Origin of the sequence: Paraburkholderia sp. C35, assembly GCF_003121405.1 — a bacterium.
Lineage (GTDB): Bacteria > Pseudomonadota > Gammaproteobacteria > Burkholderiales > Burkholderiaceae > Paraburkholderia.
The window spans coordinates 52,783-148,635 of record NZ_QBUY01000010.1 but is presented as its reverse complement, the minus strand read 5'-3'; the positions used below and the strand labels follow the sequence as shown (position 1 = coordinate 148,635).

At 61.0% G+C, this 95,853-nt stretch carries 90 protein-coding genes and 1 pseudogene (1 of these 91 only partly in view); 31 read left to right on the top strand and 60 right to left on the bottom strand.

Translation table 11 applies throughout. The annotated features are described in order from the left end of the window. Positions 1 to 150, bottom strand: a 150-nt coding sequence (locus DK391_RS09650) for a CoA transferase (RefSeq protein ID WP_204117325.1), incomplete at its 3' end; no start/stop codon positions are given. Between the two features lie 305 nt (positions 151 to 455). Between DK391_RS09650 and sucC the strand changes: the two genes are divergently transcribed. After that, positions 456 to 1,667 carry an ADP-forming succinate--CoA ligase subunit beta gene (sucC, locus tag DK391_RS09645; protein ID WP_109477779.1) on the top strand — a complete coding sequence of 404 codons (1,212 nt, stop codon included), beginning with the start codon at positions 456 to 458 and terminating at the stop codon, positions 1,665 to 1,667. Between the two features lies 1 nt (position 1,668). Continuing rightward, positions 1,669 to 2,544: a succinate--CoA ligase subunit alpha gene (gene sucD / locus DK391_RS09640; protein ID WP_109477778.1), complete on the top strand. Its 876-nt coding sequence runs from the start codon at positions 1,669 to 1,671 to the stop codon at positions 2,542 to 2,544. A gap of 63 nt (positions 2,545 to 2,607) precedes the next feature. Here the strand turns inward: sucD and DK391_RS09635 are convergent, their stop codons facing one another. Together DK391_RS09635 and DK391_RS09630 are read right to left on the bottom strand one after the other, a co-directional pair. Beyond that, positions 2,608 to 3,309, bottom strand: a complete 702-nt coding sequence (locus tag DK391_RS09635) for a GntR family transcriptional regulator (RefSeq protein WP_109477777.1) — start codon at positions 3,307 to 3,309, stop codon at positions 2,608 to 2,610. A gap of 3 nt (positions 3,310 to 3,312) precedes the next feature. Further along, the gene (locus DK391_RS09630; protein WP_109477776.1) at positions 3,313 to 3,528 is read right to left on the bottom strand and encodes a hypothetical protein; all 216 of its coding nucleotides are present in this window, start codon (positions 3,526 to 3,528) and stop codon (positions 3,313 to 3,315) included. A 613-nt stretch (positions 3,529 to 4,141) separates the two neighbouring features. On the opposite strand from DK391_RS09630, the gene DK391_RS09625 reads away from it, so the two are divergent. Both DK391_RS09625 and DK391_RS09620 read left to right on the top strand, forming a co-directional pair. Further along, entirely contained in the window at positions 4,142 to 5,545 is a 1,404-nt protein-coding gene (locus tag DK391_RS09625) for an OFA family MFS transporter (RefSeq protein ID WP_109477775.1), read from the top strand. A gap of 18 nt (positions 5,546 to 5,563) precedes the next feature. Further along, positions 5,564 to 5,689, top strand: coding sequence for an oxalate:formate antiporter (locus tag DK391_RS09620; RefSeq protein WP_109477774.1), 126 nt, complete (start codon positions 5,564 to 5,566; stop codon positions 5,687 to 5,689). Positions 5,690 to 6,407: 718 nt separating this feature from the next. Here the strand turns inward: DK391_RS09620 and DK391_RS09615 are convergent. The 10 genes and pseudogenes from DK391_RS09615 to DK391_RS09570 all read right to left on the bottom strand — a co-directional run bounded on the left by DK391_RS09615 (position 6,408) and on the right by DK391_RS09570 (position 16,151). Then, positions 6,408 to 7,634: a sensor histidine kinase gene (locus DK391_RS09615; protein WP_109477773.1), complete on the bottom strand. Its 1,227-nt coding sequence runs from the start codon at positions 7,632 to 7,634 to the stop codon at positions 6,408 to 6,410. 105 nt (positions 7,635 to 7,739) lie between these two features. Next, on the bottom strand, positions 7,740 to 8,501 hold the full coding sequence (locus tag DK391_RS09610) for an ABC transporter permease (RefSeq protein ID WP_109477772.1): 762 nt from the start codon (positions 8,499 to 8,501) through the stop codon (positions 7,740 to 7,742). Beyond that, a complete protein-coding gene (locus tag DK391_RS09605; RefSeq protein WP_109477790.1) occupies positions 8,498 to 9,445 on the bottom strand; it encodes an ABC transporter ATP-binding protein in 948 nt (315 codons plus the stop codon). Before DK391_RS09605 ends, DK391_RS09610 begins: the two co-directional genes overlap by 4 nt. An 86-nt stretch (positions 9,446 to 9,531) precedes the next feature. Further along, entirely contained in the window at positions 9,532 to 9,888 is a 357-nt protein-coding gene (locus DK391_RS09600; RefSeq protein WP_109477771.1) for a Rieske 2Fe-2S domain-containing protein, read from the bottom strand. Further along, positions 9,885 to 10,775, bottom strand: coding sequence for an intradiol ring-cleavage dioxygenase (locus DK391_RS09595; RefSeq protein ID WP_109477789.1), 891 nt, complete (start codon positions 10,773 to 10,775; stop codon positions 9,885 to 9,887). Before DK391_RS09595 ends, DK391_RS09600 begins: the two co-directional genes overlap by 4 nt. Before the next feature lie 59 nt (positions 10,776 to 10,834). Beyond that, the gene (locus DK391_RS09590; RefSeq protein WP_109477770.1) at positions 10,835 to 11,893 is read right to left on the bottom strand and encodes a maleylacetate reductase; all 1,059 of its coding nucleotides are present in this window, start codon (positions 11,891 to 11,893) and stop codon (positions 10,835 to 10,837) included. A gap of 23 nt (positions 11,894 to 11,916) precedes the next feature. Next, a complete protein-coding gene (locus DK391_RS09585; RefSeq protein ID WP_109477769.1) occupies positions 11,917 to 13,380 on the bottom strand; it encodes an aldehyde dehydrogenase family protein in 1,464 nt (487 codons plus the stop codon). Positions 13,381 to 13,470: 90 nt separating this feature from the next. Beyond that, positions 13,471 to 14,466 (bottom strand): hydroxyquinol 1,2-dioxygenase, encoded by a 996-nt coding sequence (locus DK391_RS09580; RefSeq protein ID WP_109477768.1) that lies wholly within the window; start codon positions 14,464 to 14,466, stop codon positions 13,471 to 13,473. 33 nt (positions 14,467 to 14,499) lie between these two features. Beyond that, positions 14,500 to 14,991: a hydroxyquinol 1,2-dioxygenase gene (locus DK391_RS09575; protein WP_109477767.1), complete on the bottom strand. Its 492-nt coding sequence runs from the start codon at positions 14,989 to 14,991 to the stop codon at positions 14,500 to 14,502. A 194-nt stretch (positions 14,992 to 15,185) separates the two neighbouring features. Then, positions 15,186 to 16,151: pseudogene (locus DK391_RS09570) on the bottom strand (LysR family transcriptional regulator). 332 nt (positions 16,152 to 16,483) lie between these two features. Here DK391_RS09570 and DK391_RS09565 point away from each other — a divergent pair. Then, on the top strand, positions 16,484 to 16,831 hold the full coding sequence (locus DK391_RS09565) for a DUF3564 family protein (RefSeq protein WP_109477788.1): 348 nt from the start codon (positions 16,484 to 16,486) through the stop codon (positions 16,829 to 16,831). A gap of 82 nt (positions 16,832 to 16,913) precedes the next feature. On the opposite strand, the gene katE is transcribed toward DK391_RS09565, so the two are convergent. Next, positions 16,914 to 19,055: a catalase HPII gene (gene katE / locus DK391_RS09560; protein ID WP_275426814.1), complete on the bottom strand. Its 2,142-nt coding sequence runs from the start codon at positions 19,053 to 19,055 to the stop codon at positions 16,914 to 16,916. 225 nt (positions 19,056 to 19,280) lie between these two features. On the opposite strand from katE, the gene DK391_RS44250 reads away from it, so the two are divergent. The 4 genes from DK391_RS44250 to DK391_RS09540 all read left to right on the top strand — a co-directional run bounded on the left by DK391_RS44250 (position 19,281) and on the right by DK391_RS09540 (position 23,299). Then, positions 19,281 to 19,688 (top strand): hypothetical protein, encoded by a 408-nt coding sequence (locus DK391_RS44250; RefSeq protein WP_162600763.1) that lies wholly within the window; start codon positions 19,281 to 19,283, stop codon positions 19,686 to 19,688. A 182-nt stretch (positions 19,689 to 19,870) separates the two neighbouring features. Continuing rightward, positions 19,871 to 20,956: a ligase-associated DNA damage response exonuclease gene (locus tag DK391_RS09550; protein WP_109477764.1), complete on the top strand. Its 1,086-nt coding sequence runs from the start codon at positions 19,871 to 19,873 to the stop codon at positions 20,954 to 20,956. Beyond that, positions 20,953 to 22,638 carry an ATP-dependent DNA ligase gene (locus tag DK391_RS09545; RefSeq protein ID WP_109477763.1) on the top strand — a complete coding sequence of 562 codons (1,686 nt, stop codon included), beginning with the start codon at positions 20,953 to 20,955 and terminating at the stop codon, positions 22,636 to 22,638. The genes DK391_RS09550 and DK391_RS09545 overlap by 4 nt, the downstream gene beginning before the upstream one ends. Before the next feature lie 79 nt (positions 22,639 to 22,717). After that, positions 22,718 to 23,299 (top strand): TetR/AcrR family transcriptional regulator, encoded by a 582-nt coding sequence (locus DK391_RS09540; protein ID WP_109477762.1) that lies wholly within the window; start codon positions 22,718 to 22,720, stop codon positions 23,297 to 23,299. Between the two features lie 9 nt (positions 23,300 to 23,308). Here the strand turns inward: DK391_RS09540 and DK391_RS09535 are convergent, their stop codons facing one another. Then, positions 23,309 to 24,091, bottom strand: a complete 783-nt coding sequence (locus tag DK391_RS09535; protein WP_109477761.1) for a class I SAM-dependent methyltransferase — start codon at positions 24,089 to 24,091, stop codon at positions 23,309 to 23,311. Between the two features lie 231 nt (positions 24,092 to 24,322). Between DK391_RS09535 and DK391_RS09530 the strand changes: the two genes are divergently transcribed. From DK391_RS09530 to DK391_RS09505, 6 genes are all read left to right on the top strand, one after another. Then, complete coding sequence (locus DK391_RS09530; protein ID WP_109477760.1) at positions 24,323 to 24,649, top strand: DUF190 domain-containing protein; 327 nt, start codon at positions 24,323 to 24,325, stop codon at positions 24,647 to 24,649. A 91-nt stretch (positions 24,650 to 24,740) separates the two neighbouring features. Continuing rightward, positions 24,741 to 25,145 carry a hypothetical protein gene (locus DK391_RS09525; protein ID WP_109477787.1) on the top strand — a complete coding sequence of 135 codons (405 nt, stop codon included), beginning with the start codon at positions 24,741 to 24,743 and terminating at the stop codon, positions 25,143 to 25,145. A 16-nt stretch (positions 25,146 to 25,161) separates the two neighbouring features. Next, positions 25,162 to 25,527, top strand: a complete 366-nt coding sequence (locus DK391_RS09520; RefSeq protein WP_109477759.1) for a DUF190 domain-containing protein — start codon at positions 25,162 to 25,164, stop codon at positions 25,525 to 25,527. Positions 25,528 to 25,613: 86 nt separating this feature from the next. Further along, the gene (locus DK391_RS09515) at positions 25,614 to 26,426 is read left to right on the top strand and encodes an SDR family oxidoreductase (protein WP_109477758.1); all 813 of its coding nucleotides are present in this window, start codon (positions 25,614 to 25,616) and stop codon (positions 26,424 to 26,426) included. A 94-nt stretch (positions 26,427 to 26,520) separates the two neighbouring features. Beyond that, a complete protein-coding gene (locus tag DK391_RS09510; protein WP_109477757.1) occupies positions 26,521 to 27,933 on the top strand; it encodes an MFS transporter in 1,413 nt (470 codons plus the stop codon). Between the two features lie 975 nt (positions 27,934 to 28,908). After that, positions 28,909 to 31,275, top strand: a complete 2,367-nt coding sequence (locus tag DK391_RS09505; RefSeq protein ID WP_162600748.1) for a YadA-like family protein — start codon at positions 28,909 to 28,911, stop codon at positions 31,273 to 31,275. Between the two features lie 132 nt (positions 31,276 to 31,407). On the opposite strand, the gene DK391_RS09500 is transcribed toward DK391_RS09505, so the two are convergent. From DK391_RS09500 to DK391_RS09485, 4 genes are read right to left on the bottom strand one after another with little or no spacing between them, the layout of a single operon-like run. Continuing rightward, complete coding sequence (locus DK391_RS09500; RefSeq protein ID WP_109477755.1) at positions 31,408 to 32,475, bottom strand: 2-aminoethylphosphonate aminotransferase; 1,068 nt, start codon at positions 32,473 to 32,475, stop codon at positions 31,408 to 31,410. Then, complete coding sequence (aepY, locus tag DK391_RS09495) at positions 32,475 to 33,659, bottom strand: phosphonopyruvate decarboxylase (RefSeq protein WP_109477754.1); 1,185 nt, start codon at positions 33,657 to 33,659, stop codon at positions 32,475 to 32,477. Before aepY ends, DK391_RS09500 begins: the two co-directional genes overlap by 1 nt. Then, a complete protein-coding gene (gene aepX / locus DK391_RS09490; protein WP_109477753.1) occupies positions 33,656 to 35,362 on the bottom strand; it encodes a phosphoenolpyruvate mutase in 1,707 nt (568 codons plus the stop codon). The genes aepY and aepX overlap by 4 nt, the downstream gene beginning before the upstream one ends. Positions 35,363 to 35,405: 43 nt before the next feature. Next, on the bottom strand, positions 35,406 to 36,176 hold the full coding sequence (locus DK391_RS09485) for a phosphocholine cytidylyltransferase family protein (RefSeq protein ID WP_109477752.1): 771 nt from the start codon (positions 36,174 to 36,176) through the stop codon (positions 35,406 to 35,408). 272 nt (positions 36,177 to 36,448) lie between these two features. Here DK391_RS09485 and DK391_RS09480 point away from each other — a divergent pair, with 272 nt between their 5' ends. The 3 genes from DK391_RS09480 (at position 36,449) to DK391_RS09470 (ending at position 41,349) form a co-directional block, all read left to right on the top strand. Then, positions 36,449 to 37,549, top strand: a complete 1,101-nt coding sequence (locus tag DK391_RS09480) for a J domain-containing protein (protein WP_109477751.1) — start codon at positions 36,449 to 36,451, stop codon at positions 37,547 to 37,549. Positions 37,550 to 37,759: 210 nt separating this feature from the next. Continuing rightward, complete coding sequence (locus DK391_RS09475; protein WP_109477750.1) at positions 37,760 to 39,301, top strand: methyl-accepting chemotaxis protein; 1,542 nt, start codon at positions 37,760 to 37,762, stop codon at positions 39,299 to 39,301. 299 nt (positions 39,302 to 39,600) lie between these two features. Further along, a complete protein-coding gene (locus DK391_RS09470; RefSeq protein ID WP_109477749.1) occupies positions 39,601 to 41,349 on the top strand; it encodes a penicillin-binding protein 2 in 1,749 nt (582 codons plus the stop codon). Positions 41,350 to 41,354: 5 nt separating this feature from the next. Here the strand turns inward: DK391_RS09470 and DK391_RS09465 are convergent, their stop codons facing one another. Continuing rightward, positions 41,355 to 42,983 (bottom strand): tetratricopeptide repeat-containing glycosyltransferase family protein, encoded by a 1,629-nt coding sequence (locus DK391_RS09465; RefSeq protein WP_109477786.1) that lies wholly within the window; start codon positions 42,981 to 42,983, stop codon positions 41,355 to 41,357. A gap of 418 nt (positions 42,984 to 43,401) precedes the next feature. Here DK391_RS09465 and DK391_RS09460 point away from each other — a divergent pair, with 418 nt between their 5' ends. The 5 genes from DK391_RS09460 to DK391_RS09440 all read left to right on the top strand — a co-directional run bounded on the left by DK391_RS09460 (position 43,402) and on the right by DK391_RS09440 (position 49,571). After that, on the top strand, positions 43,402 to 45,138 hold the full coding sequence (locus DK391_RS09460) for a hemagglutinin (RefSeq protein WP_109477748.1): 1,737 nt from the start codon (positions 43,402 to 43,404) through the stop codon (positions 45,136 to 45,138). Between the two features lie 116 nt (positions 45,139 to 45,254). Further along, complete coding sequence (locus tag DK391_RS09455) at positions 45,255 to 45,527, top strand: hypothetical protein (RefSeq protein WP_162600762.1); 273 nt, start codon at positions 45,255 to 45,257, stop codon at positions 45,525 to 45,527. 255 nt (positions 45,528 to 45,782) lie between these two features. After that, the gene (locus tag DK391_RS09450; protein WP_109477746.1) at positions 45,783 to 47,447 is read left to right on the top strand and encodes an alkaline phosphatase family protein; all 1,665 of its coding nucleotides are present in this window, start codon (positions 45,783 to 45,785) and stop codon (positions 47,445 to 47,447) included. Between the two features lie 166 nt (positions 47,448 to 47,613). After that, positions 47,614 to 49,077: a cytochrome c peroxidase gene (locus DK391_RS09445; RefSeq protein ID WP_109477785.1), complete on the top strand. Its 1,464-nt coding sequence runs from the start codon at positions 47,614 to 47,616 to the stop codon at positions 49,075 to 49,077. A gap of 236 nt (positions 49,078 to 49,313) precedes the next feature. Continuing rightward, positions 49,314 to 49,571 carry a DUF2866 domain-containing protein gene (locus tag DK391_RS09440; RefSeq protein ID WP_109477745.1) on the top strand — a complete coding sequence of 86 codons (258 nt, stop codon included), beginning with the start codon at positions 49,314 to 49,316 and terminating at the stop codon, positions 49,569 to 49,571. A 72-nt stretch (positions 49,572 to 49,643) separates the two neighbouring features. Here DK391_RS09440 and DK391_RS09435 read toward each other — a convergent pair whose 3' ends face one another. Both DK391_RS09435 and DK391_RS09430 read right to left on the bottom strand, forming a co-directional pair. Next, entirely contained in the window at positions 49,644 to 49,886 is a 243-nt protein-coding gene (locus DK391_RS09435) for a hypothetical protein (RefSeq protein ID WP_109477784.1), read from the bottom strand. Between the two features lie 81 nt (positions 49,887 to 49,967). Next, positions 49,968 to 50,498, bottom strand: coding sequence for a lecithin retinol acyltransferase family protein (locus DK391_RS09430; RefSeq protein ID WP_109477744.1), 531 nt, complete (start codon positions 50,496 to 50,498; stop codon positions 49,968 to 49,970). 453 nt (positions 50,499 to 50,951) lie between these two features. Here DK391_RS09430 and DK391_RS09420 point away from each other — a divergent pair, with 453 nt between their 5' ends. Beyond that, positions 50,952 to 51,236, top strand: coding sequence for a hypothetical protein (locus DK391_RS09420; protein ID WP_109477742.1), 285 nt, complete (start codon positions 50,952 to 50,954; stop codon positions 51,234 to 51,236). 5 nt (positions 51,237 to 51,241) lie between these two features. Continuing rightward, positions 51,242 to 52,012 (top strand): protein phosphatase 2C domain-containing protein, encoded by a 771-nt coding sequence (locus tag DK391_RS09415; RefSeq protein WP_109477741.1) that lies wholly within the window; start codon positions 51,242 to 51,244, stop codon positions 52,010 to 52,012. A gap of 23 nt (positions 52,013 to 52,035) precedes the next feature. Here DK391_RS09415 and DK391_RS09410 read toward each other — a convergent pair whose 3' ends face one another. From DK391_RS09410 to DK391_RS09370, 9 genes are all read right to left on the bottom strand, one after another. Next, positions 52,036 to 53,388 carry a sigma-54 dependent transcriptional regulator gene (locus tag DK391_RS09410; RefSeq protein WP_109477740.1) on the bottom strand — a complete coding sequence of 451 codons (1,353 nt, stop codon included), beginning with the start codon at positions 53,386 to 53,388 and terminating at the stop codon, positions 52,036 to 52,038. Beyond that, positions 53,385 to 56,441 (bottom strand): peptidase domain-containing ABC transporter, encoded by a 3,057-nt coding sequence (locus DK391_RS09405; protein ID WP_109477739.1) that lies wholly within the window; start codon positions 56,439 to 56,441, stop codon positions 53,385 to 53,387. Before DK391_RS09405 ends, DK391_RS09410 begins: the two co-directional genes overlap by 4 nt. A 34-nt stretch (positions 56,442 to 56,475) precedes the next feature. Further along, complete coding sequence (locus DK391_RS09400) at positions 56,476 to 57,228, bottom strand: peptidylprolyl isomerase (protein WP_109477738.1); 753 nt, start codon at positions 57,226 to 57,228, stop codon at positions 56,476 to 56,478. A gap of 105 nt (positions 57,229 to 57,333) precedes the next feature. Then, a complete protein-coding gene (locus DK391_RS09395) occupies positions 57,334 to 58,707 on the bottom strand; it encodes an HlyD family efflux transporter periplasmic adaptor subunit (protein WP_109477737.1) in 1,374 nt (457 codons plus the stop codon). After that, positions 58,685 to 61,246: an FHA domain-containing protein gene (locus tag DK391_RS09390; RefSeq protein ID WP_109477736.1), complete on the bottom strand. Its 2,562-nt coding sequence runs from the start codon at positions 61,244 to 61,246 to the stop codon at positions 58,685 to 58,687. The genes DK391_RS09395 and DK391_RS09390 overlap by 23 nt, the downstream gene beginning before the upstream one ends. Positions 61,247 to 61,501: 255 nt before the next feature. Further along, the gene (locus tag DK391_RS09385; RefSeq protein ID WP_239482775.1) at positions 61,502 to 62,923 is read right to left on the bottom strand and encodes an efflux transporter outer membrane subunit; all 1,422 of its coding nucleotides are present in this window, start codon (positions 62,921 to 62,923) and stop codon (positions 61,502 to 61,504) included. Positions 62,924 to 63,190: 267 nt separating this feature from the next. Further along, on the bottom strand, positions 63,191 to 63,466 hold the full coding sequence (locus DK391_RS09380; protein WP_109477735.1) for a hypothetical protein: 276 nt from the start codon (positions 63,464 to 63,466) through the stop codon (positions 63,191 to 63,193). Positions 63,467 to 63,759: 293 nt separating this feature from the next. Next, positions 63,760 to 64,191 carry a DUF4399 domain-containing protein gene (locus tag DK391_RS09375; RefSeq protein ID WP_204117324.1) on the bottom strand — a complete coding sequence of 144 codons (432 nt, stop codon included), beginning with the start codon at positions 64,189 to 64,191 and terminating at the stop codon, positions 63,760 to 63,762. 72 nt (positions 64,192 to 64,263) lie between these two features. Beyond that, a complete protein-coding gene (locus DK391_RS09370; RefSeq protein WP_109477733.1) occupies positions 64,264 to 64,689 on the bottom strand; it encodes a DUF4399 domain-containing protein in 426 nt (141 codons plus the stop codon). Between the two features lie 249 nt (positions 64,690 to 64,938). Between DK391_RS09370 and DK391_RS09365 the strand changes: the two genes are divergently transcribed. Continuing rightward, the gene (locus DK391_RS09365) at positions 64,939 to 66,855 is read left to right on the top strand and encodes an SUMF1/EgtB/PvdO family nonheme iron enzyme (RefSeq protein WP_109477732.1); all 1,917 of its coding nucleotides are present in this window, start codon (positions 64,939 to 64,941) and stop codon (positions 66,853 to 66,855) included. A 42-nt stretch (positions 66,856 to 66,897) separates the two neighbouring features. On the opposite strand, the gene DK391_RS09360 is transcribed toward DK391_RS09365, so the two are convergent. Next, positions 66,898 to 69,039: a serine/threonine protein kinase gene (locus tag DK391_RS09360; protein ID WP_109477731.1), complete on the bottom strand. Its 2,142-nt coding sequence runs from the start codon at positions 69,037 to 69,039 to the stop codon at positions 66,898 to 66,900. Between the two features lie 408 nt (positions 69,040 to 69,447). Here DK391_RS09360 and DK391_RS09355 point away from each other — a divergent pair, with 408 nt between their 5' ends. From DK391_RS09355 to DK391_RS09335, 5 genes are all read left to right on the top strand, one after another. After that, positions 69,448 to 69,723 (top strand): hypothetical protein, encoded by a 276-nt coding sequence (locus DK391_RS09355; protein ID WP_109477730.1) that lies wholly within the window; start codon positions 69,448 to 69,450, stop codon positions 69,721 to 69,723. A gap of 91 nt (positions 69,724 to 69,814) precedes the next feature. Continuing rightward, entirely contained in the window at positions 69,815 to 70,099 is a 285-nt protein-coding gene (locus DK391_RS09350; protein WP_109477729.1) for a hypothetical protein, read from the top strand. A 178-nt stretch (positions 70,100 to 70,277) separates the two neighbouring features. Next, positions 70,278 to 70,502: a hypothetical protein gene (locus tag DK391_RS09345; RefSeq protein ID WP_109477728.1), complete on the top strand. Its 225-nt coding sequence runs from the start codon at positions 70,278 to 70,280 to the stop codon at positions 70,500 to 70,502. Between the two features lie 373 nt (positions 70,503 to 70,875). Then, positions 70,876 to 71,085, top strand: a complete 210-nt coding sequence (locus tag DK391_RS09340) for a hypothetical protein (RefSeq protein ID WP_109477727.1) — start codon at positions 70,876 to 70,878, stop codon at positions 71,083 to 71,085. A gap of 331 nt (positions 71,086 to 71,416) precedes the next feature. Next, positions 71,417 to 73,078: a hypothetical protein gene (locus tag DK391_RS09335; protein ID WP_162600761.1), complete on the top strand. Its 1,662-nt coding sequence runs from the start codon at positions 71,417 to 71,419 to the stop codon at positions 73,076 to 73,078. 115 nt (positions 73,079 to 73,193) lie between these two features. Here DK391_RS09335 and DK391_RS09330 read toward each other — a convergent pair whose 3' ends face one another. The 28 genes from DK391_RS09330 to DK391_RS09195 form a co-directional block, all read right to left on the bottom strand. Beyond that, entirely contained in the window at positions 73,194 to 73,970 is a 777-nt protein-coding gene (locus DK391_RS09330) for a hypothetical protein (protein WP_109477725.1), read from the bottom strand. Between the two features lie 29 nt (positions 73,971 to 73,999). Continuing rightward, positions 74,000 to 75,943, bottom strand: coding sequence for a hypothetical protein (locus DK391_RS09325; RefSeq protein WP_109477724.1), 1,944 nt, complete (start codon positions 75,941 to 75,943; stop codon positions 74,000 to 74,002). 52 nt (positions 75,944 to 75,995) lie between these two features. Continuing rightward, positions 75,996 to 76,712, bottom strand: a complete 717-nt coding sequence (locus DK391_RS09320) for a hypothetical protein (RefSeq protein WP_109477723.1) — start codon at positions 76,710 to 76,712, stop codon at positions 75,996 to 75,998. Next, on the bottom strand, positions 76,712 to 77,020 hold the full coding sequence (locus tag DK391_RS09315) for a DUF6527 family protein (RefSeq protein ID WP_109477722.1): 309 nt from the start codon (positions 77,018 to 77,020) through the stop codon (positions 76,712 to 76,714). The genes DK391_RS09320 and DK391_RS09315 overlap by 1 nt, the downstream gene beginning before the upstream one ends. Next, the gene (locus DK391_RS09310) at positions 77,020 to 77,484 is read right to left on the bottom strand and encodes a hypothetical protein (RefSeq protein ID WP_109477721.1); all 465 of its coding nucleotides are present in this window, start codon (positions 77,482 to 77,484) and stop codon (positions 77,020 to 77,022) included. Before DK391_RS09310 ends, DK391_RS09315 begins: the two co-directional genes overlap by 1 nt. A 46-nt stretch (positions 77,485 to 77,530) precedes the next feature. Continuing rightward, complete coding sequence (locus DK391_RS09305; RefSeq protein ID WP_109477720.1) at positions 77,531 to 77,725, bottom strand: hypothetical protein; 195 nt, start codon at positions 77,723 to 77,725, stop codon at positions 77,531 to 77,533. Positions 77,726 to 77,732: 7 nt separating this feature from the next. After that, a complete protein-coding gene (locus DK391_RS09300; RefSeq protein ID WP_109477719.1) occupies positions 77,733 to 78,194 on the bottom strand; it encodes a glucosaminidase domain-containing protein in 462 nt (153 codons plus the stop codon). Further along, positions 78,191 to 78,409 (bottom strand): hypothetical protein, encoded by a 219-nt coding sequence (locus DK391_RS09295; protein ID WP_109477718.1) that lies wholly within the window; start codon positions 78,407 to 78,409, stop codon positions 78,191 to 78,193. Before DK391_RS09295 ends, DK391_RS09300 begins: the two co-directional genes overlap by 4 nt. A gap of 67 nt (positions 78,410 to 78,476) precedes the next feature. Next, positions 78,477 to 79,793: a phosphoribosylglycinamide synthetase C domain-containing protein gene (locus DK391_RS09290; RefSeq protein ID WP_162600760.1), complete on the bottom strand. Its 1,317-nt coding sequence runs from the start codon at positions 79,791 to 79,793 to the stop codon at positions 78,477 to 78,479. 134 nt (positions 79,794 to 79,927) lie between these two features. Next, complete coding sequence (locus DK391_RS09285; RefSeq protein WP_162600759.1) at positions 79,928 to 82,069, bottom strand: hypothetical protein; 2,142 nt, start codon at positions 82,067 to 82,069, stop codon at positions 79,928 to 79,930. A 5-nt stretch (positions 82,070 to 82,074) separates the two neighbouring features. Then, on the bottom strand, positions 82,075 to 83,328 hold the full coding sequence (locus tag DK391_RS09280) for a hypothetical protein (protein ID WP_162600758.1): 1,254 nt from the start codon (positions 83,326 to 83,328) through the stop codon (positions 82,075 to 82,077). A 329-nt stretch (positions 83,329 to 83,657) separates the two neighbouring features. Continuing rightward, entirely contained in the window at positions 83,658 to 84,473 is an 816-nt protein-coding gene (locus DK391_RS09275) for a hypothetical protein (protein WP_109477714.1), read from the bottom strand. A gap of 9 nt (positions 84,474 to 84,482) precedes the next feature. After that, a complete protein-coding gene (locus tag DK391_RS09270) occupies positions 84,483 to 84,935 on the bottom strand; it encodes a hypothetical protein (RefSeq protein ID WP_109477713.1) in 453 nt (150 codons plus the stop codon). Next, complete coding sequence (locus DK391_RS09265) at positions 84,932 to 85,528, bottom strand: aspartyl/asparaginyl beta-hydroxylase domain-containing protein (RefSeq protein ID WP_239482773.1); 597 nt, start codon at positions 85,526 to 85,528, stop codon at positions 84,932 to 84,934. The genes DK391_RS09270 and DK391_RS09265 overlap by 4 nt, the downstream gene beginning before the upstream one ends. A gap of 8 nt (positions 85,529 to 85,536) precedes the next feature. Continuing rightward, positions 85,537 to 85,875 (bottom strand): hypothetical protein, encoded by a 339-nt coding sequence (locus tag DK391_RS09260; RefSeq protein WP_109477711.1) that lies wholly within the window; start codon positions 85,873 to 85,875, stop codon positions 85,537 to 85,539. Between the two features lie 16 nt (positions 85,876 to 85,891). Then, positions 85,892 to 86,473 carry a hypothetical protein gene (locus tag DK391_RS09255; RefSeq protein ID WP_109477710.1) on the bottom strand — a complete coding sequence of 194 codons (582 nt, stop codon included), beginning with the start codon at positions 86,471 to 86,473 and terminating at the stop codon, positions 85,892 to 85,894. Continuing rightward, the gene (locus tag DK391_RS09250; RefSeq protein WP_109477709.1) at positions 86,470 to 87,903 is read right to left on the bottom strand and encodes a packaged DNA stabilization protein; all 1,434 of its coding nucleotides are present in this window, start codon (positions 87,901 to 87,903) and stop codon (positions 86,470 to 86,472) included. Before DK391_RS09250 ends, DK391_RS09255 begins: the two co-directional genes overlap by 4 nt. After that, positions 87,900 to 88,877, bottom strand: coding sequence for a hypothetical protein (locus tag DK391_RS09245; RefSeq protein ID WP_109477708.1), 978 nt, complete (start codon positions 88,875 to 88,877; stop codon positions 87,900 to 87,902). The genes DK391_RS09250 and DK391_RS09245 overlap by 4 nt, the downstream gene beginning before the upstream one ends. Beyond that, the gene (locus DK391_RS09240) at positions 88,874 to 90,436 is read right to left on the bottom strand and encodes a methyltransferase domain-containing protein (protein WP_109477707.1); all 1,563 of its coding nucleotides are present in this window, start codon (positions 90,434 to 90,436) and stop codon (positions 88,874 to 88,876) included. Before DK391_RS09240 ends, DK391_RS09245 begins: the two co-directional genes overlap by 4 nt. Next, complete coding sequence (locus tag DK391_RS09235; RefSeq protein ID WP_109477706.1) at positions 90,423 to 90,602, bottom strand: hypothetical protein; 180 nt, start codon at positions 90,600 to 90,602, stop codon at positions 90,423 to 90,425. Before DK391_RS09235 ends, DK391_RS09240 begins: the two co-directional genes overlap by 14 nt. Positions 90,603 to 90,628: 26 nt before the next feature. After that, positions 90,629 to 91,081, bottom strand: coding sequence for a hypothetical protein (locus DK391_RS09230; protein WP_109477705.1), 453 nt, complete (start codon positions 91,079 to 91,081; stop codon positions 90,629 to 90,631). A 2-nt stretch (positions 91,082 to 91,083) separates the two neighbouring features. After that, positions 91,084 to 91,494, bottom strand: coding sequence for a hypothetical protein (locus DK391_RS09225; protein WP_109477704.1), 411 nt, complete (start codon positions 91,492 to 91,494; stop codon positions 91,084 to 91,086). Positions 91,495 to 91,557: 63 nt separating this feature from the next. Continuing rightward, on the bottom strand, positions 91,558 to 91,764 hold the full coding sequence (locus DK391_RS09220; RefSeq protein ID WP_109477703.1) for a hypothetical protein: 207 nt from the start codon (positions 91,762 to 91,764) through the stop codon (positions 91,558 to 91,560). Between the two features lie 12 nt (positions 91,765 to 91,776). After that, complete coding sequence (locus DK391_RS09215; RefSeq protein WP_109477702.1) at positions 91,777 to 92,184, bottom strand: hypothetical protein; 408 nt, start codon at positions 92,182 to 92,184, stop codon at positions 91,777 to 91,779. Between the two features lie 9 nt (positions 92,185 to 92,193). Beyond that, a complete protein-coding gene (locus DK391_RS09210) occupies positions 92,194 to 93,159 on the bottom strand; it encodes a hypothetical protein (RefSeq protein ID WP_109477701.1) in 966 nt (321 codons plus the stop codon). 14 nt (positions 93,160 to 93,173) lie between these two features. Further along, positions 93,174 to 94,217 (bottom strand): hypothetical protein, encoded by a 1,044-nt coding sequence (locus tag DK391_RS09205; protein ID WP_109477700.1) that lies wholly within the window; start codon positions 94,215 to 94,217, stop codon positions 93,174 to 93,176. Further along, positions 94,217 to 94,486, bottom strand: coding sequence for a hypothetical protein (locus tag DK391_RS09200; protein ID WP_109477699.1), 270 nt, complete (start codon positions 94,484 to 94,486; stop codon positions 94,217 to 94,219). Before DK391_RS09200 ends, DK391_RS09205 begins: the two co-directional genes overlap by 1 nt. Beyond that, a protein-coding gene (locus tag DK391_RS09195) for a hypothetical protein (protein WP_109477698.1) crosses the window boundary here: on the bottom strand, positions 94,467 to 95,853 show its 3' portion. The gene runs 704 nt beyond the window's last position; the window shows 1,387 of its 2,091 coding nt (coding positions 705-2,091); its start codon lies off the right edge, out of view; its stop codon occupies positions 94,467 to 94,469. Before DK391_RS09195 ends, DK391_RS09200 begins: the two co-directional genes overlap by 20 nt.

Below are 95,853 nucleotides of genomic sequence, written 5' to 3'. Positions count from 1 at the left end.
GCGCAGCTGTTCGCGCGTGATGTCGCCCGCGCCCGCGCGCTCCACCTTGATCACGTCCGCGCCGAACCACGCCAGCAGCTGCGTGCAGGTCGGCCCCGATTGCACGTGGGTGAAATCGAGAATGCGCACACCGTCGAGTGCCTTGCCCATGCTGTCTCCCTTCGAGCACTTGACGCTCTTTTTTCGATCGTCCGTGTTCTATACGGTATGTGATATATCAAAACGCCGCAAGCGCTTTCACTACGTAAGCAAAATGCGTTTCAAATGCCTCAAAGTCTTGCGTGACAAGGCCCGCAGGCCAAATTACGCATTAAGAAGTCACTTCACAAAGGGAAAACCCCGATCCATTTCTCTGCTTGAGCATCGTTGATATATCACATACCATATTTCAACTTTGAGCCGACCGCCCTGATTTGACGATGCCGCGCGTCAAATCTCATCCAGTGAGGAGACAGGTGAATATTCACGAATATCAGGCGAAGGACCTGCTGAAGGGTTATGGCGTGGCCGTGCCGAACGGGCGCGTCGCGTTCACGCCGCAAGAGGCGGAGGACGCGGCATTGTCGCTCGGTGGTTCAGTGTGGGTCGTGAAATCGCAGATTCATGCCGGCGGGCGCGGCGCGGGCCGTTTTACGGATGATCCGCACGGCAAAGGTGGCGTGCGCGTCGTCAAGTCGGTCAGCGACGTCGGCTTGAGCGCGACGCAGATGCTGTCGCACGTGCTCGTCACGAAACAGACGGGGCCGGCCGGGCGCGAAGTGAAGCGCGTCTATATCGAGGAAGGCTGCGCGATCGAACGCGAACTGTATCTCGGCATGCTGATCGACCGCAGCACGTCGCGCATCACGGTGATGGCATCGACGGAAGGCGGCATGGAGATCGAGGAAGTTGCCGCACATACGCCCGAGAAAATCCTCAAGGTCGCCATCGATCCCGCCACGGGCCTGCAACCGTTCCACGCGCGCCAGATCGCGTTCGGCCTCGGGCTGACGGGCAAGCAGGTCAAAGCCGCGACGCAGTTCATCGCCAACGCGTATCGCGCGTTCGTCGAACTGGACGCGTCGATTGTCGAGATCAATCCGCTGGTCGTGACGCAGCAAGGCGACGTGATCGCGCTCGACGCGAAAATCAATTTCGACGATAACGCCCTCTTCCGGCACCCGTCCGTCGAAGCACTGCGCGACGAAGCCGAAGAAGACGCCGCCGAACTCGAAGCCGCCAAACACGGCCTCAATTACGTGACGCTCGACGGCAACATCGGCTGCATGGTGAACGGCGCGGGCCTCGCGATGGCGACGATGGACATCATCAAGCTCTATGGCGGCGAGCCGGCGAATTTCCTCGACGTCGGCGGCGGCGCAACCAAAGAGCGTGTCGCGACCGCATTCCGGCTGATTCTGCGCGATCCGAAAGTGGAAGGGATTCTGGTCAACATCTTCGGCGGCATCATGCGCTGCGATGTGATCGCGGAAGGCGTCGTCAGTGCCGCGCGCGAGGTCGATCTGCGCGTGCCGCTCGTCGTGCGGCTGGAAGGGACCAACGTCGAACTCGGCAAGCAGATTCTGCGCGACTCGGGTCTGCCGATTCTCTCGGCCGATCATCTCGCCGACGCGGCCAGCAAGGTCGTCGCCGCGGTCAAGGAAAGCAACGCGACGGAGGCAAACTGACATGGCCGTACTGATCGATCGAAACACGAAAGTGATCTGCCAGGGCTTTACCGGCTCGCAAGGGACGTTTCACTCGGAGCAGGCGCTCGCCTACGGCACGCAGATGGTCGGCGGCGTCACGCCCGGCAAGGGCGGCACGACGCATCTCGGCCTGCCCGTATTCGACACGGTCGCCGATGCCGTCGACGCAACCGGCGCAAACGCGTCCGTGATCTACGTGCCCCCGCCGATGGCCGCCGACGCGATTCTCGAAGCCGTCGATGCCGAAATCCCTCTCGTGGTCTGTATCACGGAAGGCATTCCCGTGATCGACATGGTGCGCGTGAAGCGCGCGCTTGCCGGATCGGCGACGCGTCTGATCGGGCCGAATTGTCCCGGCGTCATCACGCCGGGCCAGTGCAAGATCGGCATCATGCCGGGACACATTCATTTGCAGGGGAAAATCGGCGTGGTGTCGCGCTCGGGCACGCTGACTTATGAAGCCGTCGCGCAGACCACGGCAGCAGGGCTTGGGCAAACGACGTGCATCGGCATCGGCGGCGATCCAGTCAACGGCACGAACTTCATCGATTGCCTGGAGATGTTCCTCGCCGACGACGACACCGAAGGCATCATCATGATCGGCGAAATCGGCGGGTCGGCTGAAGAAGCTGCCGCCCAGTTCCTGAAGGATTCCGGCGCGAAGAAACCGGTGGTCGGGTTTATCGCCGGAACCAGCGCGCCGCCGGGACGCCGGATGGGTCACGCGGGCGCCATCATTTCGGGCGGCAAAGGCACGGCGGGCGCGAAGATCGACGCAATGCGCTCGGCGGGCATTCATGTCGCGCAGTCGCCAGCGGCGCTGGGTGAAACGATGCTGCGCGCGATGCGCGGCTGATGTGAAAAAGGCCAGCGGACTTTGCAGTTCCGCTGGCCTCTCATCCAGTCACTTACAACACGCTCAATCGAGAAAATCGCAATTCGCTTCGACGAACGCCGCCAGTCCAAGCGAGTGATCGCGCACCAGCCGCTCGGCCAGTTCGGTGTCGCGCTTTTCCAGCGCTTCGATAATGCGCAGGTGATCGACGATCGAACGCGACGCACGGTCGCTCTGCGAAATGGTCATACGCCGGATCGCACGCACGTGGATGAAGATGTTCTTGATCGTGTCGAGAATGATCTGCGACTTCGACAGCTCGACGATAGCCTGATGGAACGCAATGTTCGCATCCGAGTACTCGGCGATATGCTCAGCCGGCGTCGAATCGCGGAACTGGTCGAACATGTGACGCAGGCGCGCAATCTCTTCGTCCGAAGCGTGCAGCGTGGCGAGACGCGCGGCCATGCTTTCCAGCGCGGCCCACATCTGGATCATCTCGACGATCTCGCGCTTGCTCTTGCGCACGATATAGATGCCGCGCCGCGGCACCATGCGCAGAAAACCTTCCTGCTCCAGCAGCGTCATCGCCTCGCGCACAGGCGTGCGGCTCACGCCGAGCGATTCGCTCAAGGCGCGCTCATCGAGACGGATTTCATCGGGTGACGCGTAAATGTCGGCGTCCGCGATGGCCTGACGCAACATCACGTAGGCCTGATCGCGGAGGCTGGCGCTGTTGCCGATGGGCTGCAGCGCCAGAGGAAGGTTCAGTGCGGGTGTGGACACTGCTTAGTTCGACGAGCCGACCGCGTTCATGGCCGCTTCGACACGCGCGCGGTACGGCGTGGCTTCACGCACCGTGGCGGCTTCGAGACCGACATAACGGCCGTGCTTCGATGCCAGCTCAGCGACATGCTGCGGAATCCAGCGCGTGAGCAGCACGGTAGCGGCCGAACCCAGGCCCACGACAGCGACGGCAAACAGTGCAAGCGACACGAAATCCATTTGATGCTCCGGTCATTGAGTGATTGGATGACTCAATCATATGCTGCGTCGCGGAAAAAATCAAGTATCTTGTATGTGGTATATCAGATACAGTTGTTCAGCAGATGCAACAGTCGGAACGTAGCACGCAAGGCCGCCGGGCCGCGACAGCGCTTGCTTCCAGCCATCACTGTACTTTTCTCATCCGACCAGAACTGTACTTCTGGAACCCGCCGTCAACACCAAAACGAGCATGAGAGCGGGTTCCAAAAATGCTTCGCCCAGCCTTTCCATGTGCTTTCGCAACAATTACCGTCACTAAACGGCACTCGGACCGATTCCGCCCGGAAATGAATCTGCGCCAGCAGTGCGTCACGCGGTCACCTGCGGCCTCATGTCGCTTGAAATCGCTGTATCCCGCTATGCACAACGGTCACAGCGTATTCCATATGCTTTTAATTCTCATATTGCCAAGTAGGTCGCGTGCACCTATCGTCTCGCCAATTGCCGAAACAGCCGATCGTTCGCATGTTTCCGAATATGTTGCAGCCCAGCATATGTCTGGAAACTTTCAAACCTTAAGTTTTGGCAATTGCAACCGATAACAGACGTTTAGCCTCATCGGAGACCGACCATGAGCAGCATTACTGAGCCGGGCAGCAACGCCAGCCGGCCATCCTTCTTTTCAAAACAGGCAACCGTCGCCCAAGCTGGCTTTTCACGCTGGATGGTGCCGCCTGCCGCCCTCGCCGTGCATCTGTGTATCGGTCAGGCCTATGCGTTCTCCGTGTTCAACGGGCCGCTCACCAAAGTCATCGGCATCACGCAGTCCGCGCCGGACGACTGGTCGCTGACCACGCTCGGCTGGATCTTCTCGCTGGCGATCGTCTGCCTTGGCCTGTCGGCGGCGTTTGCCGGCAAGTGGCTCGAAAAAGTCGGCCCGCGCCGCACGATGTTCACGGCGGCATGCTGCTTCGGCGGCGGTTTCCTGGTGTCGGCGCTCGGCGTGTGGATGCACCAGATCGTGCTGCTGTATCTCGGCTATGGCGTGCTTGGCGGCATCGGGCTGGGCCTTGGCTATGTGTCGCCTGTGTCGACGCTGATCCGCTGGTTCCCGGACCGCCGCGGCATGGCGACGGGCATGGCGATCATGGGCTTCGGCGGCGGCGCGATGATCGCTGCCCCGCTGTCAGTGGCGCTGATGAACCACTTCAAGAGCGCGACGAGTATCGGCGTGGCTGAGACCTTCATCGTGCTGGGCATTGCGTACTTTATTTCGATGTCGATCGGCGCACTGGCGATCCGCGTGCCGCCGGCAGACTGGAAGCCGGCCGGCTGGACGCCGCCCGCGACCACGACGACGAAGATGATCACGCGCAACCACGTGCATATCGATGAAGCGCTGAAGACGCCGCAGTTCTATCTGATCTGGCTGGTGTTGTTCCTGAACGTGACGGCGGGTATCGGCATTCTCGGCCAGGCGTCCGTGATGATTCAGGAGAGCTTCAAGGACACGGTGAGCGCCGCGGCAGCTGCGGGCTTCGTCGGTCTGCTGTCGCTCTTCAACATGGGTGGCCGTTTCGTGTGGGCGTCGGCATCGGATTATGTGGGCCGCAAGAACACGTACTTCATCTTCTTCGCGCTGGGCGCCGTGCTGTACTGGCTGGTGCCGACGTTTGCGTCGACGGGGAACATCGCGCTGTTCGTGCTGTGCTACTGCGTGATCCTGTCGATGTACGGCGGTGGCTTCGCCACTGTGCCCGCCTATCTTGCCGACATGTTCGGTACGGCGTTTGTCGGCGGCATTCACGGGCGTTTGCTGACGGCGTGGGCGGCAGCAGGTGTCGCGGGTCCCGTGCTGGTGAATTACATCCGTGCGTATCAGGTTGCCAACGGCGTTGCTAAAGCCGATGCGTACACGATGACGGTGCACATCATGACGGTGCTGCTCGTGATCGGCTTTGTGTGCAATCTGCTCGTCAAGCGCGTGCACGAGAAGCATCACATGACGGACGCGCAGCTTGCGTCGGGCAAGTAAGGTCTAAGGAGAATCACAATGTCGACGCAAAATGCTCATCCGACGAATAAGGGGCTGCTCGCCGTGTTCTGGTTGTATGTGCTCGTTCCACTGACGTGGGGTGTGGTGAATACGCTGTTGCAGGCGGTTAAGCTTTTTAATTAGGTTTTTTTGTGGTTTGGTTTTGGTTTGGTTTTGGTTTTGCTTTCGCTGGCATCCGCTTGATGTTAGTGGTCTGCTAGCGTTGCCCCTGTGCGGGGCGGCACCTACTTTTCTTTGCCGCCGCAAAGAAAAGTAGGCAAAAGAAAGCGGGCTAACACCGCCAACACTTCTTCTTGCCTGCGGGCCCCCAACGGCCCCGTCCTGTCAGCGGCATCGATCTTCTCGATGCCCGCTGCCAACGCTCTGAATGAGCGCATCACCCACTTCAAACTCCCGCGTCACAGCACACCTTACCAGTTCGGTTCAGGCCGCCCAGGTGGCAAACGGTGTGTCGGCCGTCGCGGCGTATGCGCATCACTCCGGACTGAAAAGCAAAGGCGGTGTGTCTCGTAGGATCGCCGACGCATCAGGCGCGACAACCTACACACCGTTTGCCACCTGGGCTGCAATGACAGTTCGCTACCGCTTGCTTCACTACGGGTGATTGGAGTGGGTGAGGCGCCTGTAAAGAGCGCTGGCAGCGGGCATCAAGCGTAGTGATGCCGCGAACAGGACGGGGCTGTTGGGGGCCCGCAGGCAAGGGTCAAGCGGATCGGTGTGAGCGGCTTTCTTTTGCCTACTTTTCTTTGCCGCTGCAAAGAAAAGTAGGTGCCGCCCCGCACAGGGGCAACGCAAGAAGCACCACTAACAAAAAGCGGATGCCAGCGAAACAAAACACCAACTACACGGCGGACTCGCCGCCCTCCAACCGCAAAGGAAACGTAATTTCAAAAGTCGTCCCCACGCCCAGCTGGGAATCAAACCTCAACGCCCCATCCAGCATCCGCGACAGCTCCTTAACGATAGCAAGTCCCAGCCCCGCGCCAGGCACATCATCGTCATTAGCCCGCTCGAACTCCTTAAAAACGCGATCGCGATCGGACACCCCAATCCCCACGCCCGTATCCGACACCCGCAAACACCAGGCGTCGTTGCCATGGGTACGCATCTCCAGCGTGACCTCACCCGCCTTCGTGTACTTCGCGGCATTCGTCAGCAGATTGATGGCGATCTGCTTGAGCTTGAGACGGTTCGACTGGACAGACGCAAGCTCGCCATCGAACGATGCATTCAGCTTGAGGCCTTTCTCGCGAATCGCCGGCCCACACGATGCGACCAGCTCATCGAACAGCGCGTGCAGATCGACCGTTTCGACCGTCGCCTGATTCGTATCGCCGAGCACGACCGAATATTCGACCAGTTCATCGACCAGCACCTTCATGTCCGCCGCCTGCCGGTTCGCAAGCGCGAGTGCAGCCTCGGTCTTCGAAGGCGCGCGCGCAACCAGCTGCAACGCCATCGAAAATACATTCAGGAAATTGCGCAGATCGTGCACGACGCTGCGCGTGATCTGCATGCGCGATTCGTACAGTTCGCCGACCAGCTTCTGCTTGAGCAACAGTTCGTGATTGGCGCGCTCCAGCCGCCCCGTGTACTCGTCGATCTTGCGGTCGCGCTCGGTGACCACTTCGCGGATCGACGTCAGCGTGACAAAGCTGACGGCTTCATCGATGAAATAGCGCGCCAGTTCTTCGTGGCGCCGCGTGAAGCTGGGATGGGATTCCGCGTACTGCACGACGGCACCCATCAGCACCTGGCGGAACAGATCGAGCTCGCGCACGAGTTCGTCGATCCGGTAGCCCTGCTTCCAGCGCATCTTGCCGTGCAGTTTCGCCTTGCGCTCGATTTCGGGCTCGAGTTCTTCGAGGTCCTGCTGCTTGATCGCGCTGCACATCGAATCGAGGATGTCGGGCACGTGGTCCGTCAGTTGCTCGTTCGTCAGACGATCCGGTTCGGTCAGCTCGACATCGTTGAATACCGCTTTGAGCCAGCGTTCGGTAAGTTCGACCTCATTGCTGCGGATGTGCTCGGCAAATGCGGAGAGCGGTCGTGATTGCGTCGTGGCCATGGTTGTCGCGCGCGCCTCGCTGAAAGCGTCGTTGCGATATCGAATCTGCGGCGCGCCGCGCCACAGACCTCCCCATGTCGGCTTCGCGCCAACGCGTTCATCGTACTACGACTTGAGGCGATAGCCCGTTTTGAAGATCCACGCGATGATCGCAAGGAACACGCAAAGAAACAGCGCCGTCATCCCAAGGCTGATTCCCACGCTCACGTCCGCCAGCCCGAAAAAGCTCCAGCGAAACCCGCTGACCAGATAGACGATCGGGTTGAACAGCGTGACCACTTTCCACGCAGGCGGCAGCATCGCGACCGAATAGAAGCTGCCGCCGAGAAACGTCAGCGGTGTGATGATCAGCAGCGGCACCAGTTGCAGCTTCTCGAAGTTATCCGCCCAGATGCCGATGATGAAGCCCAGCAAACTGAACGTGATCGCCGTGAGGACGAGAAACGCGAGCATCCACACGGGATGCTGGATCTGCAGCGGCACGAACAGTCCCGCCGTGGCAAGAATGATCAGACCGAGAATGATCGATTTGGTCGCGGCCGCGCCGACATAGCTGATCACGATCTCCAGATACGACACGGGCGCGGACAGCAGTTCGTAGATCGTCCCCGTGAAGCGCGGGAAATAAATACCGAACGACGCATTCGAAATACTCTGCGACAGCAGCGACAGCATGATCAGGCCCGGCACGATGAACGAACCGTAGCTGATCCCTTCCACTTCGCGAATGCGCGAGCCGATCGCCGAGCCGAACACGATGAAGTACAGCGAGGTGGAAATAACGGGCGCAATCACGCTCTGCATCAGCGTGCGCCCCGTGCGCGCCATTTCGAAACGGTAGATCGCGCGAATGGCATAGATGTTCATCGCACGCTCTCCTCTTGTTGTTGCTTGTGCACGAGACTCACGAAGATGTCTTCGAGCGAGCTTTGCGTGGTGTGCAGATCCTTGAAACGGATGCCCGCTGCACTGAGATCATTGAGCAGCGCGACGATGCTGCTGCTCTTCTCGCGTTCGGCGTCGTACGTGTAGGTCAGTTCGCCATTCTCGTTCGTCAGTTCCAGCCCATAGCCCGCGAGCGATGCCGGAATGCTGGCGAGCGGCGTTTCGAGTTGCAGCGTCAACTGCTTCTTGCCGAGCTTGCGCATCAGTTCCACTTTGTCTTCGACGAGCATGATCTGGCCGCCATTGATCACGCCAATGCGGTCGGCCATCTCCTCGGCTTCGTCGATGTAATGCGTGGTCAGGATGATGGTCACGCCGTTCGCGCTCAGCGAGCGCACCAGCTTCCACATGTCGCGGCGCAACTCGACATCGACGCCTGCGGTCGGCTCATCGAGAAACAGGATGCGCGGTTCGTGCGACAGCGCCTTGGCGATCAGCACGCGCCGCTTCATGCCGCCAGAAAGTTGAATGATGCGGCTATTGCGCTTTTCCCATAGCGAGAGATCGCGCAACACCTGTTCGATGTAGGCGGGGTTCTTCGGCTTGCCGAACAATCCCCGGCTGAATGAGACCGTCGCCCAGACGGTTTCGAACGCATCGGTGGTCAGTTCTTGCGGCACCAGCCCGATCAGCGAGCGTGCAGCGCGGTAGTCATTGCGGATGTCCTTGCCATCCACCTCGACTGTGCCTTCCGTCGCGTTAACGATCCCGCAGATGATGCTGATAAGCGTGGTCTTGCCCGCGCCATTCGGCCCGAGCAACGCAAAAATTTCGCCTTGGCGAATGGAGAGATCGATACGCTTCAGAGCCTGGAAACCCGATGCGTACGTCTTCGAAAGATTCGAAACCGAGATGATGGGTTGCATAACCGCGAACGATAGCAGATACGGGCTGGCCACGCCGTTACTCTGCCCGATTTGACGTTCCAGCGCCGCTCGCGGCCGCTGAATTGTCAAACGCCGTCCTCGTCGCCTGCCGTCACCTGACGGCCCTCGACGTGCACGGGCACCCGCGTCAACGCCGTGCCCAGACACGGCCCGTCGACGCATACGCCATCTTCGAAGCGGAACATCGCGCTATGGTGCGCGCACATCAGATGCTCGCCTTCGTAGGTCCAGAAAGTGTCCGGCTCATAGTTGAGAGGAATCGAGAAGTGCGGGCAAACATTACGATAAGCCCACGCCTGTTCGCCGCGCCGCAGCACGACGATCGCCGCCTCACCCTCTGCCTCGCCCGCAGGCTCGACCTGCTTCGCGCCGCCATCGGGGATGTCATCGAGCGGACACAATACGGTTGCCGTCATCATCATGCCGCTCCGTCTGCGCGCGTCAGCACGAAATCGCGCTGCACGTCGAAGAACGGACTCGGCAGATCCCATTCTTTCGCGTCCGCCTGGCTCTCGTTCGTCACGTACTCGACCACAAGCGAAGCCTTCACGCCGAATACAGCATCCGATTCGACGTACGGATCATCGGCACTGAACAGGGCCGTGGTGACCGTGTCGTAGCCCGGCGCCTGAATCAGGAAATGCACGTGTGCGGGCCGCATCGGATGACGGCCGACCGCGAGCAGCATCTGACCGACGGGGCCATCCGTCGGAATCGGATATGGCGTCGGCTTGATCGAGCGGAACGCGTACTCACCATTCGGCCCCGAGCGGAAACGCCCGCGCAAATTGCTCTCAGGCTGGTCCGGGTCCTGGCCCTCGTACATGCCGTTATTGGCCGTTTCCCACACTTCGATCAGCGCGTTCGGCACAGGCTTGCCCGCTTCATCGACAAGCCTGCCGCGAAACAGCGCCGGCTCGCCTTCCGTGCGGGCAATGTTCGCGCCGAACGCTTCGTCGTGTGCGCCTTCGCGATAGAACGGCCCGAGCAGGCTGTTCTCCGTGGCCGCCGACTCCGTCACGTCATCACGGCGATGGATCGCGTCGAGCATGATCGACAGGCCGAGCGTGTCCGACAGCAGGATGAATTCCTGACGAATGCCATCGCACTTCTTGCCCGTCTGCGTGAGGAACTCGATGCCGCGTCGCCATTCGTCGCCCGTCAGTTGCACTTCCTCGGCAAACGCATGGACGTGTTTGATCAACGCCGTCATGATCTCTTTCAGGCGCGGGTCGGTGCAGCCCGACAACGTGGCGAGCACGGTATCGGTGATGGGATGGACTGCGGGGTTTGCGGTTGTCTCGCTCATGATGTCCTCACGCTCTGTGGCGCTGGTTGTGTTGCTGGCGACTTCGAAGTGTCGCGATGTCATGCGGGCCTGCGACCTTCGTACGCGTTCTGCAGCAGCGCGCGCAACGGCTCGCGTTCCACCGCGCGCGGATTCCAGTAAGGACTCTTCAACGCGAGATCCAGCGCGATGTCGATATCCGTTTCCTTCATGCCAATATCCTTCAATGCCGTGGGCGCGCCGTTGTTGCGCGCCAGATCGAACACTGCTTGCGGCGCGTCGTCGGCGTGCAGCGCACGGGCGATACGCTGCATCGCCTGCGGCGCCACGGCGCGGTTGTACGCGAGCGCATGCGGCAATACGATCGTATGTGTCTCGGCATGCGGCAGATTGAACGTACCGCCCAGCGTATGACACAGCTTGTGATGCAGCGACATGCCCACGCTGCCCAACACCACGCCGCACAGCCATGCGCCATACAGACATGCACTGCGCGCGTCGAGATCGTCCGGCGACTTCATTACATGCGGCAAGCCTTCGCCCAGCGCGCGTATCCCATCTTCCGCCATCAGGCTCATGATGGGGTTCGCGTCCTGCGCATAGAGTCCTTCCGCGGCGTGCGCAATCGCATTGATGCCGCTCGTCAGCGAAAGCGCCGGCGGCAGCGACACGGTCAACACGGGATCGTAGATCACCGTCTTCGGCAACACGCGCAGATCGCGGCCCGTCTTCTTCACGCCGGCTTCCGTGAGACCGTAGATGGGCGTCATCTCCGAGCCGGCATACGTCGTCGGAATCGCGATGATGGGCAGCGACGTTTCGAGCGCGATCGCCTTGCCGAGTCCTGTGGTCGAGCCGCCGCCGATGGCAATGGCGCAATCGGCGCCGACGCTCGCCGCGTATTCGCGCGCCGCACGCGCCGTTTCCACCGGCACGTGCATCACTGCTTCCGCATACACGCCTGCCGCGCGCGGCCCGATGCGTTCCGCCAGTTGCTCGGCCTGCTCGAGCTGCTGCGGCGTGGACAGCACGATCGCCCGCTGCGCGCCGAGCAGTTCGATCTCGCGGCCCAGATGATCCAGGCTGCCCGCGCCGAACACCACGCGCGAAGGCAAGCCCTGATAGACGAACGGTTCCATGAGCTTAAGCTTCCTGCACGGTTTCAACGCGGAAAATAAGGCGGAATCTGCGCATCGACATTGATCCACACCGACTTCGCCTGAGTGTACTCGCGCATCGCTTCGAAGCCCATTTCACGTCCATAGCCGCTCGCGCCGACACCACCGAACGGCGACCCCGGACTCACGCGCTTGTAGCAGTTGACCCACACCATGCCGCTATGAATCTCGCGCGCGATCAGATGCGCGCGTTGCAGGTCGCGTGTCCAGAGGCCTGCGCCAAGACCGTATTCCGTGCCGTTGGCAATCGCGAGTGCTTCTTCGTCGGTGCGGAATGTCGTGACCGTCATGAACGGGCCGAACACTTCTTCCTGCGAGACGCGATCCGTCGGCTTCGCTTCGACGATGGTCGGCTCGACATAGCAGCCATTGGCAAGTGCCGCGTTATCCGGCGACTTGCCGCCAGACAGCACGCGCCCGCCCTGCTCACGCGCGACATCGACATAGGACAGCACACGGTCGCGATGCTGACGCGAGGTGAGCGGCCCCATTTCTGTGGACGGATCGAGCGGATCGCCGATACGGATCGAACGCGCCAGCGCGACGAATTTCTCCAGCACTTCATCTGCAACGGATTCATGCACGATCATCCGCGACGCCGCGATGCACGCCTGCCCCTGGTTGTGGAAGATGCCGAACGCCGAGCCTTGCACGACGGCATCGATATTCGCATCGGCAAACACAACATTTGCGCCCTTGCCGCCCAGTTCGAGTTGCACCTTCTTCAGATTACCGCTCGAAGCCTGCACGATCTTGCGGCCCACCGCTGTCGACCCGGTGAACGCCACCTTACCGATCTCGGGATGCTCGGCAATGTATTGACCCGCCACATGCCCAAGCCCCGGCAGAATGTTGACCACGCCCGCAGGAAAACCCACTTCGGCCATCAGTTCCGCAATCGCGAGACTGGAGAGCGGCGTGAGTTCGGCGGGCTTCATGATCACGCAATTGCCTGCCGCGAGCGCGGGCGCCATTTTCCAGCTGGTGAACATCAGCGGGAAATTCCACGGCACCACCTGCCCGACGATGCCAACCGGCTCGCGCGTCAGATAGTTCAGAAAGCCCTGCTCGACGGGAATCACCGAGCCTTCGAACTTGTCGGCCATGCCGCCGAAATAGCGGAACGTGGCCGCCGTGCGCGGCACATCGAGGTTGCGCGTGTCGCGGATCGGATGTCCCGTGTCCATCGATTCGAGCCGTGCAAGACGGTCTGCATTCGCTTCGATCGCATCGGCGAGTTTCAGCAGCAGACGGCCGCGCTCGGCGCCCGCCATTTTGCTCCATGCGGGGAATGCGGCTTTCGCCGCAGCCACTGCACGATCGACATCGGCATGGCCGGCCATCGCAATGTCGGCGATCACCGAGTTGTCGTGAGGGTTGAGCGTCGCGAGTGTTTCGCCTGAAAGCGAAGGCACGAAGCGGCCATCGATAAAGAGTTGCGTTTGCATGTCAGTCCTGCTCGCTAGAACGTTTGGGCGTGAGCGTCCCCGCGGCGCGCATGTTTCGGCACCGTCCCGCGAGGCACGCAAGAGGATCGTTTAGAACTGGATCGGATACGGCGGAAGTTCGCCGCTCTCGTAGCGCTTCGGCAAGTCGGGCGTGGCGTTCTCCCACACCAGCAGCATCGAGCGCTTCTGCGAGTAGCCCTTGTGACGAATGTCGGCAGGCATCGCGGCGATGTCGCCGGCGTTCATCGTGATGCGCGCACGCGGCTCGCCTGTGTCTTTATCCGCGACATCCCAGATGATCTGATCCGACAGTTGCAGGAACCACACGACGCGATCGTTGCCATGAAACACGGGCAGCACGAACTCTTCCGTGGTCGGGCAAAAAAGGCTCTGCTTGCACACCGACGTCACCGACGGATTCCACGTCACATCCGAGCGCGACAGATACTTGAACAGGCTGAACGCATGCAGTTCCTTTTCGAAACCGGGTGCGGCGTGAATCTCGGGTTCGTCCTGCGTGACATCGGCGAACTGACGGTTGATGGGGAAATCGTCGCGCAGCGGCGAATCGCCTTCGAGGCCGGGCATGCGCCTGGTTGCAATACGCGTGCGTTCGATTGCCGCGATGTTGTCGCCATGCTTGGCGCCGAATGCGGAACCTGTTTCTTCGGGCGCGGCAAACGGATCGAAGCCTTCGTTGACCCAGTCCTTCAGGATCGCCTTGAACGTCGCCATGATGACGGGCGTATCGAACTGCTGCGTATGATCGACGCCTGCATCGCGGAACGCTGCGTTATACGCACCGGCATACATGTCCACCTTGCCGTAGTGATTGCGCGTGCCGATCACTTCGTCGAAATTCACCCAGCCGTAGAAGAAGCCCCATGCGACATCGCGCATCATGGCGCGCAGGAAGTCGTCGGCATGCATCTGATGCGAGCGCTGCTGGCCTTTGGCGGGCCACTTGAGCGTGACGAAATAGGCGTCGCGTGAAAACTCGAAATCGCCGAGCGCAAACGTGCGATAACCCGTAGCAGCATCCGGCTCGCTCGCGCGGATGTTTTGCAGCGTGTTGACTGTGCTCATGATCCACTCCAGAAAAAGGTTGTGCGCGATGCGTTACTGAATGCAGATGTCTTGCCACTTCTCGACCGAATAGCGGCCCAGAATGGTCTGCACGAGCAGCACGCCTTTTCCTGCAGTCTCGAAGCGATACGCAGCACCTGCGGGCAGCAGCGCCTGATGGCCACGGCGCAGCCGCACGAAACCCATGCTCTTGCCCGACGGCGTGCCATCCAGACGCACGCTGCCTTCCGTTTGCGCATCGACGAGCGGACCGTCGGAAGGCTTGATGAAGTGCACGTCGATCTCGCCATCCATCACGACGCAGAACTCGTCGTGCGATGCCGTGAACCACGGCGACGCGCCTTCTGCACGCAGCGTTTCGATCACATACTTGAGGTTCTTGCCGACGACGATCTTCTCGTACGGCGCGGCATGGCTCGCTACTTCGAACACGTTGGACATTGCATAGTGTTCGGGCTTGCCGTTGATGATCTCGATCGAACCTTTGCGGTAGTTGTCGAGACTCGCTAACCAGGTTTGTTGCATGTCTGCCTCCGTGGATCTCCGTTGATTCTGTCGGCTTCGTCTTGCGTGATGCCATGGACGCAAGAGTAAGTGCCGAGAGGCGCAACAGCAATGATCCGAGGGTCGGCAAATCAGAACGGTGGGTGCGGGCAAAACACCCCAGGGGAATTACCTGGTATGGGCATTCAAGCTTTTACGGGCGGGCCGTTTCAGGGTCACTGGTCGGCAAGTTCTTCACCGACGCTCTTCGCCTCTTCGTCATCGGGCGCGATGCCGAGCGCCTTGTCCCACTGCGGCTCGCGCAGATAGCGGTCGCGCAGGAAATCGACGAATGCTTTCACCTTCGCAGTCGAGCGATGCGACGCCGGATATACAGCCGACAGCCACAACGGCGGCGCCGCGTAATCGGGCAGCACGCGCTCCAGACGGCGTTCGAGCAGATCGGCGGCGGCAACCATCGTCGGCAGCTAGACGACGCCCGCACCGGCCCGCGCGAATTCGAGCAACAGATGCACGCTATTGGTTTTCAGCACCGGATTCAGCGCGATTTCAAAGCACTCGTTGCCTTTCATCAGCGGCCACTTGTCGCCCCACGGATAGTACGAGTAGCGCGCAAAATCATGCCGCAGCAGATCGAGCGGCGTTTCGATCACCGGCTCTTCCTTCAGGTAGTTGGGCGCGGCACACAGCACGCCGCGCACGGGAAAGAGCCGCCGCTCGACCAGCAGGTTCGACGCAGGCGGATAGATCTGCAAGGCGAGATCGAAGCCCTCCTGCACAGGGTCGATCACGCGATCATTGACCGTCACGACGAACTCGATACGCGGGTGCGCTTCACGGAACTCGATCAGCGCGCGCGAGAAATGACCGAGCGCAAAACCCGGCAGCACATGGACATTGAGCGTGCCCGATAGCGATTCGTGTTGCGCGGCGGAGCGTCCCGACAGATCGTGGACCTTGTTGACCAGTTCGGCGCACTCACGGTAGTACGTCTCGCCCACTTCAGACAGACGCACGGCACGCGTCGAACGATGAAACAGCGGCACGCCGAAGTGCTCTTCGAGCTGCTTCACGCGCGACGTGACGACGGATTTCGCCACGCCCAGCTGGCGCGCGGCGCTCGCAAAGCTCTGCGCCTCGGCGGCCCGCACGAACGCCTCCATCGACATGAACAGATCCATGTTGTCCCCTCAGTAATCTGCCGTTCCTTGTTGCGCTGCACGAGGAAGGCTGTATTCGCGATATATGCCGAGTGTACGTTTTTTTCGTGCGCGGTATCGCGATGCACGGTGAATCGGCGATGCCGCGTAAAAACGCCAACGCTGCCCTGCAGTTTGTACAGATGGATGTGCGGCGCAACACTTCGCGCTTTGTGGCTAGTCGTTGGTGGGCCGCACACGCGGCGTTATCCCACTACGTGGAACATCCGTTGCTTGATGTTTGTCTGATGAAGCGAAAGAACGCGCGATTGCCGTCGCGCGCTGCGTTCGCAAGCAATGAACATGGAGGCTGCATGCGTCTGTCGATCCTGATCAACACATCCGATCCAACCAGCAACCACGACTACGCGGTGTTGTGGCTGGACACGATCGGCCACGCGTGGACGTCGCAAGATCGTCGTGGTGTCGAACTGCCTTCTTCGGGCGAGATGCGCGAGGACGGACACGTCATGTCGCTGTGCGCGCGCGGAAGCGAGCAGCCGCTCGTCACGCTGTATGGCGTGCGTGTCGACCGGCACGGCAACATGACGTCGGCGCAGGGACAGGCAACGTGGATCTCGCATTCGCGCAACGATCCTGTCGCGGGATTCTGGCGCTTGCAGGCCGTCGAGCGCGACGCGTCACCTTCCACGCGTCGCTAGCTTTTTCCTTCGTCACGCAAAAACGCCGTGGCTGCGTAACCGCAGCAACGGCGTTTCATCGCACGCACAGCGAGCGCTTAAATCAGGCAGGCACCGTCTCCGCCATCTCCCGACGCGACCACACACGATGCTGGCCCACCGTTTCGATAAATGACTTCAGCGCGGCGTCGGCCTTACCGTCGCCGCCGATCGACACGCCATCGGCCTTGTCAGGCAGATGTGCCGCGCTCAGCACATCCTTGCCCGCGCCGAGCGCCGCAATCGCTTTCAGATGCCGGAACGCTTCGAGCACGAAGTGGCGTGCATCGCCCGATTGCGCGAGTGCCTTCGCCCCTGCTTCGCCGCCCACGATTACCACGCCATCGAACATGATCGACGGCATGCCGGAAATCGTTGCGTCGGGGTGAATGCCATCAATGGGTGCCAGCGTCGGCGCGACCAGCAACGGCATCGCGCCCTCGGACTTCAGCGCGGCCTGCACGCTTTTGATCGCCGCGCTGTCGCTGCCTGGCGCGGCGAGCACGGCGATCTTGCGCGTCCTGATGCCCGGCACCACACGGTTCAACAGGCTCAACGCAGGTGAAGGCTTCTGCTTGCCCGCCGCACGCGCGCCCTTCGCTGGCTTCGGCAACCCAAGTCCTTCGGCTACGGTGGCCGCGAGCTCCGCGTCGAAGTTGGCGAGAATCTCGTTGACCACGCGCGCGCGTATCTCGGGCTTAGTCACCTTGCCAAGCTCGAACTGATAAGCGAGCGCGATATGTTCTTTCTCAACATCGCTCATGCTCTGATAGAACAACGCGGCCTGCGAGAAGTGATCGGCGAACGATTCGCTGCGCACGCGTATCTTCGTGCCTTCCATCGGCTCGGCATAACTCTCGAAGCCGCCATCCTTGGCAGCGGGATCGGTTTCCTTTGGCCATGCGTCGCTCACCGAGTTGGGCTCGTAGGAAGCCTGGCCGACATTGATTGTCTGCCGGTGCATGCCGTCGCGCTGGTTGTTCACATACGGGCTGACCGGCCGGTTGATGGGGATCTCATGAAAATTCGGTCCGCCCAGACGGCTGATCTGCGTGTCCGTGTACGAGAACAAACGCCCCTGTAACAGCGGGTCGTTAGTGAAATCGATGCCCGGCACGACATGCCCCGGATGAAACGCAACCTGCTCGGTTTCAGCAAAGAAGTTGTCCGGATTGCGGTTCAACGTCATCTTGCCGATGATCTTCACCGGCACGATTTCCTCGGGAATCAGCTTGGTGGGATCGAGCAGATCGAAGCCGAATGCATCTTCATCCTTCGCTTCGATGATCTGCACACCGAGTTCGAATTCCGGATAATCGCCGTGCTCGATTGCTTCCCACAGATCGCGCCGGTGGAAATCGGGATCCTTGCCCGCAATCTTCTGCGCCTCGTCCCATAGCAGCGAATACGAACCGAGCACGGGCCGCCAATGCAGCTTCACGAGACGCATCACGCCCTTCGCATTGATGAAGCGGAACGTGTGAATGCCGAAGCCTTCCATGGTGCGCAGGCTGCGCGGAATCGCGCGGTCCGACATCGTCCACAACACCATATGCGCGGACTCGGGTACGAGCGACACGAAATCCCAGAAGGTGTCGTGCGCCGAGCCGCCTGTGGGCATTTCATTCGGCGCTTCGGGCTTGACGGCATGCACGAAGTCGGGAAACTTGATCGCATCCTGAATGAAGAACACGGGCATGTTGTTGCCGACCAGATCGTAATTGCCCTCCGACGTGTAGAACTTCGTCGCGAAGCCGCGCACGTCGCGCACGGTGTCGGCGGAACCACGCGGACCCTGCACCGTGGAGAAGCGCACGTACACCGGCGTCTGCACCGAAGGATCCTGTAAAAAGGCTGCTTTCGTGTATTCGGCCATCGGCTCGTACACCTGAAACACGCCATGCGCCGCCGAACCGCGCGCATGCACGATGCGCTCGGGAATGCGCTCATGGTCGAAGTGCGTGATCTTTTCACGCATGATGAAGTCTTCCAGCAACGACGGACCACGCGCACCCGCGCGCAGCGTGTTCTGGTTATCGGCGATTTTCACACCCTGATTCGTGCGTAGCGCTTCGTTCTGCGGACGCACGCGATTGCCTTCGAGATCTTTCGACTTGAGGTCGTCCTTTTCCTTCTGCGCGGAGGACGACGAATTGCGCTGCTTGCTTGCCATCTGGGGACTCCTTTTTCTCGAACCTGTTTGCATGAAGCTGCCTGTCTGAGCATTGCGCGCGACGACATCCGGCGTATGCGCATGACTCGTTCATACGATCGCGCAAGCACTGTTCCTGGCGCGCGTGCACAGAATCCCGAAAGTGAATCACCGTGAGTCGGCTGCGCAAACCGTGCGGCACAGGGTTTGCGCTAAAGAACGCACGGACGGGCCGTCAAGCGCGGCTCGTGACGATCAACCATCTGTGGAGGTTCGACCATGAAAAGCACGATGAAGAAGGTACTGGCTACTGCGCTCGTGATGGCTCTGTCCGGCGGTGTCTATGCACAAGGTGCAGGCGGCGCGGGTGCGGGAGGCGGTGCGGCTGGCGGCGCAGGGGCTGGCGCTGCCGGTGGCGGGAATGGCGCGGGCGGCGGCGCGGCCGGCAACGGCGTCGGCGCGGGCGGTGGGAACGCGGGTGGTGCAGGCGGTGTCGCGACGCCAGGCGCGGGCGTGAACCGCATGCAGCGCGGCACCACGAACGACAGCGGCTACGGCTCGCCGGGTACCACGGCAACGGGCGGCGGCGCCGGTACAGGCACGGGCTCGACACCGAACAGCGCGGGCTCCATGCAGAATGGCACCATGCAGCCGGGCACGAATGGCATGAACAAGGGCGGCCAGTAATGGCATCGAGCCCAACGGCCTGGTTGTAACAACCGCTCGCCTGCCGATGCCCCGGCGTCATCGCGACGCCGGGGCATCTTGCATTCGATGAACTTCCAACGCGCTGCCGAGGTCCATGGAAGCACAGGCCATTGCCCGCGCACGCGGCCTCGTCGCTCGCGGAAACAACCCCGGAGACAGCCTTGAGTCAACAGACAGACCTGATCGTCGCGCGCCCCGAAGGCCTGTACTGTCCGCCGGGCGATTTTCATATCGATCCGTGGCGCCCCGTCGAACGCGCGGTGATCACGCATGCCCATGCCGATCACGCACGCTTCGGGCATCAGCGCTATCTCGCTGCCGAACCGGGCGCGCTCGTACTGCAATCGCGCCTGCCCGGCATCGCGCTGCAGACGCTGCGCTACGGCGAGCGCATGGCCATCAACGGTGTCGACGTATCGCTGCATCCGGCGGGACATGTGCTCGGTTCGGCGCAGGTGCGCGTCGAATATCGCGGCGAAGTGTGGGTCGCATCCGGTGACTACAAGCTCGATCCCGATCCCACCTGCACGCCATTCGAACCCGTGCGCTGCGACACCTTCATCACCGAATCGACCTTCGGGCTTCCCATCTATCGCTGGGACGCGCCGCAAACGGTGTTCGACGGTATCGACAGCTGGTGGCGACACAACGCGGCGACGGGCCGCGCTTCGGTGCTGTTCTGCTATGCGTTCGGCAAGGCGCAGCATATTCTCGCTGGCATCGATGCGGGCATCGGGCCGATCTTCTGTCATGGCGCCGTCGAGCCGCTAAATCGCGCGTATCGCGCGGCGGGTGTCGCGTTGCCGCCTGTTCGGCTCGTCAGCGAGATTCCCGCGAAGAACAAGGATGCCTTCAAACAGGCACTCATCATCGCGCCGCCTTCTGCGCAAGGCAGCGCATGGCTGCGCCGCTTCGGCGACTATAGCGATGCGTTTGCGTCGGGCTGGATGCGTCTGCGCGGCACACGGCGGCGACGCGGCGTCGATCGCGGCTTCGTGCTGTCCGATCACGCCGACTGGCCGAGCCTGCAAACGGCCATTGCAGCGACGGGCGCGCAGCGCGTGATCGTCACGCATGGCCAGGTCGAGCCCCTGGTGCGCTGGCTGCGCGAGCAAGGCCTCGAAGCAGGCGCGTTCGCCACGGAGTATGGCGACGACGCCATCGAGGCAGATGCAGCAGCAGCCAACGAAAGCGAGCCTGCGGCCGAAGCCGGCGATGCGCCCTCACCCTCGCCCGAAGCATCATGAAGCGCTTCGCCACGCTCTACACCGCGCTCGACGCGACCACCTCGACGCGCGACAAGCTCGATGCGCTGATCACCTATTTCCACGCCGCGCCGCCCGAAGATGCCGCGTGGGCCTCGTATTTCCTCGCGGGCGGCAAGCCGCGCCAGGCGGTGCCGACGCGCCTGCTCACCGAGATCGCCCGCCCGCGTGCGGGTCTGCCCGAGTGGCTGTTCGACGAGTCGTATCAGGCTGTCGGCGATCTCGCCGAAACCATTGCACACGTGTTGCCGCCCGCTGCGCGCACCTCGGAGCTCGGCCTCACGCAATGGATCGAGGAACGCATCCTGACGCTGCGCGGCGCGTCGCCGGAAGTGCTGCGCGAGCGGCTTATCGCGTATTGGGATGAACTGGACTGGAGCGGCCGCTTTCTGTTCACGAAGCTGATCGGCGGCGGCTTTCGTGTTGGCGTGGCGCGGCAACTCGTGGTGCGCGCACTCGCCGATGTAGCGGGCGTCGATCACAAGCTGATCGCGCAGCGCATGGTCGGTTGGACCGATTCGAGCCAGCCGCCCGACGCCGCGCGCTATCTGCGCCTGATCGCGCCCGCGCCTTCGGGCGATGCAGCCGACACACACGAAGCCGTCCGTCACGAAAGCGAACTCGGCCTGCCGTATCCGTTCTTTCTCGCGCATCCGCTGCAGGCCGATCCCGCGACGCTCGGCGATCCAGCATCATGGTTCGCCGAATGGAAGTGGGACGGCATCCGTGCGCAAGTGGTGAAACGCGAGGGCCGCGTGTGGGTCTGGTCGCGCGGCGAGGACCTGATCACGGATCGCTTTCCGGAAGTCGTCGCGCTGGGCGAAGCGCTGGCCGACGGCAGCGTGATCGATGGCGAGATTCTCGCGTGGGAACCCGGCGCGCCTGCGCCATTGCCATTCGCGCGTTTGCAGCCGCGCATCACGCGCAAATCGCTGACGAAACGCGTGCTCGCCGAATCGCCCGCCACGTTTCTCGCCTACGACATGCTCGAAGCGAATGGCAACGACCTGCGCATGCAGCCGCTGCACGCCCGCCGTGCACGGCTCGATGCGCTCGGTGCGAGTCTCGCGGGGACGCTCGCGAGCGATCTGCTGCGCGTGTCGCCACTCGTCGAGGCGCGCGACTGGAGCGCACTCGCCGCGTTGCGCGACGAAAGTCGCGCGCGCGGTGTCGAAGGTCTGATGCTGAAAGAGCGCGACTCTGCGTATGGCGTGGGACGCACCAAGGCGTCGGGCACCTGGTGGAAATGGAAGATCGACCCCTATGCCGTCGATGCCGTGCTGATCTACGCGCAACGCGGCCACGGCAGACGCGCGAGCCTCTACACGGATTTCACCTTCGCCGTGTGGGACGAAGCCGACGGCGTGCGCACGCTCGTGCCCTTCGCCAAGGCCTATTCCGGTCTCACCGATGAAGAAATGCGCGAAGTCGATGCCGTCGTGCGCAAGACCACGATCGAGAAATTCGGTCCCGTGCGCAGCGTCACGCCGACACTCGTGTTCGAAATCGGTTTTGAAGGCATTCAGGCGAGTCCGCGGCACAAATCGGGCGTCGCCGTGCGCTTTCCACGCATGCTGCGCTGGCGCACCGACAAACATATCGACGACGCCGACACGCTTGCCATGCTCAAAGGCTTTATCGACGAACGCGAACGCGTGAGCTAGTGGAAAAGCGCCGTTTAGCAGCGCATCCTAGCCAATAGTGTCAAAATACCGCTTTTGGCATTCCACATCCGAGGCAAACATGGCAGGAGTTCGTCAGTTCAATGAAGACGACGCCTTCGCGCACGCGCTGGACGTGTTCTGGCGCAAGGGCTTTCGCGCCACGTCGATGCTGGACCTCGCCGAAGCGACGGGCGTGCAGCGCGGCTCGCTGTATAACGCATACGGCGACAAGGAAGAAATCTTCATGCGCGTGTTCGAACGCTATGCGCAGCGCTTCGTCGCCGATGCACGCAAAGCGCTCGACAAGCCCGACCTGCACGATGCACTGACGTCGTTTTTCACCTTCGCTATCCGTTCGATCTCGCAGGGCACGCCCGCGCGCGGCTGTCTGTCGACCAAGACGGCTGTCGAGATCGACCCGGATTCACCGCGTCTGCGCGACGCGCTGCAGACCATGCTCGATGCGCTCGAAGCGGCGCTGCTCGCCGTGCTCGATACCAAAGAAGCGCGCGCGCAACTTACGCTGCCGCCACAGCAGGCAGCCAGCCTGCTCGTGACGGCCACGCGCGGCATCGCCGTGATGGAACGCGTCTACGGCGACCCGAAGAAACTCCGGCAAACGGCATTCGCACTCGTCGACGTGCTGGTGCGCAAGCACTAGCGCTACACGTCAATCTGTTCGCATCGCGCGATATGCATAGGTGACATAAGGCACCGTCACCGTATCGCCCGATGCGAGCACCGGCTCGGCCGCAATCAGCGCACGCACTTCGCGCTCCACCTGCGCCCAACCTTCGGGCGGCAAGGCCTGAATGAAACTGGTGGAGTGCACGCGCGTGACGATCACATCTTCGACCGGTCCCGTGTGGCCATGCGGAAGGCGCTGCTCTTCCAGATCGCCAAAACCCTCGGCAGGAAACACCTTGCGCCACTCGCCCGTGTAATAGCGGGGCGCATCGCCTTCGCGCGCGTTGACGATGGCATCGAGTTGCGCGACCCACGGCACGCGCGCATCGCGCACATTCCACACAAGGCCGAGACGACCACCCGGTTTCAGCACGCGCCGGATTTCTGCCAGCGCTTCACGCGTGGCAAACCAGTGAAAAGATTGCGCACATAGCACGGCGTCGACCGATGCATCGTCGAGCGGCAAGCTTTGCGCCGTACCTTCGCGCACGTCGACTTGCGGCAGTGCAGCGGCAAGCTTCTCGCGCATCTGCGCGACGGGTTCGACGGCGATCACTGTCGCGCCCGTTTCGACCAGACGCGGCGTGAACTTGCCCGTGCCCGCGCCGAGATCGACAGCGATGCTGCCCGGCCCGAGCGCGAGCTCGCCTGTCAGCCAGTTCGCCAGTTCCGGCGGATAGTCCGGGCGGCCCTTGACGTACGTGCTTGCGCCCTTCGTATAGCCTTCTGTCGCCGCATGATGAACGTGTGATGTGTCGCGTGTCATGTCTATCGCCCGCTGTATCGAAGACGCTCATTGTGAACGATTCATTTACGCGCGAGCAAATGCTCATGCATGACGCACTGCGGCATCGAAAGTACGCTGCACGTGCTTTGCGCTTGCGAAATCGCACGACAAACGGGCAGCGCTCTTGCGAGACTGTCGCACTCGCATTCACAGCGCGATAATAGTTTGCAGCGTAGTTAGCAGCGATTCGCACAGCGCATGGAGGTCGGCATGCAAGGCAGCCAGCTCACCGTGTTCGCGGCCACGACGGGTCCGCGCAGGCATCATCAGACTGCTATCGACTGGATACTCAACGAAGCGCGTCAGGCGGGTATCCACGGCGCGACGGTGGTCGAGGTGAGCGAATGCGTGGACGTGCACGGCAAATATCACGCGGCGCGCTTCGTCGAGCTTGGCGATCACCCCGTCGCGATCACGCTCGCGGGCGAGAACGACTGTGTCGATGCACTGCTCGAACGCCTGCGGCACGGCAATGTGCCGCTCGTCTACACGCGTTGCGCGGTCGAATACGAGGTGCTTGGCAGCGGCGTTCCATGAAAGCGCGTAACCTGCTTCACGTCTGACGCACATGGCGACGCACACGCTGAGCGGCCCGCACAACGCGAGTCCCGGCGACAGGAGAAACGCGATGAAAACAGAGCCAAGACTCTTGCACGATGTCGGACTGTTCGATGCCGTGTTCGCTTGCGTTCAGGACAAAGACCCATCCCTGCATGCAGGCACGATGTTCGGTTGCCCGGCTGCGTTCGTCGGTTCGCATCTCGCGTTTTGCGTGTACGGCAGCGGCATCGGCATCAAACTGCCCGCCGAACGCGCGGCGATGCTGGTGGACGCCGGGCGCGCGTTTGCCTTTCAACCGTATGGACGCTCGGCGATGCGCGAATGGGTCGAGATACGGATACCACGCGACCGCGTCGGCGAAATTGCTGCCGTGCTGCTCGAAGCCGTCGATTACGCGCGCGATCACGTCAGCCATGCTGGCAGCAACGTACCGCCCGCCTCCGTTACGCGGACACAGCCAGGCAGACACTAAGCGCACGAGTCTCGCGATGAATGGCTGTCAATTGACTTTCTTCACCGAGCGCAACCGGCGCCACGGCCATCAGACCGTCAGCGAGTGGCTGCTGCATGAAGCGCGGGCACTCGGCATCCGTGGCGCGTCGGTGGTGAGTTGCGCGCAGGGCGTCGGGCACGCGGGCGCGTACCACTCGGCGCACGCGCTGTCGCTCGGCGACCAGCCGCAGCAGATCATCCTCGCCACCACCGATGACGAAGCCGACCGCCTGCTCGACAGGGTGCGCGCGGCGAACGTTCATTTGTTCTATATGCGCATGCCAGTGGAATTCGGCTGGATCGGCGACGATGCGGCCAATCCGCGTGAGCGCCACGGACTGTTCAGGCGTCACGGCAGTTGAGGCGCCTGAGCGCGCTGCGCGATTTGCAGCACCCCGAGGGCCGATTCGCGTATCCTGCCCGTTCAGTTCAAGGACGAGGAACGCTCATGTCGTCACTGTTCGATCTGGATGGCCGCACTGCACTCATCACCGGTTCGACGCGTGGCATCGGCCTCGCGCTCGCGGAAGGGCTGGCGCAAGCCGGCGCGCGCGTAATCCTGAACGGCACGCGCGAGCAGGCCGTCGACGAGGCAGTGAGCGCCCTCAGCGCGCGCCTGCCCGATCTGCAGCGCGCCAGCGGCCGCGCCAATGGCCGCACGATCGACCGTGTAATTGGCCGCGCCTTCGACGTCACCGACGAAGCCGCAGTCAACGCCGCTTTTACGCACTGGGACAACGAGGGCGTGCATGTCGACATTCTCGTCAACAATGCGGGCATCCAGTTCCGTCAGCCGCTCGTCGAACTGAAACTCGCGGACTGGCAGCGCGTGATCGATACGAACCTGACGGCGGCGTTTATCGTCGGACGCGAGGCGGCGCGCAGGATGATCGCGCGCGGCGCGGGCGGCAAGATCGTCAACATCGGCTCGCTGACGAGCGAAGCGGCTCGCGCGACGGTAGGCGCGTACACGGCGGCTAAAGGCGGCATCAAGATGCTGACACGCGCGATGAGCGCCGAATGGGCCGCGCACAACATTCAGGCCAACGCGATCGGTCCGGGCTACATACTCACCGACATGAATGCGCCGCTCGTCGCCGATGCCGCCTTCGACGCGTGGGTGAAAAGCAGTAACCCATCGAAGCGCTGGGGCAAGCCGGACGAACTGGGCGGCACGGCCGTGTATCTGGCGTCGGCGGCGTCGAGCTATGTCAACGGGCAGATCATCTATGTGGATGGCGGCTGGCTGGCGGTGCTTTGACCGCGTGTTTCGAATGCAGTTGTAATCACAACGTCATGGCCTTCGACGCGCAGGCTATGCAATAATCAACGTTCACTTACATCGCCCGCCGCCCGTGCTGCTCGCCATCAAGGCTTTTATCGCTCCCGTCATCGTCGCCTGCGCGATGTTCATGGAGAGCGTGGATGCGAATGTCATCGTCACTGCGCTGCCTGAAATGGCACGCGCCTTCGGCCGGGATCCCGTCACGCTGAAAATCGCCGTCACCAGTTACGTGCTGGGGCTGGGCGTGTTCATTCCCGTGTGTGGCTGGCTGGCCGACCGCTTCGGCGCGCGTTCCGTGTTCCGCACGGCTATCGGCATCTTCGTGGTCGGCTCGCTGCTGTGCGCGGCGTCGACATCGCTTGCCACCTTCACTGTCGCGCGCTTTATTCAGGGCGTGGGCGGCGCGATGATGGTGCCCGTCGGGCGGATCATCATTTTTCGCGTGGTGGAGCGCTCCGAGTACATCCGCGCGATGAACTACCTGAGCGTGCCTGCGATGCTCGGGCCGGCGGCAGGTCCGCTGCTCGGCGGCTTTATCACCACGTATCTGCACTGGCGGCTGATTTTCTTCATCAACATTCCCGTCGGCATTCTCGGCATCTGGCTCACCAACAAGTACATCAAGAACACGCGTGAGCCGCATCCAGGGCCGCTCGACTGGACGGGCTTTATCTTGTCGGCGGGCGGCGCGTCGCTGTTTCTGCTGGGGCTGTCGCTCACGGACGGCGAACTGGTGTCGGGCACCACGGCTACCGTGATGACGCTGGTCGGCGCCGTGATGCTCGGCATCTATGTGTTGTATGCACGGCGCGTAGAACGCCCGCTGCTCGATTTGCGTTTTTTCCGCGTGCCGACGTTTCAGGCCAGCGTGCTGGGCGGATCGCTGTTCCGGATCGGGCTTGGCGCTGTGCCGTTTCTGCTGCCGCTCGTGCTGCAGGAAGGGCTTGGCATGAGCGCGTTCCAGTCGGGGCTGATTACGTGTGCTTCGGCGTTCGGCGGCATGTTCATGCGCACGCTGGCGGCCACCGTGTTGCGGCGTTGGGGCTTCCGAACGGTGCTGATGTATAACGCTGCGTTCTCAGGTATTGCCATTGCGGCGTGCGGCGCGTTCTTTCCCGGCACGCCGACGTGGCTGATCTGGGTCATCGTGCTGCTCGGCGGGTTCTTTCCTGCGCTGCAATTCACGAGCCTCAATTCGATGACGTATGCCGAGATCGAAAGCCGCGACGTGGGTCGCGCGACGAGTCTCGGCAGTGTCGTGCAGCAGATTTCTCTCGGGCTTGGCGTGACGGTTGCGGGGATCGTGTTGTCGATCACCCGCGCTGCGCACGGCCATTCCGCGCTTCAGTGGTCGGATTTCTGGCCGGCCTTTCTTGTTGTTGGCCTGTGTTCGTTTGCTTCGATTCCTGTCACGAGAAGGCTCTCGCCCGGTGCTGGAGATGAGATCGTGCGTGGAAAGCGGGAAGTCACGACCAAGGCGTAGGCTGCTCTACCCTTCGTGACCCCAAAGCCGCGAGCGCTTTGCATCACGTCTACGACTCATCGACCGCCTGCCAGTCTTGCGCGCGGCACCCGTAACGTTCTCCCTTCTCCCTACGCGGAAACGCATCATCGCGTTGCCGTCCGCGTCAACAAAACGCCCGTCTCCACGTCGTTTGATCGCGTTCGGCTCGCACCTGAACACTTGCCGCATTGCGGCTTCGATGCTATCGGCAGCAATCCGATCTCTTTAGACAATTTGATCACCAATTCGTGATCTTCCATTTCAGCAATGATCAATACGTCAACGAGCAGAAACGTTAAATAGAACAATCCGCTTTAAACATGCTCGGAGATTTTTATAAATCGCCTATTGACTCATTTCATACGAAATTTATTTTCGATCGACATTCGACATTTAGCAAAGAACTGAAAGGATCGTTAGCAATAGCATCCGATCCGCGCTCGCAAATGAGCATCTGAATCAAACACCACGGCACTTGCCCGCGTCTCCAGCAGGACTTCCCCTGCGGAGCTGGGCCTCATTCGCCTTGGTCATTTCGCGCCGGATTTGTTATTACCGCTCACTCCCAGATTGCGCGGTAACGCTCTATTTGCATCGGATCACTAACTTTCTATTGAGGTCGACATGAATCGAATTTACCGCTCAATCTGGAACCACTCCACTAGAACCTTCGTCGCGGCACACGAAAACTCGAAAGCTAACGGCAAAAGAGCATCTAAGCTTGCCGTTGCAGTAGGGACTTCGGCTTTCTTGAGTGCACTAATGTCTTCTCCGGATGCATTGGCCGCTGCCCAGAACGAATCCGCATACTTCAATGACGGTGATGAGGGAGCATGTACCGTCGTCACTGATCAGAGTGGGATGAGAGAATTGAGCAACCAAACTTGCGCGCTAAAACTGGGCAACAATGGCGACGCCCTAAGCGTCGGAATGGGTACAGTACAAAAACCAAAAATGGTGTCTAACACTAATGGCCTGTTCGTCTCCGGCGGACTGGAGATCTTCGGCACCAACGTCGCAGCAGGTATGCCCACCGCCTATATTCACGGCGGCCTGAGTCTGTTCAGCGGCGGCACGACGTCAGGTACTGCAAACAAGCTCATTGGCCTTGCGTCAGGCAACGTATCGTCGACCAGCACGGATGGTGTGAACGGCTCGCAACTCTTCAGCCTGGCGCAGTCGGCTTCGACCGCGATTGGTGGCGGTTCGACGGTCAACACGAATGGCACGATCTCGGCACCAACGTATGCGCTCGAAGACGGCAAGACGACGCTCAACAACGCAGGTGCAGCCATCTCCAACATCGACGACCGTGTCAGCAACCTCACGGACCAGATCAACGGTGGCGAAATCGGACTGGTTCAGCAGGATGCGGCGACGCGCAGCATCACCGTCGCGAAAGACACCGACGGTACGAGCGTGAATCTCATCGGCACGGCAGGCGCGCGCAAGCTCACGGGGGTCGCTGTCGGTGACGTGAGTGCTTCGAGCGTTGACGCGATCAACGGCTCACAACTGTTCAACTCAGCTAAATCGACGGCAGACGCATTCGGTGGCGGCTCGACGGTCAACAGCAATGGCACGATCTCGGCACCGTCATACGTACTCGACGGCGGTAAGACCACGCTCAACAATGCCGGCGATGCATTCACCAACATTGATGGCCGCACCACGCAGAACACCGCCGATATCAGCACTATCTCGAACCAGATCAACAACGGTGAAATCGGTCTGGTCCAGCAGGATGCAACAACGCGCACTATCACCGTCGCGAAGGACACGGACGGCGCGAGCGTCAACATCACGGGCACAGCCGGCGCTCGCAAGCTGACGGGTGTCACCGCTGGTGATGTGAACGCATCGAGTGTGGACGCAGTCAACGGCTCGCAAATGTTCGCCGCAGCCCAATCGACAGCAGATGCACTGGGGGGCGGCTCGACAGTCAACGTCGACGGCACGGTCTCGAAGCCGACCTATGTGGTCGACGGTGGAAGCAAGACGCTCAACAACGCGGGCGACGCCATTACCAACATCGACAGCCGCACCACGCAGAACACCGCAGACATCACGAACATCAACAACTCGCTGAACGACATCACCAACGGCGGCGGCATCACCTACTTCCACGCCAACTCGGATCTCGCGGATTCGAAGGCAGAAGGCGTCGACTCGATAGCAATTGGCGGCGCAGCCTTCGCTTCAGGCATGAACGCCATTGCCATGGGCAGCAGCGCACAGGCCACGTTCAACAACGCGATGGCGCTCGGCACAGGCTCGATTGCGTCGGCAGAGAATGCAGTCGCGCTCGGCCAGGGATCGGTAGCAGATCGCGCAAACGCTGTCTCCGTGGGTTCGGCGGGCAACGAACGCCAGATCACCAACGTCGCGGCCGGCACCGCTGCAACCGATGCCGTCAACGTCGCGCAGCTCAACGAAGTCGACAGCAAGATCGGCCAGGTCGATCAGGGCTCGGTGAAATACGACACGAACCCCGACGGCACGACGAACTACAGCAGCGTGACGATGGGCGGCGAGAACGCAACGGAGAGCACGGCCATCCACAACGTCGCGGCGGGTACGGAAGGCACGGACGCTGTGAACGTGAATCAGATGAACGAGGCCATCGCCAACGCCGCGCTCGACCTGAAGGACGGCACGGACGATTCGATGTTCTCCGCCAATGGCGACGTCAACACCGAAGGATCGGTCGCAACGGGCACGCACGCAACGGCGATGGGCGCGACCGCAAACGCGAGCGGCACCCAGTCGGTTGCCTCGGGATACAACGCGCAGGCCAGCGGCGCAAACTCGATGGCGATGGGCGCAAACTCGAAGGCAATGGCAGATAACTCAGTTGCATTGGGTGCAGATTCGGTGGCGGATCGCGCGAACACGGTGTCGGTGGGTTCGTCGGGTAACGAACGCCAGGTCGCCAACGTCGCAGCAGGCACGGCGACGACGGATGCAGTGAACGTCGGTCAGTTGAACAACTCGATTGCTGCCGCCGTGGGCGATCTGCCCGCAGGCACGAGCGCAAAGCAGTACACCGATCAGCAGATCAACATGGTCCAGCAAGGTGTCAGCGATGTGGCGCGCAATGCCTATTCGGGCATCGCGGCAGCAACCGCGCTGACGATGATTCCCGACGTCGATCCCGGCAAGACGATTGCGGTCGGTATCGGCACTGGCTCGTACCAGGGCTATCAGGCTGCTGCGCTGGGTGCTTCGGCACGCATTACGCCCAACATCAAGGTCAAGCTCGGCGCAGGTATCAGCGGGCAGGGCACGACGTTCGGTGCCGGTGCGTCGTACCAGTGGTGATCTGAAGACACTCGCCAGGGCGGCGCAGTAGCTGCCGCCTGAGTGTCTGCTTCACGAATCCGGTGCTTTAAAAGAAAACAGGCTCCCCGATCGGGGAGCCTGTCTGCTTCTTGCACATGCCAGCAAAAAAACTTAACGCATCAGTTCATCGAAACTCGACAGCAACCGGTCGATATCCGGCGCATGAATCGCACCCATCGTCGAGATGCGGAACAGTTCTTTCGAAAGACCGCCCTGCCCCGCATAGATCACATAACCGCGAGCCTTCAGCGCATCATGCAGTTGCTCGTACGAAATGCCCTTCGGCAAGCGATACGCACGCAGCACAACCGACGACTCCTCTGCCGGCAACACGCTATCCATCCCACGCGCGGCGAGACCGGCGCGAGCCTGCTCGGCAAGCGCTGCATAACGCTGATGACGTGCCTTCCAGCCACCTTCTTCATCGAGTTCGCGCAATGCTTCGACCAGCGCATAGTACGCGTGAACAGAAGGCGTAAACGGCGTATTGCGCTGATCCTGCAGGTTGGCAAGCCGCACCAGACCAAGGTAGTAAGTGCGGCTGGCCGCCACCGCCAGCGCATCGCGCCGCACGATCACGAACGCCGCGCCCGGCACGCCATGCAGACATTTGTTCGCCGTCGCAGCGACAGCCACGATCGTGCCTTCCGCGAAGTCGATCGCTTCAGCGCCAAAGCTGCTCACACCATCGACCAGCATTTTCACGTTACGCGCACGGCACACCTGAGCGAGCGCCTTCAGATCGTTCAAACGTCCCGTCGTCGTCTCATGATGAATCACGGCGACATGCGTAATCGACCTGTCTTCATCGAGCGCAGTGGCGATACGCGCGAGGTCGGGCGCCTGCATCCATTCATGCTTGACGATGCTGTGCGCGATCCCGTATTGCGCTGCGATCTGCGAAATGCGCTCGCCGTACACGCCGTTTTCGACGATCAGCAGCTTGCCATTTTCCGGCACCAGCGCCGCGATCATGCTTTCGACGGCCGCCGTGCCCGAGCCTGTCATCAGCACCGCGCTCCATTGCGCGGGATCGAGGTCATACAGTCTGATCAGACGCGCACGCGCTTCATCCTGCAGATCGAAAAACTCGCTCTCGCGATGGCACAGATCCGTTTGCAGCAGGCTATTGCGCACGCGCTCGGTCAGCGTGACGGGACCAGGATTCATCAGCAGCATCAGCGTGCTCCTTCGTTCGTGCCAGCGGTCGCGATGTGGCGCATCAAGCGCGTCTTCACATCGGGCGGCGTAATGGTCGGGCGCGGCAGGCCGTCCGGCGTGCCACGGCGAATCGCGACGCGCACGAAGCGCGGACCGTCGAGCAGCGGCGACGCGAATACATCGTCGATCAGGCTCACGTCGTCGCCTTCGACAGCCGACGCATAGCCGCACGCCGATGCCACACCCGCAAACGACACCTGCGGCGACACCGTCGATTGCCCACCTGTCGAGTCGTGCGCGCCGTTGTCGAGCAGGATGTGCGTGAGGTTCGATGGACCATACGCGCCGAGCGTCGCGAACACGCCCATGCGCATCAGCGCCGCACCATCGCCGTCAAGCGCGACGACATGCAGATCGGGACGCGTCAGCGCGAGGCCCAACGCGAACGGCGTGAGACAGCCCATCGAGCCGACCATGTACAACTGATTCGGCCTGTCATCGATGGCATACAGCTCGCGTCCGCAAAATCCCGTCGATGCCAGCACCACCGTCGAATTCAGCGGCGTATGCGCGATCACGCGTTGCAAGGCTTCGTTGCGCGTCGGCAGTGCGTCAGACTCAACGTCACGCGAGACATCACGCGCGGCACGCACTTCACGCTTCGCCGCACGACCCGAGTCCTTCAACTCATACGGCGCGACGCTGCCCTTCTGCATCACTAGCGCATACGGGCGACCGGTTGCATCCATGTGCGCAATTGCACGATCTAGCGCAGGGCCAATCGCTTCCGCTCCCGTCGGGAACGTCTCCCAAGGAATTTCCATCGTGTCGAGCATGGCCGGCGTGATGGGACCCATCAGCTGATGCTGCGGCTCATCCGACACACCGGGCTGGCCGCGCCACGTGACGATCAGCAACTGCGGCAGCTTGAACGTCCATGTCAGCGACGTCAGCGGACTCACGGCATTGCCGAGACCCGAGTTCTGCATCATCGTCACGCCGCGGCGGCCATTCTGCGCGCCGAGCGTCACGCCAGCGATAAACGCAACCGCATCGCCCTCATTCGCCGCCGACACGTAATGCAGCTTCGGATCCTGCAGCACGTAGTTGATGAACGGCGTCAGATACGAGCACGGCACGCCTGCATACCAGTCGAAGCCACGCTCGCGCGCCGCTTCGACAAACTGTGCTGCCTCGATCATTGCGCGGCGCCTCCCGCTGCATCGCCCTTCGCGAGCGGCGTGGCTTCGTGCGCGAAGTCGCCTGCACGGCGGAAATCTTCGAGGTCGTTCACACCGCGCCAGTGGCCGTGCACGTATTGCACTTCGATCTGCTCACCCGCTTCGATCAGCGCATTCAGCAGCGCGGGCATATCGAGCGAATCGAAATCGGGGCGTGCGCGCAGCGTGTTCATCACGGCTTGCAGACGCTCGCGGCCCGCGCCGCGCACGTTCAAGAGACCAATCCAGCGGCCGTTCGGCGCTTCGCCCTTCACGTCGCCTTCGTTGTTCGCCACACGGCGCAGCAGCACCTTGTTGCCGAACAGGCCGCGATCGTCGCCTGCCGAGCACCACGCGAAATCGCGCACGCTCTGGTTCGTCGCGCCCGCTTCGGCGACCGTCGTCGAATCGACCACCACGCTGAACGGCGCTTCGCTATCCACCAGATCGCGCACGATGTAGCTGCGGAACAGCAGGTCGCCGTACGAGATCACCGTGTCGTTCTGAAGACCATCGACTGCGCACGCGAGCGACGCCAGTTCGCCCGTCTGTTCGTGACGCTCGTTGACGACGAGCTTGATGCCTGCCGTGTCGATCGCATCCGCGCGATAGCCGCCAACCACGGTAATGTCGTTGAGGCCCTGCTTCTTGAACGCATCGACGAGCCAGCGCAGCAGCGGCTTGCCCGCGATGGGCAGCATGACCTTCGGACGGTCCGTCGTGACGGCTTCGAGGCCCTTGCCGCGGCTTGCCGCGAGCACGACAGCCGAACCCGCCGCACGCGACGACGACAGATAGCGCTCTTCCGCTTCCGAGTATTCGTCGGCGTTCTGCAGACGGAAGATTTCGTTGACGGTCGCAATGCGGTCTTCAACGTTGACGAGCGTCTGGCTCTCGTAGATTTCCTTCACGACGGCCTGCATCGCCGAGGTCGCGGCGCGAATCTGATGGTTCGCCCAGATCACCGTGCTGATGCCTGCCTTGCGGAACACTTCCGTCGGCGTGCTGTAGTACTTGGTCGGCACGATCACGAGCGGACCGCGGCCTGCCCATTCGCGTGCGAATTCGAGAATCTCGTCGGGGCGCGACAGCTTGCTGTGAATCAGGATGGCGTCCGCGCCTGCCTGGCGATACGCTTCCGCGCGCTTGAGCGCCTCGTCCATGCCCCAGCCTGCGATCAGCGCTTCGACGCGCGCGACGATCGAGAAATCGTCGTCCGTCTGCGAGTCCTTGCCTGCCTTGATCTTGCCGCAGAACTCGTCGATATCCGCGAGCGGCTGCGCTTCGCCCTTGATGAAGCTGTTCGTCTTCGGGAACACCTTGTCTTCGATACACACGCCCGCGATGCCGCGCTGTTCCAGCTTGCGCACGAGACGGCGCACGTTGTTGAAGTTGCCGTAGCCGGTGTCGCCGTCGAGCAGGATGGGCAGATCGCTGGCGTCAGCCATGAATTCGAGCGTGTCGACCACCTGCGTCCAGCTTGCTTCGTTGTTGTCGCGCACACCGTATTGCGCGGAGATCGCGAGGCCCGAACCCCAGATGCCCTTGAAGCCGGCTTCGCGCACGATGCGTGCGGAAATGCCGTTATGCGCTTCCATCAGGAATTCGAGTTCGTTGCTGATGAGCATTTGACGCAGACGTGCGCTGCGCGACAGGGTGGTGAAAGAAGGTTCGCGTGCGTTCATTATGTGTGGCTCCTAGGTCGGCGCGAGTTGGCGCTTCAGCGCTTCAACGCTTGAGTGCTTCTTGCAAAGCTGGTCGCTGCAGTTGCGGCAGGACGTCTTCAGTTGCTCGCGCAACGTCATTGGGAAAATCGATTTCGATCCACGGCAGGCCGGTGACATCGGCGGTATCGAATGCGTGGCTGCGTTCGAGCAGCAGATCGCGCACGGCTTCTTCGTGCGGCAGGTTCGCGCGGCCGCTGTCGATATAGCCCGCCACGATCTCCGCGAAGCGTCGAGCCGCGGCTTCGTTCAAGCGGAAAAAGCCCACCGATTCGCCGATCGTGTCGTAGTCGAGGCCAACCGCGAGTTGCTTGCGCAACTCGACAGGCACGCCGATTTTCAGGCACAGCTTGACGGGTTCATCGCCCGCTTCGAAATCGCGGTCGATCAACAGACGGTTGGCGTGCTCGCCCGCCACGAGTGCGGCCAGCATGCGTTCGTCGTAGAGTACGTCGGCGTCCATCAGCAGCACGTCGCCGCCGCGCGTGAGCGCATCGGCGACCGTGTGCACGGTCAGCACACTGCCCAGATCGAAACGCGGATTGAGCCTGATTTCAGGCACCTTGCGGCCCGCGCGCTTCAACTCGGCTTCGACCTGTTCCGGCTGGAAGCCGAGCGCGAGGACAACTTCATCGACGCCGACGGCTTCGAGCATCTGCAGGTGACGCTCCAGCAGCGAGACGCCATCAAAGCGCAGCAGACATTTTGGAAACTGCTCCCCCGGCGGTTGCTGGAGTCGCAAGCCGAGGCCTGCGGCAAGAATGATTGCTCGCATTCGATTTCCAGGGAAAGGATGAAATGGTTTTTTGGCTCTTTTAATTGGCATTCGAAAGGACTTTCACGCGGCGCGCAAAAGGCGTCCCGGCGGGCCAAAAATGGCGACTATATCGGAATTGAGAACGGATTGCAGATCAGCTGGGCAGGTGTTGGCAATTGATGGAATTAGTTTGAAAAATGTGGTGATTTTGTTTGAAATCGACGCGGATTGCCCTGTCTCAGCGACGAACCGGTATGCTGCATTTTCAGTAAATGGGAGAGATACGTTTCATGAGCAAAGGAGCGGGCCGATCGGTGACCATCGCGCCGGAAAAGCAGCAGGCGCATCGATCGATAGGCCAGAGATACTTCAACTCACTCGTCAAGCAGATCGAAAACCGGCGCGGCTGGCTTGCGCAATGGGAAGCCTTCACACCCGTTTTCCAGAAGAAGTTTGTCGACGTGCTGGTGCCGTTGCGGAACGCGTCGCGGCAAGCGCAGCTGAAGTTCATTCACCGGCTCGACGCGGTGCACGGCGATAAAGGTCTGAATGCCGTCGACCGCCGCGCGATTTCGGAGCTGATCGCCGATCTGTTGCAGCCCATGCTCGGGCATGACAACGACGATACCTTGCAGTCGATCTACGACCGTCACGCCCCGACCCGCGAAGACGTGCCTGCCGGGATCGACGTCGAAGGTATGCGAGCCGCTATCGAAGAGATGCTCGGCGTCGAACTGAAAGACGATATGGTCTCGCCGCAGGAACTCCTGAAGTACGCGTCCGAGACGTTCGCGAAGCTGCGCGCCGAAGCAATGCAGAAAGCGCAGGCGCGCGAGGAGCGTCGCGCGAAGCGCAAGAAGACACCGAAGCAGCTTGCCGCCGAAGCGCGCAAGGAAGCGGCGCAAGTGGAGATCAGCCAGTCGTTGCGCGACGTTTATCGCAAGCTGGCGAGCGCGTTGCATCCCGATCGCGAGCCCGATGCGGAAGAACGCGTGCGCAAGACGGCATTGATGCAGCGGGTCAACGAGGCGTACGCGAATCGCAAACTGCTGCAGTTGCTGGAGTTGCAACTGGAACTCGAACACATCGACCAGACCACCATCGACGGCATTAGCGAAGCAAAGCTCGCGCACTATAACCAGGTGTTGCGCGAGCAACTCGGCGAACTGGATCGCGAACTCTCGGACGTCCAGCAAAAGTTCAAAAGCGCTTATGGCTTTCCGTGCCGCACGCCCGCCATCTCGCCTCTGTTCGCGATGGAAGATCTCGACGACGAGATCGCGCAGCGTGAACAGCTGATCCGCAAGATTGAAGATGACCTGCCCGTGTTCGACGACATCAAGCAAACCAAAGCCTGGCTCAAGGCACTCAAGCGCACCCAGCCCGTCTGATCCCGCCCGACCTCTGCCCTCACAGGCGGACCCGCCCAGCTTCACTTCATACCAATACGCGCGATGCCCATTACGGGTTTCCCCGGCTGCTGCAACCGTTTGCGGCAGCCGTAAACCCTGTCAGGCATTGCCTTCTTCTGCCTTTATCTATCCCGCATCAGCCCCGAAGACCGCCTTACGCCACTCCTGCCGCCGCAAGCACACCACATCATGACCCTGAACAAGAAACTCGCCTCGATGATCGCCATCCTGTGGATCGGCCTCGTGCTCATTGGCGCGTTCGGCGCGTGGCAAAGCCGCTCGTCGATGATCGCCCAGCGCCGTGATCAGTTGACGACCCTCGTCGAGCAGGCCAATTCGATCGTCAACCGCTACTACGCGCTGTCGCAGCAACACGCGATGAGCGAAGCCGACGCGAAGAAGCAGGCGCTCGACACGCTGTCCGCGCTGCGTTACGGCACCGACGGCTATCTGTCCGTCAACGATTCGCAGCCCGTCATGCTGATGCACCCGTTCAAGCCGGCACTGGTCGGCAAGAACCTGTCGGGCTTCACTGATCCGGCGGGCAACCACCTGTTCGTCGATATCGTCAACGCCGCGAACGCGGGCAAAGGCGGGTTCGTCGATTATCTGTGGTCGAAGCCGGGCAGCGACACGCCCGTGCCGAAGACCAGCTACGCGCTGCGCTTCGCGCCGTGGGACTGGGTGCTGGTCACGGGCATGTACATGGATGACGTGCAGAAAGCCTTCTACGTCGATCTCGGCCGCTGGCTGGTGATCACCTTCGTGCTCGGCGGCATCGCCACGGCCGTGATGGTGCTGGTGCTGCGCAGCGTGAAGCGCACGCTGGGCGGCGACCTCGAAGTCGCCGTCGAAGCCACCCAGCGCATCGCACGCGGCGATCTCGCGACGCCCGTGCCGCTCGCCCACAACGACCGCGCCAGCCTGCTGCACGCGCTGCACACGATGCAACAGGGACTCGTCGATACCGTCTCGCGCGTCCGTACCGGCACCGAGAACATCAACGTCGGCGCGAGCGAAATCGCCGCCGGCAACACCGATCTGTCGCAACGCACGGAAGAACAGGCCGCCGCCCTCGTGCAGACGGCGTCGAGCATGGACGAGATGACCTCGAACGTGAAGCAGAACGCCGACAGCGCCGCGACGGCAGCCGGTCTCGCCAGCGAAGCCGCCGACATCGCGACGCGCGGCAGCCGCGTGGTGGACGACGTGGTCCGCACGATGGGCGACATCACCAGCAGTTCGAAACAGATCGGCGACATCATCGGTGTGATCGACGGCATTGCCTTCCAGACCAACATCCTCGCCTTGAACGCCGCGGTGGAAGCGGCGCGCGCGGGCGAACAGGGCCGTGGCTTCGCTGTCGTCGCGGCGGAAGTGCGCAGCCTCGCGCAGCGCTCGGCGACGGCCGCGAAGGAAATCAAGGCGTTGATCGAGACATCGACGGGCAGTGTCGAGGAAGGCGCGGCGCTGGTTGCGAACGCCGGTTCGACGATGGGCGAGATCGTCGCGTCGGTGCGCCGCGTGAACGAAATTCTCGAGGAAATCAGCCATGCGTCGCGCGAGCAGAGCGCAGGCATCGAGCAGGTGAACCGCGCCGTCGGCGAAATGGATCAGGTCACGCAGCAGAATGCGGCGCTGGTCGAGCAGGCCGCCGCCGCCGCGCATTCGCTCAAGGATCAGGTCGGCAATCTGCGCGAAGCGATTTCGAGCTTCTCGCTGCCGGCGTGATCGAAGAGGTACGAGGAAGTTGACCCTTCTGCACGACGCGGCACCATAAAAAGAAGGCGCTCAATCGAGCGCCTCGTTAACACGCCGCGTCGGAGACGACGCATCAGTTGAACGGGCGAGCGCCGCGGCTTTTCAAAACGATGCACGGCCCGCTACGTGCGCCCGGCCACATTTTGCGCGGCAGCCACATCCGACATACGCGCAAATACCTTGCGTGAAGCTCGCGTACAGATTACGTTCTTATTACAATCTGGTCCATATTCACTGTGGACCGGTTGCCAGAACAGCCGGCTTCCCTCATGAGCCGCAAGCAAAATCACGATCCCTACGCGCCCAACGCGAAGAACCCCGTGCTGGTCGCGCGTCTGCCGATGTGGCGCTCGAAGCTGGTCGTGATCCTCGTGTTCTCGGCCTTCGCTGCGCTGGTCGGCCGCGCGTTCTGGGTGCAGGTCGTCAATCAGGACTTCTACGTCGAGCAGGGGCAAAAGCGCTATCAGCGCACCATCGAACTCGATGCGACGCGCGGGCGTATCGTCGATCGCAATGGCGCGATGCTGGCCGTCAGTCTCGCCACGTACGAGATCTGGGCGTCGCCGAAACTGCTCGACGATGCCGCGTATCCCCCGCTTGCGAAGCTGCTCGATCTGCCGCTCGCCGAACTTACGCGGCGCGTATCCGGTGAAAAGAGCTTCGTGCTGCTCAAGCGTCAGGTCGACGCCGAAACCGCCACGCATATCGACAAGCTCAATCTCGCGGGCATCACGCGCATTGCGGATTCGAAGCGCTTTTATCCCGAGGGCGAATCGGCGGCGCACGTGGTTGGCTTCACCGACATCGAAGACAACGGCCAGGAAGGTATCGAGCTTGCCGCTAACGAACTGCTGTCCGGCGAACCGGGCGAGCGCGAAGTGATCCGCGACCGCCTTGGGCGCGTGGTGTCGGACACGCGGCCTCTCACGCCCGCGCAGAACGGCGCGACGGTGAATCTGACCATCGACCGCCGCATCCAGCAGCTGGCCTACGCACAGTTGAAGGCGGCCGTTGCGAAGCACAGCGCGCAGGCAGGCAGCGTGGTCGTGCTCGACGCACGCAACGGCGAGATCCTCGCGCTCGCCAACTATCCGAGCTGCGATCCCAACGACCGCTCGCGGCTCACGGGCAAGCAGTTGCGCAACCGTGCCGTGGTCGACACCTTCGAGCCGGGATCGACGATCAAGCCGCTGGTGGTCGCGCTGTCGCTCGATCGCGGCCTCGTGCGGCCCGGCACGATGATCGACACGGCACCCGGCTGGTACAAGATCGGCCCGAGCGTGATCCACGACACCTCGAACCATGGCCGCATGACGATTGCCGAAGCGCTGCAGAAGTCGAGCAACATCGCGCTCGCCAAGCTCGCGCTGAACCTGCCCGCCGAAACCATCTGGAACAAGTATCAGGAGTACGGACTGGGGCGCGCGCCCGAACTGACGTTTCCTGGCGTCGCAGCGGGACGCGTGCGCCCGTTCGCGCGCTGGCGCCCCATCGAACAGGCGACCATGGCTTACGGCTATGGCCTGTCGGCGTCGCTGCTGCAGATCGCGCAGGTGTACACGGCCTATGCGGGCGACGGCACGCTGCATCGCGCGTCGCTGCTGCGCGATCCGGCTCGCGCCGCCGCCGATGACCCGCGTGTGACGACGCCCGCCACCGCCGCCTCGATCCGCTCGATGCTCGAAATGGCGACCAGCGAGGGCGGCACCGGGCGCGCAGCGAATGTCGATGGCTATCGCATCGGCGGCAAGACGGGCACCGCGCGCAAGCAGGTCGGCGCGGGCTACGCGAAGGGTCGCTACCGCTCGCTGTTCGTCGGCATGGCGCCGATGAGCGATCCGCGCCTGGTGGTTGCCGTGATGATCGACGATCCTGCCGGACGTGCGGTCTATGGCGGCACGGTGGCAGGCCCGGTGTTCAGCGCGGTGACGGGCGGCTCGCTGCAACTGCTCGGCGTGCCGCCCGATGCGCCCACGAAAACGCCCGCTTCGGAAGTGACGTTCGCACCGGGCGTCTAGCGCATTCAGCCCGCGTCATTCACGCGCGGCTCCGCAGCCAAAGCACGCAGATCGCGCGCGACCTCGTCCATGACCGGCTGCCATTGCGCGAACTCGCGCTGCCGATACAAGGTGGCTGTCGGATACCACGGGCTGTCGCGCCGGTCCGTCATCCACGTCCAATACGGATTCACGTCGAGCAGCACCCACGTGCGCTGCCCGAGCGCGCTCGCCAGATGCGCCGCCGACGTGCACACGCTGATCACCAGGTCCAGTTCGCTGACAAACGCGGCCGTATCGTCGAAATCGCGCCACTCGTTCGTGAAGTCGGCGATGGGCAGACCGGCTGCGCGCGCGGCTTCCACATCGGTGGTCGCGCCTGGCTGCAGCGAATAGGCCGCGACGCCTTCTATGTCACGGAACGCCTGCGCATATCGTTGCGTGCCGACGCGCCTGAAGCGGTTGCGTCCGTGATTCAGGCTGCCCGTCCATGCGAGGCCGACCTTGAGGCGCTTTTCATCGGCGAGGCGCGCACGCCATGCGTTGCGCCGCGCGTCGTCCGCATGCAGATACGGCACGCCGGAGGGAATTGAATCGACGCGCGTGCCGAGCATCAGCGGCGCGCTCACAAGCGGCAATTCGAAATCGAACGGCGGCAACGCATCGATCTCGCGCGCCGCCGAATACACATCGACGTGCATGCCGAAGCTGCGCGGCAACAACGCGCCCATCTGCGGAAATGAATTCCACACGATATGCCCGCCTTCGCGATGCACGCGCTGCGCAAGCAGCGGAATGAAGCGGCAAAACTGCAGCACGTCGCCCATGCCCTGCTCGCCCCACACGAGCAACGTTTTCCCTTCCAGCGATTCGCCGCGCCACTGCGGCTTGCCGAACTGCGGGCGGCCACTCGTCAGCATGCTCGCAGGATCGTTCCAGCGCGCTTCGTGAGCGAGCCAGCCGTCGGCATAGTTACCGCGCAACAGATGCAGCACGCCCAGCGAAGTTTGCAGCGAGGCGTTGTCAGGCGCGCGTGCGCACGCTGCTGCCGCGTGCGTCTGCGCCTCGTCCCACTGTTGCGCTTCCTTCAAGGCCTGCGCGAGATTGCCATGCGCCACTGCACTGTCCGCATCGAGTTCGACAGCGCGGCGTGCCGCCGCAAGCGCACCGTCGAGATCGAAGCACGCACGCCGCGCACTCATCAGGTTGATCCACAGATCGAAGTCCGAAGGATCGGCCGCGACGGCCGCTTCGAGCAACTGGCGCTCTTCTTCGACATCGCCGCCCGTGAGGTTCAGCGCAATCGCAAGGTTCTTGCGCAACTGCGGAAACGCTGGATCGAGTGACAGCGCATGACGATACGGCGCGAGCGCATCGCCATGCCGGTTCGCCATCTGCAGCGCGTAGCCCGCGCGCATGCTGGCCGCCGCACTATGCGGCTCCAGTTGCGCGACGGTTTCCACCAGCGCGACGGCTTGTGCCGTGTCCTGCTGCGCGAGCAGATCGAGCATGAGCCGGTCGATCGACACACCGTCCATCGGCTGAAGATGCGAGGCCGCTTCGAGCCACAGCGCGCGCGCACGCGCATCGTTATCGGCTTGCGCCTGAACGGCGTAGCGCAGGAAGGTTAGAAACGAAGCAAAAGTCGGCGACATGAGAACGATGCGTGGCGTTGAACGATGTGTGGCATCGGCGCAAGGCATGGCGCGCCGCGTCGCTCATTCTCGGACTGACGCGCCCGGCTGTCGTAAAGAATCGTCAAGTCCTGACGCAATATCAAATGTCAGATGTGAAAAACACCTTGTTTAAAGCCCTGCCGTCAAACCCTTGCCCGATACGATCCCGCCCCGTTTGCACGCCGTTTTAAACGGTTCCTGCGTCTAAAGTCACCGCGCATCACGCCGATATTCCGGCAGAGGCAAGCGCCTCGCCTGTTGCTTCAGCGTTCACGTAGTCAGTTTCGCCTTGTGCGTCGACCTCGCGAATCCGCTTTGCGCACATCACCGACTGACACGTCGGCGCGAATCACATGAGCGCGCCGCACACACCGGCGAAGCCGGAAAGGAACCCGCAATGGGCAGCCCGCGCACGACCTCGAAATCGGCACGTATCGCGAGCGTCACGCTCGCCTCGGCGTTCACCCTGACGCTTGCCGCAACACTCGCCGCATGCGGCGGCGGAGGCGGCGGCAACGCGCCCGTCTCGAACACGGCCAAAGGCACGCCCGCCAGCACCAGCCCGTCGAACGTCGCCGCCGACGGCAAGCTGCACGCCGCCTGCCAGTCCTGCTCGGCCAGCGACGATTCGACCTACGCAGGCAGCGGCACCGGCGTCTGGCAGGCGATCAATCCGACGGGCGCCGCGCTCGACGTGCCGGTGAGCATCAAGGGTCTGTCCGGCCAGAACGTGACACTCGTGTTCACGAACGAAAGCACCAGCACGCAGACCATGTCGCCGATTTCGCTGAGCGCGAACATGTCGTCGTCGATCCTGCGCGCACAATCGCAATCGGCCTCGACGGGCGCCGCAACGACCACGAGCGAAAGCCCCACGCTCGCCGCGATCCGCGACTTCAACTATCAGGGCTGGACCTCGCTCGCGAAGAATCAGGTCGCCGCAACCGCGCGGTATTCGACCAACGGCTCATCGACGCCAAGCTATCAGGTTGGCGACACGCGCACGTTCTACTACGCCGACAACTCCGCGCGCACCACGACGCTCGAGCAAACCGCCACCACTTCCGACGGCACGACCGTCAACCTGTGGGTCGAATCGTCGGAACTCGGCACGTCGAAAATCTCGCCGCAGATCATCAGTTCGCTGATCACGCAGTACGCGCAATCGGGCGGCATCTACGACATGCTGGTGCGTGTGGGTGGCCCGCTGTATGGTCCTAACAGCCAGTCGAGCCTGATCGACGGATCGCATCAGCCGATCGATCTCGTCGTGATGAACTTCGACAACAACGGCCAGCCGTACGGCCTGCTCGGCTATTTCTGGGCACTCAACAACTTCAAGACGGGCGCGGGTCAGCTTGCTTATAGCAATCAGTCCGTCTCTCTCTATCTCGACTCCGAAACGCTCTATCTGGGCGGCACGTACGGCATGAACCAGATGCTAACGACGATGGCGCACGAGAGCATGCACATGCAGAACTTCTATCGGCGCTCGGTGCTGATGGGCGCGCAATACGCGTACGAACCTTGGCTCGAAGAGATGTCGGCGATGATGATGGAAGACTGGGCCAGCGCCACCATCGTGCCCGGCTACAACGCTATCCGCGATGCGCGCTTCGTCACGTACATGACGTATCAGGGCCACGGCAGCTATAACTGCGGACTGACGACGTGGACACCGTACGCGACAGACTGCGAGAGTTACGCGGTGAACGGTTCGTTTGGCGGCTATCTGAACCGGCAGCTTGGCCTGTCGTTCTACCAGTCGCTGCTGACCAACAAGAATCACACCGCTTCCATCGACATCCTCAACGAGGTGATCGGCAATGCGCAGGCAGGCGCGACCGTGCCTTCGATGCTGCGTGATTTCGCCTCGGCGGCGAGCGGGCTGGTGCCTTTGTCGTCGAACGTATCGAGCTTCATCATGCCGGCGCGCAACGAAGGCGGCTTCACCTTGCCAGCGATCGATCCCACCGCGCTCTACAACGGCGTGACGCGCGATCTGCCCAGCTCTGTTCCCTCGACGCTCGCCGTGCTCGGTACGTTCCCCGTCGTGCGCTCGCACGTGAGCGGCACGTATGGCGAAACCGTGCGCGTGCCCGTAGGCGCGACGCTGTCGATCGTGATCGACTGAACAGCGCACGAGTGTGCTTCAATGAGCCGAACCGATTGCGAGGCCAACCCGTGAATCTCAGACGACTCGTTGCACCATGCGCCCTCGCGCTCATGCAGGCAGCCTGCGCCACGCCGATGCAAACAGGAGAAACCGTCGACCTGTCGGGGCGGCTCGCGCTGCGCGGCAACGAGCCGTTCATCTATGCCGTCGTCTACGATGCGCGCGGCGTGTTCGAACTGGAAGGCGTCACGCGCGAGCAGGCGTTGTCGCTGCAAAACCAGCAGGTGACGGTTCACGGCACCGTCACTCGCGCGCAAGTGCTAGGCGCGCAATTGCCCGCCTTACATGTCGATTCGCTGCACACCGTGACGCCCGCCAGCGCGCCTTCCGCACCCGCCTCTCAATGACGGGAACCGCGCAGCGCCGTGTGCCGAGTTAACAATTCGGCCAATATCGCCTTTCAGCCTGCCATCTTCTCGTAACAGCATCGAAAGCTACACGACTCCATAGGTTCACACCCGGATGGTTCAATGCGGTCGCGTCGGCATAGCCGACATGCGGCCCGCATCCCTCATGCGGATCGTCACCGCGTCGATCTGGCGCGTACACGATAAGACCGCCCCGAAACACAACGAACAAACATCCCCGGGAGCTACGTCATTATGTTTCGCCGAGCTTTGATAGCCGTTCCATGCGCCGGTTTGGCGCTGTCGTTGTTCGCTTGTGGCAGCGATCACGACAACACGACTGCGCAAGACAAGCTGCAAACCGCAACACCCATCAAGCACGTCGTCGTGATCTACGGCGAAAACGTGTCCTTCGATCACTACTTCGGCACCTATCCGAACGCGACGAACCCGGCTGGCGAGCCGGCGTTCACACCCGCGGCAGGCACGCCGGCAGCCAACGTCCTCACCGACGCGCTGATCAACAACAACCCGAACAAGACCAACACGGCCAACGGCGCAGGCGCTGCGAATCCGTTCCGTCTGGACCGCACGCAGGCAGCCACCGCCGACCAGAACCACTCGTACACGCCGGAGCAGCAGGCGCAGAACAACGGCGCGGGCGACCTGTTCCCGTTGTTCACGGGTAAGGGCACGAGCGGCGGCGCAGGCGCATTCGGCACGACGGGCCAGGTGATGGGCTTCTTCGACGGCAACACCGTCACGGGCCTGTGGAACTACGCGCAGAAGTTCGCGATGAGCGATAACGCGTGGACGGCAACGTACGGTCCGTCGACACCCGGCGCACTCGAAGTCGTGTCCGGCCAGACCAACGGCGTGCAGATCCTGAAGACCACGGCAGTTGCCTCGACGCTCGCCAAGAGCTCGTTCTTGATCAACGATGGCCAGGGCGGCATCACGATGATCAACGACGTCGACCCGGGCAACGACGTGTGCTCCAGCACGACCGATCAGGCCATGATGACGGGCAAGAACATCGGCGATCTGCTGAACGCGAAGGGCATCACGTGGGGCGGCTTCATGGGCGGCTTCAACCTCGCGACGGTGAATTCGAACGGCACGACGGGCTGCAAGCGCAGCACGATCGCCACGGCTGTGGGCGCCGCGACGGCGGATTACATCCCGCACCACAACTGGTTCCAGTACTACACGTCGACGGCGAATCCGCAGCACACGCGCCCGAGCTCGACGGCCGCTATCGGCTTCAGCACGGAAACGGACGGCAAGACGGCTGAACCGGCGAACCACCAGTACGACACGGACGATTTCTTCGCGTCGGTGAAGGCGGGCAACTATCCGTCGGTGAGCTTCCTGAAGGCACCGGCTGCGCAGGACGCGCACGCAGGCTACTCCGACCCGCTCGACGAACAGCAGTTCGTCACCAAGGTCGTGAACTTCCTGCAGCAGCAGAAGGACTGGAGCAGCACGGCCGTGATCGTCACGTATGACGACTCGGACGGCTGGTACGACCACGTCTATATGCCGCCCGTCACGTCGTCGTTCGATGCGCAGGCCGACCAGCTCAACGGCGCAGGCGTGTGCGGCACGGGCACGCAGCCGGCAGGCGTCACCGGCGGTGCAGTGAATGGCCGCTGCGGTCCCGGCACGCGCATTCCGTTCCTCGTGATCTCGCCGTGGGCGAAGACGAACTATGTCGATCACACGTTCGTCAATCAGGCATCCGTGGTGCGCTTTATCGAGGACAACTGGTTGAGCGGCCAGCGCCTTGGCGGCGGCTCGTTCGACGCGACCTCGGGCAGCATTATGTCGTTGTTCGACTTCTCGAACGGCGGCAAGAACCCGAACCTGTTCCTCGACCAGACGCTAGGCACGCAGGTCAGCTCGGTGCCGACCATCTGATGCCAGTGCGCATCGGAAGCATCGAGCAGTAACAAGCAGCATGGCCGTGTTGCCGACGGGAAACCGTCGCAACACGGCATTTGTCCTTCTGCTCACGTTCTTTTTTGCAGCGCGCCGCGCCGCATGGCGCGCCGGTTTCGAACCCGTCTTCGCATCGCCTACGACCATGACCGAGCTCTCCACGTCGCCCCTGAATCCCACGCCACTTCCGCCGAACAATGCGCCCAGCAGCTCGCCTACGGGCTCGCCCTCGCGCTCGCCACGGCGCACGCTCGCGCTGTGCGCGGCGGCTGTCGTCGTCGCGGCGCTCGGCGTCACGGGGTTCGCGTTTGCGTATCCGCAATACATGCCCGACGCGGTCGGTGAATTCGTCGAGGATCTGACGGGTGCGAACGCGCACCCCGTCGTGCTGCAGCGCCCGGCTGTCGCGCCGCTGTCGGCCGTCGCGATGCTGGGCAAGCAGATTTTCTTCGATACGTCGCTGTCGGCATCGGGCAAGCAGTCGTGCGCGACGTGCCACAGCCCGGCGCATGCGTATGGCCCGCCGAACGATCTCGCCGTGCAGCTCGGCGGCCCGCATATGACGCTGCAGGGTTATCGTCCGCCGCCTTCGCTGATGTATCTGTCGCGTCAGGCGAATTTCAGCATCGGCCCCGACAGCGCCGAAAACGACGACAACCCGGCCAATCTGACGGCGCTCGCCACGCAGGCGGCGGGCACGCAGCGCGCGCAGAAGACCGCGGGCGCCGCGCCTGCCGCCGCTGAAATGGTGCCGCAGGGTGGCCTCTTCTGGGATGGCCGCGTCGATACGCTGCAGCAGCAGGCGTCCGGCCCGATGCTCAACCCGGTCGAAATGGCGAACAAGGACGAGAGCGAAGTCCTGCAAAAACTGCAGAAAACGCCGTATAGCAAGACCTTCACGCAACTGTTCGGTCCGAACATCTTCAAGGACGAGCGGCTTGCGGTGGCGGAGGCGATGTTCGCGGTCGCGCGCTATCAGGTCGAAGCCCCGTCGTTCCATCCGTACAGCAGCAACTACGACTTGTGGCTGGAGGGCAAGGCGCGTCTGTCGCAGGCGGAACTGCACGGCTTGCGCCTGTTCAACGATCCCGACAAGGCCAACTGCGCCGGCTGCCATCTGTCGAAGCCGAGCCGCGACGGTTTGCCGCCGATGTTCACCGACACCCAGTACGAAGCGCTCGGCGTGCCGCGCAACATGAAGCTCGCGCAGAATCAGGACCCGCACTTCTTCGACATGGGCATCTGCGGTCCCTTCCGTACCGATCTGAAGGACCAGACGCAATACTGCGGGATGTTCCTCACGCCGACCTTGCGCAATACCGCGACGCGGCACGCGTTCTTCCACAACGGCATCTATGACAATCTCGACGACGTGATGGCGTTCTATAACGCGCGCAATACCGATCCCGCGCGCTTCTATCCGAAGGGCGCAGATGGCAAGCCCGAGAAATACAACGATATTCCGGCTGCGTATCGCGCGAATGTCGATGTGAAGGATGCACCGTTCGATCGCAATTTCGGCGACAAGCCGGCCATGACCGATCAGGATATGAAGGACATCATCGCGTTCCTGCATACGCTCAACGACGGCTACGCGGATCAGCACTGAGACGTTGGCCCTGGTCATCCTCGTTGATGGAGCGCAAGGATTGGGGCCACCTGTCTTAAGCCTCGTTTAATTCTTTCCTGTGAAGATGCGGCTCAACATCCCCTGTTGAGCCGCCTGAGTATCGGCGGCGTTTTTTTAGATTTCTGTTTGCCGTGGCAGTCCGGTTGCTTTGCTTGTTGCATGAACGAACAAGGCAAACCATCAGCGTCGCAAACAAAACCAAGGAGAGCGCCCAGATGCCGACCGAACCAACAGTGCTGGATCATCTCCATGCCCAGCAGGGCAACGCGCAGGCATTATCGATCCGCAGCTGCACGGTATCCGCACCCATCCAGCCTCCATGGGCACCTTCTTACCGGTTGGTCGAATGGACCTTCAGACACGACGTTGAATCCTTCCGGCGCGCCGTGCCTGCCGAGAGCACGCCGCGTCAGATTGCCGAGGCCGTGATGTCGCATGTGCCGGGACGGCGTTTCTGCCAGCCTGGCGGATAGACTGCGCGCCGCATAGCGCAAGCCGCTCGATGCGCGCGCCGCGCGCGCTGGATGCCGGGTTACCGTTTCTCATCACGCAGTCCTCCACGCAGACATCGCCGGCCGCGTTTCGGCGGGCGGAAACACATTCCATGATCCGTCGTCGTGACGGAAGAAGAAGATCGACAGCAGGCCGTTGGGCCGCAGCGCTTCGACGCACACGCAGCGCCGGTGCATCTGCGTGCGGCAGAAGCGCACCACGCGTGCGGGCATCGCGGGTGTCGGTGCGAGCCATTTGTCAACGGCCCAGTGCAGTGTCTTTCCGGTCGGGCTCATGGTGGTCTCCTTCGCTTTCCTGATCGCTTTTACGGCATTCGACGCTTCGAACTTCAATCGTCCCAGTTCAAATTCCAGTGCTCATGCTGCGTTAACAACGGCACGGCCCGTTTTCATCCGGTTTTCGATAAATGCGCTGACGAGGCACAGCAGCGCATGCACACCGGCACGTGGATGCGTGAAGCAGGCGTGAACCTGTTCGCTGCGGCTTTCGCCGAGCAGGCACCATGCGCAGAAGTGCTCGCAGTTGTTGGTCAGCAGGCGGTACTGGTTTTCGCCGAGGCGCGAACGGGCGCGCAGCACGGTTTGTTCAGCAGAAAACATTGGGAACGGATGCGGGCGAACGGCGACGGCGTGGCCATCGGCGAAGGCTTCGAGTGCCACTTCTTCAACCGGGCCGCGATGCGCGGACTTGGCGAAACCTGCGTAGTGAATGACCTTGCCGCCACCCACGTAGATGCCATGATGTTCGTAGCCGCGGCGTTGCGTAATGAGGTGGGCACCGAGGGCCGGTTCATCGGCAGCGCCGTCGAGCACCACGTCTGCCGATGCATAGGCCGCCGCACGAATGGCACCTTGTTCACTGCGCGATTGGTGGAGGTTGCGGTTCATGGCTTTGTCCCGGTATCCGATTCAAAAGGCCAACACTGTTGCAGCCTCTTTTGCATCAACCGGACCAGGCGCGCCATATCATTGATTTTTATGGTGTTTTGTTGATTCCGAAGGGTTTTTCCACCGCATGATGTACGGACAGATCCAACAGAATTTCGGGCGATTGTGTTGTGCACGCACCATCACTTGCGGCGCTGCCCATCTGCAACGGCGACCACGAGAATGTGTTGGCTGCACCACCGCTCAGCGCAGCTTCATGTTGGACGAGTGCCAACGTCCAGAGGCTCGCGCGCGTGACGCGCGCAGGCCTGTGTCTGCGCCGGGCGCCTAGCAGCAAGGCCTCGCGTGAAAATGCATGAACGGGCTGCAAATTGGCACGGCCCTTGCAACTTATGACGCAACTTCCTTTTGATTCTGCGGCCGCGTGACGGCTGGCTTTTTCGGAGACACGTCATGGCTTCCATCTGCATCAGCGACCTTCCGCACAACCTCGCACTCGACCGCAAGGCCATGTCCGCGATCAGCGGCGGCGGCGGCGCGCCCTGGGTATTCGGCTGGATCACGCCGTATGTGCACGACACGCCGAGCGTCGGTCCCGTCGTCAACCTGTACGACATCACGAACAACTTCTATGCTGACCAGATGATCAACCAGTTCCAGAAGGTCGACGTGAACAACACCGGCAACAACTCGAACATCAACGTCTCGCCCGACGCACGCAGTACGAACCGGGCCTAGATGCCGTGACCTGTACCAGCCAATTCCGGTGGGCGTCGGCGGCGCGCACGGACACGGGCCGCGTGCGCGAGATCAACGAGGACGCCTGCCTCGATCAGCCGCAACGCGGCCGCTGGGCCGTGGCCGACGGCATGGGCGGGCACGATGTCGGCGATCTCGCGAGTCAGCTCGTGGTCGAAACGCTGGAACGGTTGCCCGATCAGGCGGGCATCAAGCATTGCATCGCCGAGGCACGCCAGCGCCTGCAGGATGCGAACCGTCAGTTGCGCGAAGAAGCCGCCCGCAGGCAGGTGCAGCGCATCGGCACGACGGTCGTCGTGCTGTTCGCGTGCGACCGTTTTTGCGGGTATCTATGGGCAGGCGACAGCCGCATCTATCTGCTGCGGCAAGGGCAATTGCGGCAATTGACGCGCGATCACAGCCAGGTGGAAGCGCTGCGGCAATCCGGCTATCTGACGGAAGAGGAAGCACGTCATCATCCCGCGCACAACATCATCACGCGTGCCGTCGGCGCGACAGATCATCTCGAACTCGATGAAGACGCGATCGAGGTGGCAGACGGCGATGTGTTCCTGCTATGCAGCGACGGCCTCAGCAATGAAGTGACCGACGAGGAAATCCAGCAGACGCTCGCGAGCGTCGATTGTCTGCATGCGCCTGCTGAACTGGTCGATATTGCGCTTGCACGCGGCGGGCGTGACAACATCACCGCAGTGGTCGTGCAGGCTGAAGACCCGCAAGCATCCGACAAAACGTTGTTGAATCCTGCGCCCTGATACTGTTTTAGCGCGTTAAGACGCTAGTCCACCTCGGCTTCATCGTCTGCTTCCGAATCGTCCTTGCGTGCGTTCGCTTGCGCATGAGCCTTGCGAAAATCCTTTGAATGCAACCCGTGCTTCTTCAGCAGCATCTGAAGATGCGAGCGGTTCATATCGACGCGCCGCGCCAGTTCGGCCACCGTGCCGCCCGTTTCCTGCAGGCCGCGCTGAAGAAAAGCCTTTTCCGCTTCGTCGCTGGCGGCGCGCTTCGCGTCGCTGAGCGACAGCAGATTGGTCACACTCGCCGTGCCGTTCGCCGCTTCGTTCGCCACACCCAGAATGGATGTCACAACCGGCGACGTGGGCCGCATATCCGTCGGTAGATGATCGACATCGGCAATATCGCCCGCAAGGCAAGAGATGCGATACATCACGTTACGCAGTTCGCGGATATTGCCCGGATATGCATAGGTCAGCAGAAAGTCCCGCAATTTAGGGGTAATTCTCACAGGACGCCGCTTCAATGCGCCTGCCGCTTCGTCGCCGAAGTACTGGATCAGCAACGGAATCTCGTCGCGCCTCTCGCGCAGCGGCGGCAAGGTCACGTGAATGACGCTCAGGCGATAAAAGAGATCTTCGCGGAAAGTACCCTGCTCGCTCAGCTTGCGCAGATTGCGATTCGTAGCAGCGACGATGCGCGTGTCGACGCCAATCGGCTCATCCGAACCCACGCGCTGTATTTCATGCGCCTCCAGCACGCGCAGCAATTTGACCTGCCCCGTCAAAGGCAACTCACCAATTTCGTCGAGAAAGATCGTCCCGGTGTGCGCGCTTTCGAATTTGCCTTTGCGGTCATTCGTCGCGCCCGTAAATGCGCCCTTTCTGTGGCCGAACAGTTCCGACTCCAGCAGATTATCGGGAATCGCGCCGCAATTCACTGAGATAAATGGTTTGTCGGAACGGCTGCCATTCGCATGAATGACCTTCGCCATCAATTCTTTACCCGTACCGCTTTCGCCATCGATCAAAACCGGTAAATCGGTCGGCGCAGCTTTCTCCGATATTTCGAGTGCTTCCAGCAGTTTCGGGTTATCGCCAAACGTCCCCTCGAAGATAAAGCTGCGCGAGAGCAGCGCCTGGCGCCGTGCACCGCGCGACTGGTCGCCGCGCATCGGCTCGACGACAGCCGCCTGCACGAAGCGCTCCTTGTGCGACATCTGCATCACTTCATCGCGCAGCGTGCTCGCCTGCTTCAGGAGCTTTTCGATATCCGCGCGTTCGAGCCGCGACGACCAGCGCAGCGTCGAGCGCAGAATTTCGATCTTCTCGATCAATCCCGCATAGGAGATGGCGGAGCCGCTTTCATCGGGCTGCTGGTCGAGTATCTTCATCACGCACTCAGCTGTTTCTGGACGAGCTGGTAATACATGCCCTTCCGGTTGACCAGTTCCTCATGACGCCCCTGCTCGACGATCGCGCCTTCATAGAGCACGAGAATCTTGTCGGCACGCATGATCGTGCTGAGCCGATGCGCAATGATGACGGCCGTGCGTCCTTTGAGGATTTCGTGCATGTTGCTGAGAATATTGCTTTCCGATTGCGTGTCGAGCGCCGAGGTTGCTTCGTCGAACACCAGCAGGCGCGGGTCGTGATATAGCGCACGCGCAATGCACAGCCTTTGTATCTGACCGCCCGACAAGCCGATGCCACGTTCGCCCACTATCTGTTCATAGCCGAGCGGCAGCTTGCTGATGAACGCATGCGCGTCGGCCATTTTGGCGACTTCCTCGATACGGCGCCGGTCCGGTGTATCGTCACCGCTCGCAATGTTCTCGGCGATCGTGCCCGAGAACAGCAGGTTGCTCTGCATCACATAGCCAATCTGCGCGCGGTAGAACGCCTTGTCGATCACATTCATGTCGTAGCCGTCGACGGTCATCTTGCCTTCGCTGGCCGCGTAAAAGCCGACCAGCAGTTTCGCCAGCGTGGTTTTTCCCGACCCGCTGCGGCCGACAATCGCGACCAGTTCTCCCGGCTTGATGTCGAAGCTCATGTTCTCCAGCACGTAGGCAGTATCCGTATCGCCATAACGGAAGTACACGCCATTCAGGCTTATTTCGCCTTGCAGGTCAGGTAGCATCACACGTGACGGCAGATCTTCAGGCTTCTGCTCCGGTTCGATGTCGAGCACATCGCCGAGACGCTCCATCGCCACACCGGCGTCATTAAGCATGCTCCACAAACCGACCAGCCCCATCAGCGGCGACAGCACACTGCCCATGAACGCGTTGAACGCAATCAATTGACCGATGGTCATTTCGCGCGCCAGTACCAGGTTTGCACCGACCCACAAGATCGCAATCGTCGTCGCGGCATTCAGCAACTGGCTGACAAAGCCAATCAAGATACTGAATGCATGCGCGCGGTACTGCACTTCGAGTGCTTTTGCGTATTTCTTCTCCCAGCGCAAACGCACAGGCCGCTCGATACCCATGCCCTTGACCGTTTCAACACCCGACAATGCTTCCATCAGAAAAGACTTCGAATCCGTCGATGCCGCAAACGATTCACGCGCATAGTTCTTGATCTTTGGTGTCGCAATCAGCGTGAGCGCCATGATCGGGATGACAAAAGCGATCAGTACGAGCGTCATCTTCGCGTTGTAGAAGAACATGATCGCGAAGTAGATGAACACCATCAACAGATTGAGCGCGGTCGTCACCGTCGATTCAGTGAGGAACGCACGTATGGTCTGGTTCTCCTGGAAGCGCGCGAAAATGTCGCCGGTCTTGCGCTTGGCAAAGAACGAGAATGGCAGCGACATCGTGTGCCGGAAGAACTGCGACATCATCGCGAAGTCCATGTTGCGCACCATGAAGTTCGACAGATAAGCGCGCACCATCGACATCAATTGCGAGAACACGTTCGATATGATCAGGCCAAGTATCAGCAGATGCAGCAGGCCGATGTTCTGATGCACGATCACGCCATCGAGAATGTTCTGGATGATCAGCGGCGGTATGACGCCCAGCACCTGAATCACGAAGGTCGCTAGAAACAGGTGCATCAGGATCTTTTTGTACGGCGTCAGGTAACCGACGAAGCGCAGCCACGGCGAACGCGACGCGGACAACTGCACGAGGTTCGGTCCTGGCGCAAACAGTAGGCAGGTCCCACTCCAGCCGCGCTCGAAATCTTCAAGACTCAGCTTGCGAAAACCCAGCGCAGGATCGGCAAGCCATACATGATCTTTCGATACACCGTACACAATGATGTAGTGATAGCCTTCCCAGTGCACGATGAAGGGCAGATCGAAGCCGCGCAACGAATCGAACGTGCACTGCACGCCACGCGTCGTAAAGCCGAGCGATTCGCCTGCGCGCGCGAGGCTATCGAGCGTCGCGCCCGCTGTCGTCACGTTGGCCAGTTCGCGCAGTTTGCCGAGCGTCATCGGAATACCGTAGTGCTTGCAGATCATCGCAAGACACGCCGCGCCGCAATCCATTTCTTCGGCCTGCTCGACCAGCCCGAAGCGTTTGATTACCCGCTCGCCGAGTTCGGGCTTCGTGTGCAGATCGAGCCGCAACGGCAGCTTGCGGCGCTGCTCGATGCGCTTTTGCCGGTCCAGTTCGCGATCGTTGTACTTGATGCGTTCGTCGAGTACTTCGCGCAGTTTAGGGTTGCGCTCGAGGATGAAATGCACGGTGCGTTCGGGAATCACCAGCAGCCGCGTATCCGTCGTCGCAATCGCCGATGCCGCCTGCTCCTGACGCATCAGGCAAGCCTTTTCGCCGAAAATCTCGCCCTCTCGCAGCGTCGCGAGCGTGTAGTCGTTACCGTCCTCATGACGCACGATGCGGACTTCGCCTTGCCGCACCACATACAAACGCCGATCGTCGCGCGCGTCCTGCTTCAGAATCTCCTTGCCGGCAGCCACCTTCTTCACGCCGACGCTACGCACATATTCTTCAAGTTCCTGCTTGTTTAGCTTGCCGCGCAAATCGAATAACTGCGCAACGAACCCGCCTGCAGAATTGATCGCAACATAACTCGCGACAAAGGTAAGCGCCGCCTGGTTGCCGGCGATAATCGGTTCGATTGCTGCGCGCGGAATAAACAGCAATTCCGTCTTGCCAGAAGAGCGCACCGATGATTCATGCGCATACGGGCGCAGCATCGCAATGTCGGCGAACACTTCGCCTGTCTTGCGCACGCCCATGCTGATCTCTTTGCCATGCTCTTCCGTGAAAATGCGCACGGAGCCGGACTTGATCACGCACAGCCCATCGGCGGCATCGCCCACGTTGCACACCGTTTCGCCAAACGAATAGAAACGCGATTGCACATGTTCCGCGACACGTTCGAGTTCTTCGCGCGTGAACGGCGACAGAATCTCGACCGTCGACAGAAAGTCGGCAATGGAAGGCGTGGTTTGCGGTGCATCCATGATGCTTGCGGTCCCCGGCAGCAGCGCGCGTCAGTCAGAGCGCTTCGATGATGTGTTCCTGCGCGCGCGTGACGAGCCACTGTTCGCGCAACAGGCGTTTGATTTCCGACGCTACGTCCGCATCGAGTTCCGCCGGATATTTCGCCGTCACCGCAAAGATCTCGAAACACGAGCGGTCCGGTGAAGCGAACGGTCCAAGCAGATCGCCGACGGCTGCGTTGAAGATCTTCGCTTCGATATCCGGCTTCAGCGATCCGCGCAGTACTTTGCCGATCACGCCGCCCGAGTCCTTCGTATCGGCAATCGAGTGCTCGCGCGCCATTTCCGCAAATGCGTCGGGATCATCGTGCAGATACGAAATCATTTCCTTGGCTTTTCCTTCATCGTCGAGCAGGATATGACTGACTTCGATCGCATCGAATTTCGGCGAATTCATCGAGAAGTACTCTTCGATCTCGCCTTCGTTGCCGACCCTGTCGAGCATCTTCTCCTGATAGAGACCGTCGGTAATGAACGCCTCGAATTCGTCGAGCGTGACCCTCAACGTGTCGAGATACTGGTTCATGTCGGCGGCGCGATGCAGGCCGCGCACACGCCGGAACTGATCGGCGCGCTCCTGTATGTCGTCGGCGCTTACGGTCACGCCGTGTTTCTTCGCGGCATGCACGGTCAGCTTGTCGCGCACCATCTGCTCGATCAGGCTTTCGAATTGCCCCGTGAGTTTCAGTAGACGTATGAATTCGCCGACATCCACGACTTCATCATCGATTCGTACGATCGCGGTCATCTCGTCCGCTCCTCTAGTGGTGGCCCGAACAAACAGGCGGGCTGGCGGTTTTACTTTCCGGTTGTACTTTCCGTTACGCTTGCTTTAAGAAACGTTCTATTGAAGCTATCCGGCCAGTTGCCTGAACGGGTCCAGCCCCAGATCGATCAGCCGCCGCTCGCGCACGACGATTTCAGCGCTCGCCGTCATGCCGTAACGCAACGGATAGCGGTTCTCCGCGATCTGGTAGTAATTCCTGTCGAGCTGCACGCGGCCTTCATAGACAGGCTGCTTGTCCTGCGCTGACGGCTTGGTCGCGGGCGAAATATATGCAAGCGTGCCGTTGATCAGTCCATAGCGCTGATACGGAAACGCGTTGAATTTCATCTTGACGGCCATGCCTTCGTGCAGGAAGGCGCGGTCGCGCTCGGCAATCTCGATCTTCAGCACGGGACGCGCATCTTTAGGCGCAATGCCGCCAAGCGGCGCATTCGCCTGGATCTTGTCGCCCGTTTGCGTGGAGGTCACATCCGTGATCACGCCCGAAGTCGGTGCGAGTATCAGCAGAAAATTGTCTTTGTCGATGTTCTCGAAACGGATGCGCGCCGCTGCATCGGCGACCAGACGTGCTGTCTGTAATTGCAGACGCAGCTTCTCTTCCGTGGTCGTGATGTCGCGGATCAGATCATCATATTGAAGCTGCAGATTGGTCGATTGCTGGCCACTCGTTTCGAGTTGCGCATTCGCTTCCGCGTATTCATGGCTCAGCTTGAAGTCGAGTTCGGCAAGCCGCGATTGCGCGACACGGTACGCGTTTTCCGCTTCCAGTGCGGTATTGCGCTTCGCTTCGACCTGCAGTTCGGCAACACCGCCTCCGCCTGGCTGCGCGAACAGGCGTGAGTACTTGTCCGCTTCCTGGCGCGCTGCATCGCGCGCGCGCCGTGCATTGTCGAGCGTGCTGCGCGCTTCTTCAAGTTGCGCTTTCTGCCCTTCCGCGAGCTTGGTCGTGCCTTCGGAAATGCGGTTCTCGTGCTGACGCTCTTCAACTTCGAGTTGATCCTTCAATGCCGCCGCCTTGCGCTCCATCAGTTCTTTCTTCTGCGGGAAGTCTTTCCATTCGCGCTCGGCGTCTTCGAGTTTCAACTGTGCCTGCAGCGCATTGGTGGCCGCTTCGATTGCGCCGCGCGCATTCAGGCGTGCGAGCACGTCGCCCTTGGAAACGGGTTGTCCTTCGGCAATGTACAGATCCGTCAATTCGCCGTCGATGGGCGCATAGATACGGCGCACGTCCGATTCCGGTGCGAGCGTACCTTGCGCCGTGACGATCACGTCCGCGCGGCCGAAGAACGACCACATCAGGCCCGCCACCACGAGCGCGACCATCGTCAACACGAGCGCCTGCGCGATCCGCACAGGTTCCGACGTCAGGATCGCCACGCCCTCGGCGCTGTGATCTTCGAGCGCTTCATAGAGCGGCTTAAGGTGATTGTCGCGTTTCACTTTCGTCACTGCCTCCAATCAACGCGAGCTTGGATTTCAGCAAGCCGGGTTCGAGCACCATGCGCAACTCCTGTAGCGAGCGGCGCTGCAATTGCGTTTCTGCATCGATGTCTTCGAGCAACTGATCCGAGCCGGCGGGATGCGGTGCCTTGAGTTGCGTATAGATGCGCATGCCCTGTTGCGCCGACGTATTGGCACCGGACAGAAGCAGCGCCTGACTGCGGAATCCGCCCGAGATACCCGACTCCAGCCGCTGCGTGCCGCCGATCGAACCATTCGCACGATACTGCCGCCACAATCCTTGCGCGCGATTGATCTGGTCTTGCGCGCGCGCCAGCGCCTTGTCGCGCAATGCGTTCACATCGTTTTGCACCGCGCGCACGTAATACGCGTCTTCGACGGGATCGAGACTGGCGTAAAAGGACAGCAACTTGTCGTCTCGATCCGCTGAACCACGGCTCTTTTGCAGGTCGGAGAACTGATCGAGCAGCGTCTTCTTGTGCGCCAGTTCGGCAGCCATCACATCGGACCATGCGCCAGCGGGCATTGCCTGCAATCCGGCCAGTGCCTGCTGACTGTCGCCGCTCTGCCATGCGGCACTCACCGCATCGTGCTTCGCCACCACGTCCGCCGACGGCAAACGGCTCGCGCTCAATTCCTTGTATTGCGACTGGAACGGCGGCGTCACGAAGTTCACCTTCTTCATGAGCGCGAGCAGCGGAACCAGCCGGCGCGCCGTCATTTCATTGAAAATCGCCGTGTACTGGCGGAGGTCGCTACGCACGGCATCGAGCCCATCGAGGCGCGGATAGCGTTGCGCATAATCGTCGAGCACGGCGGGCAACGCGTCTGGCTTGTCGCGGCCCAGCTCCGTGGCAATAGTCGAATTAAGCCGGTCGATGGCGGCGAGGTACACCGAATCATCGCTTTGCAGCTTGCGCAGATGGCTCATCGCCTGCGCATACGGCTCGGTAAATTCCGGCACATACGAAGCAATACGATCCAGAACCCGTTGATGCCCTTTGGCATCGTCATTCCACCGCTTGAGCAGATTGTCGATGCGGCCTTCGTCGCGGTAGATGCGAATCGGCGCATCGGGTCCGCCACGGCCGACAATGAATCGCTCCAGATCGCCTACCCACTTCAACTGATCGATTAGCGCAATGGCGTCGGGGTTGCCCTGGCTCGTCGCCCGCATGCCTTCGATCAACGCGGCCGCGCGATCGTACTGCTTCGCCTGCAAGGCCGTCAGCCAGCCAGGCACGCGCGCTTTCATCAATGCTTCACTGGCGAGCGTCCGGATTGCGTCGCTAGCGGGATGATGCTGCAGCGACGACGTGGCAGCATCCGCCGCCGCTTCATAGTCTCCTGCCGCCAGCAGATTCTTCACTTCGCGCTCGGCGGCACCACGCATGTACAGCATGACGGCAAGGCCGGCTATCACGATCAGCACGGCGAGGCCGCCCCAACCGATCCGCCGCAAAGTCGTGCGGTCGCCGGCAGCGAACGTGCGCGTCAATTCGCGCATCACCAGTTGCCAGCGGCGGCGCGGACGGCGCGCTTGCGTATCCGTTGCGTCTTCGGGTGTCAGCGGCGGCGCGTCTTCATTCACTTCGTCTTCGCGCTGCAACGCGCGATCGACGCAGAAGATGTCGAGAAACGAATGCGCCGCACCGACAAAGGTGGTCTTGTCGGGGTCTTCCGCCGGCATGGCCGCCGCTGCCGGCGCGGCGGGCGTTGCCGGTGTGACCAATGGCGGCGCGCCCAGCGCGGCGGCGGGCGGCGTCATCTGGGTCAAGGTGGGCTCGATTTCGAACGATTTCTGCAGCGCTACCACATAGACGACATGGTCGCCGCCGAATCCGATCACATCGCCGTTCTGCAACGCGACAGCCGATTCGCCCAGACGTTTGTGATTGACGAACGTGCCATTGGTGCTGCCGAGATCTTCGATCCACGGTTCACCGCTTTTCAGAAAGATGTGCGCATGCCGCCGCGAAATGTAATTGACCTGATGCGGAAAGCGATCTTTGTAACGTGAAAACAGTTCATCCGTCTTGCTGACCAGAAACGGAAATGCGCTGAGGTCGATCGGTTCGAGACCCAGATCCGTGCGCTGAGGTTTCAGCGTGACGCTCAGATGCTGAACGGCGCGTGCAGACGCCGAACTGAAGGGACGCGGCTCGATGGCGACGCGATACGCGAGATCGCCGCCAAAGCACAATTCGTCGCCTGCGCGCACGCGCGATGGCGTCTGCCGCACGGCGACGCCATTGACGGTCGTGCCGTTCTTGCTGTCGAGATCCGCCACATACACCGCGCCGTGCTCGCTAAAGATGCGCGCATGACGCCGCGAAAGTTTGGTGATCAGATCGCGTGGATAGTCCGCGAACGGCGCCTCGCTGCGGCCAATCGCGAACAGATCGTCGACGATACGAATGGGGCCGAGAGACGCATTCGAAACGGGCAGCAGCAGGACGTCGAACTCCTTGTCCAGAGCCGCCCGCATCTCAGCAATCGGAGCTTCGCCGGGATTCATCTCTTTGCATCACTAAGCGTGGACACGAACGGAGCGTTCGACGGGCGTGACAATCGAGGCATATTCGACGCGGCCGCCAGCTTCACCATATGAGCGGCTAATCAGGAATATTAATTCACGCATGGTGTTAGTCAATTATGGGTACGGCTAATGCGGTCTGCCAATACAACGGTCGGAACAACAGCGCTTTTAAAGAACCGTGCCAGCGTTTTCCGGCATTGGCTTCTGGCTGTTATCCGCCGCGTTGCGCGCGTTTTACTGCTTCACTTGCGTCTGCACGTCGACGGCCGGCCAGCCGCCGCCGAGCGCCTTATAAAGCAGTACCGTATCGGACAGTATTTGCTGATGATTCGTCAGCAGATCGAGTTGCGCCTGAAGCAGCGAGCGTTCCGTTTCGAACACGTCCAGTTGCGACACCACGCCTTCGCGCAATTGCGACTGCATTTGCGTGTTGACGACGCTCAGGCGCTCCACTTCCTGTTGCAATTCGACGCGCTGCTGCCTGTGCGAATCGAGATTGACGAGCGCATTTTCGACTTCTTCGAATGCGCCCATCACCGTCTGCCGGTATTGCTGTTCGGCGACTACGTTTTGCGCCTCGGTCGTTTTGACATGAGCGCGCACGCTGGGATCGAGCAGTGGAATATTCAGACTCGGCATCAGGCCGAACGTGAATGACTTCAGCAGATCAGACAGCGCGAAACTCGCCGTGCCGCCGTGTCCCGTCAGGCTGATGGTGGGCAATTGCGCAAGCTTGGCCTCGCCGACCAGGTCATACGCTTCGAGCACGCGCAATTCGGAAGCCACGATGTCAGGCCGGCGCGACAGCAGTTGCGAAGGCAGACCGCCCGGCACAGGCGGCAATTGCACGCGTTGCTGCAGATGGCCGACGGGCACCGTGAACTCGCCGGCGGGCACGCCGATCAGCGTGCACAGCGCGTTGTTTGCGATGCTGCGCGAGCGGCGCAGATCGAGCAGATCCTTGGTTAGACGATTCACTTCCGCCTGCTGACGCATCACCTGCGTCTTCGGCACGAGTCCATTGCGGCTCATGCCGTCATAGATAGAGAGAATGGTCTTGTTTTCGTCGACCATCTTCTGTTGTGCGTCGATCTGGTCGTCGAACTGCAGAATCTGGAAGTACGTGGTCGCCACGTTCGACACGAGTTCGAGATAACCCGCACGCCAGTCGGCTTCCGATGCGTGGAATTCGGCCTTTTGTGCCTGTACGCCCTTTTCGACCTTGCCCCAGATGTCGATGTCCCAGTTCACCTGGCCTGCCACGTTGTACTGCTTCGAGAACGGCTGCCCGGTCACTTTCTGGAAATTCGCGCCAGCGCCGAGATCGGCCGTGGGCAGTGCGCCCGCTTTTGCTTCGCCGATCTGCGCGCCCGCTACGTCGATGCGTGCGGCGAGTACCTTGATGTCGAAATTACCGTCGATCGCTTTTGCGATCAGCGTGTTCAGATACGGGTCCTGGAAGCTCTTCCACCAGTCGGGCACGATGGTGTCGGCGGGTGAAACGAGCGATCCTGTCTTGTCGGACCATGCCGTCTTGGCGGGCGTATCGGGACGCTTGTAGTCGGCCATATGCACGTCGACGCAGGCGGACAGCGTCGCGGCGCACACTGCTGCAACGGTGATTGCGCGAGCGGCGGCGACGAATGAATCAGGCAACGCAGACACGATATTCTCCGATCTTTTCCGGCTGTACTGCACGTGCAGAGCGCGCCTTTCAAGTAAAGCACGTCCAGCGCGGCATCTCTATCGATGTCGGCGGATTTCGTTCGGCGTGGAGTGCGTGCGGTGACCTGCGGTCGTGTGGACAGGACGATTGGCTTCTGAATCTTTTTGACGATGCTTGCTTCAGTTTCTTTGCTGCTTTGCTGCTTTGCTGCTGCCCGCGGAAGCTGGTCTGGACTTCCGCGGGCTGACGCCTGGTGCTTAGTGCACGCTGACGTTGTTGTTGGCCGTCATCGTCGGCTTGATGGTCGTGTTGATGCCCGATGCGAATGCGTTGTTGTTGCCGCTCATGTTGGTGATGTCGGCGTTTTGCTGGATCAGTTGCTGTGCGTCGACGTGCTTGCTGTTGTCGAGGTCGAACTTGAAGCTGGTGCTCGGGAAGTACGGATAGGCGAGGTAGCCGCCGCGAACAGCCTTCATTGCCTTGCTGTCGAGTTCTTCGGTGACGGACAGGTCGTTGATCATCAGTGCGCTCATGACAGTTCTCCTAAGAGGGTAGCGAAGATTCGCTGTGGTGTTTCGGTTTGGGTTCGAGCATCTTGTCTGCTCGGGCCTTACAACGCATAGGCTGTGCCAGTCGCACTGCCAGCGCCGCGAAAAACCTGCGAAGCCTTGCTGCCATTGGGTTAGCTGTCACACTGCATTTGCGCAGACAAATTCCGGGTACTCAATTGCCGCTTCTGAGTGCCGCTACACAACCAACATTCACCGAAAAACTGTTGGATCGAAAAAGACAGCAGTGCAAGAGAACATTGAGCACACACGTTCGTTCACTTTGCGATCACCGTGATCTTCTTCGAATAGACGGGCGGATTGTGGGGAACATGGTTCTCGTCGCCCATCAGCAATTGAAGCGTGTGCTTGCCCGGCGGCAACGTGATCATGGTTTCCGTTTCGCCTGCGCCGAAATGCAGGTGCTGGCGATCGGATGGAATCTCCTGATCCATCGGCATTGGCGGCAGATCGGTATCGATCAGCAGATGGTGATGGCCCGTATTCGGGTACTTGACGCCCTTGGGCGCGACGCCCATATAGCGCAAGCCGAACCACACGCGAAATGGCTTGTTGGCGGGCACGACCTGCCCGTCGTTCGGATAACCGATGTACGCATAGGCATCTTTCGGTGCGGGCGTCGGCCCGGCGAATGCCACGTTCATCGAAGCGAGAGCGGCGAGCGCCGCGGCGGCAACAACGTTCCTGATCATGGCTGAAGCTCTCCGTCTTGCGTTTTTCGTCTCATGCGCCGCAACAGCAGGCACGACGCGCACGCGTGCTCACTTCACGATGATGGTGATCTTCTTCGAATAGACGGGCGGATTGTGCGGCACGTGGTTGTAGTCGCCGAGCAGCAGCTGGATCGTGTGCTTGCCAGGCGGCAACTCGATACGCGCATCCGTTTCGCCGGCGCCAAAATGCAGGTGATTCCGGTCAGAAGGAATCTCCTGATCCATCGGCGGCAGATCGGTGTCGATCAGCAGATGGTGATGCCCGGTGTTCGGCACGTTCACGCCTTTAGGGCATACCCCCATGTTGCGCAAGCCCATGCGCACCCACAGTTTGCCGCCCGTAATCACGGTGCCGTCCGCCGGCCAGATGATGTACTCCTCTGCGCCCGGCGGCGAAGGCGTCGGTCCTGCCAACACCTGTGCCGAAGCGAGAAACAGCGCGCCGATAAACGCGAGCCTTATTCTTCTTTGCATTGCGCATCTCCCAGGGAGGGTCAGTGCTGCTTGCTTCCGTTTTAGCTTAGGACGTAACTTGTTAAAAAGATACGCCCCGCTCGTTAACCATCTGACATTGCGGCTGCGTGCTATCGTTTATTAAAGCGGTCCAGGCAAATACGTTGCGCGGGTATCGGGCAGCACGGCGAGAGGCGGCTGCGATGGTCGAGCCGTTTCGTCCGATGACGAGGTTCTGTCGAGAACTTCCAGAACAACCAGGATCTCAATATGTGGCGAAAACTCCTGCTGGTATGCATGATCGGGGCACTCCAGATGCGCGGAGCCGACGCTCAATCGCTGCCGCGCGCTGCGAGCGATACCACGCTTCCTCTCACCGCAGACAGTCTCTCCGTCCATCGCATTGACATGCGTGAGCGCAAGGTCGCGCTCGTGATCGGCAATACCAGCTATGCGGGCAGTCCATTGCCCAATGCCGCTCGCGATGCACGAAGCGTCGCCGGTTCGTTGCGCGCGCAAGGCTTCGATGTCGTGTTGCGCATCGACGCAAACGCGCAGCAGATGCGCGATGCCCTCGCCGAGTTTGGCCGCCGCCTGCAGCCCGGCGGCACTGCGCTGTTCTATTTCGCAGGGCATGGTCTGCAGGCGGGCGGCAGTGCGCGCCTAGCCGCCGCTGGTGTCGATCCCGACAAGCCCGCTACGTTGATGACGGCGAGCATGGACGTATCGAGCGTGCTGGATGTGCTCGCGATACCGCGCGACCACGCGCTCAATCTCGTCGTGCTCGATGCCTGCCTCACGCAGCCGTTCGAAGCCGCTCGCCTTGCGATGCCGTTGCCCGCAAGCACCGTGATCGCCTATGCGGCCGCGCAAGGCGCGCAGGCCGCCGACGGTGCACGTCACGGTGTGTTCACGGGCGCATGGCTGAGAGAAATGCGCCGTGCACCAGATGAGCCTGTCGATGCGATGTTCAGTCATATCGCACAACAGGTCGCGGATCAGACGCACGGTGCGCAAGAGCCGTGGACGGTATCGTCGCTGACTGTGCCGGTGCAGCCTTTCTCTTCAGTGGTGCAAACAGAAGATCAGCCCGATACCGTCGTCGCATTGAATAGCCGCGGCATTCTGCCTAAAGACAGTAATGAGCAATATGAACTGACCTTCTGGGAATCCATCAAGGACAGCAATTACGCAAGCGACTATGAAGCGTATTTAAAGGCGTATCCGAATGGCCGCTTTGCGGCGCTTGCCAAAGCGCGTATCGACCGATTAAAGGCGTCTGCGCAAACTGCGCCGCCCGCCGCGTCGCATGCAACGCCTACCCCGGCGCCTGCTCCCGCGCCGTCGCGCCCGGCCGCTGCCGCGCCTGCTCCTACGCCAGCGCCTGCGCCGCAACCCGCGCCACAGCCTGCACCCAAGGCCGCTGCGGCACCCGCGCCCTCACCGGCGCCAGCCACAGCACGCGCCGCGACTGGCGGCGAAAGCAAGGACTGCGCGGCGTGCCCCGTGATGATTTCACTACCGGCAGGCTCGTTCACGATGGGCAGCAATTTCGATCCCTCGGAAAAGCCACCGCATCACGTGACCATTTCAGCGCCATTCGCAATCGGCAAGTACGAAGTGACCGTCGAGCAATGGAACGCATGCGCTGACGTCAACGGATGCCCCAAGCTGACGCCCGAGAACAATTCCGTGAAGAACGCGCCCGCGCGCGATCTGAGCTGGGACGATGCGCAAGCCTATGTGAAATGGCTGAGCAAGGTAACGGGAAAAACCTATCGCCTGCCGACAGAAGCCGAATGGGAATATGCCGACCGCGCCGGCACGACCACCAAGTACTGGTGGGGCGAGCAAATGCGCAAAGGCATGGCGAACTGCAAGAACTGCGGCGACCCGTATAACAAGGACGCACCCGAACCCGTCGGTGGCTTTGCCGCGAATCCGAATGGTTTGTATGACATGAACGGCGGTGTGTGGGAATGGGTCGGCGACTGCTGGCATAACTCATACCAGGGCGCGCCGAACGACGGGCATGTGTGGGACGCGCCAGGCTGCAATATGCGTGTGATTCGCGGCGGATCGTGGCGCGAGGGCGACGACTACATGCTCAGTTCGACCCGCTTCAAATACAGCCAGAGCGTGCGGCAATCGCAGGACGGCTTACGCGTCGTCAAGGAACTCAAGTGAGTTGATCGCGGCATGAATGACGGGCCCATCGGTGCGGGCCCGTTAATGCGCGCGCGCCTTGCTCGATATCTGCGCAAAATCCGCGACGATATGATCCGCGCCGTACTTCGCAGCAATCTGCTTGAGCCGCGTATCGAGCGCGCGCAGATAGTCCGCGCGCGACTCGCTCTCGGGCCTCGGTGCATCGAATAGCGGTGCAGGCGTGATCAGCATGACGACCATCTCCTGACCGAACGGCTTCGAGATGATCCAGTCGCCGCCACTGCCGACTGTCGCCGAGTAATGGGCGGGCGCCTGGTTATCTTTCGCGCGCGGTCCGGGCACCATATGCACGACGCTGCCGTCGAGCACGTAGTAGTCGATATTGACGTACGAGTCGTAGCCCGGCGTCTTCACGTCGACGACGAGCGGATCGCCCTCCGTCAGCACGCCATTCGGCATGCGCGCCGTCAGCGACGCGATATGCCCTGCCTGCCAGTTGCGCGTCCAGTAAGCGCCGAGTTCTTTCAGCACTTCGCATTTGTCGCTCGTCACATGCTGCACGTCGACTTTCGTCGACGCCACGCCGGGCAAGGTCGCCAGACGTTCGTTGACCAGCGCCTCGCCGTGCGGCGGCACGAAGCCGCGCACCTGTACCGCACGATCCTGCAGCGAGGCCGCCAGCGCCGAGCAAGGCAACGACGCGAGCGCAGCAGACACGGCCGCGAGCGTCGGCGGTGCTGGCGGCGTGGCAGCCGATGCGACGGCAGGCGTAGACGGCGCGGCAGGCGTAGCGGGTTGAGCGGGCTCGATGGGTATGACAGGCGACGCAGCGCTTGCGGAAGGCTGCACAGCGCCCGCTTCCGACGCCGTGCCCGCCTGTTGCGCGGCGTTCTCCTGTTCGAGCGTTTGCGAGGCGCGATAAAAGTACAGCGCGCCGCCTGCCGCACATGCGAGCGCGAGTCCTGCGACACCTGACTTCATCAGCAGACTGGTGCGATCGACATTACGTCCTGTCGATTTCGACGCCGACTGCCGCTCCTGCGCGCCAAACTCCTCGACGAAGCGCGACACGGTCGGCGTGCGCGCCTTGCGGTCGAACGCGAGCGCCGCGCGCAACGCACGCCACTGACGGTTGCTCAGATTCTCCGGCCGTTGCGGTTGCCGGTTCGTCGCACGCGCCTGGGTTGCCGACTGGCGATCGAACGGGTGGCGGCCCGTCAGCAGTTCATACGTGATGCAGCCGAGCGCGTAGATGTCGTCGCGCGGGTCCGGCTCGAGATGTTCGAGCATTTCAGGGCTGGCATAGGCGGGCGTCAGCGCGCCGAGGCTGCCGGGGTCGAACACGGTGGCGTCGCTGTCTTCTTCCGGGCGCTGGAACACGCGCGCGATGCCGAAGTCGATCACCTTGACCTCGCCCGTGTCGGTGAGGAACACGTTGGCGGGCTTGAAATCGCAGTGCACGAAGCCGCGCTCGTGTGCGTAGGCGAGCGCGCTCGACATGCCGCGCACGATCGGCAAGGCCGACTGCACGGGCATGCCCTTGAAGTCTTTGGTACGGAGAATCTGGCTGAGCGGCTTGCCCGACAGATACTCCATCGTCAGATAGACGATGCCGCCATCGCGGTCGAAGTCGTAGACGGTGACGATATTGCGGTGCGCCAGTACTTGCGCCTTGCGCGCTTCGCGCTGCAAGGCGATCAGCGACTTCGGGTTGCCGCGGAACTGCGTGTTCAGCACCTTGATCGCGAGATAGGGCTTGCGGTCCGATGCTTCCAGCTTGCGCAGATCGAGCGCCTTGTAGACGGTGCCCATGCCGCCCACGCCCAGACACTCTTCCAGCACGAAGCGGTTGTTCAGGGTATCGCCCGTGCCCTTCACCTGATCGAGATTCCCCACAATGGCTTCGTGACTGCGAGGCGCAGGTGACGGCGACAGCAGATGGTCGGGCACCGTCTGCATGCGCGTTTCCTCGCCGCCGGCAGGTGCCAGGTTCGAAACGGGCATCTGTTCGATACGGCGGCGCACCTCCGCATAGAGATCGGGCGGCAGCGGCGTCCTGGTGTGCGCTTCACCGAGTATTTCGAGCAGGCGAGCCGATCCGACGCCTTCCGTCGTGAGCGTGCTGTCGAGTTGAGCGACGAACGCGTCGTGCGTCAGCGCGCCGCTCTGAAAGTCCCGAATCACGTGCGCAAGGCTAGCCATGTGTTCAAAGCGCTGGAGCTCCCGAAGCCCTGAGAATTTCCCTGTCGTAACCAATTACATGTGCTCGTTCGATAGTAGCCCGCGTGTATGCCTTTCGCAAACCAGGATTGGCCCGCGACACGCCGGGTGTGATGTGTCGTACCGTATCCAACAGCTTTTCGTCTTCAGTTGGCCGCTCGCCATCAGCTTCCGCGCTCCCGATCTGGCCGTTCATCTCGTCGTGTCTCGCCTCACTCATCGCAAAGCCTTGTTCTTAAAGGCTCGCGCGGTTTTTTGCCGGCGCGCTGGTTCGACTGGCACACCCTATGCGTAGTAAGACCCGAGCAGACAAGATGCTCGAACCCAAACCGAAGCACCTGACCGAAGCACCCTCTAGCGAATCTTCGCTTACACCTTAGGAGAACTGTCATGAGCGCACTGATGATCAAAGACCTGTCCATCGCCGAACAACTCGACAGCAAGGCCATGAAGGCCGTACGCGGCGGCTTCCTCGCCTACCCGTACTTCCCGAGCTCGAGCTTCAAGTTCGACCTCGACAACAGCAAGACGGTCGACGCCCAGCAGCTTGTAAATCAAGGCCTCAGCGTCAACAACGTCAGCGGCAATAACAACGCCTTCGTCTCGCACATCCCGACGACGATCACGCCCACGATGACGGCCAACAACAACGTGCACGTCTCGTAAGCCACCACACGCAGTCGACGGGGACCGGGAGCGCCACTTGTCCGGCGCTCCCGGGCAACAGCCGCAACACTACTTTCCTTGGAGAACCATCATGTCATCCATCATGATTCGCGATCTCGACGGCCAGCGCACGCTCGGCCGCCATGAAATGTCGGCAGTATCAGGCGGCACGGGCACGCCCGGCCTCACCGGCAATACGTGGCTCGCGGGCCTCGGCCCGGTTGCCAACGTGAACATCGGCATCGAACAGAACATCTCGCAGGCGCAGCTGATCAACGTTTCGACGTTGAACAACAGCATCGTCGGCCCCGGCGTGAAGCTGCCGAACATCAACGTCAACCCGGGCCTCTGGGCTGGCAATACGGCACTGGCGTAACCGCGCGCGCTGCCGTGGAGGATCGGGGACCTCCGCGCAGCGTCGCAATGCTCGTCAGCGCACACCGCTTCGAGCCTGAATTACCTATACTGGTTGTTCGAGCCATACGCGTGGCCGTCATCGACCGAGACATGCTTCGGTCGTCACGGCGCCACGCAACACTTCTTCTGGAACAGCCATGTCGAAGCTCGTCATCAAGGATTTACCCGAAAGTATCGATCTGGATCGCGCCGCGATGACCGCCATTGTCGGCGGTGCACGAACGGGCGGACGCTTCTTCGGCGTCGCCGCGCAGGCATTGCCGGCAGCGACGCGTGTCGTCGACTATCCCGTAGGATTCCCGACAGCCGCGCGCCAACCCGTCGACGAACGCATACCGCCGCAAAGCCTGTTGCGCAAATAGCGGCTTCGCCGTTCAGCCGTTACGGCTGCCCGCTTTTCTCTTGCGACGTGCTGCCGGCCTGAAGGCTGGCGGCGCGTTTTCGCGCGGGTATGTCGCACGTGCGTGTATTCTGCCCATTTCCGTCGGTTTTCTTCCGCCAACTTTTCGTGCTTCGCGGTATGGCGTCCGCTAACACTTTCGGTTTCGCAGAACAGGCAGTCTGATGCGAAGTGATGTATACGCGCGGACTTCGCCGATTATTCCCTTGCCTGGTGGCGCTTTTCAAAGCGCAATGTGGGCTACCTCACATAACGCTTCGATTCCGGCATATGCGTTGCGGCGTATCGGGCGAGCGCCAGATCGTGCTCGCCGAACCTGCATCAGGAGAACTGCCATGGAAGCCAATGTCGTTATCAAGGATCTGCCCGCGTCTACCGATCTCGAACGCAAAGAGACGGCGCTGACGCCCGAGCGCATGAAAAGCATCGTTGGGGGAAGAAGTGTTGTTGTGACCGTCGACGGCACGAGTACAGGCACCGTCGATGACTTCGGGCTCAACTGCGCCATTTTCGAAGGACGCGTGGGCGGCCCGATGATCAATTGATGCGCGCGCCGAAAGCCTCTTCGCTTGATGAAGAGGCTTTCTTGCCGATGTGGATGCCCGATGACAGGCGCGTCACCGGGACAGAAAGAAGAGAGACGGATCGCGCCGGATGAGGAGTGCGAGGTAGAAAACCCGGAAGAGCCGTAAGTCGTTGATTTTTCAACACTGATCCCGCGCCGGTCAGCTATGGGATTATCAAGGTTTTCAATAGTTTTTCGACATGTGTCACAGAACGTGGGCACAGTTTGGTCACACATACGGTCCAGCAGGTTAGGCACCTAAACCGGATGTTGTAGACTACGGGCCGTGCAGATTTCCAATTCTTACAAGCATGTCAACAACCAACCAGAAAGGCGGTTTCACCGGGCCGGTGACCGTGGGCGTCTTCCTTCTCCTGTCGGCTCTCTACGCCGTTTATGTCTACCTGCAAAGCGCCAACCTGTTCTACGAGGCGCAGTTCCTGCACTACGACTTCCTCAAGGACATGCTTGACCGGCATCTGACCGCGCGCGGATTCTTCACGGTCTTCGGCGAGCACATGTTCCCCGGCTACAACCTGATCCTCGCGGCGAACGTGATCCTGTTCCGGATCTGGGGTGGGTTCGACAACGCCGTCTACGCCGTCTTTCTGGTTATCGGCGCTGCGCTGACCGCGCAACGGATATACCGGGATGCCGCCTGGAAGCCCGCAGCGCGGCTCGCCGGGATGGCCCTGATCCTGTTCCTGCTGCTGTCGACCGTTCACAACCCGATGTGGGGGATGGCGTTGGCGGCCGCCGGCGGTGTCTGCCTGTTCGTGATCTGCGCGCGCGTGCTGACCTCGTCGCTTTGGGGCGACGGATCGCTGCGCTGGTTTTTCGTTCTGTTCCCGATCGCCCAGATACTGTTCCTCGGCGGCTATAGCATCGGTGCCATTGGCGCATTCGGCGTGCTGATGCTGGTACGTGCGTATCAGGACCGAAAGATTGGACTGCCGCTATGGAAGATCGGGATGACGGTCGCGGTGACAGTCGTCGCATATGTCGCGCTCACCAGCCACTTCAGCGACATGACGGCGAATGCGCCAGCTGCCGGCGCGAAGAGCATCGAAGCCATGATTGGCTTCCTGTTCGTGATGACGGGAGCGAGCCTGCTCGGCAAGGCTCTCTTTGAACAGGGCGCCGGGCTGCTGCCCTACTACATCGCTGGCTCGATCATGGCAGCGGCGACGGTCGGCGTCTGGATATATGCAATTCGCAGGCGCAGCGCGGCGTCGATGTTCGTGCTGGCGCTATCGGCGTATTCGGTGGTGAACATCGTTGCGGTCTCGGTGTTCCGTTACCGCAACGGCATCGACGGCGCAATGGGCCAGTGGTATGCCGTGCACACGCAATTCATCCCCGTCGCGATCGTGTGGTGGCTATTCGACATGCCGCGCCAGAAAGTGGCGGCGTTTGCGCTCGCTGCCATCATCGCGCTCGCCGGACTGTTTGCATACAAGGCGGACTGGCAGAAGGGAATCTACGTTCCCGACTTCAAGAAGAAGTTCATCGCAGAGGCGCCCGTCGTACTCGCATTCCCGGAGACGATCAAGGACAAGGATGATCCGGCCCAGACCATGATGTGGTACTGGCCACAGGTCAAGCCAGCCATCGACCTCATGTATCAGCACCGCTTGTGGATCTTCAAGGCGACTGGACCCGTCGTGAACGGACTCGATGAGAACTGGATCGAGGCCGACAGGCCGGTCACGCTGATGTGTCCGTCAGGCACGCATACGGCGCACTTCAGGCTATGGCGCAAGGATGAATGGAAGTCCTCGACGGTGACGATCCGCGCGGGCGGTGTCGTTAAGGACTATCCTTCGAAGGGAGACGTCGATGTCGGATTCGCGCCTGGACAACCGGCGTTGGTGATGGTCGATGCATCGGATGCGCAGAAGTCCGATCCAGTTACTGCGCTTCCCGACGTTCGAAAACTCGTCGCCATCATGGCGGACATTCAATGCAAATGAGGCCAGCAATGAAGCTCAAGATGGAGGAAGTCTTGTTCGTTTTGACCGCAGCGGCCGTGGCTGCGGCCTGTCTGTGGGATATGCTGGCCCACCCGGTGGCAGGCCAGGGCCTTTTCTAATGCATGCGCCGCGCGCGGATGAAACCGCTGACGGTCATGGTACTAACACCGAACGCCGCCTGCGCAACGCAATAAGCGGTTGTTGTGGTGGAAACATTAATCGTCGTCACGGGCGTAAATGCAATCTGGCCTTGACCGGTCGTGAATGACGCGATGATCTGGCTATATGCTCCACTATTGACGGCCGGAAATGTGGCCGATGTCGTGCTCACGCCCTGAACAAGTGTCGAGATCGTGGTACTCGCGCCTGGAATGTAGGTGGCAGAGCATTGCACGTCCCAATCGCCCGCCGTGAGGCTGACACTGGTCGCGTTTGCCGGCGTTCCAGTCGTGAGTGAAGTGCCAGCTGTCGCATTGGTCAAGACTTGTCCAACCTGTCCTGCCGCAGCGGCGCTCCCGTTCGTCACGCCATTGATGACAGGCTGATTGGCGAGAACGACAGACCCCGTCCCCGTAACCGTCGGTGTTGCGCACGTGAAACCTGCCCCGCTGGTCCACTGAAGTGAGTTCAGCGTCCCGCTGCAGCTCGGCATCGCAAATGCTGTCGGGCCCGCACTCGACCCGGTCGCATTCGCCAACACGGTATTCGCCGCGATTGAGGCGATGCCGTTGACGCCAATGCCGCCCCAAGCTGGCGCGCTAGACGCCCCGGTCGAAACAACAGTCTGACCACTGCTCGAACCGGTCGGATTTAGTAGTTGAATCGGTGTAAGCGTGGCGCCAAAAGACAGCGAAACGAACAGTGTGATGAGTAGACATACGATCTTTCTCATTGGATTCTCCAAACTTGATAGTTGTCGCATCAAACGAACACGTCCTGATATCCGCACTGGTATGTGCCATTCACGACGGCCGTATAGCCGTTCTGCAACGCGGTTCCGTCGTACATCTGCACTTTCGCTGTAGTGGTCCCAGCAGAAATATTTCCAGTAATGGCTTTGCCGGTTACCGAGATCTCCTGCCCGTATACAGAGTCAGCGGGTAGACCGGTGCGACCGACATTGAGCGGTATCTGGACGGCCCCCGAACCGCCTGCAGAGGCAATCGAAAACGAGCATTTGAAATCGACGCTGGTGGGTGAAGCACGGCGATATTGTGCGTTCACCGATCCAACGCTCCCGCCGCCGCCCGAGAACGTGAGAGTCGGGAAATACTGTCGCCAGAGCGGATCAATCAGGCTGGTGCCGGTGTCCGCAACCCATGCAGGCGTGCTGTTCGACTCGTCATACTCGATCACGCGGATCATCTTCGGATTCGAATACGAACCGCCGCCCTGCACATAGACCGGTTTGCTGCCCGATACCTTCACGAACAACTCGTTGTTGGCACCAAAGTTAGGCGCTGCATTCGAAGACTGGAAGATGCCTGCATAGGTGCCGCCGCTTCCGATCGCAAGATTCTCGTAAATGTTGTTGTCCGTCCCGATCCATACGACGGCAGGCTGCACGCCCGCGGTATTGACTGCATACAGGAAAGGAAAATTATTGAAGCTCGGGTTGCCCGTCGAGCCGTTTTGCATCAATACGCACGGGACGTCGACAGTGGTCTGCTGCCAGACGATGCTGATCACGTTGCGCTGCGTATCCTGAGGATCGGTCAACAATGCGCCGTTCACGCAACCAATAAAGACACCTTCCGTCTTGGCATTCCATCCAACGACACTGATTTCCGAAAAATCGATCGACGTGATCGAAAGCCCGATACCAGCGATGCTATTGCAGTCGAGACCGATCCCTTTGAACGATAGATGAGTCGATTTACGCTGGCCGATTATCGAGGACAGCGTAACCATCGTATAACCCGGAGCACCGGTAGCTTTGATGATGCAGCCCGCGTCGTTTTGGTTGTCACCGCCGCCACCGGTGCATTCGATCCCCGCACCGGTTGTCGTGATCGCTGGCAACGCCGAAGAAATGGTGTACACGGCGCCCGGCGTGAGACGCAGTTTCTGCCCGGAAGCGTTGGCTTGATTGATCGCAGCAGTAAGCGCCACGGTATCGTCTGTTACACCATCCCCTTTGGCATTGAAATCGGCCGCAGAAAGGGTTTCCTTAAGTTTCGAAAGCACGGTCCTTACGACTGCGCCGTTCCCATCCTGCAAAAACGAGAGCTTCGAGCTATTGATTCCGGCATTGGATGCAACGGACCCGTCATAGACCGTTCCGGGTCCTGGTGTTCCCATCGTTAGCGACGTTCCGCCCTTGACGAATACCTTGCTAACTCCAACTGGAATGGGTGCTGTGAATGTCAGCGTGACCCCGTTCAATGAAAAGCTGTCAGCGCCCTGCTCCGCTGCATCGAACGCGACCCAAAGGTTCGCCGAACTGCCGTAAGTATTGGAGAGCGTCAGCGACGTTGTGGTGCCGGGCGTGAAGTCTGTGCCAGCCTTGAATCCCGGATTGCCATCGCTTCCTTGCTCGTCGGTCATATTGCCGACGGCGACGGCCGCATTCGCCTGAATGTGATCCTCGGTCCAGATGGGAGATTGCGGCGGGTCTGTATCGTTGAATGGTGCGAGGACAAACTTGTACGACTGCGTGGGAACCAACCAGATCGAAGCTTCGCCGCGCTGGTTCAGCACGATCGGATTAGTGTTTGGCGTGTTCCCCGTCGAGTCGGTGTAGGTCGGGTATTTGGTTGTTGTGCCGGCCTGATAGGTGAAAAGCAATCCACCAGCAAGCGCATTCCCATTGGAATCGACAAACCTTTGAATCGGTGTCGGGCTAATGTTGACCATCGTCGGCATGGAGACTCCAATAAAAAAGCCGCCCGAAGGCGGCTGTTCAGCGCTGTTGCTTTTAGAGAGATGGGACCGAAAGAGTCGACACGATCTGTTCGAGCCTCTGGACCACCAGATCGATTGAGTGATCACCGAGACTGAATCCGCCTGGCCATGCAGCGGTGTCGATCAACTCGTAGCCTTTCGACTGCAGCCAGAGCATCTGTCCCGGCCGGTGTATCCAGTCGCCCATCCGGGGATACCCAAACCAGATGTCTCGACCGTTGCCGACTATTTCCAGCGAAGCGAGCTCGTTTTCGAAGAGGCTGTAGTACGCCGCGTTTGCCCCCCTGGGTGGCTCAAACGCGTGAAGGCGACCGATCTGAGCACGCGGTACGAAGATCGGCGTGTACGACGTACGCCATCCGCCGAGGCTGTGCCCCTCGACATTCCAGACCGTATCGGTGGGCGCGAGCTTCTTCGCCCACGCCCAGATCTCTGCGGCGCTCTCGTACGCGCCACGCGTGACCCGCGCGCCGCTGCCGACGTCGATCGGTCGCGTCTGAAGATCATCGATGAGATCACCAAGCTTCCCGGCGCTGAAGCGCGTGCCGCTCATCGACAGATAGACTGCACCTGCCGCGTCGTGCACCAGCACCGCCTGACTGTCGCGGTCCTGAAACTGGTCGATCCACGAATAGCCGAGCGCCTCGAACGCGGCGCGCGCAGCGGCCGCATCGATGATATATGCCGCCTGAGCACGTTTCGCCGCCTCCAGAATGGTCCTGAATTCCATCACCGAACCTCGCCATCGGTGATGAAGCCGTGCCATCCACCGCCACGCGACATGTCAATGGATGGAGACAACGTCAGGTCGGCGAAACTGCTGCCTGTCGCTCCCCATTGAATGCCCATGTTCTCGTCGGCGGGCGCGCCACGATCGCGGAACGGCACGCATACTTTCTGCTCCGGATTCGTTGGGCTGGTGAAACGAATGCCTTGCGCTTCGGCAAAGGTGGAGACAACCTCGCGACGGTGCATCCCTTGGCAGATGAGCTCCGGGAGAAACCGGACAAATTCCGGATTTAGTTCGACGAGCTTCATTACTGGCTCGCCGCGACTGGCGCTGACGCAGCAGAAGGGGTTGACGCAGCGGGCGCAGCTGCCGCCTGCCCATAGACCGTGAGCGCGTTCGCGACGGTTAGCTGGAACACACCGAGCGCCGCGATGACGATGGGTTTCTGATTCGCCGGAATCAGAGTCGACGCCGTCACCGCCTGTTCGATCGCAGGGATGCCAGTCGAGACGAGAGTTTGCACAGAGGTCACAGTGATCGCGCCGGCCGTCGCACAGAAAAGTCCGTTCGCGGTCGCGGCGGTACTGACAACCGGATCGATGGCGGCGACCGCGACCAGCGTCGGCTGAACAACCATGCAGCCGCTGACAACGGTTGTCTGGAGCTTTGCAAGATCCTCCTGCGCGTTGGACTGTTGCGCCGTCGAGCAGCCGGAAAGAGCGACGAGTGCGGACGCGGCAAGGCCTGCCGCAAGCAGCATGATGCGTTTCATGGTGGTGATTTCCTTGGGAGTGAATGCCGCGGACGCGGCGAGGGAACTACTGCGGGGTTTGTGAAGCGGTTTTGTTGCCGAGGCTCAGCGGCAGCTGCAGCACGCCGTGCCAACCTGTGATGAGGCCGATCATTCCGAACGCAGCCTCGCGCAACGTCGGGTCGTTGATTTTCAGGTAGTCAGTCACCGCGATGAACACGAACAGCAGACCGACCGACACGGGCTTGATGAGGTCTTTCATTTGGGTCTCACGTGGGGAGATCGAGGAGTTGGAGACCATGCACGTTGATGATCGCGATGATCTTCGACGCATAGTCCGGATCCGTCGCATACCCGGCAGCGGCTACCGCGCGTGCGAAGCCGGTACCACTCGTGCACGAGAACGCACTTTTGTAGCGCGGGTTGGTGAGCAGAAACTGCGCGTGATCACTGATCGATCCAAGCCAGTCGGAATACACGCGCCACGACGCTGGGACCATGACCCATTGACCGTTCAGAAACTCGCGTGTCTGCATCGTCAACGTCGGCCCTGTCCACGATGCGTCCGCCTTGATCCCAAACAGGTTCATGGCCTTGACCGACAGCTGCGAAACGCCCCACCCGGATTCGAGTGCGGCCTCGGCCACCGTAAAACTCGCTGGGATCTTCGTCGTTGCCATCGACGTGCGAGCGGCCGGGCTCACTGCGGCGATAAATTGTTGAGGTGTCATTTCACGAACACCTCTAGCAGCTTCATCGCGCTGTCTCTGCCGAAGAGACAGACGAGCATAAGAAAGTAGATGACATATTCGATGCGTTGCATTCGCTTCTCGCCACGCCCGAACTTGTCGATGATGCCCTGATAGCGCTCGGCACAAACCGCTTCGTGCACCTCGATGCGCCGTTTGTTTTCCGCGATCTCAGCCATGGTGTCGTCGTGATCCACATGAATCCCCGTCGTTGAAATGAAAAAGCCCGCTCGTGGCGGGCTATGTTTTTGATCGTTATCTCGGTCAGAAAACGAACTCTGTCGCGTATCCGTGCTTCTGCAGCAACGGCAACTGCTTTTCAAGCCGGTCGCCGATATCGGTCCGGTACATCGGGGAATTTGGAAAGCTGATCTTGTCGACTATCTTGTAAGCTGACTCCTTGGCTTTGGTAACCGTCGATCCAGTTCCTGTGCACACGATCACGTAATCACCGCAGGTCACGGGCATTTCGACTTCGGTCACACGACCGTTCTTCAGCGACGCAACCTTGCCGATCATCATGTCGGCTGGAGAAATCTGGTTCCGCGGCACTTCTTCGGTCCCGAACACCGGAATGCCTGTGACCTCTTTGCCGGTGGCGTTCGAATAAGGGAAATCAGGCTGCGCCATCACGACACCGATCGCAACGTCAGTGTTCACCTTCAGTGTGTTCTCTCCCTTGACCAGATCCAGCATCCACTGGACAGGATCACCTTTGTGGCATGCCTGCATGATGCGGAATGCGGGCCAGCCCGGACGGCACGTGAACTCAAGCGGCCACGCCGTACCCTTCGAATCGACCATGCAGTTCATGTCGATATCGCCGACATAGTCGATCGACAGAAGGTAATCGGTCACCGGCTCGAGCGCATCTCGGAACAACTTCGAGTCCTTGACGTACTTCATCACGGTGCCCATCTCACCCGTGTTGACGCCCTTGTCGCCATTCATGAGCTTCTTGTGCTCGAAATTTTCGTTCTTGTACTCAGACCAACCGCCGGGCCCGAACCAACCTGAAACACCGATTTCGACGCCAGGCACGAACTCCTGCAGCATGAATCGACCGATGTCCTTTCCGAGGCGCTTCCACCGGTCGAGCATGTAGATCATGTCCTCCGGACTCTTCGACACGTAGGAGAGCGACTTGTCCTCTTCGTCACCCAGCGTCTTCGAGACGTACCGCTGCTCGTTCTTCGCGACAAACTTCATCGCAGTGTCGTAGTCCGTGAACTCGGTGTATGGGATGCAATCAATCCCGGCCATCTTCAGGATCTTCTGGCCGAACGCGCGATCGATCTCAAGGCGTGCGCCCTGCACGCCCGGGGAGAAGATCGGAAAGCCGCGTTTCTTGAACGGCTCCAACTCGGCCATGTATCGGTCATTGCCGGTCAGAAAGACCAGATCCGCCCATGACATGGAGCCGCGCCAGTTGTCGATGCGGTGCACCCACCCCTGACCAACGCAGCGCTGCTCGCCGCCTTTCTTCGTGCAAACAAAAAGCCGGACGTCATGTCCGGCTTCCTTGGCCCGAAGGCAGAAATCAAGGCTCGACCCATCCGAGTCAATCACAAGTACTTTCAAGGTTTTCCCCTATAATTCGCTCATGCACCAGCCGCCCAAACCCGAAAAGCCTTACACCGCGTGGGACGATTTCAAGTACGGAATCGGGTTTCCGCTCGCGGTCGCGCTGTGGGTTGGCGGTCTTGGCTACGCGGTTATTGCCCTTCTGTTTTGACGCCGAACGCCTGCGCAGCTGCCGAGGCATAGTTTTCCGCATCGTCTTTCACGTCATCCGGCTCCCCCTGCATCGTTTTCCCGAGCGACAGCACCGCCTGCCGCGCCAGCTCCGGGTTGCTGATCTTTGTCGCGCGTGCCAGCCAGCCGACGAAACGGGGATTCGTCATCAGCTTCGATGTAAGGTTTGCGCCGGCGGCCGATGCCAGCAGACCGCCAGCTACGCCTAGATTCCCGGTCCCCAGAGCCGTACCGACTGACGAGATCAGACCGGTCGCAGCCACAACCGGGCCCGTTCCCGATGGATTCGCAAGTACCTTCCCGCCCTGCTTGATGCGGTCTGCAGTCTGGGCGATCGCGTCGAGCGATTTGCGCAGATTGCCGTCGGCACTGGAAAACATCACATCTTTCGCCGCCGCAGACATCTTGTTCCAGTTCGTGAGGAAGGTTTGCGATGAGAACAGACCACCTTCCGCGCCCTGCTGACCTGCCGACGCGGTGCCCATGCGGCGGATGAACGCGGATTTGACGACGCTGCGCTCTTCATTCGTCAGGCTCTTCATGATCCCCTGAATCTTCGTCGCGCCCGCTTCCATGTCCGCAGGGTTGACAGCCGATTTAAAGACTTTCTCTGGGAGATCCTGTTTCGCAACCTTGTCGAGCACATCCTCGATCCGCGCGTGACCGGCACGCGAGAAGGCATTCGCACGATCCATCGCCTTCACGGCATCCGCGTTGCCCGTCGCCTTCGCAGCTCCCTCCAGATCGCTGGACAAAGCAGCGTAGAGCGCTTTCCATTTCGAGCGCGGCACATCGCTGACAAGCGAGCCATTCGAGATTTCGTCGCCGACCAGTGTGCGCAGTTTTTTCAACGCCTCGTACGGCAGTTGGTTCGTCGGCGAACCACCGGGGATGGGAATCGTCTTCCCGCCAGCGTAGCTCGGCGTTGCGGCATTGCTGGGCTCGATGGTGACGTCCGAGGGACGACCAGCCATGCGCACGCTCGGGCCAGTCTTTCCGGTGTACGGGTTCCGCGTGGGTGCGCTGCGTCCATACAGCGGAGCCTGGCCTTCGCGGACCTCGGCCGCCTGCTTCCGGAGCAGACCGTGTGATGCGGCGCCGCGCGCTTCAGCAGTCGTCGCATTCGGAGGCACAACCAACACCCCCGCGCCTGTACCTGCTGTATCTGCCTTAAGCGCAGTCTCGATGTCCTGAATTTTCCGGTTCTTGAAGAACTTCGACAGTGCTTCGGCTCCAGAGATGTCCTCATTCATTGAGGCAAGAGCCTTCGCGGTACTGCTGACGTTCACCGGCGTCTGCGGCTTGATGTAAGCGTCGAGCTTGTCATACAGCGCTTTCTGTCCTTGCTTGAACCTGTCGACAAACCCCCCGGGGCCAGATAGCCCCTGTTCGATCGCGCGACCAGCAACCGACGGCGTCGCGCTTGGCGACAGCCTGTTGGCGATCTCTTCCGCTTTTCGGGCGAATTCTGAGGCTTGTTCCTCGCCGCGTTTCGCCATGACCCCCGCGCCGCCTGGATACTTGCCGAGGAGACTTTCTGTTGCCTGTGCAACGCGCTTCCCTGTCGCCTGACCTACGCTCGGTGCGGTGCCCGCCTCCTTGAACGTATCGATCACCTTCTGCATCGCAGGCGCGTTGGCGTCGCCGCCGCGAAGCAGATATTTCACGGGCGCAGCAACCGCCCGACCCAGATCTCTGAGTAGCGTGGGCGACGTCGGCATGACGTCCGCGAAAGGCGAATCGGCATTGGCGACCTTCTCGAATTCTGGATTGGCGCCAACCGCCGGCGCGCCAAACACCTTTCGCACAGTGTTTTCGACCGAGTTAGGATCTGCCTGAGGCAACCCTAGACGCTGCAGGATCGTTGGACTTTCTCCAGTTGCGCTTGAGCCGGCAGGTTGAGGCTGAGCATCTGGCGCAACAGCGGCGGCCTTTGGCGCCGTTTGCGCGTCAAACTGGGCGCGCGCGGTATCAACCTGATCGGGCTGAAGCTGTGGCGTAACGACCTGATTGAAATACTGAGCGCGCGCGGCCTCCTGCGCCTCGGGAGCAAGCGCTTGGAACTCGGGGCTCGCAGCGACTGCGGACCACGGTTTTGCCATGATTGTCAGTTCCAGAGATGTGAAAAATCAGCCGAGTTCTGCGCAGGCGCACCGCCGGCCGGAAGCGGTGGCTTGACTCCAGCCGGTGCCGAACCTTGCCCCGGAAGCGGCGCTGCGCCGTTCGGAAACGGATTGGGTGTCGTTCCGGGCTGCTGCTGGTCACTTGGGCCAATCTGGCGTTTACCGTACCCGCGAAATTCCTCGCGAACCATGCTCGGTGACTTCTGCGCAGCGGCCATTTCCTTCTTCATCGCGCCGACCACAGCGGCATACTGACCCTTGCTGTATGCGGTCGCCAGCATCTCACGGGCGTGATCCTTGTCGCTCACCGTCGGTGTACCACTCGGGCTGATCGCGCGCGCGTATGCGTTGATGAGTGAATTGTTGTACGCACCGAACTCGACGATGGCCGGATCGCCCGTTCCTTTCTCAGCTGCCTGCAACACCTTGTTGAGAGACGGATACTTGGTCCGGTCGACCTTGTTCGACGATTGCAAGGCGAGATCAGCAAACTGGGATGCTTCGTTGACCGCCATGCCGGCCTGTGCAGTCCGTGTGCCGAGCGAGCGTTCCCCTGCCTTCAGGCCTTCGAACTCAGCAATGGTCGACGCCACCTCGTCAGGCTTCATGCCCTTCTCTTCAGCTTCCGTGCGGATCGCGCGACGAAGCGCCACCACGTCGCGCGCGCCCTGCGAGCCACGGCCCAGATTCTGCAGAACCGACTTGTCACCGGCCAGATACTGACGCGCCATGAACTTCACATCGTCGTCGGTGAGACCCGCGCTCGGGTCTTTGACAAACTTGCCGGGATTATTCGGATCCGGCATCAGCCCGCTTTTCGCGGATTCGATTCCGAGCCGCGTACCCTCCATGCCAACCCGTTCCCGCTCCAGACCCACACGCTGGCCTTCAAGACCAACGCGCTGTGAACTGAGACCTTCATCCACGCGGTTGTGGCGCTTCGTTTCATCGGCCTTGTTACGCTCGAGCTCCTCCTGATTCTTCTGGTGCATAACGCTGAATTGGTCTTTCGTCGTCAGGGCACGAAACACACCAGCGGAGACCTTGTCCGGATCGAACTGCGGCGGGATCTGCGCAAGATGCTCCTGATCGATCTGTCCGGTCGAGGCAACGTTCTGCATCGCTTCCTGATACAGCGGTTGCATGGTCTGGATTGCTTGCTCACGTGGCACGCCTTGCGACAACAGCTGTTGATACTGCGTCATCAGACTGCCGCCCGTCTGCGCGATCAGATCCATCTGCTTGACGCCGTTCTCGAAGTCGTAATTGCGCGTCTGCGCCTTGTCTTTTGCGACGGTGGCGTTCTTGGCAGCGAGATCCGCCGCGTTCTTTTGCAGCGCCATGCCGGCAGACGGGTTCTGGCGAGTGATCTGCGCGAGCGTGTTCTGGCTGATCTGACCAGTTGCCGGGTCGATAGCGTTGGGATCTGACAGAGCAGCTCGCAGTTGCTGATCGGCCTTCTGTTTGTTGATCAGGTCCGCGAGTGTGAATGCCTGCGCAATGTTTTGCGTGGCGTCGATCTTCGGAGCCTGGGCGGCGAGAGGGATGCTCGGATCAATGGCCATGGTTATCCCGTGTAACTGGAAATGAGGTCAGTCGGCGTGCTCGTCGATGCCGCGCTGCTATAGCTGCTTGTACCTTGGTTGGTCAGCTGGTTCAGCAACGCGTAGTTTGTCCCGCTGCTCGCGAGGCCGCTCAAACCGCTGGAAATCGCGTTACCCGACGCCACCGTACCTGCCGCGGACGCATTCGCGCCAGAAGTAGTGAGCTGGCCGGCATTCGATGCCGTCTGCAACCCCTGATTGCCGACATTCGCCGCCGTGTTCTGGCCGAGCGTCACGAGTCCGCTCAAGCGATTAACGTTATTTGCCGCGCTGTTGTAGTTCGTATTGAACGCCGTCAGCGAGTTGTTGAAGTCCTGCTGATAGGTCGTATCTGCGAGGCCCTGGCTATACGAGAGAAGGTCTTTCAGGGTGGCGCCAGACAGTAAGCCACCACGCGCGGCAGCACTATTGTTGATGGCCTTGTTACCTTGCTCCATCTGAAACTGGTAACCCGGTGTGTTCCGGACATCCTGAAGCGTCGGAGCCGTGAACTGTTGCTGCAGAATGCTCGACGGATTCGTCGACAGGGAGTATTGCCCGTTCGCACCTTGCGTGACGTTGTACCCCATCGCCTGCAACAGAGGCGTAATCGCACTCTGGCCCAGAGCCATGTACGGTGCCTCGTTAGCCTGAACCGTGTTGAACTCGTCCCATTGCTCCTGCGCGGCGTTCTGGGCGGCTTGCGCTTGCGTATTGGCCGCCGACTTCGATGCGCTGGATGTGATCGCCGCGCTTCCCACCGTTGCGACTGCCGCTGCACCAATAGCTGCTGCAACCATGATTTCCCCTTAAAGCCACATTTCGTGAATTGTTTCGACGGGCTCCAGACCGGCGAACCGGAGCAACGGCCCCGAGTCGTGCGCCAGCTTGGAACCTGCGGCAAATCTCTGCACGCCGCGTCGCTTGCACTCCATCTTTGTGAACTCGAACATCTCCTTGCCGTGCATCGCACCACGCCGCGTCTCTTCGACGAAGAAAATGTCCACGATGCACGTCAAGCAGGTCTGGTAATGAAGCCCGGGGCCAATGAATGCGACCAGATATGCCGCGATCTTTCCCTGCTCACGACCGATAACCATCATCAGTTGGCCAGCCTGTTCCCGGCGCGCGTATTCATCAGCCTGGGGCGCGAGCGGGAAGCCGTGGGTCTTGTGGGTTGAGATCTCGTCGTAGTGCTGCTCGAGCAACGGATACATCTCCCGATACACATCGACAAACCGTTCTATCGCAAAGGTGATCATCGGGACGTCCTGATATCGATGATCATGTGGATGCGGTCATCGCTGCTGTTGTTGATGACCTCGTGCTCAAGCTTGTTGTTGAACCACCAGACTTCGCCCGTGGCCATGTATACCTGCTCGAACTCGCCACCTGTGATATCGCCGCATCGGAATACGACCCCGGGCTGGCTCTGCAGCACGACATGAAAGCGCGTGTAGTAGTCGGCGTGAACTGGCGTATCTGCGTGCGGAAAGATGCGGCCTCCCGGTGAGATCTTGTTGATCATCACCCGCCCAAGCCGCTCACCCTGAACCGTGTGCATCAATGCGTATATGAGCGGTCTCGCCTCTGTGAGAAGCTTGAATGGCGGGTAATCGATGCTCTCGTGCTGGTCGTAGCCCGGCAGCATGTTCTGCTTGTACTTCTCCATCTTCTTGCCGGACTTGTCCTTGCTGAAGTCCGCGATCCTGGGGAAGCGCAGCATGATCGACTCGGTTTCGCCAAACGGACCTTGTGGGTAATGGCGCAAAAACGTGTCTTCCTTCCAGAGCTCGGGGCGGCGGCGAATGGAAAGCATCAGCGGCATCACATCGATCCCGCCAGCCATCTTCATAAAGTTTTTCATACGATCTGGATCCCGCTGGACATCATGTTGATCGCGCTATTGGCACTTGCTAGCGCGTGAATGGAATCACCCGGTCCGAGCGTCATACCTGCCAGCTCGGGAGAGACATACGTCTTGCCGGCCGCGATCGCATAGGGAGGGATGATCACGTTGGTAGTCACCGACGATCCGCCGCTACGGACAACATTGACGGTCACGGTCACGGCAGACGCGCTGGTGTTGGTAAACACTGTGCGTTTCAACACGGACGTGGTGTTGTTTGGGCTCGTGTAATACGCCGCGTCGCTTGTCGTAAGCGTCGCGTCCGGAATGAGCGAAAGTGCAGTGGTCGTCATGCGAAGAACTCCGTTGTCAGCTCGTCAACAGGCCTTTGACAAAGACCTTGGAAACGCCAACTGGGATCGCTGAATTGAAGGTGAGTGTCTTGTTGCTGAGAGAAAACTGATCGGCCCCTTGCCATGCCGAATCGAACGTTACGAACAGGCTCGCCGCTGAGCTGTAGGCCTGCGACAGCGTCAACGTCGTCGTGGTGCCACCTGTGAAATCGACGCCTGATGCAAATCCGGGTGTACCTCCGCTCCCGAGTTCATCCATCAGCTGGATGAACTGAGAGGAAGAGTCGGGGTAGTCCGGCATGAACGCGAGCTGCACTTCGATCTCGCGTATGCGTTCAATCAGCTGCTCGGTGGAATCCTGCGGAGACATCGCCTGCACTAGCGCGATGATGTCGGCCAGAGATCTTTCGACCAGACCATCAGATCCGTTCGACGCGTCAATCGCCTCGGCCAGAATCACATCGTCGACGGGAGGCGTCGGTGGAACTACGTTCGACTGCGTGACCAGACTCAGCAGCGCGAGATACCACTCCTTGTTGACATAGACCTTCCCGCCCTCGTCGAACGGATGCTTCTGTTTCGGAAGGCAGACCGTCATGACGTACCCTGCACTGCGTCCAGCTCGGCGCCGACGAACACAGGAGTGATCGGATCAGTGCCTGACAGCTCGAACACCCGGTTTCTCGAACTGCCGAGGTTCTGGAAGAGGATCCGATGCATAGTCTGGCCGGTCTTTCCCATGCTCCGGAACTGCTCAATCGGGAAGGTATGGCCACCGTCGTTCGAGATCTTCAGAGACACTGTTGGCGTTGCCGCCTGGCCGGTCTCAGGCCCTAAACCCGTCTCAGCGAAGATTTCAAGATTCGAGTAGAAGACTTCCTTGCCCCGGTTCATCCCTTCCGGCAGAGCTTGCCAAGAACGCACCCACTTGCGCGTCGCACCGTTATCGGTCGGAGTGGCATCGTTGAACGCGTAGATGTTCCCGCGCTGGTAGTCGCCGACGACGTTCATGTTCCCGAAGAAGTCCGCGCAGTTACTCAGATGGCGGTGGAACTTGCCTAGCACCGGGTCATAGCTCGCGCGCTCGTGCCAAAGCTTCGTCGATACGTCGTAGACGAACGTCAGATCCGCCGTCGGCAGCAGCAGCACATAAAACGAGTGACCGCTTGCCTGATAGGAATAGGCGCCCGCGTCGGAGATGGTTTGAGCGCTCAGCACGCGCTCGATTGCGAAGGTGGAGATCCGCTCCGGCTGATAGCCATTTGAGCGGTACACGATGCCTTGACCGCGCTGATCCGCGCCAACCCAGAAGACGGAGTTGTCCAGCAACACCATGCAGTACGGAGACGCCAGCCCCGTTTCGACAAACACACCGTCGACGCGCGCGAACGGGAAGTTGTTCCCCCCGGCGTCGTACCAGACCTCGGTGGTGTTCTCGCCAAACAGCCAGAGTTGACGATCGACCTGTATCAGGCCGAGCAGCAGATCAGGGCCACCTTCCTTCGACGCGAAGTCGGTCCCATCCCACGACGTGCCATCGTTCGACCCAGACACCCAGAACTGCTGCGTGTTGCCCTGATTGACGATGAAGAAGCTGTCGAAAAACGTGACGGTGACGGGGTTCTCCGGGAACGCCGCGGCGGTGATGGGCGCAACAGCACCTGTCGAGATGGTGATGATGTACCCGGCAGACCCATCGACGATGATCACCTGAGACCCGTTGTCGGACATCGACACGGTACCGGTAGTCGTGTTGACCGTCCCGAGCAATGTCGTGACATTTGCGGCCGTCACTGAATAGATCTGGCTGCCGCTCACGACATAGAGAACGTTTCGTACAGTGCGGATCCCCCTGATCGGCCCATCCCCGACTGTCACCACCAGATCCAGTCCGGGACAGCCGCGCATGCCCGCTACATCTCGACCCTGTTTGCTCTCATCGTTCTCAAGATACAGATTGATGCAGCGCTGCGCGTCCAGGTTCTTCGAGAACGCGCGATACGCGCCACCGAAAAACGAGGTCTTCATTCTTCACTCCCGAAGAACGGCGGATCGCCTTCAGGCTGGAAGAACAGCTGCGACGTCTCCGGATCCTGATTTTTGGCGATCGTCAGCGCCATCGCCGCGATGTCCTTCATGTCCTGCGTCACTGGCCTCTGGAACGTCGGGCCCGAAATCACCGTGAGACCCGAAGCGAGTGCCAGATACCAGTTTTGCGGATAGTCCGGCGTATCGGTCGCCTCGTTGAAGTCCTGAATCGGCGAGAGAAATACGAAGTGCAGATACTTCGAAAGGTCGGCCGGGTACGTGTTGAGATACAGCATGCCGTTGCCGAGCTGGCGCTCGTAGTAATACGCGAGTGGGTCCGAGGCAGTGTTCGGATCCATATTCGTCGGCAGACCTTCGAGCGTCTGCACGGTCAGACGCTGCAGTGGAATCTTCGTGTTCGAGCTGTCCACCAGACTGCCCGTGACGATCTCCAGCGGCTGGATCTGCAATGACGTGTAGTCGTACACAAAGCCGTTGGCGATCGCGGGGCTCGGCAGGCCTGGACTCGGGATCGTGGCCGTCGATCCGCTGAATGTCGCCGTTGTCCAGTAAATCTGTCCGTTCTGGAGCAGTACGCCGAACTGGTCACCATTGGTCAGGCCCACCGTCGAGGTGATCGGAATAGCTGTCGCGCCGGCAGCACAGTTCGCCGTGATCGTCGTACGCGTCAGGTTTGACGCCCACCGATCCGTGCTAGTCGGGCCCAGCGAATACACCGATTTCGTCGGGTCCAGTACGAGACTGCCGCGCTTGCGACTCCAGACTTTCAGACCCGGCGACCCGTCGGCTTGCCCTTGCCATGCTTTGACCAGCATGTTCAGGTTCGTCGCCGCCTTGCTCGTCTGGTACGCGTTTGGCGTCTCCCCCTCTGCAACGACGCCCAGATCTGTGAGCGCCTTCAGAATGATGTCGTCGCGCGTGACGCTGAACGAAACGGTGCCGCTGGTCGTCATGCTGCCGCCTGTGCGAAGTTGGTCGCGAAGTGCGTTTCGAGATTGCGACCGGCGAGGATGGGCTCCATGATTTCCCACATCTGGTCAGCGGAGATGTCCGCCTGACAAGCAGAGCAGCCGGTACGTTCGTCGCGCGGGCAATGTTCGAAGCCGCCGGTATGGAGCTGATGGCAGGGATAGCAGGCAGTACTCTTCGGCGTGAGCGAGAACGTGTTGAGCCAGTGCTTCGTGAGGTTCTCGACGCTCGAATGCGAGAGCGTGATGATTTTCTTGACGGGCAGATTCGCCGCAGCGTTCATGACGCCTGTCTCGGGCCCGATCAGCAAGTCAGAAAATCCCGTAAAGGTCAGCGACTGGCGAATACTCCACTTGCCCGATCGAAGGTGAACGCGCTTCTCGTTCTCCCAGCCCTGCTCGAGCATCTGGCACGCTGCATCGCCGACCAGCACGAACTCGACTTGCGGAAAATCGATCAACGCGCGCGCGATGATCTCGTCGAGATACGGCCACGTCTTGTGCACCGATGATCCAGCGAGTGACCATAGCACCACGAATTTGCCCATACGGTCTCGCTGCGCACGTGCCCACGCCTTTTCTTCGAGCGTCGGATAGAAGGCCTGCTTCAGCTCGCCATCGACGCCCGCCAGCTCGTGCGTGAACTCGAGATAGTTGTGATTCAGATACCGGTGGCGCAACTCATGCGGCCAGCGATGATTCGATCGGCCCGGCAGCGCGAGCCAGACTCCCTCGACCGATTCCGACAGGTTGATGAACTTGTCGTACTTCTTGGACAGATGCGCCCAGAACTCCAGCAACTGGTTGTTCGGCACCTGATCCTTGCCCTGCACGACCATTTCGTCGATGTTCGGATCGTGCTGCACAACTTCGGCGCCGATGTCCGTCGTGTACAGCGTGACGTGATACCCCTGCGCCTTTAGCAGCGGGAATATCGAGCTCGCCATCATCAGGTCGCCGAATGCGCCGTAGCGCACCACTGCGCAGGTCTTCTGCTCGACCTTGGGCGCGATGGCTTGGTGTTTTCCCTGCTCCTTCCGGTAGACCTGCAGGAACGAGTACTCGTCGCCTTCATTGCGGTCCTCGTTCACGAGCAGCGTCCACCCGCCCATCTTCTGCATGTGCGCGACGATGTCGGCAGGCATGAAGTCGTGGCGATGGTCGGGATTCGACAGCTCGTGCCCGATGTTCGGGTAGAACTGCTTGTGCGGCAGATACAGCACGAGATATCCGCCGACCTTTACGACGCGCCACCATTCGCGCAGCGTCGCTTCGGTGTCGTCCAGATGCTCGAGCAGATGCGACGAGAACACGAAATCCATCGAGCGCGACGCGAACATCGACAGATCGTCTGCTTCCGCCTGTACATCAGGCCTGATGTCGTATCCGAACACGCGGTGATGGCCGTTGTCGACACCGATGAAGTGCGCGAACGGCTTCTGCGGCCCGCATCCGATATCGAGACCGCGCCCGGTCGTGTACCGGACGATGTCCCAGCGCACCTTCAGCGACTCGTTGCCGGTGGGCGCATCAGGACGCCACATTCTTGACCCCCTGCGGCTTCGTCTGAGCCTGCGTCGACTTCTGGTTTTCGTCCTTCGGCAGCGTCATCACCTCGCCGGCGGGCGAGTAGTACTTGCCGTCCTGCTCGTAGGCGACACCTGTCACGCCGTACACGATTCCGTGCGGCTTCTTCGGATTGAACGTCATGTGGGTTCCTTTCAGATAGGGGCGTTTCAATAGATCGGCGTCAATCCACCGTTGACAGCGACCCGCACACTCCCGCTTGTGAGCGCGCCGGTCAGCGAGACTGACAGGACGCTGCCGGGAGTTAGCGAGCGGAAAAAGTAACCAGCGCCGGACTCGGCTAGCAGAGAGCCCTGCACCTGTGAAGGCGCATTGAACGTGGCCGGGACATAGCACTGGTAAGCGCCGCACTGCCCTTGCACGCTGTCGGAGAAGATGATTCCGAGAATTCCACCGCCTGACATCGCGCAGTTCGGCAGCACCTCGACCAGCAGGCGAGTCAGGTAATAGCCCGGTGCGCCTGTGATCAGCGTTGTCGGAGAGGCCGTGTTGAGCGACGCTGCGGCATACAGATCCCCGACAAAGTTCGGAAGGATGATTCCGCCACTCCCGACCGCGGCGATCGACAGCGGACTGTCTGCGTTGGGAGTGGACTTGCCCATGATCAGAGGCGGTCAAGCACGTTGTTGCGTTCAACAAAGCCGCCCGAGTACTCCGGCTCGCCCGTGTAGTTCTGGTAGCCGCCATACGCCGGTTCGTTCGTGTACATCGGCTCCCACGGCTCCATCGGCACCGTCTCATATTGACGATCGAGTGCAGATTGCGAGACACCGCTGCCGGGATTGTTGCCAAATGCATTCTTCGCGTCGGCCATCTCGCCGGGCGGCATCTGGTTGGATCTGCGCTGCGCGTGAGTGACGCGCGCCGACTCGGCAGACGCCCACGGGCCCGGATCCTTCTCGCGCGGAGGATCCTGCTGATACGTTGGCATGTTGCCGGGGTTCATCTGGTTGGGCTTCGGTCGATGCTGCTTCTGCACCGTGTAGCCCGTCTTCTGGGTGTAGCCGTTCGACATGGTCGACTCCAAAAAAAGAGGGGCACCGAAGTGCCCCTCAATCGCTGCTGCCCCTACTACGCCTTACTCGTCCCAGCCGCTGCCGGGATAGCCCAACGGGGTGATCTTCTTCATCGCCATCGGCCGGATATCTGCATCCGGCTGATTCTCGATGTCATCACCGGGCGGCAACACGTTGAACTGGGCGTTCTCGCCCGAAGGTGCGCCCTTCTTCGTGATGAAGCCAGACGTGACGAAGCCCGTCGCGTTTTCGTCGTTACGACCTTTCATGATGTCTGCTCCTTAAGCAGTGACGTTGGCACCCGGCTGCGGTGCGGCTTCATACGACAAAGCCACCTTGCCGGTTGCATCCGCGCCGGTGATTGCCACGAGCAGGTCACCCTGATTCATGGTGACCCCGCCTGCGGCCGTCGACAGAGGCACATTGAAAGTCGAACCAGCCGCGGCTGTGCCGAGCGTCGCGGTAGCCAGTGCCGTTGTCGCGGTGCCGCTGATCTTGCTGAACGTCACTGCGTGCGTCGTCGCCGTGCCGGCCGTGGTGACCGTCATCTGTGCCGCGAATGCGAGCGACGCGGTGAAGGCGCAGAACTTTGCATACTGCGTCGTTGCTGCACCGCCGATTTCGCCCATCGACTCCGAATTACGCGAGGTGTAAGTCGGGTTGTCATAGGCCATGCTCTTCGTGCTCATGATCTCTCCTTAAGCCGCCGAGTCCCACTTCACAATCCGCACGTTCTGCGACAGCTGCGGGCTGTTGTGGACGATGCCGTAGCCGCCGAGGTAGTACCAGGCGACACCCTTCGAACGACCGTAGTCGGTCGGGATCTTGCCGCGCATTTCCTCCGGCACGGCAATCGCCTCGGCAACGGTGTCGTTACCGAAGAAGTAGATCCAGTTCGACGCACCGACCGACCACGTAACACCGTTGATCGTCTTCGAGATGTTCGTCTGTTCGACGTACCGGGTGTTCTCGTAGCGGCCAATCTCGCCGTTCATGATCAACTTGAAGCCGGTCTCCGTGTACTGATGGATGCCTTCCAGGTTGTTCTTGAACGTACGCAGCGTCGTCGGCCATGCGAGAGCGTAGTAGTCGTCGGCGATGTACGCCGGGATGTTGCGCTCCTTCATGATGTCGACGATCGCTTTCGCGTGCGCATTCGTGTACGCCGTCGAGTTCGTGCCCGTCACGGTGCCGTTCGTGTACAGCGTCACGGCCGACGTCGACGTGCCGCCCGTCGGAATCACGCGCAGCAGCGTCTGATCGAACTGCGCCCACGCCAGCGCGTCGAGCGTCTTCGTGCAGTCGTTCTTCAACACACGGTTGATGATGTCCGTCACCGGGAACTTCGACAGATCGTCGAGCTTGCCCGAGTACGGCACCGAGTTGCCAGCTTCCGTGATCGTCAGCGTGCCCTGCGTGATCTGGAAGTTGGTTTCCGGCATCGTGTTCGTTTCCACCAGCGTGCCGCCAGCCTGCGCGACATCGGAGAACACGTCGTAGGTGAAGATGTCACCCTTCTTCTTGCCTTGCTGCGATGCATCCTTCACGTCGCAGAACTGGCGGAACTTCACCAGCGGTTGCACCGCCATGCGGAGCACACGCGAGAGCTGGCGGCTATACATGTAGCCACCGAGGCTATTAACAGCCCAGACCTGACCTGCCATGATTGAAAAGCTCCTTATCCTTGTCCGCGCCGACGTCGCTGCTCGGCAATAAACGCCGCGGTATCCTCGGCATCATCACCTTCAGGTTCGACCTCGTCGCCATTTACCGGCGCCTTCACGCTCGCCGCTGTCGGCAGCGTCGTCACGTTGGTGGCTTTCCGGTCCACTTTGTCCTGTGTCTGATTCACCTTCGGAGCCAGCCCATCCCGCCACTTGCGCAAGCCGTCGCCGATATCCTTGTAGAGGTCACGGTATGAACGCTTGTCGCCTGCCGCGCGTGCTTCTGCTTCCTTCTGCATGAACACGCCGCCAAGCAGTGGATCGGTGAGCAGATCCTTGTACTCAGACTGCACCCACGATGCGGCTTCGCGGAACTCGATGCGCGCGTCGATCATCGAGGTAATCGATGAGTCGTCGGCCCGGCCGCTGCGCCGCAGTTTGCTGATGGCCGCTCGGGCCTCTTCATCGCTGCCCAGTTGGATTGCTCGTGCGAGCTCAGCGTCGTCGTCCTCTTGTACGGATTCGGATGGACGCTTCTCGGCGGGCTGGTGCTCCCCACCTTGAACCTTTTGTGCTTCCTTCAGGATGCGCGTCGCTTCGACCAAGCGCTCATCCGCTGTCATGTCCTTCTGCAGGAACCGCTTGCCGGCGTCGACCACCTCGCTGAGTGGCTTCTGCACTTCCTTGCCGTCGACGATGAGCGTGACCATCTGGTCGTCACCCGTGCGCGGTGCCTCTCCCCCGGCGCGCGCAGCTTCCTCTTCAGCCGCAGCACGATCGGCAGCGGCCGCGTCAGCTTCGGCCTGTTCGCGGGCCTCGCGCTCTTCGTCGGTTTCCTGCTCTCCGTCACTGCTGGATTCGCCGCCGCCCTGATCGTCGTCATGCGTGCCGGTGCCGAACTTCACATCGTCTTCGGTCGTGCTGGCGATCTGTTCTAGCCACGCGGCGCGATCGTGATGGGCATAGCGCACGCCGTCATCGGCGGCACCGCCGCCAGCGTCATCGGGATTTTCGTCACGGAACACACGGCCAAGCAGGCGGGCGAGCAGGCGGTTCATTAGTTTTCTCCTTCGAGTAGTTCGAGGGAATTTCTCCCCTCAGTGATGATCTCGGCGATCCACTGCTGGAAGCTCTCGGCACGCCAGATCTGCGTTTGAAGTTGCTGGATGCGGCGCTTGCGCCAGGGGCTGATGCGCGCCAGTTCGTTGTATGCCGCGTTCGCCTGACCTTCGGCGATCGCGACCACGGCTTCACCGAGCTTGCTGCGTACGAACGCTTCCGCGTCCTCGCCGAGCTCGACGCGAGCCTTAAGCAGTTTGTTTTCCACCGTTTGCCTTGTTGATCCGATCGAGCAGTTGCGAAATTACGAATTGCGCGGTCTGATGCTGCTGCTTCTCGCGCTCTGTTGCGAGGCGTCCGAGCGCTACCTCGCGATGGGAGTCCGCATTGATGGCCGCCGTCTTGACCTTCGCGTCGTGGTCCATCGCCTTGTTCTTGATCTGCTGCTGCAGCTGCTGGATAACTTGCTGCGCCTGCTGCAGTTGCTGTTCGAGCTGGGCGACCTGCGGATCCTTCTGGCCGTCGCCGAGGAAGCGCTTGGCGTCCGGATAACCGAGCAGGCCGAAGATCTCCTTCACCGCTTCCGACTTCATCTGCGGCGGCATGGCCTGATTGGCCATGATCTGGCCGATCTCGTTCAGGCCCGAGATCAGCTTCGAGAGCTTCGCGTTGGGATCCGTCGCACCCATACCGACGTTCACCGTGATCGTCAGTTCGTGATTGAGCAGCTCGTCAGTGACCTTGTCGACGCCGTAACGCTGCAACAGCTGCGCCTTCTCCGCTGCAATCGCGAGTACCACCTGATCGGTTTCGTATTCCTGTTCGAGCTTGATCAGCTGGTAGAGAACCCGCTCGACCCACGTGACGGTGACCGTGCGCAGCAGGTATTCCGTCATCTGGCTCGCGCCAGCGCCCATCATCTGCATGCCGCGCACCGTGTCCGCACCCTTGCGGTTGTGCGGTACCTGCGCCGGATTGAAGTCGCCGCCGATGCCGTCGAAGTCGAGATTCAGGAGGTTCTGCTCCTGATACGACGATGACGTCACATCGTTGAACGTCATTTCCTTGACGTCCGATTCCGGGTTCGTCGCCATCGTGATGCCGCCCGGCACGTTGCGCACCAGACTGCGCAAATCAACCTGCGCGCCGCGCTTCACGATGTAGTGCTTGTTCAGAACCAGCTTGACGTTGTCGAGACGCTGGTTGACGACTTCGTTCGACTCTCTCTGGATTCCTTCGACCAGCTGAGGGATGCCCGACTTGTACGCCCGGTGCGTTTCGATGATCGCGCACCCCATCTCCAGCGGACGCATGCCATGGAAATAGACTTCCTTCAGCTCCTTCGGCTCGGTGAGCATGAACTCAGTGCCGAGCGTCCAGTACACCCACTCCTTGCCCTTGCGGCGCACGAAGTTCTCGTGCACCCATACGATGTCGAAGTCGGCCAGCGAGACCTTCGATTCGCTCGTCGGATCTTCTCGGCGGTTCTGACGCGCCATCCGCGTCGCGTCGAGGCCGCGCGTTAAAGCCGAACGGATCACAGCGTCGGACGCCTTCTTCCATTTCGGCTGGCCGGTCTTGTCGTCCTCCGTCTCCATCATTTCCTTCACGTCGTAGACGTACATCGGAACCATG

Bases quoted from the DNA above. Each gene is read 5' to 3' on its own strand.
- DK391_RS09360 (WP_109477731.1), bottom strand. From the start codon at position 69,039: ATGGCTAGCCTTGCGCACGTGATTCGGGACTTTCAGAGCGGCGCGCTG.
- DK391_RS09280 (WP_162600758.1), bottom strand. From the start codon at position 83,328: ATGGATCTGATCGCGCAGACGGGCGGCAGTCTGATGACGCAGTATCAA.
- DK391_RS09485 (WP_109477752.1), bottom strand. From the start codon at position 36,176: ATGCGAGCAATCATTCTTGCCGCAGGCCTCGGCTTGCGACTCCAGCAA.
- DK391_RS09525 (WP_109477787.1), top strand. From the start codon at position 24,741: ATGAAAACAGAGCCAAGACTCTTGCACGATGTCGGACTGTTCGATGCC.
- DK391_RS09255 (WP_109477710.1), bottom strand. From the start codon at position 86,473: ATGACGGTCTGCCTTCCGAAACAGAAGCATCCGTTCGACGAGGGCGGG.
- DK391_RS09450 (WP_109477746.1), top strand. From the start codon at position 45,783: ATGTTTCGCCGAGCTTTGATAGCCGTTCCATGCGCCGGTTTGGCGCTG.
- DK391_RS09565 (WP_109477788.1), top strand. From the start codon at position 16,484: ATGCGTCTGTCGATCCTGATCAACACATCCGATCCAACCAGCAACCAC.
- DK391_RS09210 (WP_109477701.1), bottom strand. From the start codon at position 93,159: ATGGCAGGTCAGGTCTGGGCTGTTAATAGCCTCGGTGGCTACATGTAT.
- DK391_RS09325 (WP_109477724.1), bottom strand. From the start codon at position 75,943: ATGCCGACGATGGTCAACATTAGCCCGACACCGATTCAAAGGTTTGTC.
- DK391_RS09625 (WP_109477775.1), top strand. From the start codon at position 4,142: ATGAGCAGCATTACTGAGCCGGGCAGCAACGCCAGCCGGCCATCCTTC.
- DK391_RS09440 (WP_109477745.1), top strand. From the start codon at position 49,314: ATGCCGACCGAACCAACAGTGCTGGATCATCTCCATGCCCAGCAGGGC.
- DK391_RS09220 (WP_109477703.1), bottom strand. From the start codon at position 91,764: ATGAAAGGTCGTAACGACGAAAACGCGACGGGCTTCGTCACGTCTGGC.
- DK391_RS09305 (WP_109477720.1), bottom strand. From the start codon at position 77,725: ATGAAAGACCTCATCAAGCCCGTGTCGGTCGGTCTGCTGTTCGTGTTC.
- DK391_RS09620 (WP_109477774.1), top strand. From the start codon at position 5,564: ATGTCGACGCAAAATGCTCATCCGACGAATAAGGGGCTGCTCGCCGTG.
- DK391_RS09405 (WP_109477739.1), bottom strand. From the start codon at position 56,441: ATGGATGCACCGCAAACCACGCCTTCCATTGCCGACTTTCTGTCGACG.
- DK391_RS09505 (WP_162600748.1), top strand. From the start codon at position 28,909: ATGGTGTCTAACACTAATGGCCTGTTCGTCTCCGGCGGACTGGAGATC.
- DK391_RS09260 (WP_109477711.1), bottom strand. From the start codon at position 85,875: ATGACGACCACTGCACTTTCGCTCATTCCGGACGCGACGCTTACGACA.
- DK391_RS09315 (WP_109477722.1), bottom strand. From the start codon at position 77,020: ATGAAGCTCGTCGAACTAAATCCGGAATTTGTCCGGTTTCTCCCGGAG.
- DK391_RS44250 (WP_162600763.1), top strand. From the start codon at position 19,281: ATGAAAAGCACGATGAAGAAGGTACTGGCTACTGCGCTCGTGATGGCT.
- DK391_RS09205 (WP_109477700.1), bottom strand. From the start codon at position 94,217: ATGAACCGCCTGCTCGCCCGCCTGCTTGGCCGTGTGTTCCGTGACGAA.
- DK391_RS09435 (WP_109477784.1), bottom strand. From the start codon at position 49,886: ATGAGCCCGACCGGAAAGACACTGCACTGGGCCGTTGACAAATGGCTC.
- DK391_RS09615 (WP_109477773.1), bottom strand. From the start codon at position 7,634: ATGGCCACGACGCAATCACGACCGCTCTCCGCATTTGCCGAGCACATC.
- DK391_RS09580 (WP_109477768.1), bottom strand. From the start codon at position 14,466: ATGAGCACAGTCAACACGCTGCAAAACATCCGCGCGAGCGAGCCGGAT.
- DK391_RS09520 (WP_109477759.1), top strand. From the start codon at position 25,162: ATGAATGGCTGTCAATTGACTTTCTTCACCGAGCGCAACCGGCGCCAC.
- DK391_RS09600 (WP_109477771.1), bottom strand. From the start codon at position 9,888: ATGATGATGACGGCAACCGTATTGTGTCCGCTCGATGACATCCCCGAT.
- DK391_RS09300 (WP_109477719.1), bottom strand. From the start codon at position 78,194: ATGACACCTCAACAATTTATCGCCGCAGTGAGCCCGGCCGCTCGCACG.
- DK391_RS09585 (WP_109477769.1), bottom strand. From the start codon at position 13,380: ATGCAAACGCAACTCTTTATCGATGGCCGCTTCGTGCCTTCGCTTTCA.
- DK391_RS09330 (WP_109477725.1), bottom strand. From the start codon at position 73,970: ATGAGAAAGATCGTATGTCTACTCATCACACTGTTCGTTTCGCTGTCT.
- DK391_RS09370 (WP_109477733.1), bottom strand. From the start codon at position 64,689: ATGCAAAGAAGAATAAGGCTCGCGTTTATCGGCGCGCTGTTTCTCGCT.
- DK391_RS09575 (WP_109477767.1), bottom strand. From the start codon at position 14,991: ATGCAACAAACCTGGTTAGCGAGTCTCGACAACTACCGCAAAGGTTCG.
- DK391_RS09470 (WP_109477749.1), top strand. From the start codon at position 39,601: ATGAGCCGCAAGCAAAATCACGATCCCTACGCGCCCAACGCGAAGAAC.
- DK391_RS09475 (WP_109477750.1), top strand. From the start codon at position 37,760: ATGACCCTGAACAAGAAACTCGCCTCGATGATCGCCATCCTGTGGATC.
- DK391_RS09335 (WP_162600761.1), top strand. From the start codon at position 71,417: ATGTCAACAACCAACCAGAAAGGCGGTTTCACCGGGCCGGTGACCGTG.
- DK391_RS09235 (WP_109477706.1), bottom strand. From the start codon at position 90,602: ATGACGTTCAATCCGAAGAAGCCGCACGGAATCGTGTACGGCGTGACA.
- DK391_RS09215 (WP_109477702.1), bottom strand. From the start codon at position 92,184: ATGAGCACGAAGAGCATGGCCTATGACAACCCGACTTACACCTCGCGT.
- DK391_RS09630 (WP_109477776.1), bottom strand. From the start codon at position 3,528: ATGGATTTCGTGTCGCTTGCACTGTTTGCCGTCGCTGTCGTGGGCCTG.
- DK391_RS09285 (WP_162600759.1), bottom strand. From the start codon at position 82,069: ATGGCAAAACCGTGGTCCGCAGTCGCTGCGAGCCCCGAGTTCCAAGCG.
- DK391_RS09265 (WP_239482773.1), bottom strand. From the start codon at position 85,528: ATGAAGATGGCTGGCGGGATCGATGTGATGCCGCTGATGCTTTCCATT.
- DK391_RS09390 (WP_109477736.1), bottom strand. From the start codon at position 61,246: ATGAATCCCGGCGAAGCTCCGATTGCTGAGATGCGGGCGGCTCTGGAC.
- DK391_RS09250 (WP_109477709.1), bottom strand. From the start codon at position 87,903: ATGAAGACCTCGTTTTTCGGTGGCGCGTATCGCGCGTTCTCGAAGAAC.
- DK391_RS09595 (WP_109477789.1), bottom strand. From the start codon at position 10,775: ATGAGCGAGACAACCGCAAACCCCGCAGTCCATCCCATCACCGATACC.
- DK391_RS09225 (WP_109477704.1), bottom strand. From the start codon at position 91,494: ATGTCGAACGGCTACACCCAGAAGACGGGCTACACGGTGCAGAAGCAG.
- DK391_RS09605 (WP_109477790.1), bottom strand. From the start codon at position 9,445: ATGCAACCCATCATCTCGGTTTCGAATCTTTCGAAGACGTACGCATCG.
- DK391_RS09535 (WP_109477761.1), bottom strand. From the start codon at position 24,091: ATGACACGCGACACATCACACGTTCATCATGCGGCGACAGAAGGCTAT.
- DK391_RS09420 (WP_109477742.1), top strand. From the start codon at position 50,952: ATGGCTTCCATCTGCATCAGCGACCTTCCGCACAACCTCGCACTCGAC.
- DK391_RS09240 (WP_109477707.1), bottom strand. From the start codon at position 90,436: ATGTGGCGTCCTGATGCGCCCACCGGCAACGAGTCGCTGAAGGTGCGC.
- DK391_RS09445 (WP_109477785.1), top strand. From the start codon at position 47,614: ATGACCGAGCTCTCCACGTCGCCCCTGAATCCCACGCCACTTCCGCCG.
- DK391_RS09350 (WP_109477729.1), top strand. From the start codon at position 69,815: ATGTCATCCATCATGATTCGCGATCTCGACGGCCAGCGCACGCTCGGC.
- DK391_RS09480 (WP_109477751.1), top strand. From the start codon at position 36,449: ATGAGCAAAGGAGCGGGCCGATCGGTGACCATCGCGCCGGAAAAGCAG.
- DK391_RS09400 (WP_109477738.1), bottom strand. From the start codon at position 57,228: ATGACCGCGATCGTACGAATCGATGATGAAGTCGTGGATGTCGGCGAA.
- DK391_RS09365 (WP_109477732.1), top strand. From the start codon at position 64,939: ATGTGGCGAAAACTCCTGCTGGTATGCATGATCGGGGCACTCCAGATG.
- aepX (WP_109477753.1), bottom strand. From the start codon at position 35,362: ATGAACGCACGCGAACCTTCTTTCACCACCCTGTCGCGCAGCGCACGT.
- DK391_RS09275 (WP_109477714.1), bottom strand. From the start codon at position 84,473: ATGGTTGCAGCAGCTATTGGTGCAGCGGCAGTCGCAACGGTGGGAAGC.
- DK391_RS09430 (WP_109477744.1), bottom strand. From the start codon at position 50,498: ATGAACCGCAACCTCCACCAATCGCGCAGTGAACAAGGTGCCATTCGT.
- DK391_RS09345 (WP_109477728.1), top strand. From the start codon at position 70,278: ATGTCGAAGCTCGTCATCAAGGATTTACCCGAAAGTATCGATCTGGAT.
- DK391_RS09320 (WP_109477723.1), bottom strand. From the start codon at position 76,712: ATGGAATTCAGGACCATTCTGGAGGCGGCGAAACGTGCTCAGGCGGCA.
- DK391_RS09355 (WP_109477730.1), top strand. From the start codon at position 69,448: ATGAGCGCACTGATGATCAAAGACCTGTCCATCGCCGAACAACTCGAC.
- aepY (WP_109477754.1), bottom strand. From the start codon at position 33,659: ATGATCGAGGCAGCACAGTTTGTCGAAGCGGCGCGCGAGCGTGGCTTC.
- DK391_RS09545 (WP_109477763.1), top strand. From the start codon at position 20,953: ATGAAGCGCTTCGCCACGCTCTACACCGCGCTCGACGCGACCACCTCG.
- sucD (WP_109477778.1), top strand. From the start codon at position 1,669: ATGGCCGTACTGATCGATCGAAACACGAAAGTGATCTGCCAGGGCTTT.
- DK391_RS09540 (WP_109477762.1), top strand. From the start codon at position 22,718: ATGGCAGGAGTTCGTCAGTTCAATGAAGACGACGCCTTCGCGCACGCG.
- DK391_RS09530 (WP_109477760.1), top strand. From the start codon at position 24,323: ATGCAAGGCAGCCAGCTCACCGTGTTCGCGGCCACGACGGGTCCGCGC.
- DK391_RS09380 (WP_109477735.1), bottom strand. From the start codon at position 63,466: ATGAGCGCACTGATGATCAACGACCTGTCCGTCACCGAAGAACTCGAC.
- DK391_RS09590 (WP_109477770.1), bottom strand. From the start codon at position 11,893: ATGGAACCGTTCGTCTATCAGGGCTTGCCTTCGCGCGTGGTGTTCGGC.
- DK391_RS09245 (WP_109477708.1), bottom strand. From the start codon at position 88,877: ATGACGACCAGCGGCACCGTTTCGTTCAGCGTCACGCGCGACGACATC.
- DK391_RS09460 (WP_109477748.1), top strand. From the start codon at position 43,402: ATGGGCAGCCCGCGCACGACCTCGAAATCGGCACGTATCGCGAGCGTC.
- DK391_RS09515 (WP_109477758.1), top strand. From the start codon at position 25,614: ATGTCGTCACTGTTCGATCTGGATGGCCGCACTGCACTCATCACCGGT.
- DK391_RS09270 (WP_109477713.1), bottom strand. From the start codon at position 84,935: ATGATCACCTTTGCGATAGAACGGTTTGTCGATGTGTATCGGGAGATG.
- DK391_RS09340 (WP_109477727.1), top strand. From the start codon at position 70,876: ATGGAAGCCAATGTCGTTATCAAGGATCTGCCCGCGTCTACCGATCTC.
- DK391_RS09610 (WP_109477772.1), bottom strand. From the start codon at position 8,501: ATGAACATCTATGCCATTCGCGCGATCTACCGTTTCGAAATGGCGCGC.
- DK391_RS09500 (WP_109477755.1), bottom strand. From the start codon at position 32,475: ATGCTGCTGATGAATCCTGGTCCCGTCACGCTGACCGAGCGCGTGCGC.
- DK391_RS09465 (WP_109477786.1), bottom strand. From the start codon at position 42,983: ATGTCGCCGACTTTTGCTTCGTTTCTAACCTTCCTGCGCTACGCCGTT.
- DK391_RS09455 (WP_162600762.1), top strand. From the start codon at position 45,255: ATGCAAACAGGAGAAACCGTCGACCTGTCGGGGCGGCTCGCGCTGCGC.
- DK391_RS09310 (WP_109477721.1), bottom strand. From the start codon at position 77,484: ATGAAACGCATCATGCTGCTTGCGGCAGGCCTTGCCGCGTCCGCACTC.
- DK391_RS09230 (WP_109477705.1), bottom strand. From the start codon at position 91,081: ATGGGCAAGTCCACTCCCAACGCAGACAGTCCGCTGTCGATCGCCGCG.
- katE (WP_275426814.1), bottom strand. From the start codon at position 19,055: ATGCAAACAGGTTCGAGAAAAAGGAGTCCCCAGATGGCAAGCAAGCAG.